Raw genomic sequence first — 115,343 nt, forward strand, 5'->3', positions numbered from 1 at the left:
TCAAAAGAGTTCGAATATAAAGCTGATTTACATTTTCCTGCCGTTTACAATGGCTCTTTCAATTGGGGAAATCCATGGGAAAATCTAGTCCAAAATGAAGATACATCTGGTCCTTATGTTCGAATATCAAATGATGGATACATTAACAGTGCAGTTGTTGTTGGGGATCGAATGGTAACAGAAGTTGAACAAGTTACGAAAACTGTTGTTAAAGATAAGTATTGGGGAGAACCCGAGTTTGTTTTGGGGAATTTGAAGAAACATGATATTAAAAGATTTAATGGTCCTAATGTTACCTTAGGAAAGTTTTATTGGATTAGGGATATAGCCTACCTTTCTGGTGGATATGCAGGAGCTGGTGGTGTAGATAGTGTGAATAGGTATAGCTTGTGGTATGTACGCACAAGTAAGCCTAAGATAAATGATTTTAAGGTTACGAGTGGAAAAAGAGATGTACCTGTTAAATTTACATTTAACGGTTTTGAATATGTCAGCAAGGGAAAAGGGTATAACGATAGAGATCCAAATGGGACAACTGTAAATCCATATCAATCAGCTGCTGGAGAACGAAACAGAGTTAAATGGATGTTAGATGTTACAAAAGATGGCGAAACCGTGTATCATCAAGAAAATTATCTGCGTTCAAATCCGCAAAAAGATAATCAAAAACCAAATGAAGGTGATGCAGGGCAATTTAAGTCAGAAGAATTAAAGTGGCAGCCACAAATGTGTGGCCGATATACTGCGAAAATTAAAGTCCTTGATGCTGTTCAAAGGGAATCAAATGAGAAAACTGTTGATTTCACCATAGATGGTAACTGTGGGACAGAAGTAACACCTAATCCAGATCCAGGTAATGAAGATGATTTTAAATATAAAATTGATTTCTCTGCTGACCGAATTGAAGGAGAAACAGCAAGAGAAGGAAAGAATGTAAAAACAAGAATAGATGTATCACGTGATAATTTTAAACCAGAGCGTGACCAATATAGAGCAAAGGTAAATAACAATATTAATAAGTCCCAGCAAGAAGTAAATAGTTCTGAATCCGATAGAGATAGTGCGCAGTCTAGTCTAAGTTATTGCCGTCGTAATCCAATTCATGAGGTAGATGCAGAAGGGAACCATCACTATTACGATAGGGACTGCTCTTGGGAAGAAAATAGACTGGACAGTGCAGCAAGTAGGCTAGATACAGCAAGGCAGAAGTTAGAAAAAGAGAAAAATAAAATTAAAAAGTTAGACGCGCTAGAAACGAAATATGCAAATCCTGAAACAGTAGTCGTGCTTAAGCATAACGGACAACAAGTAGCATTAGAAAAGGTAAGATTAACAGAGGGAGAAAAGAAAACGTTGAATCTTGATTGGCAGCATAAAGGGAAAGGAACAATTCGAGCGGAAATTAACCCTGCTGGTAATCGTATAGACATAGAAGAAACCACATACAAAAATAATCCAATTAAAACGGCTATCTATGCACCATCGCATGAAAATGGGATGTGCGGTGTAACTAGTGTAAAAGGTGTGGTAGAAACAGTAAGTGAACGTGTATCAAAAGAAGACACAGTGGGAGAAATGTATTATGAAACATTAAGTGGGAGTGTTGATAGTTTAGCACCATCTAAGCTCCATGCAGGGTATGGCTTTTCTTATGAGGTAAACGGAAAATACAGAAATGATTGGAATGCCAATTATCTAGGTGTGTTTACAAAAGCAACGGCACAATATCCATTTGCAGATGAAGGACTAAAAACGACACATGATTTAGAGAGTGTTTCTAATAATGGCTTAACATCAAAATTCCTACCGAAAAATATGTACTTGTCTGAAGTAACAGGACATGTCTTCGATAGTAAAAGACCAACTAAGTCTTTATATTGGGATGGGCAAGAAAAAATTATTGATGGCCAGCGCAAATGGTATGCGCCATTAAAAACGAAAGATGGGAGATATGCGTTTAATGTTGAAACAAACCCAGCAGGTGTAAATGAAATGAGCTTGTGCCTGACAAATGAAGTGGAAATTAAAGGTGTAGCGTACGATGATTTTAAAAAGAGAAGGGTACTTGCAGATCTTCCGTTCCCTGTACAAACACCAGGTTGGAACTGGGTTGGAAAGGAACATATTATTACTGATCTGTCAAACTGGTACTATATGCAGAATAGAAATTAGTTAAATAGTATTGTATAATAACTTGAATCGACAAAAGTATATAATCCTTCTTAAACTAGTAGCTGAATGGATAAACCAAAGGCACACCGCTTAATGGGGTGTGCCTTTTTTCGTAGAAAGGGGAAATCTGAGTGGATAAAAAGAAAAAGCAGCGTATGAAACGAACGATTTTTTTTGGAGTTATCGCAATGATTATCTCGCTATATATTGGAAGTGAATTTCAGGATCGGAATGGGAAAAGCTATGCTCCTGCAAAGTATTTTGAAACAGGAACGAAATTGATTTCGTATTAAAAATACTTTGTGTTATTTCACAGAACTAAGCTTCAGGAAGCCCACTTCTTTAGAGGTGGGAGGAATGAAGTGTTTTTTCTTTGCGGAACATATGTTTGTATTGTATTATATAAATAATAAAAAAGAAAGGAGTGACGGGCAATGACAAAACCAAAGAAAGATTGTTTTATTATAGAACTGAAATTAATTGTGGATACATGGCAAAAGGATATTTTACTCAAACGTTTTGAAATTGCTCGTAAACTCTATAACACTACGTTATCTTACGCAACGAAGCAATATACACTCATGAAAGAAGCTAAATCCTATAGAAAACAATTACGTTGCTATCAGAAGGCAAAAAAAGCAAATCATCCAAAAGAATGGAAAGAAATTGCAAAAGAATTAGATAGCATTCGTCAATCCTTTGGATTAAGTGAATATCAACTTCATGCTTATATCAAAAAACACCAACACAATTACAAAAAACATATAGATAGCAATACCTCCCAAAAAATTGCTTCTACGGTTTGGAAAGCTATGCAAGACGTAATATTTAAAGGAACGAAAGCACACTTTAAACCATACGGAATGCTTCGTTCTGTAGAAGGAAAATCCAATAAAACGGGTATTCGATTCAAAGAAAACAGGGTCTATTGGAATGGATTACTCCTTCCTGTTCGTTTTCGTAAGAATGATTTATTTATAGAAGAATCACTCGCTCTTCATACGATAAAATATTGTCGTCTTGTCAAAAAAATGATTCGTGGAAAGGATACCTTTTATGTACAACTCGTGATGGGTGGCATTCCTCCTGCAAAGAGAATCAATAAAACAGGAGCCTTTCGGCATTCCTACCAAAAGAAAAAGCGAGTAGGCATAGATATCGGCCCTTCTACTATTGCCATCGTTTCAGAAGAAACCGTTTCTATCCAACAACTTGCTCCTGATGTTCCTTTATTTGAGAGGGAAAAAAGACGTATATTACGCAAGTTGGATAGAAGTCGTAGAAGTACAAATCAAAACAACTTCAACAAAGATGGTACTGTAAAACGTGGCATCAAGCTTCATTGGACATGTAGTCAAAACTATCAAAAAACAAAAAGTCTATTAAATGAGTTGTATCGAAAAAAAGCTTCTTATATCAAAGAAAAACATGGTGCATTGGCAAATAGCATCTTATCCTTAGGTGATGAAGTGTATATTGAAACGATGCACTTTAATGGATTAGCAAAACGTACAAAAGAGACAAAAACAAATCAACAAGGCAAGTTCCAATCCAAAAAGCGTTTTGGTAAAAGCATGGGGAATCATGCGCCTGCCATGTTAGTGGAAATTATCAATCAAAAATTGAAGTATGGGAAACAAGAGATACAAAAAGTAAATACGATAACTTTTAGAGCCAGTCAATATAATCATGTTACAAATAGTTATGAAAAGAAAAAACTCCATCAACGATGGAGTCAAATCGGAAATCATCTCGTACAACGAGATTTATATAGTGCCTTTTTATTAATGAATAGTGATGTAAATTTAAAACAAACCAATCAAAATCGTTGTATACAAACGTTTGATATCTTTTTAAAGCTACACCATCAACATATAGAATCCTTGCAACAAACAAAGAAAAAATACCCACTCAGCATGGGTATTCTATAAAATAAGGAATCATTCCTTCGTAGGTAGAGCTACCTACCTTTGTTAAAACTTATCGCGAATACAACATCAGTTGTGTAGATGAGAAAGTCTTATGGAACAGTAGATAAATCAAAGATGTTGTACACAGAACATAGCGATACCATCTGTGGAGAGCTTTGTAACGCTTCTTTCAAGTACATAAGAACCCCACCGCTTTAGCTGTGGGAGTAGTCAGTAACTATAGTGGATGAATACACATGAAATGTACGATAGTTGGTGTTATAATATGTGTAGAAGTATTATAACGCTAGTTTTCGCATAAACTAAAAAAGACGAGATGCTCTAACATCTCGCCTTATGTAACTGTTACCGCAAGGTGACTAGTTGCTAAAAAAGTTTATTTTTTCTTAGAACCGCCCTTCACACGCTTGCAGGCATTGTGGGTGGTTCTTTTCGTTTTTTGTCGCTTTTTTTGTGTGTTCGTTTCCAAAACGTTGATAGGGATTTTCCTACTCGCTTTGCCACAAATACAGCGACTCCTCTAGCAATTACTTTCAAAATTTCAATTGCTATTATGAAAAGTATTTCCATGTGATTACCTCCTTTCTCCATGAAATAAAAGAGAAAGGATAGCAATCGACCACCCTGAAATAATCAGTTAAGCTAGATTGATTACACCATATTTATGAGATGTTTTATAGCTTGAAAACCTTTTTATGACGGCGTTTAAAGCCTTTTTTAATTTTTAAAATTAGAATTTTAGAATGGTAAAAATAATGTTTTTTTAGAAATGATTGACATGAAACTCTATATATCTTAATATTGAAATTGTAATATTAAAGAAACCAAATCCAACATTTTCATATAGACTTTAGATTAGCTAAAAGGACACACCTAAGGCGCATTATGCCATAGGTGTGTCCTTTTTTTGCGTTTAAAGGCTACATAAGGAGGAATACAAACATTGAAGCCATCTAAGTTTCAAAAGAAGCAGATTGTTGCGGTAGGTCTAGCCGCTGCAACAGTAGCGGGTATCTATGGATACAATCATTTCGCAGTAGAAAATGCGGTAAAACCAACCAAGATTGTTGTAGCCGCAAAGGATATACCTGCGCATACAGAGATTAAAGAAGACATGCTAGTGGAACGAACATTACCTGGTGATGCGATTCCCCCAAATGCATTACGTGTAAATAAAAAAGAGGTTGTAGGTAAGTGGACTAATGATGGGCAGCCAATCACAGAAAATAGCTATCTCTTTAAAAACAAAGTAGTAAAGAAAGAAGAGTTACCGGACTCTGCCATTTTAAATTTGAAAGATGGAGAAGTTGCTTTCCCATTACTCGTTGATCTGGAAACAAGTTCAGGGAATAGTATTATTCCAAATACGTATGTGGATTTGTATTTCAAACAGGTTGTGAAAGAAGGAGACAATGAGAAAGTTGTATTCGGTGGCCTTTTCCAACGTGTACGTGTGACTGCTGCAAAAGATAGCAATACAGAAGATGCATTTGTGCTAGAAAAGAAAGAATCAAAAGAAGAACAAGAAGGGAAACAAAAGCCGAAGGTAACCCGCTTATATACATTGGCCGTTTCACCAGAACAACTTCAATATCTAAACCGTGCGAAAACACTTGGAGATGTAATCCCTGTTGCAGTCGGACAAAAGCTGGAACAAACAGGGAAAGAATTAGAACCAGCTGAAGGATTCTCACAAATATCTGACCAGAAGAACATTTTAGACTATGTAGAGAAGCATTCGACAAATCCAATTTCTAAAAATGTAAAAGAATATGTTGTACAGTATCTGAATGAATCCAAATAAGAAAGGGGTTATTAAGGTGGAGGGGCAAGTAAGGATAGTTGCCTTTTATGCGACAAACGAAAACGTAGGAAAAAGTACGTTAAGTATCGCAATGGCAAATGAGTTAGCTCATTTAGGGAAAAAGGTGCTTTATGTAGAAGCAGACCAAGTAAGACCAAGCTTCGCAGTTGGAACTGGTCTTAGCCACGATAGTAAAAACATCTTAGAACTTGTAAGAGAAGAAAATGAATACAATCTCTCGCAGTATATTTGTACCAAGCAAGATTTATTAAAGAAAAAAGTGAATCCAAGGTTGATGCAAAAATTGCACGATAAGATGGATTTTCTGGTGTTTCCATCAGGTTATAGCCTAGCTCAATTCCCAGAGATTCAAAACAAAGAATTGTTTGTAACGACATTTTTAGAGTTACTTGTAGATACAGAATATGATTATATCGTTCTATCAGTACCAACTGAATTATCCGAGGTGCTGAGTTATCCAATTTTATATCAATCAGATCTTGTTGTTCATGTGTTAAATGGAAATCCTCGTGGTGCATTAGCAATTAAGAGAGAATTACAACTAATAGAAGATGCGAAGCTAACATTACCTCGAATGATTCATGTGCTAAATATGGCAGATGAGAATTATGTAGAAGATATTGAAAAACTTTCTTCTCAAAAAATAGCAGTAACCATTCCGTATGATAGAGACCGTACGAGTTACGAATGGGGGATGCAATTTGGTTCCCCACAAATTAATACAAAGGTCCATCAAATTATGGAAGCAGCTAGGCTTAGTATTCCATCCCAGCAATCCTCTATGAAAAAGGGTTTATTTGGTTTACGAAATTAAAAGGGAGGCAAGGAATATGTGGGGCTATTTACAAGAAAAACAAACCGCCTTAAAACGAAATCGAGTGGATTTATATCATTTTGGTTATATGATTCGTTCCAAATCAGCTCGCAAGTTAGGAACAACTACAGCTCAACAAATTAAAGATATAACAGATGAAATTCGTGCATTTTTAGTAAAAGACCATCGTGATATCCTAAGTGAATCCTTTATGAATAAAGAAAAGAGAGCAGCTGTAGAACAAATCATTAAAAGTTTTTTATTGAGTAATCAAGTCGTTATTTCAGATGTACCTTCTGAACAGTTACTAAATATGGTGTGTGACGAAATTGTGGGGTTTGGGATTATAGAACCTTTAAAAGAAGATAAGGATGTAACCGATATTTATATAAATGGCACAAAAGAAATCATTTACGAAAAAATTGGAGAGGGAGAATGTACATTTCCTTACCGATTTGAGACGGAAGAAGAAGTGAAAGCTCTAGCTTATAAGATGGTAAACAGTACATCAGAGTCATTAAATACGGCAAAGCCATATGTGGACTGCGTGTTTCCATATATTCGCATCAATATTGCTTTAGATGAACTTGGGGGACTCGGAACAACAATAACGATTCGTAAGAATGCGGATCACCTTCGTGCTTCTGAAGAGCGTATGTTATCTACCAATCAAGCGTCAAAAGAGATGTTGGACTTTTTTGCTGCTGCCGTGAAAGCCAACATGAATATTCTAGTGGCTGGAGCTACAGGTACCGGAAAATCAGAGTTTATGAAATATCTTGCCTCTCACATTCCGAAAGGAAAGAAAAAAGAACGTACTCTTGTAGTAGAAGATAACCCTGAACTCTATTTACATCGTATTTTTCCAGAACATCATTTTGTTCCGATGCAGTGTAGGGCATCCGAAGTAGAAGAGAATGCAATCGATTTTGATAGGCTGTTAACAAATGCTTTACGTCAAGGGCCAAAACGATTAATCGTAGGGGAATCGAGGGGTAAAGAAGCATTGAAAATGATTAACTTCTTCCAAACAGGACATCCTGGCTTTACCTCTGTCCATGCAAGAAGTGCAAAAGAAGCAGTTAGACGCTTAATGCTCATGTGTCTGCAAAGTGGTGCAAATATCGATGCTCAGTATTTATATGAATTAATTTCTCAAACATTTGATGTGATTGTCTTTTTAGAAAAGAAAGATGATGGGAATCGCTATATTACAGAGATGATTGAATTATTGGATTATCAAGGTGACATACAGTTCAATCAGCTTTCTCAATTTATTCCTTCAGGTGAGGAATACGATGAAATGAATGAGAGAGTAGGAAAGATTCATGGAGCTCATATCGTTACAGCAAAAATGTCAGCCGAAATGGAGAAGAAATTCCGTTCTTCTACTGTAAATCCAGCTTTTTATGCGCCATTCCTTTCACAACAGGAGGTGCAGTATGCATAGTTTGTTCGCCTATGGATGTATATTTTTAATTTTTATTAGTATAGTATTTCTCGTTTTACTTTTTGCAAAATCTAATGGTTCTGCTCTTTCTCAATTTGTACAAGAAAATGAGAAAGAAGAAAGGCGCTTGGAACTAAGGAATATTAAGGGGATTCGAGTGTATCTACCACAATCCGTTATCCAAGAAGCCCAAAAGTACGAATGGAAATTGACGAAAAGCATGTACTGGGTATATACGATTCTTTCCGGAATGAGTATTGCAGCGGTATTATATTTTTCTTTTGGAAGAGATCCTTTTACACTGATTTCCGTTTTATGTGGATTTTTAGTTCCGAGATTCCTTCTCTATCGAAGAAAAAAACGTTACTACTTGGTTGTCATTGACCGTCTTTCTATTTATATGAAGGCAGTAGCAAATGCACTTCAAATTAGTAATAACGCCAAACGCGTGTTACTACAAGTAAAGCCAATGATGCATGAGAGCATTCAAGAAGAAATAGAAAAAGTTTCTCTTTTATTAGAAGGTGGAACCACAATGCACCGTGCATTTAGAGAATTCAATGAAACCTTTAACTTTAGAGAATTGGTATTTTTCCATGAAATGTTGGAAGTGTGTAGCCGAGAAGGCGGAGCAAATTCAGTGCAAGTCTTACTAGATATTGCAGAAGATTTTGAAAAACAAAAGCTATACCTGGCAAGATTACGTTCTAGTTTGTCGCAAGCACAACGTGCCTTTGTACAAAACTGCTTAATCGTCATTGCCACGCCAATTGTGATTATGTTGATGTCAAAAGAAGCATATGGATTTTTAGCAGGTTCTCTGATGGGGAGAATCGCATTAGCGGTAAATATGTTCATTGTCTTTTTCTTAGCAACCCGTGTAGAAAAAATTGCGAATTATAATCCAACAGAAAGAGGGGAATAAAGTGGCTGCGATTTTAGCTGTAGTGGTATTCGTTGTCATGTATTGGGTATTCTCTACCTTTCTACAAAGTAAAAAAGACAGTGGTAGCCTACTTACAAACTATGTAGAAAATGCAAAACGAATTGAAAAAAAGAATTTAAATCAAATGATGCTTGCTCCCTTCCAGTCGTTATCACATAAGTATCTGACAGAAGAAAAGAAAGAGCAGATCCAAAAAAAATTAGAAGAAGCTGGTTTGGATACGAAACCAGAAGAATATTTGAAAATGAAAGTTGCGTATCCCGTCATTTTCACCTCCGTTTTCTTGATATGTACGGTGTTTCATGATTACTACTTATTTAAAGTAGGCGTTTTGATTTCACCACTGCTTTATTTCTACCCTGATTATCTATTAAAGAAAAGAATCAAGCAGGCGATAGAAGCAAGGAAGTTCGAATTACCAGAGTATCTAATTCCCATGCTGCAGTTGTTAAAAACACATACAACATTAGAAGCAGTAAAAAAGGCGCAGATATATGCTGGGAGACATCTACGACCGTATGTATCTACACTTACAGCGGAATTAGAAATGTATGCGGGTTCGGATCAACCATTTCGTAACTTTGCAGCAGCTTTAAATAGTCCAGAAGTCAATACCTTTACGATTGCGCTACAACAAGCACAAAAAACGGACAAGGTACAGAGCCTTCGTATTATGGACGCGCAGATTAAAATGATGCGAGAGCTAAAACATGAGAACTATAACCGTCTCATTCAAAATAAGCCAATGGAAATGAATAAATTTAACGTTGCCGTTATTGGCTGTATTGTGATTTATCCAATGGTTATTGTTATTCAATCCTTAATGCAAGGATTTGCAAGTATATAAGAAGCTAGTATCCCAAATTGAATAAGAAGAGGAGCAATACACATGTTAACAAAAATGAAGAATTGGTTAAAAAACGAAGACTCACAATTATCATCAGAAAACGGTATGTTAATTGCCTTGGCGGTAATTATTGTATTAGTGATTGGCCCGTTTGTATGGAAAGCAATTCAAGGCGGGTATGACACAATTCTAGCTCGATTTACAAAAGCATCAAGCAATGCAGATGTGAATACTTGGAACAAATAATAGAAGTTTTAAAATAATGATGTTTATTATGTATAGCTCAAATAAATAGATAAGGGAGTTCTAATCATGTTAGCAAAAATGAAAAATTGGTTAAAGAATGAAGATTCACAGTTATCATCAGAAAACGGTATGTTAATCGCTTTGGCTGTAATTATCGTATTAGTGATTGGCCCATTTGTATGGAAAGCAATTCAAGGTGGCTATGATACAATTCTAGCTCGATTCACAAAAGCATCAAGCAATGCGGACGTAAATTCGTGGAATAAGTAATAGAAGATTTAGATAGGGAAGTTCTTATTTACTAAATTCTTAAAATCGATATACGAAGGAGACCGAATAATATGTTAGCAAAAATGAAAAATTGGTTAAAGAATGAAGATTCACAGTTATCATCAGAAAACGGTATGTTAATCGCTTTGGCTGTAATTATCGTATTAGTAATTGGGCCATTTGTATGGAAAGCAATTCAAGGTGGTTATGACACAATTTTAGGACGATTCACAAAAGCATCGAAAAATGCAGACGTAGATTCTTGGAACTAAATATAAATTGAATAGAAAACAGGGGGGCTACTCTAAAGTAGTTCCTTTTTTTAAACAACAAATATATGCGGATTCAGAAAAGGAGAGAAGAAAGTGTCTTTGTATATTATAGGATTACTACTAAGTTATATGTCACTAAATGTATTTACTGATTTGAAATATAGAAAAACAAAGAATATGTGGCATCTACTATTCTTAATTTTTGGAATAGGAATCACGTATTTTACTGGAATAAGAACAGGGAAAGAGATTGTGATTGTACTAGCCATGGCATTAGCATGTGGTTTATTGTTGGAGACATTTAAATTTTCTTCACCTGGTGATACGAAAATGCTTGTGGTAGTGGCTTTATACATTAGCAATGTAGTAGAAGAATCGGCTGTGTTTACCGCAATTACACTAACAGCTTTCCATTTACTATTCTTTTGGATTGCCAGTGTGTATCGGTTAATTAATGTTTTAGGATTTATAGGAGCAATTAAAGACCAATTAGAGCATGCTGCTTCTATGTTTGGTGCAAAACTACCTAAGAAAGAAATACAGCTGATACAGAGCTTTCCAGGGGCTTGTTCTATTTTATTAGGAGCACTAGTTTATGTTGCGTTTACTGTATATCACAACGGAGGTATCTTGGCTTGAACAGTAGAATCATTCATCAAAGAGAAAAATATATTTACTTTACAATATTTGTGCTTATAGAAGTTCTCATTCTAAACATGTTTATTAATATGTTATTGGTATTAGCATATCCTTTATTAATTGGATTAATTGTGCAGGTTATCTTACTACAGAAGATAAAAAAAATATTTTATCGCAATGGAAAAGAATTAACAGAAAAGTTAAAACTAAAAAATATATTTCTGGTAGAATCAAATATTTTAGGGGATGAAGAGGGAACCGTCTATGAGGTGCATCAAATGCCTTTTGCATTCTCAAATGGACTAATCAATAAGGAGAAGGGTTATAAAGTAGTAAAACAAGAGTATGAAAGAAAAGTAAAAGAAGATTTAACAAAAATTTCAAAGTGGCAAGTTACAACAAAAGCTAGACTTGTTACAACAACACATTTTCGATTATATACAATTTGGCAGAAAAATAGTACAGGCTATCAATTGAAAAAAATAGAGGATTGTATTGATCCGTATGCAAGGATGAACCTTATACAATGGACGATTGCTTCATTCTGTACGACTGGTCGAATCAAGTACGATAAGAAACCAAAAGAGTGGGCAAGCTATGAATGGATTACTTTAAGGTAAATAAAAAGACAGAAGAAAAAACTAAGTAGTTCAGTTATTGTAGGGAAACTTATTAATATACTGTTTGTATTGGCATATCCTTTATTGAATGGATTCATTACGTAGGTTGTTTGCTACAGAAGTTAAATAGTCATTTTATCGAAGCGGAAAAAATTAACGGAACAATTAAAGCTGAAAAATATATTTTTACTAGAATGAAATAGTTTATGAAGTGCATTAGATGTCTTTTGCATTCTTTAACGAATTAATCAATAGAGAGAAGAGTTATAAAGTTGTAAAATAGGAGTATGGCAAAAAATGGTGCAGGCTATCAATTAAAAAAATAGAGGATTGTATTGACCTTTACACAAAGTTGCATTTTATTTGATAGATGATAGCGTCTTTTTGTACCACTGGCAAGCTCAAATGTAACAATTTATGAGTATAAGAATATTTTCTACCATCTAATCTAATATAAAATTATTTAGATTTAAAGTTTCTTTTGATTTTTATATGAATAATTTCGAAGGCGTTTATTTTATACGAAAGAGAGTTAGAAGTGGCTATTTGAAGAATTTAATAATATTTTGTTTATTGGCTACATTCTGTCTAAATATTGTAGGATGTTCTAATAATTTGAGTTCACTAAGGGAAAAGTCTAAAACTTCAAAACCTATGGAGTTTAAACGAATTAACAAAGCATGGTACAAACATATGTAATAGTTTAAAAGAACTTGAAATGGTTACTGGCTAAAGGTCATAAGGAATAATTAATTTGGCTGATAGCAGATGATGCAGATTGAGAAAAAATATAACGGAATTACATTTGAATTTAAGTAATTATAAGATAAAAATGGTCTAGATTTAGACCGTTTTTTTTGTAGATGTTTTTCATTGAAAAGACACCCTAAGGTGCCTTCCTCCGACTTGAACCATCTTAATTTTAATAATATGTATTGGAACCCATCTAATATAATTGTATCAAGCTAATGCAAAGTGGCAATTGAGAAATACGATTAACAAGAGAATGATAGTAGTGAAGACACCTAAAAATAAGGAAGTAGATTTTTACAGGTTGACTACGAATTCATTGACTCATGGTAACAAAAGTGGCTGTAAACAATATCATTAATAGTATTACAATGATATACAATTCGGATTGAGATATCATAATACCATTCATTATGCCATTAATCCTCCCATTGCTCCTGCTACAATCCCATTTAATGTGGGGTTCATATCTTAAAATGTAAATATAATAATACCACTAACAAAAATACCAATCAGGGGTCCTAAAACAGAGGCTGTACTTAGATAGTTGTTACATTATTTGTAAGATATATTTTTTGTTCATTTAAAAATCCAAAAAAGCTTATTAATGCATTACGGAGGTTAACAGGTAAAAACATCAATCATACAGATTTCTGGACTTAAAAAGGGCTACTAAACTATGTAGTCCTTTTTAACAATTTAGTTTCCAAAAATCTATATTTTTTGTAATTCAGTTGCAAACTACAAAATTTCTTTTAAAAGAAATGTACGTACATACACATTATATTTTATTCCATAAGGCTCTATCTTTTTTCACGATAGTTTAATATCGTGAAAAATAAAACATTAGGTACGATATCACTATGTTTTTTATATGGATTTGTAATTAAACTATATATTGAAATTCGTAATAATAAAATGTATTATTGAAAAGCACAATTTATAATTCAAGCAATCAAGACTATGTACCCATAATAATTTGAACATTCAGAAATTATAATATTGTCTAAAAATGAGGTGAGATTCATAGAAACAGTACATATTAAATGGTATGGATTGTATAGTATAAATGATTTTTGTAATAGAGAAGAAGCTTCTAAGAAGGGGATATTTACCATTTCTAGAGTAGATGCTAAGAATATAACATTGCTCTATATAGGAAAAACCAAAAGAAGCTTTATACAAAAGATAAGGGAACTTAATAAGGAGTGGCTTTGTGATGATAGCGAATTAAAGATTACATTAGGAATAATAGAATTTCCTAGTGGTGAAAGTTACTCTGAAAAGAAGGTAAAAGAGATAAAATCCCTTTTGATTTTACGACATACCCCATTAGAAAACGAAACGTCATTATTATATCATAGAGGGAAATTTAATTTGAAAATTATAAATAAGGGAAGAAGAGGCTTAATTGTTAAAAAGCTTTCTACAGAAGATCTAATATGGACGTAATTGGAATCACCTTTGAATAAAATTGAAGGTTTCTTAAGTGCCGAAGCTTATCAATTTTTAATGTATTAAACTATTTTGAATAACATATGTCAGATGCTTGAAAAAAACAAATTTTATTATGATATGAAATCCTGTATGGAAAGTGTAGTTCATTTCTATTATTTAATAAAAATATTAAGAATTATAGGGATAATACATAAAGAGTAGAGGAGAAAATAAACACGGAGGTTTAAAGAATGGGACAAGTAAGCAGGTTTCAAGAAAAACAACAGAATCGTCGTCAAAAGGCGATTTTTAATATTGCATTTACTTTGGTATTAGTGACAGTTGGTATAGTGACATACAAGTTGTTTACCCCATCAGATGCATCAAAGAAAGCAATTGCTCAAGAAAAGAAAGCAACAAAGATAGAAGAGAAGAAAAATGAAGATAAAGAAACATCAAAGATAGAAGAAAAGAAAAATGAAGATAAAGAAACATCAAAGATAGAAGTGGAGAAAAATGAAGATAAAGAAACATCAAAGATAGAAGTGGAGAAAAATGAAGATACAGAAGCAACAAAGATAGAAGAGAAGAAAAGTGAAGATAAAGAAGCAGCACAGTTAGAAGGGAAACTAAAAGCAGAAAAATCGGTAAAAACGAACGAAAATGAAAATAAAGAGGCAGAAAAAATGGCATCTCATGAAAAGGGTTCTCAAACTAATTCTTCTTGGAAGCCAATTGGTACAGAGCAAGGAGCAAAACCTGAAATGAAATTTAAAGAAGGAACAGTAGATTGGAGTGAGATGAAAAAAGCAATTTCTTATGCTGTTGATGTTCCAGAGAGCCAATTGATTTTCGATTTTATTGGGAATAATGGTAATAATAAAGCCTACGGTAATGTACGAGATAAGCAAAGTAATAAAAAATATAAGGTTAATATTGATTGGGTAGAGAATCAGGGGTGGAAACCAGAATCTGTTCAGGTGGTAAAATAAATAATAGAAATGTAATTATGTGTTTAAAAGTTTACTTTTGTAAAAACTCAAAAAAGAGTCCGTATCAATCAGGGCTCTTTTTGTTATGTATTTATAAAATTTCTGTTGTTTTTTTCGCCGAGATACGTTTAAAACTAGGTTATAGCAATACAAATTTTACTAAACTTTATTTTTCGTTGATATTTGTAACATAAACGCACGTTTTTGTTACGTTTTATATTTAAAAATATGAAATATCCTAACGGTTTAACTAGCTGTAACAAAATACTGTCTCAAAAATAATTTGTAACATTATTAGAAAACGACGGCGAGATGAATACAAACGAAAGAAAATCCTGTGGATCATAAAGGATTTGAGAGCTAGAGAGATACATAACAGCGCAGATAAGAATTATATCCCCCTGGCGGCCAAATGATAAAAACCCTGCAGGGGATACAGGGCAAGACTAAGGGTATTGAAGAATTGTCGATTCTAAAAGTAAAGTAATTTTTGGAATATTATAAGTTTAACACATGATTCATCTAAGCATTATATAAGGATGTTACAGAATTATGAAAAAAGTTGATAATCCAAAGAATCCATAAGGGATTATGTTATTAATAGCGTCTTTATAGTATTAATAGGACAAGCTCTTGCATGTCGTAAATTCAGGAATCGAATAGAATACCCCGCCTAATAGACAGATTCCTGGAGTAGGAAGATTGAACTATAACAATCTTTACTTAACTTTTACAACTGATTGAAGTATTTGATTAAAACAAAATTTGAATTTTGTAGAACTGTAGACTAAGGAAATATGCTTAGGGTATTAGCGAAACCCAACCCTAATCAATTCTTCATCGTTTATTTCAATTACGAATCTATATTCTTTATCTAATAGCCAGTAATAAAAACTGACTGCCTCTATGTCAACTAGTGATTGGAATACTTTATCAAGATTTGTACTTACTACAGGGATTTTAAAATTATCCCATATTATAAAAATCTGTTCATCAAAATCAAGTTGGTTTGGTCTAATAAGAGAAATTAGTTGTTTTTTGTTCAAAGCTATGAATTGATTGTCTATCTGTTCCCAATTAATTCTTCCAGAGACCGTTATAGGAAATAAATCTATTAAAGTAGTAGCAATCTGTTGGCTTTTTTTCTGAGAGAAAATGAGCGTTTCGTTTCCTAGGGATTCAAGGCATTCATTAAACAGAAGGTTTGTATCATTTCTGTTTTTGGTTTTCAGTTCTCTTAACTTTTGTCGCATTTTCCATTGTCTTGACGATCTATCATTCATTTTTAACATTCCTTATACAATTATTTATGAATGAGTATAGCATATAAGGGAAGCTCTTATGAAAATGAATTTTTATAATATACATTAAACAAAAGCTTTATTTGAAAAAAGGACCTCTTACGGAAAGATAAGAGGCCATCAAAAAATGTTGTATTTGAAACACGTGATGTTTCACAAAAATATTATAACATAATTTGAATATTAAGTATAACTAATATATAGTTTTTGAAAAGAATAAAAATGTATAAAACTATTATTGAAATGGAGAAGAACTAGGATAAGGGGGCTAGGGCTTCTAGGATTGGTATATATCTCTCACACGACATAAAAAAAGAATAAAACGTATTGAAGATAACACATGAATGTCTCATAAATAAAAACATTATTTTAATTGTTGCAGCCCCTTAGAGGGCGCTCTAAGGGGCTAAGATTCGAGAATTTTTAAACTCTTGTTAATTACATGCTAACTCCCTAAGGAGTATATAAGGAATTTTAGCACTTAACTAATAATTTTACAACGTTATATTCGAATAAGTACATTAAGAAACTATTTATATAAAAAAGGGCTCTTACTACTACGTAAGAGCCCCATGAACAAAGAAAAAGTCGTATATGGCACTATATAAGAATCACAATAATATTCTAATATCTTTATATAGTTATCTATACATAATTAGCGTAGTAGGACTAACAAAATGTCATTTGATTTGAAAGGAGAATGGGAAAATGATTGAACAGGTTGAAATCGAAGGGCAGTTATCAATATTTGATATAGATGAAATAAAAATCAAGCTGTATGAAGTCTTAAAAGCAAACGCTTGCCATTGCGAGATTAGGAGTTATTGCCTACACAACGATTACATGGGTGAAGTTAAGTAGTTCTGTATTAGAATTACAGATGACATAATTATTGATATGTGTTTGAGTCAGTTCCCTGAAGTATTTGCTGTGTACGAGGAATTCACTGAAACGCAGATCAAGAAGATATACAGAGGGAGATTGCAATAATGCTACTTTATAAAAAAAGAGAAGCCCTTAATCAGGTCGCTCCTCTTAATGCCAATATACAATAACTATTCCATTATAATGTATGGGCGTAAAATATTTAATAATTATCTTTATGGTAAAAATTTCATTTTGCCTTAGTACCTTTAAATCACGAAAAAAGGTTCTGCTGTTTCCTACAGAACCTTTCCTAAAATGGCAAAGGGTAACTCTTACCTTACTCTCTATTTATATACTATAAGATTGTTAACGAGAATCCAAGACTCTTTATATTGAGAAATAAAGAAGAGTCATTATAAAAAATTTATCTTTTTTCATAAGTAAAAGAGCAGCTAGCAAAAACTAACTGCTCAATACAAGGAGATACAGAGAAAACTAAATGGACTTTGGCATACAAGCCTATCAACATTATGGACATGATATTGATTATTATTCGAAGGAATTCATGTTTTACAAATCAGATTATGATAGTCGAAATTCTCCATATTGACCAGAAAAGGACCAAGAATTCTAGTGAAATTCCAAGTGTTCTTTTCCTAGTTTTTTGAAATTCTTTTACTAAATAGCCAACAGCACTAATTGCTAGAAGAATGAAAAGAATAAGTTCTAGTGTAACTGGCATTTGATCTACTCCTAATCCGTTAATTAATTTAGTATATAACGATTATAAGATGTTTTTGTGGTTAATGGTGAAAAATTCAAAAAAACTATCTATATATGTAAAAAGGCCCCGTTGTCTACAACAGGACCTTTCCTAAAATGGCAAAGAGTAACTCTTGCCTTACTCTTTGTTCATACACTACAAGATTGTTAACAAAAATCCAAAGAGCTTTATATTGAGAAATAAAGAAGAATCATTATAAAGGATTTTATCTTTTTTCATAAATAAAAGAGCAGCTAAAAAACTAACTGCTCGGCTGGTTCTCCAAGGGGGAAAGGAGAAAGGTTAGGGACTTTATTAAATGAGTTATGGTCATCACCTATCTATATTATTGACAAAATATTTAAATTTATTCCAGTGAACCTTAAAAGAGCACCTTTAAAAAGTGCTCTTTAAGGGAAAAGTGAGATGTTAAAAAATAAATTAGGGTTTTTTGCTTCGAGATAATATATGAACATTTCATAATAATGTGACGATGAATCAAAAAAGAACAGCTAGCAAATGCTAACTGCTCAGTTCTCCAAGGGGGAACAAGGAGAAAATCTAATGTCATATATAGTATTGACGGAATGTTAAGTTTTATTCAAGGGGGTGTACTAATTATGTAGGTTACACGAGAAGTCCTATTAACATCCAGGCCGCCTCGATCAGAAAAAAAGTTTCGAATGTAATCCAAAACTTTTTTTCTGGTTTTTGAAATTCTTTGATTACAGAAAATATGGCACTTATTCCTACAAGAGTGAAAAGAGCAATTCGGATTGTTTCAATCATTTGCATCACCACCTAATATTTGAATAATTTAATTATATATTAATTACCGTTTTATAAAAACTTAATGAAATAATCCTTTTTAGTGAATACAATTCTATTATTCTTTGTCATTTGTTTCTGGAAATGGAATGGGGTGGTCGTTCATGATTGAATGGTTACGCGTTTCTGGATAATAAACAAATATTAAAATAGGCTTCATTTCATCAATTTGGACGATGTGATTTACACTTTTAATGAATTACTCACATTTTTCGTTGGGCAAGGGGTGTCGCTCTTTGTTTGAGCTAATATAGACAAAGCTCCCTCAGTTCTCCATGTGTATTGCTTCAAATAAGGCATCGGAAGAAAGATATACCTCTTGGATATAAATTAAACATTATGCAAACGTGATTGGTCAGCACAAGATCGGCCAGCTGAAGTATTGACCGACTCTACAGAATATAAACGAGAAGATTCTTAGTCTTTTCCCAAGTACCGAACGTAAAGCGCGTAGCTAATATGAGCTGAAAAATTACATGATGCGGTGGTTTGGAGAAGGTTGCGAGTGACCTTGGAAGAAGAAGTTTTTCCGATTGTTTTTATTTTTCTCTCTCTATTAGATAGGAAAACAATGAGTAAGTTAATAAAACATATTTTTTGAATTATTTAATACAAATATATATAATTATATCGATGTTAATATATTAACTAGTTAAAAATGGGGAAAGAAAAATGAAAATTAAATTTAATGTGGTTAAAGATGAAAATTTTGATTTTATTTTATTAGAAACAAAATTACTGAAAACTTTTAAAGAAGTCGATAATGTAGCAATAGTTGAAAAGGTTGAAGACAAAATTTTTGAAAAAGATGATGTGAAAACCCATTTAGAGGAGATTACTATTAATGTTACAGGAAAGAATATCGGATATAGATCAGTTTCAGCTAGTATATTTATTGTTCTAGAAAGCCTATCAATGAAGTTATTCAATATTAATATTAGTATACATTAAGCATCCAATACGGATGCCTTTTTCTTTGTTATGTAGAAATCACACATTAAATATTAGGGGGGCATAGAAATGATATAACCAAACAATCATCCCTTCTAGTGTATTGTAGCGTTTTAGTGTTACCCCTGCATTCATGAAGGGGTACCTGTATAAGGTGCCTTTTTGATGAACCATTTTAATATAGAAATCATATAGTATAGTGTAGGACAAGCTAACCGCTTATATCCTATTCAATGCTCATTGGGGAATTTCCCTTAACATATTCTAGCATCTACTGACGTGGATGCTCTTTTTTGTTGAATAAGATGGGCACATTTTTTGAATTGCTATTACGCCGTAAAGAATAACGCTAGAGCGATGAGTCCATATAAAAACAAAAAGAATCCTAAGATGAGTAGTATTGCACGAAAGTTGAGCATTTTAGACCTCCTAATGGTATATAAGGAATTTTAATATATTGTTGGTCTATTTAGAAGGATAACCACAAATTGGTAAAGGTTAAACTTGAATTTGAACAAAATGAATATTTGGACTAGAGGATATCTGTATAAATAGGTAGAATCTAGTTATTTGGTTCACATTTTAATCCAAGAGGTACAAATTCTATGCGACGTGAAAAGGATTTGTTGAAACAATGGAAGGCGGATTTGCAAGCTATTCAAGAAGAGAAAAGGCTGAAGAAGAAGGTTAGAAAAAGAATAAGAAATATAGCATTCCTGGTAAAACAGCTGACTTTATGGATGCAAGAATACTTATTATAAAGAGAATGGGGTATGGAAGCAAAAATAAATAGTGTGAGGATAAATAAGTTTGATTAAGTTTATTGCAATTATTGTAGGCGCTCCCGTGATCTGGGTGGCGTCTTGTTTATTGTTAAGAAAAGAAAGATAAGGGGAAAATAAAAAAAGAGAGCTAATGCCCTCTTCTTTAGCGGTACGTTAATTAATCGCAGATTGGTATTCCGAGCACTCTTAAAGCTAATGCTACTTGGAGGGAAATCTCTAATCTAGCAATTTCGATACCAGCGACTGAAAGAACTAAAAAAGGTTGTCCATTTACAAACACAACGCAACTATCCATGGTTACGCCTCCTTTCTAGTAATATAATATAGTATATGAATGAAACGGTAATATGTAATAGTTGAATTAATGAATTTAATAGAATTAATAGAATAGCCCATTTAACCAAATGAACACACCGAAAGAGAAAAGTTCTTTTTGCCAGTCTAAAAGTTAGCCTGAAATAGCATATATATAAATGATAACTTTTAGATAGTATTAATGGGACAATTAATGGGATTGGTGGGATATGCATGAGCTATTATAAGAGAGCAAGATCTAGGATTGCAATTTGAAACGGTAGAAACATATGGTTGTACAAAAATATTCACTGAAAGGTAGAAAGGAGTGGATTAAGGAAACATAAAGTTGTTGAAATTTTTGTATGAATTTATTAACATGGAACTATATTTATTGTTTATTTGATTCTGTTTATTCCCACACCTTATGCGTTGTGGTTGAGTTGTAGAAGCAATTTACGTCTTGCTTCAATTCTGAAAGGGCTTCTTTGAGCCGATTAGTGTATATAAAGCTTATTTAATTAGCTGTGCACATTTTTAATCGACTTAAAGAATCCCTTTTTGTGTTGTTTTAAAGTCTGTTTGACTGGTAAAACCCATTATTACATGAGGCAAAAATTATTATTTAGGCAGATATAAAATGAATACTAGTTTTGAGGTATCTATACTTTGATACAACAATCAAATTAGATAAAAAGAGAATCAAAAAATATTAGTCTACAAATCACGAGATATTTGCTAGAGCATTTGAAGTATATATAGCATCCGCTTTGCTAGAACAAGAACATAAAAACGATTATTTAGTTTGTGAAATATATTCTTTTGTATATCTGTTAGGAGAACAAAGAAAGCATCTAAATAGAAGTATAAGGAGTTTAATGCAGGTAGTTGTTCTATACATAATAAAAAATATATAAGGGGTGGGGGATTATGCATTATAACATTCAAAAAGGACAGTTCCGTTTAACAAGTGCTTATCCAAGAGGTAGCTGGTGGGAGTTTTATCGTGTTCCGTGTCCAATTTGTCATGATACAGGCAATTGCATGCTGCATGTTTCGCAAGAGAAAGTAGCGTGTACACGTGTAGAAAGTAAATGGATCTATGGAAAAAACACGGGCAATCCAAGCTACATTCACTACATAAATGGAAAAAATAAGTATCAATTGCCGGAGGTGGATGAAGTTCAGATCCATGATAAGAAAAGCAATGAGGAATTAAATGTGTTTAATCGTAAGTTAATAGATTTCATAACATTGCAAGTGCATCATCATGCACATTTAATAAGAGATAGAAAAATGAGCGAGGAACAAATACAAGTACGTCAATATCGTTCTTTCTTAAAGCAACAAATTGTGTTAGAAGGGGATAATACGTATACGACCATTTGGGAGAAACTATTTGAACAGATTGGGAATAAACATTGCTGGCAGGGAATTCCGGGTTTTTATGAGATGAAAAAAGGTCGACTTTCTCTTCGTTTGATGTCAGGCTTCCCTGGTATATTGATTCCTTTTCGAAACCAATACAATCAAATTGTTGGGTGGCAGGTTCGTGTGGATGAAGTGAAAAACTCCGTTCATGTGAAAACGGCACCTACTGGAGTTCAAGCGGAATTAATCGAACAGCCTAATGTTGTAAAGATAACTAAAAATGATGATTGTATCTTTGAAGGTGAACTAGAAGTGAACAAAAAGGTAGAAATTCCATCTCAAGAGGAACGAATTGTTGTAAAGATTCATAAAGGGCAAAAATATTTATGGATCTCATCAGCAAACAAAAGTCAAGGAACTGGTGCAGGAGGTAGTGAAAATCCACTGCCTGTGCATGTAGCGGTACCGAGTTCTCATTTGAAACATTGGAATTCTGGTACCCTTCATCAAACTAAATCAGTGATGATAACAGAGGGGGCTATAAAAGCAGATCTGATTGCTGATTTGATTCCAGAGAGATTTAATAAAGTGGAACTTTCTGAAGTAGGAACAACGGTTCTTGCAATTCCTGGTGTAAATGCTTGGAGAATTACTATGCCTGTATTAAAGGATATGGGGGTAGAAAATGTCTATTTAGCGTTTGATGCTGATTTAGTAGAGAATAAGAAAGTAAGAAAAGCTCTTATAGACTTTGCGACAAAGTTAAAGCAAGTGGGGTATAACGTAATTATTGCAGCATGGAACCCAGTACAAGGGAAAGGTCTGGATGATACAATGCAAGCGGGATTTAAACCTGTGTTTAAAGGACTTTAATAGTCATAAATTAGGTTGATATTTTCGTGAACTACTCGCCACTTAGCAAAGCTTGAAGTGGGAGCTTCTCAGTTCCACGACGAAAGTAACCTTTCGTCTCCCTGAGCGTTACTTCGGGGTGTTCCACCCCTAGATGTCCAACGAATGGATGCTCCTTTGGTACGGTTGATATTTTACGCAGGAACCGAATGGCTTGGTTTTCGCACTCTATTTTCTTCCTGCAACCTTCTATATCAAGTTATCAAAGAACTTCATATAGCTAGTTTATCAAAAGTTTTTGGCTATGCCAAACCGAAATTCAGCTCCCATCTATCGTTGGGCTACGCCCTTCACACGCTTGAGGAAGGAGAATTTTTTCGGGGAATACGTTAAATAAGTAGGTTAAAAAAGATAGAGTTTGTAATTCTATCTTTTTTTATATTCAGTTACTACAAAGGTTTTAAATTAACAAAAAGAAAGGTAGAAGAGAATATGAATACATCTATGAAAAAAATCTAGTAAATTTACGAGTTGATTTTGCTTTCAAGCGGTTGTTTGGAGTAGAGGGAAATGAAGATATACTCATTGGTTTTCTTAATGCGGTATTACAATCCTATTTAGATGATCCACATCTCCCAAGGGAGCAAAAGGATGATAAATTGTCTATTTTAGATTTGCGAGCTACTCTTAATAATGGTGTAAAATTAAATATAGAGATACGGGTTCGCGACAAAAAAGACATGATTGAGCTATTTTTGTTCTACTGGGCTGGCATGTATTATTCTCAAATGATTCAGGGAATGAAGTACGTAGAATTAAGACCAACCATTTGTATTAATATAGTGGATTTTATTCTGTTTCCAGAAGAAGAAGACTTTCATAATGTCGGTGTAGTCATGAACAAAAAATCAGAGCACATAATTTCAGAGAATATGCAATTGCACTTTCTTGAGATTCCAAAAGTAATTCGAGAATGGCAAGAAAATCGAATGGATCCATGGGATGATATATTAGCACGTTGGCTATTACTATTTCCTGCATATGAAGATGAGAAATTAACAACAATCCTGGAGGGAATCGCGATGGAAAAAGATCCAGTTTTGAAAAAGGCAATAGAGGATTGGGAGCGTTTAAGTAGTGATAAGGACTTTTTACGCTTATATGAGGCGAGAGAGAAGGCAATCAAAGATAGAATATCAGAAATAGAGACGGCAGAAGAGAAAGCAGCGAAAAAAGCAGCAAAAAAAGCTGCAAAAGAAGCTAGAACAGCCACTAAGATAGAGATGATTCATAATTTTATTAAAGTTGGTGTACCTATAGAGAAGATATCAGAAGCTACTGAATTAAGTGTAGAAGAGGTTAATGAAATTTTAAAAAATAAAGAATAGATATAAGGGGTAAAAAACAGGTAATTGTTATTACAAACAATTACCTGTTTTTTTTATAATTTTTGATTGTTGCCCATTTTGTGATTTTAATTATATTTTTTCTTGTTTTAGAATTCCCTCTAATCTATAACAGTATTTATATATCGGGAAATAATAGTAGGAATTAAGGTGGATTTAAACAAAATCCTTATTTAAATGAAGAAGCCCTAGGATTAGGGGTCTATGGCTTCAAGTCATGGTATATCTCACACGACATTATAAAAAGAAAAGAACGTACTGAAGATAACACATGAATGTTTCATAAATGTATCAAAAAAGTGATTTTATAAATCAAAGTACTCAGCATACTTAACTAACGGCTTGTTGAAAAAAAGAAGCCCCGCAGAAAATGTTACAGGGCTTCATAAGACTGAGTTATGTCGTACTCACAGGTGATTTTAACATGATTTTAGCGGGAAATAAATTGGTAAATGTGCCCAAGTAGTTTGAAGCTATTATTTAAAACAAAAATGCTTTCTGGTAAGCATATGTAAAAAAGAGCACTAAATAAAGTGCTCTCGTGACGAGATTCATTTTGTAACGACTATTTTATATAGAAAGGAACTCAGAATATTATATGAGTGCCCAGTTAAATAAGTGCCTTTTACAAATAAAAGAGCAGTTAGCAAAAGCTTACTGCTCTAATCATGGAATATGGTTAAGAAATGGGTTGTCTACAGTATTGACGGAATATTGAGTTTTATTCAGAAGAACTATTACTTTACAAATTAGATTATGATATTCGCAATTACCCATATCGCCCAGAAAAGAACTAAAAATTCTATTGAAATCCAAAGTGCTTTTTTCTCAGTTTTTTTAAACTCTTTTATTAAAGAGAATACAGCACTAATTCCTATAAGGATGAAAAGAATGAGGCGTATTGTATCAGACATTTTAACCACTCCTAATTTAAATTAAATTCATTATATATCGATTTTAAAATTTTTAGATAATTATTGGTGAAAATTAAGCAAAATTTAAACAAAATTAACCTTTTGAGAGAAAGTGAGGAATAACAATGGGACTAGGAAAGCGTGGAAATAAAGTAGACCAACAGCCAGGTGAGAGTAGTCTGTTTTCTGAAATCAGGAATACAGGACATGTTAGTAATATCAGAGTCAAACAGATTGATAAGGTTCTACAATACGCTTGAGATAATGACGAGGCAGTGATTAATAAGATTTTCTCCCATTGTAGTAAAATGGAGGTTATTATGTACAAGAAAAAAGAAGCATACTATGTACATGTGTATATATTTAGAGACAAAATTACAAAATCAATAAAAATAGAACCATGGCGTTCATTGAGAGAAGAAATGAATTTTCTAGGTCTTAAGAACAGTGATATTTTTCAAATTCAAATGATAGGGTACGATCCAAACAAAGAAGACAAAGAAATTAAATAAAAATGGAACATGAAAAGTCTATTTTTATTTTTTAAGTGTAAATTAGGGCTTGTATTTTTAAAATCGTATAGCTATAATATGAAAGTAATAAGATTCTAAAATAAAATAAAAATTAATCAGTTCGCATATAAGAGAAGACCTCAATATGCGCCATGTCCTTAGGGGACGTGTGCGTGTATTGGGGTCTTTTTGCGTTTTGCGAGCAAAAACATCCGGAGGTGCAGGAATTATGTTGAATTGGTTGTCTGCAAAACTTATGACAACATCAGTTGGAGATTTCTTACTGGCAAAAGGTAGTTTTACCAAGGGTCTTGGTGGTAATGGCGGTAAAGGCGATGCTGCAACTGTCCAAAATAGTATGAATACCCTTGTAAAAACATTAATCGGTTTTGGTAGTATTTGGGTAGTTGCTTGTGTTGTATTCGCAGCTATTAAACTTTCTGGTGCGCAAGGGAAGAACCCTGAAAACCGTACACAAGCTATGATTGGTTTAGCTTGTGCGGCAATTGGGGGCTTTGTCATGATCAAAGCGTACGACATCGCTGCTTGGGTTGCAACAATCTAACATAAGAGTTTGTACAAGCTCTCCTCCATTTGGGGAGAGCTTCTCTTATACAAGGGAGGAAACAATATGAGAAAAGTAACTGTTCCTGTTGACATGACTTCGGAACAAAAAACGCTGTTAGGAGTATTAAGTAAACGCCAATTGATTTATCTATTAGGTGGCGGGGCGGCTCTTTATTTATATGTACCATTTTTATGGCGGCTATTTGTACCTATTGATGCGGTAGTAGCGTTTTTTATTTGCTTAATTTTAGCACTACCAACGGTAGTAGGTGTAATAGCGTTTGCTTTTATTTATAAAGAAAAACAACACATGTATCTAGATAGATTTTTACTTATCAAAATGCGTAGCCGTTCCGAAAAAGGGAAGTGGAGAAAAGGGTACGAGCCAACTACATGGGTAAAGGAGAATTTATAGATGTTGGAAATGATATATTTTACGGCGATAGCCATTGTAGGATTTTTCTTTTATCGGAAAATGAACGTAAAACCGCTGTTTGGGTCTAAGAAAAAGGGGAAAAAGCAAGGCGGAGTAGAGAAACACACTGCTGAAAAAAGTGGAAAGAAAAATAAAAAGAATATGCCTGCCGAATCAGAAGTTGATGAGGATAATGTTGATTTCTTTAACGCTTTTGTAGAAGACATTAAGGAAATTGATAATCATATGATTCGTTATCATGATGATACATTTGTCTTGATTGCGGAAGCGCATCCAGTTAATTATTACTTACTCTCCAATATGGAACAAGAAGCGATTGATATCAAAATTGAATCATGGTTAACCACATTAGAGTTTAATACAAAAGTATATATTCAAAGTAAGTTTGTAGATTTAACAGATCCTGTACGAAAAATGACAGAAACGATGAAAGGTGCGAAGGACCTTACACCAGAGACAGTACTATATGGTCAAGAAGTTATCGATAACTTAGAGTACTGGCAACGTTCGCAACCTCGATATGAGCAAAAGCGTTATTTAATTTATCCATATAAGGTTGATATTAGTACAATTACTGCTGATACAGAGGAAGAGTTGGAGGAAAAGATTGTGGATAAGGCGTTTAACGAATTGTACCGTCGTTATAATGCTTCTCGAAATCTACTATCGAAAGCAAAAATTAATGTAGAAATGTTAACGAAAGATAAATTAATAGAACTTTTATACGTAGCGTTTAATCGTCGTAAAGCTGTAAAAGCGCGTTTCCAGGACTTAATTGAAAACGAGAATTTCTCCTTATATTCAACCAGTGAGACGAATGAGAGAAAACTAGAGTTACTGAAAAAAGTACTAGCGGAAGAAAAGACAGAAAAATCAAATAACGGGGTGGCGTAATTATGAAGTTATTCGGAAAAAAGAAAAAGGAAAAGAAAAAAATAGAAGCAGAAGAAAAAGATGAATTGGAACTAGAGGAGGAAGAGTTGGAAGAAGAGGAAATACCGACGCAATTAGACAATCAAACTACAGTATTTGATGTCATTGCTCCAGAAGGAATGAAAATTGACGCAGAAGATTATGGAGTAATTAAACAATCCTTAGGAAGTAATACGTTCTTCCGCCCGTTTTATATTCCACGTGATGGGTATCCACGTATGATGCAAACCAATTGGTTGAACATGTTAACTTCAGCTGGGGAAGTGGATGTGATGATCGATATACATAAAGAGCCAAAAGCCAAAGCAATGCGATCATTAGATATGCAGCTTACTATGCTACGTTCGAATCTCTCTTTCCAACGTACACGAGGAAACATTGACCAAGAAAAAGATTTAGATGCAAAAATTCAAGATACTAACAATTTAATGGATGAAATCCAGTTCAATGAAAATGATTCCTATATGGTGAGTACAATGGGTGTTGCGTATGCCGAATCAAAGAAAGAATTGGACGTTCTATGTGAGTATATTGAAGATGAAATGCAAGCATCACACTTTAAGATAGCAAGTACTTGGAATCGTGTGAAGAGTGGTTTGAAAGCTGTTATGCCACTAGGTGCACCAAATACTCTGCAAGATACCTATCGAAATATCGATAGACGTGCTCTATGTACATTTGCACCTTTTGTGTCAGGTTCCGGAAGATTTAACGGAGGTATACCGATAGGAAAGAACAAAATTACTGGGCAAGTAGAATTTTTAAATTCTTTCGGGAATGCAGATTATCGTCCACCAAACTATAACATTGGTGTGACGGGGATCTCAGGTTCCGGAAAAAGTTTACTTTTAAAAATGAAGCTCGCTCGTGAAACATCACTTGCAGATACGCATGCAATGATTATTGACCCAGAAGGTGAATTCGTAAAAATTACAAAACGTTTAGGTGGTATTAATTTAAATATTTCGCCTGAAAGTAATATCATTATCAACCCTTGTGCAATCGCTGTAACAGAACTTCAGATTACGGATAAAGATGAAGAGCTAGAAGCACTTGAACAATATGATAAGAAAGAACTTGTAGAGCGTGATGGCGTGAAGTATGTAAGATTTGTACCGATTTTAGAGAAAATCAATGAAATACTTGGATTCTTTGACATTATTATTCGCGGACAAGATTTTGATCAACCAGGATTAAATGTATTCCAGCGTACAATGCTAGAAGATGCCATTCGTGAAGTGTTTGATAAACATGGTATTACCTCACATCCTTCCTCTTTATATACAGATGAAGTGAAGAAGGTGGATGGACAATTAATTCAGTCTCAAGTAAGAAAGCCAGAACCAGAGTTAAAAGAAATCTACGATGTCATAGTAGAACATCATGGAGACGATGTGAAAGCAGAAGAATTAATTGCCGCAATTCGTCCGTTCTTACGCGATGGTTCAAAACCATTATTTGATGGGCAAAGTCATTTTGGCCGTGGTGTAGAAACACAGTTAAATGAATCACGCGTTGTTAATTTTAACATTAGTCATTTAGAGGAAGGATTTTTAAAACCAATCGCTTTCCACGTTATCTTGAACTATATTTGGGAGCATTGGATTAAGAGTCCAGAACATGCTATCAAACGAAAAGTACTGTATGTGGATGAGATGTGGCAGTTTATTGATTATGAACAAACGGTTAACTTCTTAGAAAAAGTAGCACGTCGTTCACGTAAAAGAAATGCTGGTATGTGTTGGGCGAGTCAGGACTTTGTTCGTATTTTAGAAAATGTGAAAGCACGTGGTATCTTGCAATCTACTTTCTCTTATTTCTTCTTAGAACAAAATAAGATTGATAAGAAAAAAATCCAAGAGAACTTTAACTTAACTGCTGGAGAGTTAGATATTATTCTTAACAACCCTGGAAAAGGAGAAGGAATCTTCCGTGTAGGAGATAGTTCGGTTTGGATTCAAACAGATCCATCAGACAAAGAAATGATGTTCATTGAATCGAATGAAGCGGTACTACAAGAGCTTTTAAATAACATGAAGAAAGTACAAGGGTACGCAGGATAATAGCATACCCTTGAAAAGGAAGGTGAAATTATGCTTGAGAAAATAATAGATTGGGTCGGTGGCCTTATTATTCATATGGTAAAGGCCCTCCTAGCGCCTATTTATGGATTCATGGATACTATTCCAGTTCTAGTCTTTGGTGGAGATAATGCTAATCTAGATTTTTTATATTCAAAGAATGCGGTTACGAATGTATTAGATACCGGTATGCCTGTTATGTTTAAGCTTGTTGCCTTTTGTGTCCTTGTCAGTGTAGTGATTACAGCAGCAAAATATTCAGCAACAGCTATGAATCCAAATAATCGCACGGCATTAATTGAATATGCAAAAGACTTAATGATTATCTCGATTTGCCTCTGGCATTTAGATTTCTTTTATAATTTTGTATTTGATCTAAACAATTGGATTACATTGGAATTTAAAGAGGCGATAAATGGAGTAAATAACGGGAATTTTAACCCGGATCAACAAATACCTTTATTAAAGTCGGGACTGTCTGACAATAAAACAATTACAGAGCTTTCAATGAAAGGGCATGAAAACGATTATATGTTTATCATATTCGGACTATTTATTGAAGCTGGATTAATGATTTGGGCGAATTTCTATTATTTAATGCGCGCAGTGACATTGTACGTATTAATGTTATTAGGTCCTGTAATGGTAGGAATGTGGTTATTTCCACAAAAGAAACAACAAACGTTATATTGGATTCGCGAGTTTATGGGAGCAGTATTAATTCAAGCGATTCACGCAATTACCTTATGGTTAGTCATTACACTTATTGGGGACGCAAAAAATCCTATTATAAAATTAGTATTACTTGCCATGTTTATCCCAGTTGGTGAGATTGTGAAAAGCTTTATCGGCCTGAGCACCAATGCATCAGGTGGTATTCATAGAGCGGGTACGATGATGGGGATGGGTGCTTTAGCAAGTGTGGCTGGACTGGTTAAAGGTATTCGAGATGACTATCGTAATTCAAAAGCAAAACCGGATGATAAAGGGGATAAAGAAAAGACAAAAGAAGATGCGGATAACCCGAAAGATGCATTAGGAGCGAATTTAGGGACAGATGTTGGTACAACATCTCGTGCAGCTCGTATGTTAAAAGTAGGTCAAATTGGAAGTTCAATTGGTAAAGCAACGACAGGAATTGCTGGTATGGCAGCGGGAGCTGGTCTTGGACCGGGAGCGATGGTAGTAGGCTCGCAAGTTGGAAGTGCATTAGGTAGTGCTCCTGGTGCAGTGGCCGGTAGAAGTGTTGCTGCAGTCGGTGAAGGGGCTGTAGCCTTAGGAAAACATATTAGTTCGAGTGTAAAGAAGGGTGCGGACACGTATTCAAATCTAAATGGTGAATCGTATCCGGAACTAACCGATGAAGATATCGCACAGGATTTAGCTACAAAAGATTTTGAAAATTGGAAAGCGGATAATCCTGATTCTGCAGTTGCAAGCCGCTTAAAACAAGCATTCCCTAATGCTTCTGATACAGAGATTGCTAAAAAAGTAGCGAAAACAAATAGTGATCAAATGTCTCGTTTCACAAATCAGCGGAAACAAGATTTACAAAATATGAAGAAAACCGCTACACCCTATGGAAATGCTAGAGATTTAGTTAACGCTGCAACGAATGCATTCCAAAAGGGCTATGAGGCAGACCATAAAGATGCGTTTATGAGTCAGTTACCAGAAAATATGTCAGTGGAAGAGAAGGAGAAACACTGGAACGACCATCTGAGCGCAAAAGTACAAGGATTTAGGAACCACGCAGAACAGGCGGCAATAAAAGTAGGAGCCATGCCAGGTGAAGCGAAGGATAAGCAAGGAAATAATCTGTTTGATAAGTCCTATGTGGATAAAGATGCGTTTGCTTCTCGACTCGCATTAGGGAAAATTGGAAAAGAAATTGAGGGAGTAAAGGGAGAAACGTTAGAAAGTGGCCATCAAAATATGGGACGAGTAGGTGCTCTTGTCGGTGCTTCTAGTGCTGCATTCAAGAAGGCTTATTGTGCAGACCATAAGGCTGGATTCATAAAACAATTCCCTGCAGATATGCCGCAACAAGAAAAAGAAGCAGCATGGAATAAACATTTGGATCAAAAAGTACAAGGATTTAAAAATCATGCACAACAAGCGGCAGAATCGGCTGGTATTGTACTGCAAAAAGACGGTACAAACTATGCGAATAAAGAAGCTTTCGCTTCTCATTTATCACAACAGTTACAAAAAAATCCTGGCTTAAATGCAATGGGTATACCTAGTGCAGCAGGCATTCAGAAGGCAGTCAACGGTGTGAAAACACACGGTTTGACAAGTGGAACTGGAAGCCAGAAGGCAAAACAAGTAAGTAATGTTGGGAACCTAGTTCAAGCCTCTACAGAGTCCTTTAAACAGGGCTATGCAGTAGAACAACAGGCAAGCTTTATGAAAAAGTTGTCTCCAACTATGTCTCAACCACAAAAAGAGCAAGCTTGGCAGTCTCACTTAAATGAAAAAGGAAATGAATTTAAGGCAGTCGCACAACAAGCGGCAGTACAAGCGGGAGCGATGCCCGTACAGGCAAAATATACGAGTGGTAAGAGTCTTCATAATCAATCGTATATTAATAAAGATGCCTTTGCTTCGCAATTAACGAAAGGTTTACAAGGCCATGCAAGTCTTGGAACGGTGAGCCAACAAGTAGGTTCTGGAATTACTAGTGCGATTCAAGGTGTTCGTTCACATGGCGTTGCGACAGATGGTGCAATTAATAAAGCCGTATATGCAGCGACACAAACGCAAGCGAGTATTGCACGTGCAGGAGATCTTTCCGTTGCGGAAATCGAACGCTCTTATGCAGATGCATCAACAAGTGTAGCGAATATTGCACAAAGCGCTGGTAAAATATCTATCCCAACTTCCGCAGTGGGACGTATGACACAGCAAAGTACAAAACTTGGCATGAGTGTAATGGAAGGTATAAAACACCTTATGCTTGCGGATCGTATTGATACGGTATCAAATGCATACTTTAGTGCTGCGAGTGCTGTACAACAATCCGGAGGGAATGCAGTACAAAGAGTGATAAGTGGGACCAATGCTGCTGTCAATACATCATTAGGTGGGAATGCAGCAGAACGCCATTATAATGTAACAAAAGGGTTAAGTTATGCAGTTGGTGTAATTGGTGGTGCAGGTGCTTATCAAGCGACTGCACGTATGGTAAGTAAACATAACCCGTATAACAAAGCTGTTCAAACAGAAGTAAAAGAAATTCAAGAGATTCAGAGAATGGTACCAACAACAACGGATGCTACTGGAAATCAATCTGTTACTGAAGGGGCAGTACGCCTTGTTGTGACAAATAATAAATCATGGATTGAAGCAAAAGATTCCAGTGGTATGACGCAAGTTGTATCCCGTTATGGTAGTGGAGATAGTCGAGTTCACGAGGGACAAGTTGTATATAAAGATTTAAATATTTCTGGTGGACAATTAAAGCCGTATAAGAGTGGTATTATAGAGTCGCCAGCTTATATCCAAGATTCCAGTGGTGGCAAAATTAGTATCAGTCGTGATTTTAATATAAACCCAAATCAATTGGTAGGAAATCAAAATCAAAGACCTTTACAACAGAAAGCAGTATTTAGCGAACCGCCACTTACAGTGAATCATAAGGTAGACAATGGTCATTTCTATATGTCTGATTTGGACCAAGGTGGCTATCAAAATGTACAAATGGTTGTTGAAAGAGATCGTAGTTACATGGTTGCGACAACTACAGACGGTACAGTGTCACGTATTTCTCCGTTCGGAAAAGGAGATACACGATTACAAGCAAACCAAAGGATTGAAAGGGTTTGTGAAGTGAAAGATAGCAGTATTAAGCCGAGAGAAGAAATTCTAGTAACCCAAACACATGAAGAAGTTGTACGTACAGAGACGCATCTGAATTTATCAGAACATGATCCACAAAACCTGATTCCATTTGCGCTAAACCCTCGCTTAGCACAGCGAAAAAGAAGAAATAATGAAAATGGAAAGTATGGAGTGACAAGTCTATGAGTCAAAATCCTAACGATCCAAATGAACAGAAAAAAAGTAACCCTTTAAAAGATGTAGCTGCACACTTTATTAAGAAAAAAGGGATGCAAGCGCGCAGGAAGATGGCAAAATTAGCAGGGAAAGCAGGAAAGGCGGCAGCGAAAGCTGCTGCCAAAATGCTAAAAGCAGGTATACTAAAAATTGTGGGTGCTGTTATAGCAGCGGTTGGAGTGCCTGCCGCTTTGATTATGGGAGTAATTATTGCTGTGTGTGTGATTTTAGTCTCTTTTGTACCTTTTACCGATGATGAAAGTAAGACAGAGGAACAAGTAAAAAAATATATGGAAGTTTCAATGGCTCTGAATGTGGATTGGAAAGAAGTTATCGCTTTTGACATGGCGCGATATGATAATGATTTGACTGGTAAAGATCCGTATGACGCTATATCATATTTCTTGGATATCCAATATGAAGAATATACGGAAAAAGAGGTATGCGAGGCAGGACCGAATGGTCCTTGTGAAAAAAAGAAAAAGGAGATGCAAAAAACCAAATCTGAAAGTTACTCTGGACCGGATGTAAAAAAGATATTAGGAGATACAGATTTTAAGAAAAAAATAGATGAGATTAATGCGAGTGGAAGTAAAAAAGTGACAACATCTTCTCATGGGCTAAAGAAAGCTATGGAACTCGCAAAGTTTAGTAAGAGTCAAAAAGAGCGTGCGCGAGAGATATTAGAAGCCGGGATGTTAGAAGCGACATATGGACATCTGGCACCTTCTAGTAATTTTGTTGGTGGTATGTGTGTAGGTAATGTGAGTCCTGGCGGGGAGCCTTTCAATCTTAATGCAAAAGTTACAGGATACCTTCCTAACATTAAAGAGATGGCAGAAAAACATGGTGTTGCTGAATATGTTGGTATTTTGGCTGCCCAAATGATGCAGGAATCAGGTGGAGCAGGAAATGACCCGATGCAGGCTTCAGAGGGGCAATATGGAGACATGAGCTCATCTTGTATAGGTGTAAAGGGAAATGCTCGTGTAGGGTGTATTAAAGATCCCAATATTTCTATAGAAGCAGGTGTACGGGAATTTAAAGATGTACTAGGAAAGGCCAATGGTGACATTGCACTTGCTTTGCAGTCTTACAACTTTGGCGAAGGTTTTATTAGTTACGCTTTAGCAAAGGGTGGCTATTCAGAAGAAACAGCTATTGAGTTCTCAAGAAGTAAGAATCATTTAAATCCAGGTGGTTGCTCCGATCCGAATAACTTCAGGACAAAGGTTAATGCATGCTACGGGGATTTCGCATATGTTTCCAAAGTTTTAAAATATTACAAAGATTTAGAATGTGTAGCAAATGGAGATGGAGAATGGATTTCTGATAAAGGTTGGAAATGGCCAACAAAATCAGGGCGTATTACAGGTACATTTGATGAAATTCATAATAACAAACCGCATAATGCTGTAGATATTGGAGCCATGACCGCTGGAAAACCAGGAGACCCCGTATGGCCAGGGTTATCATCTGGTGGTTCCCCTACCATGACAAATGCTAAACGACAAAAGGTACTGGAAGAAGCGAAAAAATGGCTAGGGCAAGGAAAAGTCAGATATGTATTAGGAGACCGTAATCCACCAGGTGGCTCTTCAGATTGCTCAGGATTTACGCAGTATGTCTTTAGAACAAGCATAGGTGTACAACTTGGAGATTGGACAGGTGCTCAAGTCGGACAAGGTAAACAAGTACCAGATATCAATCATGCACAACCAGGTGATCTTATTTTCTATGAAAACCCAGGGCACGTTGCAATTTATATGGGGAATCAAAGAATGATTCATATTGGTGATAATAAAGGTGTACAAATTACAGGTCTAAACTATACAGCAAGAGGTCAACATATGACGCAAATTCGTAATGTTATAGACTGATTTGGGATGTGAAGAAATGAAGAAAGTCATGAATGTGTTAGCGAATCTGCCTCGTAAGTACTTAGTTATATTGGGAATTATTGTGTTAGTAGTAGGCGTTGCTACTTATAATACTATTCATCGTTACATGATGAAATCACAAGTGCAAGAGGAAGAGCAAGTAAACCAAGATGAAATAGAGATGCTCGGAGATAAGCCAAAGGGATTTGATACAAAAGAGGAGGAATATATCGCGAAAACAAAAACAGTAGAGGACTTACTACGAAAAATTTCTAATAGTAGTTATGATATCCCGTATTTGTTTACAAAGGCTGGATTTGGTATTGAACCAATGAAAATGACAAGTAATGAGCGTATGCTGGCTACAGAAGCTGTACAACGATATTTCCTAAATGGGGATAAGTTTTACAATGCGCGAATTACCAAAATCGACCGTGGAAAAAAAGTAGATACGTTTCATATTGAAGTTTTAATTCAACAGGTAAACTTCTTAGAACCACGACAATTTAAAGTGCGGGTAAACCAATATGCACAAATTGTAACACCAATTGCACAAATTCCACATGGACAAGAAGAAGTACCTGTGGATTAAGAAGGAAATGAGGGGTGTGGAGAAAAACACAACCCTTTTTTAAAAAATAAAACCGTGGTTAAAAGAAATTTATATATATCGCTAAAATAAGATGAATATGGAGGGATACAAATGAGGATGTTAATTACACATATGAGTTGTTACAAAACTAAAAAAATCCTTATTTGAATAGAGAAGCCCTAGAGTTAGGGGGTCTAGGGCTTCAAGTCTGAGTATATCTCACACGGCATTATAAAGAGAAAAGAACGTATTGAAGATAACATATGAATGTTTCATAAATGTATCAAAAAAGTGAACAAATTTTTTATTTTATTAATTTGTAGGTTGATACAGTTCCCCAAACGAAAAGAACCAAATAGAAAAGTCTTTGTAGTAGACCTGCAGGTAAGGGGAAAAGAAAAACAAGTGAGATAAGAATTATTATTACTATTAAGCTTAGTAAACAGAAATATGTCCATTTTCTAGCTTTTTTAAGATTCTTAGCAAAAATAAATAATCCTGGAAATACAGTAAGCATACCTATCCAAACTAGAATAGAATGTCCAATTAGGTTTATATCTGCAGGAATTAATCCTGAAACTATAGTGGAGACTCCTATTATAAGTATAAAAAATGTTGCAATTCTATTAATTCTTGTTTTTTCTAGATGCTGTGAAATATATAGTACTCCAATACAAAATGTTATTCCATTAATAATAAAGAGTAAATTCATCCAAAAATGATTAGAGGAGCATATTTCATAAGGAGCTATTTCGTAGGTGAATTTTCCACAGGTTGTTACACCTAGATCACTCATTGCGTGGCGCAAATAGTTATAAGGTGCTGTAGAAGTGAAAATAAAGAAAGGTTCAATTAAAAAGTATAGGCAAGTTGCAATCCAGCTAAATAAGCCAATTCTATTTGATATATACATTAGATTCCTCCTTAGAAAAAAGTATATTTCCATTATAGGTGGTTACATCATCAAAATTAAAAAATTGCAATTTGAGAATCGATAATCCTGTTCAATAATATAGGATTTTCTGGACAAATGTGTTTAGCGGAAAGACGTAGAAAAAATGGATGGAGCAAAAGTAAACCAAAATCGTTAATTGAATAAAAAAGTAAAGGGTAAATACATAAACATGAATAATAGTAATTTACATAAATCAGGTTATATCATACTTATATATTTTATAATGACTCAATTTGTTGGGATTATAGGTGTCCAATTGCTTGCGAAGACAGGTTGGTATGATATTCAGGGAAACCAACAGCAAGCAATCCAACAACTTCTCGTGCATTGGGAACTAATTGGGTTTTCACTTACGTTGATAATCTTTTTTCTTATATATAGAAAAGAGATAATGAAAGATACGAAGTTATCAATTAAATTATCAAGAAACTCATTTGTATGGATTTTAGTTGGGATCATATTAATATTTCTTGGGCAGATGGTTGGCAGTCTTTTAGATAAGAGTATATTCCAGCTTACTACGCAATCAGCAAATACGTCTAGTACAGTTGCTGCTGCAGTAATATCTCCTGTGGAACTTATTTCAATTGTTCTTCTTGCACCTTTAGTAGAAGAGTTTGTTTTTCGTTATGCGGCCATAAATATTTTAACACGAAGATTTACACAAACTTGGAGTATATTAATAAGTTCATTGTTCTTTTCTATTATGCATTTTGACTTTCCATTTATATTTGGATATTTTTTAATTGGACTTGTGCTTGCTATGGTGTATGTGCGTACTAATCGGTTACTAGTATCATTTTTTGTTCATGCAATTATGAATTTAATAGTTATTATGTTTCAAGTTATATGATGAAAAATATATTGATAAGTGGTGTTATTTGTTATTAACACCACTTATTATTTTAAAACATGAATTTAGTAATGAAATAGCCAAATTCATAACCGGCTCTTATTGTTCCAGCTCCTAATATTATATATAGAGAATACTTCATAAAAAGATTCTCGTTTAAGTAGTTTTTTAGATTATTCATGTTGAATCCTCCATCTGAATTTTATTCGCTTGACTGTGATGTGTCGATCCTTCAAATAAGCTTAAATCTATCATTGTATATACTTAGTCTTTAATCTGTTTCATTAATGCTTTAGCTGCTAAAAATAACATGAAACTATTGAGGGTTAAACCTGCTAAATTTACGTAAAAGAAATTTGATTTTGTAACATTGTATATACCCATTAATACAAAACTGAAAAAGATAAATGAAGCTATTATAAGGGATACTATTTTTTGCTTATTTGTGTATGAGTTCATTATTATCACCCTTTAAGTTTAATATATGGATATAATTATATCATGAATTAATGTATGTAATTAACTATAAGATAGATATCTATGGGGATTTATATTTTTTCTTTTACAGGATAATAAGGCAGCAGATTAACATGTACAATTTGTTATACATGTTAATACTAAATTCTATAAAGAAAGACACCCTAAGGTGTCTTTCTTTATCTTGAACCATCTAAATTTTAATAATATGTATTGGACCCCCATCCAAATATTATTTTATCGTGTTAAATAATTTTATATATTGAGAAATATAATAGGTTATCCCTTGTAAACTCCTTTTCTCCATACCCACTCAATAGGACCATAACGGAAATATTTGCTCCAAATTTTGCTGAATATAATTTGCACAAAAATAATTAAAATCCCGAAGATACATAGTTGCCAGTAATATACCTGTGAGGCATCCTTAAAGCACAACGAAAGAATGACAAGAGTTAGTATACTTTGACTAATGTAATTCGTTAAAGCATGCTTGCCTACGTTCATAAAGGTTTGCAGACATTTTATATATTTTTTATTCTCACAAGCTTTAAGTAGAGTACAAATATAGAATATAGCTAGCGCTTTCCCTCCAAATAGAATCCATAGTTGTACATCCTTAGAGTAATAGACATCCGCTTTTATAAAGTAGTAGATAATAGGGTAAGAGAGAAGACATGAAATGCATAACGAACTCCACTGTAAAAATCTAATTTTCTTTATTAATTCCGGCACCCTTTTAAAAATATTTTTCTTACCAGCCCATAAGCCGATTAAAAATAAGCCTATATATTCTGGAATTCCAATTAGTAGTTGTCGGAGTTCCTCTATCATCAGAAAAAACAAACGTGCTTTTACTTGATATAAATAATGTGTAAATAGATTTACCGTGTGGTTGGTAGTGTTGCCTGTAAACATATATTGATAGTAAGTTGGTACTTCAGGAATAGAAGAACTTGCTTGTAAAAATATAATAATATGTAATACATAACTAACCGTTAGGAAACTACAACCAGCTATAAAAATAAGCTTAGTAGATTGCTTATAAAAGAACAATAGAATAAATCCAGCTATAGCATACGCATGTAGAATATCTCCATACCATAGAAAGGTGAAGTGAAGTAAACCGAAGGCTAATAAAATACACAGTCTGCGAATAAACAACTTATACATGAGATATCCTTTTACTTCTGCATTTTTCATAAAGATATAAAATCCTACTCCAAATAAGAATGCGAAAATAGTGTAGAACTTTGCTTGTATAAACAAATCTGCTAAAAAACGAATCGCTTTATCTGTACCAGAGTAACCTGCCTGATTAAAGGGATCTAGCCCCGTCATAGTAGGTAGATTCACAAAAAGGATACATAGTATGGCGATACCTCTTATTATGTCTAAAGATTGAATACGGGCGTTTTGTTTCATGTTAATTCTCCTTTCGTACAAAGAAAAACGAGCACTATACTAGCTAGCACTCGAATTACGTCTTGCAAAGAATCCATCATATGTAGCAGCTGACACTACTCCTTCTAGGCGTTCAACTTCTTCACCCCTGTTATAAGCTACAACAACTGGAGTACCTGGAATGTCGAACTCTTGAAAGGCACTTTGATTTTCTGGTGTAGAGATATCAATACGATAGATAGTTCTATCATGCTTTTTCGACATACTATTGATATCCGGTGCAGCTTTTTTACAAAAATGACAGGTTGGTTGATAGTAATACGCAATGAACTCTTCATGGGATTGTATTTTTTGCTTTAATTCTTCTTTTGAAATATCTCTAATATTTTTGGGTGATCCTGTTGTTTCTGCAGCTGACACAATTGTTTTGTTTTGTGTTACAGTCTCTGGGTTAACAGATTCATTTTTAGTTAAAGTAAAGATTGTGATACCAATAACACATAAAGTTGTTATAACTGCTCCAATTTTGTAGATTTTTTTCATAGTATATTCCTCCTTAAAATAAAAAAAGGACAAACCTCGCCCGAGTTAACAGGGCGTAAGGTTTGTCCTTCACGCTACGTACAATAAAGTATAAACAATGGAAACAAATTTTCTATCTATATAATAACATAAAATTTATATAGATTGCTATAGTAATTTTAGAGGGAAGAAAAGGGTTAATTAAGTAAATATAATTTCACGTACCAAATTAAAGTTAAAAAACTATACCCATCACAATAAGGGGATACAGAACAGCAATTACGCAAGAAATTAAAATTAGACCTGTTAAAAAATAAATTGGCAGAAGAGCATGTGAAAGTTACAGAAAGTGAACTCAAAGCACTATATGATACAAAAAAACGAAATTACATATAAGCCATATTCTATTAGCAAACGAGGCATAAGCTAAAGAAGTAAAAGCGAAACTAGATTCTGGGGAAGATTTCACTAAGTTAGCCATAGAATATTCTCAAGATAGTGCAACTAAAAACGTGGGTGGCGACATGGGGTTACTTCAATCTGGCAGTATGATACCCGCATTTGAAGACAAAGCTTATGAGTTACAGGTTGGACAAATAAGCGAACCGATACAAACCGATTACGGTTTTCATATTATAAAAATACTAGATAAACAAAAACTTCCGTCATTTAAAGAAATGAAACCTCAACTTACTGCCAACTTATTTGAACAAAATATGGATCCACAAAAACTGCAGAACGAAAATGGAAAGTTAGTTGATAAAGCAGATTTAAAAATTAATGAGGAAACACTATAAGGCATGTATAAAAAGAAAGAAGTAATTGAAAAAACTTCACCAAGATAGGAATTTATTAAGCAGAATCAATCATTATTTCATAATAAAAAATACCAAACAAGATGATATTGTTTTCCAATGAGATAAAATGTATAATGAGAGTGTAGAGATAAACCTTTTATTAAAGGTTTTAACTCACTGACTATGTGCATAATAATAAAAGACGAGATGCTGGTAACATCCCGTCTAATTTGTAACTGCTGCCGTTAGGTGGTAGATTGCAAAGTTTAATTATTTTTTCTTTGAACCACCTTTCTTACGTTTGGCAGACGTCTGGGTGGTTCTTTTACTTTTATTATTACGTTTTGCTACTAACTTGTTAGCACAAGCAGTTGCAAAAGTTGTTATGAACACTGTTACGAATAGTTTCGTAGTGTCCTGTAATAATTGTTGTAAAAATTCCATATCGGTTACACCTCCTTTCCCTCTAAATTAAGAGAAAGAAAGGCTGCAACCTCCCACCACACGCCTTCAGTTACTAGCTATATTATACCATAATTAGAATACGTTATAGTTTATATTTTATTTTAACACTTATTATTGCAGAGAGTATTGAAGATAAATATCTTAAACGCTTTTTTATGAAATTTACCCTTTCTATTACCTAACTCCTATAAATGTCCGCTAATAATTTATGAATTTACAAAAAACTCATGATAAACACACATTAAATCCACTCAAAATTATATAAATAGTTCATGACATATAAAACAAATTAATCACTATATAAGTATATTGCAAATAAAAAATACTATTAGAAAGTGAGGATATATCATGAATAGAATTCTAGATACTAATATTGATACTCAAATTCCCGAAGATGATATCGAACTATTAAAGGCAATGGCACACCCATTATGACTACATATCATTAATGAATTAACTAATAAGAAAACGTTAAATGTAACTCAGCTACAGAAATTTTGAATATTCCACAATCTACAACATCTCAACATCTATCTAAACTAAAAAGGAACGTTCTACATGCTGAAAGAAAAGGGCTAGAGGTATACTACTCTATAAACAATTCGAAAGCAGATAAAATTGTAGAAATCCTCAATGTTTCGAATATAAATTAAAACAAAAATATAACCAAATAAGAAGCCGTTATAGGGGTCTCGCCACATCGCTATCCAGCTAAAAAGGACGAGTTACCTCAAAATAATAAAAACGAGCATAATACATAAAATTATCGTTTTGGAGTATTTCAAAATCTTAAGTTGATGGGCATGTGGTGGGACCCCTATATATGTGAGAAAAGAGAGAGAAATCATCATTACATTAATGAAAAGGAGTGTACGAATTGGGATATTTCAACCCTGAATTGATGAAAAGCAATCTAGATCAGGAAGAAACAATACAAATTGTAAAAAACTATATAAAGAGATTAGCAGAAACATGTGAAGATAAAGAGTATGCAGCGGAAATTATTGAACGTATTTACAATGAGGATACTACTTGTAAGGATACCTACTTTATTTTAGAGTGTAAAAAGCTAACATAGGTATACTATTGCAAAAAAGACACTATAGAAAGTGTCTTTTTTTACGTTGACATTCTATGAAAGAAAATGTAGTGATTAATCATAGTTTGTTGGATTCTTCTTATATATGGTGCATAACTTGAGATTGTATAATGTCTTTCCATAAATCCTCCCTTATTGAAGTAGAAGGAACATGTATACTAGGGAACAAAAAACAAAAAAAGAACATTTTAATAAGAGAACCAGATTTTATAGTAAAATAGATACCATGGTATGAATGAACGTTTTAGATATGAGCTTAATGGACCATATGCTTATAGAATTGAGAAAGAACTTAAAACAAATAGGTTGTATATTTTAAGACAGTAATGCTTCGAGCAGTATAGATGGCACGTCAATAACTTAAATGATTTAATATTCACACTATATATAAGTTAAAGTATACGACTAAGGAAAAGAGGGATTTGCAGTGTGCTGCACATTCAAGAATTAATTCTTACGTAGGGAGTGCTTATATGAAAAGTTTGAAGCATGTAATATTGCTAGTATTATGTTTCTTATGTCTAAGTGGTTGTAATCAAGAAAATGGAGCTGAGGTACAAGAATATATAAAAGAAAAACACGGTATTGATGTAGTTGTAACAGATTGGAGCTCGATAAATGAAAATAATGGTGGTAATACCTACCATACTGTGCAAGAAAAAAATAACAAATATCTAAAATTCCGAGTAAAGGTACAAGGTCTCCTCTATTCAAATCCAGTAGGTGATGAATACCAATACGGAAAAAAAACATTTGAGGAATATAAGAAATTCAAACCAACTTTAGAAGAAATAAAAAAATTAGGCTACGTGGAATCTGAAACGGAAAATCCTCTTCAATATATATTAGATAATAAAGATCCAGATGAAGGAAAACCAACTAATGAATTATTATTAACTTTGCAAATGAGTAATGAGATTGACTTTAGCCAATTGAATTCAGTAGAATTAGATCGTTTATATGCTCTATTTCAAATCATTCAGAAGAATAATAAAAAGATAACAGAACTTGAAATTAAGGATCATACTGGCCAATCTTTAGGTGAACCTTTTAAAAATGTGCAAGAAAGGATAACAAAAGAAGAACTGTTACGAACAATGAAATCCACGATGAAAGACGCCATAAACGTTTATTGGGAAAATTGGATTAGAACGCAAACAAAAGTAGAAGAAAGATTACATGAAATGCAAAACGATCGATTTGCAATTAAAAGTATTACTTATTCAAGTTCGGATGTTGAAGATAGTCGAAAATATATAGTGACTTTAGTTATTAATACCACCAATAATATATTTGAAAACAATCCTCTTTTAATTGAGGATTTAATCAAAGTAACCACAATCCTTAAAGAAGAACTATATAATAAAAACTTTAACATCTATTTAACGAATAAGACAGGAACAATAAATGAAAATTGGTTATCGTCAAAAGAAATCAAAGAAGCAAATAACATCGAAGATCTTGTAAAAGAAAGAGATCCTACGAATTAAATTTAAAGTCCTTTTCATTGCTACCGATAATGAGACGTTTTGTTAATCTCACATGAATACTCTATTTATGAGAATTTGTACTAAGTTGTCTTTGCTGATGGTACAATCAAAATCATGGAGGTTTATTATGTTGATTTTTTATGTAATACCATTTTTTCTTATATCCAGTACTTCAATATTTTTATTTTTCATGTCTGTTTCACCAAAAATTAAGGCTAAAAATCTATCATCGATAATAATCTGTTTAGCGATAAATCTACTAAAAATTCCAATTTCTGGTTTGGTAGGTTCGTTTGTTTCTTATACAAATGAGGCGGCAACAGAATTTACATATAATAACCCACTTTATTTTTGGAAAGGATTTTTCTTTATTCAAATAATACCGCTTTTCATACTACTTGTAGCTTTGATACGGTGGTTTATCCTTAAGGGTAAAGAAAAAATTGAAACATAAAATTTTAAAATGATTTCCAATAATGATGCGTTATGTTAACTTCATATGTATAGAGTATACAGTCAAAAAAGTACAATACATCGCTTCTTCTAAATGGTACAATTATGGAAAAAGGGGTGGAAGAATATGTATGATTACAAATTTGTGAAAGTCGAAATTGATGGATGGAAATGGCAACCCAAAGAAGATTATAAGCGTATTATTATAGAGCATGCTGAGGATGGTTGGGAATTTGTTCAAGTCCTTACTCTAACACTCGCAGGATATACGAGTTCTTTGGAGATTATCTTCAAACGAACCAAAGAATTTCTTTAAAAAACGAAAGAGGTTTGCCTTAAATAACATACAAAAAGAACTGAAATATTTTGGGATCTAATTGTTCTCGATTTAACTTATAAGACAAATAAGCTAATATTAATCAACTTCCATATGGACAGCTTATTGTATTTTTTTGCTTAGCGTGTTTTTCTTCAAAAATGCTGGCGGTACCCAGATATTACTTAACATGGTAAAATAATATTTGGATGGGAGTCCAATACATATTATTAAAATTAAAGTGGTTCAAGTCGGAGGAAGGCACCTTAGGGTGTCTTTTCTTTATTTTCTAAAGGACCTGCTCAATTAATTCTTCAAAACATAAGGTAAAGTGAACCCATTAAAATGCATGGAATGAACCCTAGTTTTACCTCTGATCTAAAGGAGGCACTATTGTTATGGGATATGGTGGTAGTTGCGGCGAAGGCTGCGGTTTTGCTGGAGGATTTGCTTTATTAGTTGTATTGTTTATTCTATTAATCATTATCGGATGCAGTTGTTTCTGCTAAAAATTATTGGAAAAGGCACCTTAAGGTGTCTTTTCTTTATGAAATTTACATTAAATTAATTAAACTTTATAAATAGATGTAGTAAAATAAAGTTGGGTGGAAACCCAGATATATTTGTGATGTAAGAGAAGTCTTATGTAGATTAAGTAGAGAGAAGGCACTTTTAGGGAAGTGTCTTTTCTCTATGCGACAAAATTATGATTAATAAAAAAGATAATTTAAAATTGGGGGGCTATATGAAAATTTGTAGTGAATGCAACTCTACTGGAATCGAGAATACCCAGTGTTGTGGAGAATGCAAAAAAAAATTTGAACTATCGAACGAAGAAATAGTAGATCTTGAACAAAAGAAACTTCAAACTAATAAAATTTCATGGATACAATTTGTTTTGGGGATATTTAGTATTGGTATTGCAACAATACTATTTGTAGGTGTTCCATTAGAGATAACAAAATCTTTAGAGTTTATTCAGAAGAATTTTAGCGCTAATAATATTAAGTTAGTAAATAATTTTTTATTGAATTTCTTTAATTTGTTAATAATAATTTTATTTATATCAATATACAAACCATTTCGTAGAATGATATTATCCATATTTAATATTAAACCTCTGTATTCATTTCGAACATTTATATATATTTTCTTAGCTAATCTTATGATTATAGCGACAGATAATATAACTTATCTATATTTTTCTGATTCTGCTAATATCCAGGATAAATCCTTAGGTATAGAAAATTTACATGAGAAGACATTGATTATTTATATACTTACTATGTTATCAATTGTTGTAATTGGACCGATATGTGAAGAAATATTATATCGTGGAATTATTATTAAATTTTTTGAAGTGAAATATTCTTTTGTAGTTGGATTAATTATATCTAGTTTATTGTTTGGAATAGCTCATAATTATGATATCGGATTTATTATTTTTGCAACTATAATGGGAATTATGTATTCATTACTTTATAAAAAAACTAATTCACTTTTTCCTTGTATAATTGCTCATATTACTTATAACTTATATGCATTCTTGTAAAAAATATTGAGGATACCCCAAATGGTAATTTTAAAGACTCTATTTTGAAAAAAGTTTAAATAAAATAGAGTCTCTTGTTAGAAATCTGAATTTATTTTTTATACATAACCTATTCTTCAAACCAAAACAGAACATCAATAGGCGCTTTTAAAACCTTTGCAATATCATAAGTAAGTTTGAATGAAGGGTTATATTTTCCATTTTCAAGATTGCCAATTGTTTCCCTTCTAACACCAACCTTATTAGCTAAATCTTCTTGAGACATATTTAACTTTACTCTATATTCTTTCATTCGAGTCTTAAGTGGCATCTTGCATCCCTTTCTTTTCTCTATGCTCAAATACTTCTAAATTAATTATGAATGTGCCTAAAGGTATGGAAAATGAAATTATAACGAATAACCGAATTATATGTACATTTTCAAATATAAAAACACTTAAGAGTAGTATACTGCCTAGTACTATTGCTACAAAAAAAGCTCTTGTAGCGGCGATCCGAACATGCAGCATAAAAAGCTCATCCGGTACTACTCTTGCATATGCGAAGAAGAAAAAGAAACCGAAAAAATAATATGCCCATAAAATATTACCTAAAAATGTAAGCGGACCTAAAAAGCCCAAAAAACCAAGAAATCCTAAATATGCTAATTTATTTTTCATATAAACCTCCTATGTGATGTATTTCGCTCTTTATGTTATAAATATATCACATAAACTTGATAATAAAAAGGACAGAAAACAGTACAACAGTTTTATAAACGTCGCAAATTTATCTAAAAGTTACATCAATATTACTTAACATGGTAAAATAATATTTGGATGAGAGTCCAATACATATTATTAAAATTAAAGTGGTTCAAGTCGGAGGAAGGCACCTTAGGGTGTCTTTTCTTTATTTCATTTCGACATAATATGACAAAATAGTTGTGATTATATTTGTTATGATAGTTCAGGTAAATCTTATATTTTAAACGCTGGGGGATACATACTATGAACAAAAAACTATTAACAACACTTACTTGTTTCGCTTTATTTATGGGATTAGCAGCATGTTCATCTAACGAGACAGCAAGTACTTCCAAAGAATCTAAAGCTGAGCAAGAAGCACAAAAGGAAGCTGAGAAAGCGAAGAAAGCTGAAGAAAAAGGGACTGTGAAAAAGGAGAAAGCAGAACAAGAGACGGCTGAAAAGCAACGCAAACAGCAAGAAGAGGCTACAAAAAAGGAACAACCAACAACTACTTCTGGTAACACTATTAAAGGCTTAAGAGACGAACTATCCATTGGTATGCCATTTAAAGATTATCTTGCTAAAAAGAAATCATTAAATGTAGAGAATCCCTTCAGTATTTCACTCGGAAAAGGTAATGTAGGTAGTGTTCTTCAAGCTCAAGATGGAGTATTAGTTGTATGTATTGATGGAGAAAAGATATTTGATTTAAAAGTATTTAAAACTATTGACGAAGTTAAAGCGTATGAAAAAAGCTTAAAAACAAAATGAAATAACATTTAGATGGGAGTCCAATACATAGTATTGAAATTAAAGTGGCTCAAGTCGGAGGAAGGCACCTTAGGGTGTCTTTTTTATTGTGGACAAAACAATAAAAATGTATTATACAAATAATAAGATTAAAAAGAAGGTAAGTGAATATCATAATTAATTTTGAACCATTTAACCCAACTATAAATGACTTAGCAATCAAGCTGGCTATTATACTGTTTATACCGTTATTCTTAGCATTGTTTGTCAAAGTAGTACTTATGAAATTTATGAAAGAATCGATTGCTGGCAGACTAGCAAGTCTATCCTTGTTAATTTTCATGTATTATGTATTTAAATTTGTTACAGAGTAGGAAGGCACCTTAGGGTGTCTTTTTTTGTACATTTTCGACATAATGTGACAATATAGCGATTAATAGTTTGTTATCAAAGTTCAGGTAATCTTACATTTTAGACACCGGGGGATACATATTATGAACAATAAACTATTAATCGCACTCATAGGTTTCGTTTTAATTATGGGATTAGCAGCATGCTCATCTAACGAAACAGCAGCTAACTCTAATGACTCTAAAGCGGAAGAAAATACGAAACAAGAAGAAGAGCGACGTCAGGCGGAAGAGAAAGCAAAGCAAGAAGCAGAAGCTCAAAGACAGGCAGAAGAAAATGCGAAGCAAGAACAAGCAGAAAGAGAAGAACAACAACGTCAAGAGCAGGAACAAGCCCGTAAACAACAAGCAGCACAAGCTCAAAAGCAACGTGAAGTGAAGCAACAAAAAAAAGAAGAACCTGAACTTTGCGGTTCGCCAGAAGTTGGAATAACATGTGAACACGTTCAAAAAGAATGGGAAAATGAGCAAAAGATTGAAAAAGAACTCAAAGAAAAAGAAGAACGCCAGGAACAAGAAGGTTTGGAGTATGCAAAAAGAAAAGCACAATCATTTGAGGATAAAGAACGAGAAAAAATGAGTTGTGATGACGCGAAAAATGTTCTTGAACAATTAAAAAATGCCGAACAGAATCCGGCCACAAAAGAAAGCATTGTAAAGTACCAAGAAAAAGTAAATATGTGTAGCAAGTAATAAAATAATATTCGGATGGGAGTCCAATACATATTATTAAAATTAAAGTGGTTCAAGTCGTAAGGCACCTTTGGGTGTCTTTTTTTATACGTGGGGTCTCGCCACATCGCCATCAACTTAAGAAATTGATTCTTCCCCAAAACGGAAAAAATGAACCGAATTCTCATAAATAATTGTGAAAAGGTAAAGTTCTCGTTATGGGGGTGTCTTAAAATCTTAGCTTGATGGGCATGTGGCGAGACCCCATCGCTATCAAGCTAAGCTCATATAACGTCAATTATAGTAAAGGTTGTTTCTTTTTTCTAAAGGCTAGGTGTTGGGAATTGAAAGATTTGCATACGAAATAAGCCCTAATGGGTTTCATTTTTTTGATTTAAGCCGCTTGATTATCAGACATAGTACAATTGTAAACAACACCTAATATATCAAAGACTGTTTTCTTCTCATACCTATGAGATTTTCTCCCGTTTTGCTGTAGAAGATTGAACAGGCGAATTAGAATCTTTGATAGCTCTTGGGTGTCTTTCTGTATAGCTTGGAAAAGAAGAAAAAAGTAATCTTTAATCATATATAGTGCCTTATATTCACTTAGTTCTCTTTTCTTTTTCATAAGAAGTAATTGCCGCATTTGAAACATGATAGAAGAACAGAGTAGAATGGCAATCAGTTGCCCATACAAATGGCATTCTAATCGTTCTGGTTTTATCTTTTTACAATGATGAATTTGAAAGAATGATTTCCACGTTTTAAATAAAATCTCGATTTGCCAACGTAAAGAATACCAGTCATGTACCTGTCCCATCGGGACAATATCTGTAGGGGTGTTTGTCATATATACATTGATACCACTGAGTCGTTTACTACGAGGAGAATACTTCATTCCTTTCTTTTTTTCTCTTACAGCTTGATCTTGTAATCGTTTTTGTTGCTGTTGTTTGGTTAATCGGTGAACAATTACACGAGCTGGCACTTTATCAATCATTCCTACATAAGCATCAGATATTTCACATGTTTGTCCTGGTTGAAGAGAGTTCATTAAAACCTCCATATCTATCTGTATATACTCTGTACCTTTCTTTATTCTTCCATCCTGAAAATAATCAGGTGTGAGATTTTTTTGATAAATACGTGTATTGGATTTAATACGAGAGATATAGTAAGACTTTTTATCTTGTATATGTTGAAGATCTTTTAAATGAAAATACCCTAAATCACGGATACATAAATCATTTGGTTCCACAGTTGGAACACACAGAGAACCATAGGTTCGATCATGCTGTTTACCGGGACCTGTATGAATATGTAGGAACTTTCCACTTAATAAGTCATACTCAAGCTGAATCTTTAACCCCGCTGTATGGCTGCATCCTCCTGCACCTGGATAAACAAATGAAAAAGAATCTGGGAGTTGAAATGCGGTTGAATCTAAAATACGAATACGCTTGAAAACAGAAGTATATGGAGAAGAAAGCGGCATAGATGAGGTTAATTTTTGGTTTAGTAGTTCAGCTAATACATGTTGTAAAAGTTGAACGGCCGCTTTATTAAATCTTTGATTCAGTCCCTCGGGACTAATGAGTACTTCTGTTGATGATTCTAAACAGCTAGATAACTGAGTTAAAGAAGTTGTAGCGACATTTTGGCTCATCCATACACATAAAGCGACTAAATCTTTTGCTTGGTATTTACTGGTCCGTTGTACGAAACCGACATCCCTAGCAAAATCTCGTAAGGTATTTGGAGATAAAAAACTTTGAATCTCTTGAGCAAATAGTTGTAATTCGTCATACACAGAAACAGACATAAAAAACGCCATCCTTTCCTATGATTCTACAGAAAGAATAGCGTATTTTTTCATTTGAGGGGAGAACTTTATTTTATTTGTTTGATAGCGATTAAGTAGCACCAAAGCGTTTAAGAATAAAACTGTACAACAGTTAAGTATTCTATATTTCAGTTAAAAAGAATTTTTAAAAATCAGTACGTTTATAAATTCTCACCGTTAAGAAGTAAGAACCGATAAATATAAGCATGGTAACGATTGAAGCAAGTGCAATTAGTTGATTAATAGTAAATTGTGAAGTAACACCATATACAAGGTCAGTAATATGCACATATGCCTCAAGTGGTCTCCATAAAACAACACATACAGGGAAAATAATGGTGACAGCAGCCATCAAATATTTATTGGTGAAACGATAGAAAAATGGTAAGTAAATAGATGTAAACAACATGACAGTAAGAATATTAACCACAATTGTCTGTGGTGTTTCAATTTCAACTCCATAAGTCGGGGATGCAACTTGAATTACTACTTGAATCAATAATGAGAATAGAACTACTAGAATTGTAAACAACACTGTACCGATATATTTTGACATAATAATTTTATTTCTACTATAAGGCAGGCTATTAATAAATTTGTGACTATTATTCTTTTCGTCGTAATAATGTAAATTTATCATATAAGAACTAGCCACCAAAACGACTATAAATCCAAAATTTCCAAACGTCCCTATAAAAAAGCATATACCAAGTACATAGAGTAAGATCATTAATTTTTGCAATCGAAAATCCTTTAATATTAAATTATACATATTGAACATTCCCCTTTTTTGTATAGTACATAATATCTTCTAATGTCGCTTCTTCAATTAATACATCATTCCCTAATTGCGTACGTGAACGGCTGGCGTTACTTGTGAGTGCTTCAAATCCCACGTTTGTTTCACGAATCCCGATTAATTGTTCTCTGATTTTCGGCGTAAGCAAGGAATTATCCCCTTTTACAGTTGCATATTCTTCAGCAATACTATGTATATCTTTTTCAAACACAATCTCTCCATTATGAATAAATACAATATAATCAGCAATACGATCTAAATCAGTGGTAATATGTGTGGAGAAAAAAATTGTTTTATCTTGATCGACCATTAAATCATAAAGGATGTCTAAAAGTTCTCTTCGAAATACAGGATCGAGTCCAGATGTCGGTTCATCCATAAGTATAAATTCGGCATGGTGTGAAAGTGCAAACGCTAGGGAAGTCTTCATTTTCATCCCTGTAGACATCTCTTTCATTTTTATGTTAGTCGGTAACTCAAAGCGTTGTAAGTAGGATTGGAACTGATTTTCATCCCATTTTTTATACGCTGTAGCAATGAATTTTTTTAGTTGATAAATTGTCATATCTTCATAATAGATATTGTCATCGTATACGAATCCAATACGCTCTTTAATAGAAACTTGGTCCTTTTGATGATCTTTACCAAACACTGTGATTTCTCCACTATCCTTGCTAATAAGATCCATAATAAGTTTAATTGTCGTACTTTTCCCAGCACCATTTGCGCCAATAAATCCCGTTACAAACCCCTTTTTGATGTTGAACGATGCATTTTTTAAAGAAAATCCCTTATATGTTTTTGAAACATTTTTCACTTCTACAATGTTCTCCATTTTTATTCCTCCTCATAAATATGATTAATAATTTGTATTAACTCATCCCTTAATAAATGATTAGCCTTACTCTCTCGAACGATTGTACTGAACTTTTCACGTATTGGATCACTTGGTTCATCCGCACGTTGTTTCTTTATTTGTTTTGCAACAAACGAGCCTTTCCCTACTATAGAGTAGATGTAACCCGCTTTTTCAAGTTCTTCGTACGCTCTTTTTGAAGTAATAACACTTACCTTCAAGTCTCTTGCTAATGAACGCATAGAAGGTAACGAATCATCTACTTTCAATGTTTCATTTGATATTTGAAATATAATCTGATCAATGATTTGTTGATAAATAGGCGACTTAGACTTATTAGATAGTAAGATTTTCATGATTCAACTCCTTGCCTCTTAAATGCTTATGAACACATTATACACAATGTGTACAATATATACAATATACACATTTAGAACGGTGTTAATTTTTCATATAGGAAACCGTCATATTGATATAAAGACGTTATCCTTTCCTAAGATTTCTCGAAAGAATAACGCCTTTTTCATTTTAGAGGGTATTTAGGGAAAACGCTTTTCGTGTAAGCGTCAAATATTCCCCACCTACTATTTTTATTGTATATTTTAGGGTTACTTGATGTTTACTCTATTCGAGAAAGAAAAGCATCTAGAGAATTAATTATGGGAAAAAGGTCGATATGGAAGAGGCTTAAAAAATTACATAAAAGATATTAGGTCAAAGAAAGAAGGTCTTTGCGTGTGGCTTGTTTCCCCACACTGAAATCTGTTGATTATATTTAAATGCTCCTGTAAAATTATACTAGTTTCCAATTAATGCAAACGCTTTCGTAAAAAGGGATGTTAGTTTATAATCTACAATTAATCTTTATTTTATGGGAGGCAGGTGTAGTAGGGTGAAGGTATTTATTTAATTGCTATCATACTTTAGCTGTATAACGGCTAATATTTGTAAAAGGGGAAGTAGGGGATTTATAAATGATTGAAGTAAAGAATGTTACGAAAAGCTATAAGATTTTAGAGCGAAAGCCAGGTTTACTGGGTGCAATAAAAGCTTTAATAAAACGGAAATATTATGATAAACAGGCAGTGCAACCGATTGCTTTTTCTGTTAAAAAAGGAGAAATGGTTGGATATATCGGATTCAACGGTGCTGGAAAGTCAACCACTATTAAGATGCTGTGTGGAATCTTAACTCCAGATACTGGTGAAATTAAGGTAAATGGAATTATTCCATACAAAAATAGGCAGGAAAATGCTAAAAATATTGGAGCTGTTTTTGGACAACGGACACAACTTGCTTGGGATATACCGGTGCGGGAGTCTTTCGAACTATTAAAACATGTTTATGAGATTCCAGAAACAAAATATCAGGAAATGTTGCAATTACTTGAAGATGTACTGGATCTCGGAACCTTAATGACATTACCTGTTCGTCAGCTATCACTCGGACAAAAAATGCGTTGTGAGTTGGCTGCTGCTTTTCTTCATCAACCTTCTGTTGTATTCCTAGATGAACCTACAATTGGTTTAGATATTGATGTAAAGGAAAAGATACGTAGTTTTATTAAGGAAATGAATAAGAAATTGGACACAACAGTTGTATTAACTACTCATGATATGCAGGACATAGAAGAGCTTTGCCAGCGAATTATTATTATCGATAAAGGATCTATTATTTATGATGGGGACTTACAAGATCTAAAAGATCGTTTTTCTTATAACCGCATCCTATCTTTAGAATTAGAAGAGCACACAATGTTTGAGATTCCTGTATCATTACAAAATTACATAGTGGTACAGAAGAATAAAGCAGAAAATGAATCTCGCGTAGAGTTAAGTTTTCACACAAAGACAGTTTCATCGGAATTTGTGCTTTCCGAACTTGCAAGGCACAATAAAATATTAGATTTGACGATTTCAAACCCTAAATTAGAGACAATTATTAAAGATCTTTATCAGCATGGAGGTGAGAAATCCCTTGAGAAAATATTGGGAAATGCTTAAAGTGCAGATAAAGCTAGATACCTCATATGCAGCGTGGTATTGGGCGGGTACATTTGCAATTATCGTTAAATTATGTACGTTGTATTATTTTTGGACTGCTGTATACGAGAATAAAGAGACTGTTGGAGCACTTTCACTATCTAATATGCTAACTTATATGGTTATAGCTTTGTTATTGGAACAATACGTATCTGGAGTGGGAACCAATTTAGCGAGAATGATTAAACAAGGTGATATAGCATTGGAACTTATGAAGCCATATCATTTGTTAGATAAACTTGTAGCGATGGATATAGGGCAAAAAATTTCTAATTCTATGCGTACAACGTTCCCTATGCTACTGTTTGCCGTCTGGTTTGTAGGAATTCAACTACCACAATCAATAGAGTCTTTTCTATTATTTACGGTAAGTGTAGTTTTAGGGATTTTAATTGGAACTCAACTAGATCTTGTTATTGGTATATTAGCTTTTTGGACCATTAATATATGGGGACTTCGACTTCTACGAGAGTCTGTTCTTCAATTTTGTTCCGGAGCACTTGTACCATTATCGCTTTATCCACAATGGTTTCAAAAAATTAGTATGTTTTTGCCTTTTCAGTCTATGGTCTATATACCTGTTTCTATTTATACAGGTTCTATCTCAGGTACCCAGGCTTATACGGCAATTGTTACACAATTCATATGGTTAATCTTTATTACAGTACTTGTTAGATTTTTATGGACTTTAGCAATCCGAAAAATCACAATATTTGGGGGGTGATTGAGTTGTTGCAAACTCTAAAACGATACTCATTCTTATACATTGTCTATTTTAAGCAACACTTAAAAGTTATGATGGAATATAAAGTAGACTTTTTAATAGGAATTTCTTCAGTCTTCATTCAACAATTTGCCGCTATCTTTTTTTTAAAAGTTGTATTCGATCATATTGAGACTTTGAAAGGGTGGAACTTTTATCAAATTCTCTTAATCTACGGTATTGCGTTTGCAGGGAGGGCAATCCATCACATTTTCTTTGATAATTTATGGACGATTGGATGGCAATACATTCGGACAGGAAATTTAGATCGTTTGCTAATCCGTCCTATTAACCCGCTGTTCCAAATTATAGCGGAGCGTGTTCAACAAGATGGAATAGGGCAACTAATAATAGGGGGAATGGTTCTTTATTATTCCATTAGTAATCTAGATATTGCAATTTCATTGGGAAATGTACTAATACTCATCATAATGATTTTTTCAAGTGGTCTTATCTTTGTTGCATTAAATTTATTTTTTATAACATTTTCTTTTTGGATGACAGATAGTCTCCCTGTTGTATCAGCAGTATTCAATTTAAGTGATTTTTCGCGATATCCGATTACAATTTATAATAAAGTTATCGCATTTATCTTAACGTTTATTATTCCTTACAGTTTCACATCCTTTTATCCAGCTGCCTTTTTCTTCGATAAAGGGTATAAATGGGTATCTTTGTGTACACCACTCGTTGCTATCATACTATGTTTCATTTCTTATCGTTTTTGGAAATATGGATTAAGTGCATTCACTAGTACAGGAAGTTAATCCTAAGGATTGTGTGTAAGAAAGTCGGTTGGAAAAACAATTCGTTATATTTCTAATTAACATCGAGAGTTAATTCAGAAGGAGGTAAGCAATTGGAACTGAAAAGAGCTAGTTGTATTATTTACGTATCAAACTGTAAATCGGTATATGATTTGAGATAAATGTTGTTTGGGCTAGTAGTGTTAAATTTTCACATAAGGAGTCTAGTTATGGAGAAACAAAAGGATAAGTATGAAATTAATGTAATAACCTTATAACGTATAAAAAGACACTTTATAAAGTGTCTTTTTATATATTGACATACAATGAAAGAAAATATAGTGATTAATCAAAATATGTTGGATGCTTCTTGGTTGATTTTATTATAACATTGATATCAATAATTTTAAATTTAATTATACATATATATAGATTAATTTATTGCTTATACATGTCGCTCGTTATCTTCTTTTTGTTTTTATAATTTTTTATTCTGTTTTGTAATAAGGATAATCAGTTAGTAAATTAGAATCAAATAAAGAATATAAAAAGAGCCATGCGAAATAATATTAATTATAGGTACTCCTTAAAGGAGGATACGATGGATTTTTTAATTAGAGAATTAAAAGTAAATGATTTAGACAGTTTATCTGAAATTGATGATAGTTTTATAGTGAGTTCTCGGTTAATTCTTTCTCTTTCAAAAGTAAATAAAAGGATAGAATATACAGTAGAAGACGTTGCAAGTTATGAGAAAAGCTATTGACATAATCAATATGATAATGAACAAGAATACAATGAATAAATAAACAAATGTCATTAATATATTTATATGTAAAAAAAGGTATTCAAAAAACTGTGCATAAAAACCTGCATTATAACAAGTTTTTAGCACAGTTTTTTTTATTTTATGCCTTTCATTAAAACTTGAATCTTTGGAGCCATAAAATATAAAATTACACTTAAAATGATTGAAAGACCACCAATTGCACCGAAATAAATAATTTCTGTTTCAGGATTATATAATCGAACTATTTGAGCATTTATAGCTTGTGCAGCTGCACTAGTTAAGAACCACAGACTCATTGTTTGAGCAGAGAAGGCAGCTGGTGCTAATTTGGTTGTAATTGATAAACCTACAGGTGATAAACAAAGTTCCCCGATTACTACTAATAGGAAGCTAATCGCTAACCACATAGGGCTTACAAGGGATTCTGTGCCATGGATATATGCAGGGATAATCATAACTAAGAAAGATAAACCAGCAAATAATAAACCAATAGCAAATTTATTAGCCGTACTTGGTTGACGTGAATTAAGCTTTACCCATAACCAAGCGAATACCGGTGCTAACAAAACAATATAAATAGGGTTTAATGATTGAAACCATGAAGATTGAAGTTCCACCCCGGCCAACTTTAATTGAGTACGCTGATCAGCATATGAAGCTAAAATGATAGCACCTTGTTCTTGAATGGCCCAAAACATTGTAGCAGCGATAAATAATGGTATGTAAGCAATTAAACGAGACTTTTCAATTTTTGTAGTTTTCGGGCTACGATACATAAAAATAAAGTAACAAGTTGGAATGAGAATCCCTAAGATACTTACTAATAAAGTGAATCGATTAATAGTTAAAATACCTGTTGGTATCGTTAAAATACAAAATAGTACTATAGCTAATGTAACAATACTAAACTGTATAATAACTTTTTTTCTTTCGATGTCTGTTAAAGGATTTGGTACTTGTGTTCCTGCTAAACCAAGATTTTTCTTTTTTGTAAGAACAAAAATAATTAATCCTAATAGCATACCAATTGCAGCAACACCAAAACCTAGGTGGAAGTTATACTTTTGACCAAGTGTCCCTATAATAAAAGGAGATAAAAGAGCTCCTAAATTAATACCCATATAGAAAATACTGAAACCTGAGTCACGTCGAGTATCTGTTTCACTATATAAATCACCAACAATGCTAGATACATTAGGTTTTAATAAACCTGTACCAAGTACTAAAAACACCATAGATATGAATAAAGTACTTATAGTCCCTGGTAGTGCTAAAATCAGGTGACCTATCATAATTAAAACTCCACCCCAAAAAATCGTTCTACTTGAACCTAATAGACGATCTGCAATCCAGCCACCAATAATGCCAGACATGTAAACGAGAGATCCATAGATGGCCATAATTGACGCTGCGGTCGCATGATCCATCCCTAAACCACCTTGTGAGATTGAATAATACATATAGTAAAGTAATATTGCTCTCATTCCATAGTAAGAGAATCGCTCCCAAAACTCTGTAAAGAATAGGGTAAACAGCCCCTTAGGGTGTCCGAAAAAACCGCTTTGCGGAACAGTACGAATAATATCGCTTTTACTAAGCTTCTCCATATGAATACACTCCTTATATTTAAATATAACAATACTAAACTAGTATAAACTAATAATTAGAAAATTAAAATAAAAATTTACTTAGTTAATTATTAGATTTTTCGTAAAAAACAAATTTTTAGTTGATTTCCAAGGAGATTTTAATTATATTATTTAATGTGGATATATTGATTAAAAATGATGATAGTGTATAAATATTAATACAAACTGTAGGAGGATTTATATATTGTTAATGAAAGAAGTTTCTATAGAAGATATTTATCAGGAAATATTAGATGGAAAAAGAAATAGATTTCCTCCAAATACATGGAAAGAAGATATAGATAATAAAATGGCGCGGAGGGTATTAATATATTTACTTAACAGTATTTTAAAATGGAGTAAGGAAGACATAAGAAAAAAATGGAACACAAAATTACTTGTAAAGTATAGGCTACGGGGATTACTCAAACATAGGTATGAAAATAGCCCTTTTAAAGCAATTAATGATTTGTATCCAAATCAGTTTAAAGAATGGGAATTTGGTATGACTCCTTTAAATTTTTGGACGAAAGAAAAAGCATTAACAATTTTGAAATGGGTTATTGAGGAAAAAGAGGGCCTTTCACAAGAAAAGCTCTTAGGATTATACGGGAAAAAATGGTTGGAAAAAAATAAGCTTGGTGCACCTCTGGCTATGTATTGGAATAGTAGCCCGTATGCAATGATTAATGATCTTTATCCAAGACGTTTTAAAGAATGGGAATTTGGTATGACTCCTAATAACTTCTGGACGAAAGAAAAAGCATTAGAAGCATTGAAATGGACTATTGAAGAAAAAGAGAGATTAACCCCTAAACAATTGCTTGATGTATACAATATAAAATGGTTAAAGACCCATGGATTAGCATCAGCATGTCAAATGTTTTGGGGGAATAGTCCGTTTAGAATGATTAATGATTTGTATAGAGACCGTTTTAAAGAATGGGAATTTAAAGTTACTCCTGTTGGATATTGGTCTAAACGTAAAGCATTAGAGGCGTTAAGATGGACTATTGAAGAAAAAGAAAAATTGGATGAAAAACAGCTATTAAAAATATTTAATCAAAAATGGCTAATAAAACAGAAATTATGGACACCATTAAAACGCTATTGGAAAGGAAGTCCCTATGAAATGCTTATTGCTCTATATCCAAATCGTTTTTCAAAAAATATGTTAAAAGGATATATGTAAAAGTAATGATTAAATTCATAATTATTGAGAAAGTTTATGATATAACATTCGGTTATTAATTTGGAGGAAGACACCTTAAAGGTGTCTTTTTTATGTATAAAAAAGTAAGATATCGCTTTGTGTAAAAGATTTCAAAATACTAAAGAGATTTCTATTCATAATTAAATAAAATCATTCATTAACTGTTCTATCTCTTTTCCTATTAGAACCAAATTTTTGCTAATTGAGATACTCCTTTTATTATCTCTTCTTCGCATAAATTACCAAATCCAAGTTGAATATGCGGATATTCTGGTAAATATTCCGAGAAATATTTTGAGCAAGGATAAACTATAATGCCATGATTATGTGCTTTTTCAATTAGCATTTTTTCACTCATTTTTGTTTTCACTTCAATAATAACGAATATTCCGGAGCTACCGCCTTTAATCTTGACATATTCCTTAAAATGCTTTGATAATTCCTTATTTAATAGATTCATTTTACGTTTATACAAAGCTTTCATCTTCCTTAAGTGCGAGTACCAATATCCTTCATTCATAAAAGTTGCCAATGTTTGCTGATGAATAGATGAGGATGTTTGTTCAAATAAAGGGAGTATCTTTTTATATTCATTAATTAGCCGCTTAGGCAAAACCATATAACTGACACGGATAGAGGGGAGGAGTGCTTTTGAAAAAGTTCCTAAATAAACCACCCTATCATTAGAATCCAAACTTTGAAGAGACGGTATAGGTTGATGGATATATCGAAATTCACTATCATAATCATCCTCAATAATATAGCCTTCCATCTTTTTGGCCCATTCAATTAACTTTAGTCTTTCATTGACAGGGATAGTCACCCCATACGGAAAGTGATGAGTAGGAGTCACATATAAAAGTCTAGAAGGCGATTTTAAAAGTAGATCGACTTGGATACCTCGTTCTTTTACAGGAATTGGATCAATAATAAATGATTGAAGAAAAAAAAGTTCCCTTGCCATGCTATATCCAGGGTCTTCTACGGCCAGATAATGATATTCTTGCTTTAATATCAGTGACAAAAGTAATAACAAATGTTGTGTGCTACTACCAATAATAATTTGTTCTACAGAAGTAGTAACTCCTCTTGATTGAAATAAGTAATCTGTTAGTGCTTTCCTTAATTTAATGTCGCCTTGTTTTTCTCCGTATGAAAACATGCTAGAGTCTTTAATTATTTTGTTTGTAATCATTCTCCATTTTTTCAAAGGGAAGTTTTCTTGATCCACTGTCCCAATCTTAAAATCAATAGTTTTTATGGTAGTATGATTTGTTTCATGATGCAGTTCTCTAATAGGTTCAAAATTAAGTGTTTCATCTGATGTAATAGCCTCTACAAAAAAACCTTTTTTGTTCTCACTTCGAATATACCCCTCTGATTGCAGTTGTTCATAGGCTACCTGAGTTGTGTTTCTGCTGACTTCTAATTGGTTAGCAAGTTGTCTAATTGATGGCAACTTTTTACCTTGTTCTAATTTACCAGATAAAATCTGAGTTCGTATATATTGGTAAACTTGCTGATACATAGGATTTTTACTTTTTCGATTTATATTAAATATTAGTTCCTTCATTATTATAATACCCCATCTGTCATTTGTATTTATTGTAAACTGTCCCTTTTAGAAATGACAGTATAAATAAATAATGAATTTATAAAAAATTTACTCTAGGAGAAAATTTATGAAAATATTTATGTACATATTTTGTTTAATTGTATGGGGACTCAACTTTATTGCAGTAAAAATTCAAGGAACTCCTGTTAGCTTAGAGTTATCTTTAACCTACCGTCTGGCTATGACAGCTTTTTTATTTTTGATGCTTGTTTGTTTCCTTCGACCAAGTGGGATACCAACAAAAAAAGATATCCCATTTGTAATAGTTTTTGGTATATGTAACTTTGCATTAAGCTATTTATGCCTTTATTACGCTACAATTTTGAGTTCTGCGGCAATTGTAACATTGGTTTTTTCATTAAAGGTGATTTTGACCCCGATTGCTCTTCGAATTTTTTTAAAAGAAAAGTTGCATTCACGAGTTTTGGTTGGAGGGATTTTAGGGGTATTAGGAGTATGTATTCTTATCTATCCGAAATTGAATGATTTTCAAGGGTTCAATGATTTAAAAGGAATTATGGTTGCGCTCTTAGGTACGGTCCTTACAGCAATAGGTGATGCGAGCTCGGCACGAAATGCAAGCCATAAGGTGAACCCTATCTATGCAAATGCAATTGGATTTACAGTAGGTGGTATATTGATGGGGGGAATTGTATTATTTCAAGGACAAGAAATTACATTCCCCACATCGTTTTCATATGTATGTATGTTGTTATATTTAACTTTGTTTGCTTCTTTTGTAGCATGGTTATTCTATTTGAAGCTTGTAGAAAAAATCGGAGGAGCTCGAAGTGGGTATATGGTGGCGCTATTCCCTGTAATTGGAGGAATAGCTTCCGTTTTAATCGGTGAGTCAGATCCATCCCCGTATTTGTTTATTGGTTGTTTTTCTAGCTGTATTGGAGCGGCTATCGCATTAGGGTTTAGAACTCAAAAGCAAGATTCGAAATTAACTCTAAAAAGAGTTAATTAAGATAGGAATAAGTGTAATGGATTAGAAAATAGAGTCCATATATTTTTTGTTATTTATATTTGAATTGTGAAGGTTCTTTTGCAAAAAAAGACGTCATAAGGCACTCGAAAACTGTGTAGATAAGGATTTGTTTTTTCTGATTTAAAGAAAGTATGTATCAGCACCCTTGGGAATATATCTTAATATGCGTTCAATTTAATGTGTATTATTTCATACTCTTTTTTAAACTTCTATTTTGATAAAAGATTTAACATTGAAGTGGATACAAAATTGCAGAGATAAAATTCAGAAAGTGTACAAGAAGTATGTTAGTTTATCGAAAAAGGCCCTACAGGGGACGTAGGGCAAGTCTAAGGGTATTGAAGAATTGTCGATTCTAAAAGTATAGGACTTCTTGGAATAAAGTTTAACACATAATCCGCTAAAACCTTATATAATAATGTTACAGAAATGTGAATTACTGATTCTAAAGCACCGGCATTTAAAGCTGGAAAAGAATTAAGAGAAGCAGTGAAATAATTATACATAGTAAAATAGGATTTGATATTCATATCAAATCCTATTTTCATTATTGGTTTAGTATAATTGCTCATCGTAGATTCTTAACAAAGGTTTAGAAACTAGATATTTTTCAGGTACTACAATCTAAAACTAATAGTTTTCTTTGTTTATGGTATTCACTTTTCCTAGCTTAACGAACATGGGTGCACTATATCATAAGAAGAAAATTAGATGTTTAGTATTAAATAAAATTAGTATCAATACAATCTTGGTCCTTTAAGGAAATCAAATTAGAGAGCAACATTTCAAAGAGTATCTTGTGATATAACTAAGGAGAATTTTAAACAAGGGGATGATGAGATGAATACATTGAAGGGGAAAGTTGCATTAGTAACAGGGGCTAGTAGGGGAATAGGACGAAGTATTGCCTTACATTTGGCACAGGCTGGTGCGTTAGTTGTAGTTCACTATAGTAAAAGAAAAGAAGAAGCAGAAAGTGTAGTGGATAAAATTAAACAAGATGGCGGTGCCGCATTTGCAATCAGTGCAGATTTAAGTACTTTTAAAGGCATTAATAACTTGTATTTAATGATGGATCAATCTCTTCAAAAACATATAGGTAATACTACATTTGATATTCTTGTAAACAATGCTGGAATTGGGCAGATTTTAACGTTAGAGGAATCTACAGAGGAGTCTTTTGATGAGGTTATGAATATTAATGTGAAGGCTCCATTTTTTATTATTCAAAAGGCTTTGCCACGTTTAAAAGATGGAGGACGGATTATCAATATTTCATCATTTGTTACACGAGTAGCTTCCCCAAGTGTTTTTGCCTACAGTATATCTAAGGGGGCAATTAATACACTTACTCATACTTTAGCACAACAACTTGGTGCTCGTGGTATTACAGTAAATGCAATTCTCCCGGGTATAATTAATACAGAAATGAACGCTGAGACATTGGGGAATAAAGATGGCCAAAAATATGCTGCAGGTTTATCGACTTTTAATAGATGGGGAGAACCTAATGATATAGCTGATATTGTAGGTTTTCTTTCTTCATCAGACAGCCGTTGGATAACTGGTGAGTTAATCGATGCAAGTGGTGGATCTTGCTTATAATGCTAGAGGAAAAGCCAAATTAAATTGAGTTGGATTTGCATCTTTATTGTTTATTTGCTAAACAACCGAACTACGCACCATTTATGAACTCTTACAAAAGTCAGCTTGATATGAGCCCAAATGTAGTATGTCAATCAAGGTAGAGAAGCCATTATGCTGTAGTAGGATTAATGGTAAGTGCAAATAGTAAAAATGCAATGAATATGCAAAATTTCATATGTAAATAGGTACCTTCTGTTAACTCTTTCACAGGGAACGAAATGTATGAAATTAGTATGATAGAATCAATTTGTATTAAATATAAATGGGATGCTTCGGGACAGCAAAATGGACAATTCAAATATCAAAATACATCTACAAATGCACCTTGGAATACATTATCTACGTCATTAAATATTAAATAAGCTAACAGAAGAATCTAATGTTAATTTTTGGTTGGTTGCAATATTTAATGTTTAGGTAATTAAAGGAGTCTACGTTTTTTGGTGGGCTCTTTTAACCTAATGATAAGATATGTGCAAATTCATAAGCCATTTTATCCAATTGTTACGTTACATGTTTACATAATGTTATTCCTGTAAACATATTTATGGTTAATAGTGTGAGTAATTAAGGGGATTAATATATTGAAAAATCAAAAAATATTAAAGAAGTCTTTTAGCATCCTAATCTTAAACTATATATTTATGAATTTTTATAATATTTTTAGCCAACATTTAGTCACAAATCATACGATACTCTTACAAAATACTATAATTTGGTTAGTAATAGTAGTGAAAAAAACATTAAACATAACTAGGTAGTATAGCTAATGTTATTTTTTTTACATAATTTGTTTAATAGTATGTATATCGTTATTATTCAATGTAACTAAAATAATTTAAAAGGAGATAGGAAGTCATGTTTAAAGAAAAAACAAATGGAAGACTAAAAAAGATTGTTATGTTTACTGCGGCTTGCACCATGATGTCAATGTATGGGGCACCAATTTCTAGTACAGAGGCAGCAATCCGATCTCATGCCCCATCAGTTTATGTAACACCACAAAATACTGCTTCTTCAGATATTATTAGCATAGACTGGTCACCAGTCCAAACAGCTCCTTATACGTATTGGGCTGTGCATAATTGGAATCAGGGGGGAGAGGGTGGTGGTTATGCTGGTTTCCAACAACAAAGTGGTTTTGATCAAAACGGTAAACGTACCCTTCACTTTGCGCTTTGGGATCCAATAGCATCAAACCAAGCAATAAATGCTGAATATTTATCGCCGACTTCAGAAGCCAGTAGATTTGGTGGGGAAGGAACAGGTCTGAAGGTCCAAACAACTTATAATTGGAAAGATAGTGAATGGTATCGAATGACTCTACGTTCTTGGCAAGAAGATGGCCATACAAAGTTTGGCCAGTGGATAAAAGATAATAAATTAAATGAATGGAAGTTAGTTGCTATTATGGATCATCCAGTTGCGAATGTTGCATTTAATTATGGTCTATCCATGTTTCAAGAAGACTGGGCTGGTAATGGACAAGATGTAAGAGAAGCACGCCTAAAAAATGGATACAGTAGAAAAATTTCAGATAAACAATGGAATTCTTGGAATAATCAGCGTATCAGTGGACAACATGATACATCTTATCAATACGATGGAGGAGCAACTTCAGAATATTTATGGGTTAAGGCAGGAGGAAATACTCAATCAACGATTGGTACTGGAAAAACTTTTACTATAAATCAGCCTAGTCAACCAGAAATGGGAAATTTAGATTTTGATATTCAAAATATTCGCTTTGAAGCTGAAAAATTAAATGTGTCTTGGAAATTGAAAGAACAAAGTACCCCACAGTTTAAAGGGAAAATTGAAATCTATGACAATGAAAAGTTAATGGGACAACCTTTGAAAGTAATTGATAATATTAAGTCCTACCAAACTGAGGTAAGTAAAACTATGCAATTGCCTCAAACGGCTTTTGCTAAAATTACATTAACAGACATATTTGATCGAACTGTAGAGAAAAAAGTAGAAATTACAAATGGAAATTCTGATATTTTAGTAGGGAACCAATTTGCATGGTCCCTAAAAGGATATAGTGATCGAGAAATTGCAAAAGTAGATTATAATAAAGCGGCAGAAGAGCTGAAAATCAAATTAGAAGCTGGTGTACCGCATTCTTACTTCAATAGCACATATGCAAGTATTAAGGTCCAAAACTCATCTGGTAGCGTACTATACAATAAGGAAATCGTGGGGAATAGACAACAAAATACCGAAACCCAAACTGTGTCTGTAAAAGTAGGGGATTACATTGAATTAACTCATATAGAAGGAGACGCAGTAAAGGAAAAGACACGCGCAACATTAACGAATCTTGAAAATAACAAAAATGAGACTATTGGAAAGACAGCAAGGTATCAGGTTACAAAACAGGGATTAAAGAAAGTAGAAAAAATGCCAGAGACAACAATTCTAGATGGAAACCAATTTGCATGGTCATTAAAAGGATATAGTGATCGAGAAATTGCAAAAGTAGATTATAATAAAACAGCAGAAGAGCTGAAAATCAAATTAGAAGCTGGTGTACCGCATTCTTACTTTAATAGTACATATGCAAGTATTAAGGTCCAAGGCTCATCCGGTAGCGTTATGTACAGTAAGGAAATCATGGGAAATAGACAACAAAATGCTGAAACCCAAACAGTACCTATAAAAATGGGGGATTATATAGAATTTACTCATATAGAAGGGGAAGCAGCAAAGGAAAAAACGCGAGCGACTTTAACTAACCTTGAGAATGGAAAACAGGAATATATAGGTAAGAAAAGAACATATCAGATTACATCCACAGGATTAATAAGAAAATAGATGTATTAAAAAGTTGGGGGAATCCCCAACTTTTTCTGTAGAAATGGAAGAATAACCGTTTCTGTAAAGAAATCTGTGTGAGTTTTTGAAACGAACACATAGAATAGCAAATTTTAAGGAAAGATTGGTTTTATCTTATTTATCTTCTTTTGACTTTCAGTATGTGTGATAATTAAATCGAAAGGTCGTGGAAGAATGAAGATAGCTGTGATACAAGCAAGTACCCAAACTAGCAAAAATGAACTGATTTTTGAAGAAACAAGAAGGGCAGTGGCGAAGCATGGATATGAAGTGTTTAATTTTGGTGTTACAATTGAAGATTCGGAGTTAAGCTATATACAAGTGTCCTTAGTTGTTGGTCTACTTCTAAATTCAGGTGCAGTTGATTTTGTCGTCACTGGATGTAGCAGCGGTGTTGGTATGTCGATTGCCTGTAATACACTTCCGAATGTCATTAGCGGTTATCTGCCAACTCCAACAGATGCGTTCCTGTTTGGTAGGATAAATAACGGAAACTGTGCATCACTGCCACTTGGATTGAACTTCGGTTGGGCGGGCGAACTAAATCTTCGCTTCACGCTTGAGAAACTTTTTGAAGAACCGTTCAATACGGGCTATCCTGAAGAATCCGCCGAACGAAAGAAACGTGATGCAGAACTTTTGAAAGAAATCAAGAGTTTTTCACACCATGGCATCGTTCAGATTCTAAGTCAGTTAGATGTAGCTGTTATTAATCCTGTTCTTCAAAAACAAGATTTAGTGAAATTCCTCTTGAGGAATGGCACCAACACAGATATATCAAATTATCTTATCGAACAAACGACGAATTTAAATCACGGTAGATAAATTCTGTATTTTACAATAAGTTAGGCAAATTTAACGTTAACCATAAGCTGATTCAACAAGATTGACCAATTGAGGGATATAATTGCCATTCCATTTGTTATGGGGTTCTTTTACAATCCTTCTCCAACAAAAAAACACATAGCCTTTAGGCAAGGGATGAAAGTGAGATTGGATACGGAGTGCTACTAAATGACCGCAAGGTTTGTGGCACTTTAGGTATCCAAAGTGTGGGTATCCATTATGACAATTTTCGTGTTCTTTCCGTTTTTTGAGTTTAAATCGTAACCAAGATGGTGATTCATTTCGCCCTGAACCATTGCCTCAAACAAAGGTCCACCGATGTCTTTCAAAGCCTCTTGAAAATCTTCAACAGTTTCCGATTGGTAAGCTTCAAAAATTGATTGAGCTAATTTCACGGATTTTGAATCTCTCTTCTAACTATAAGTGTAACCACTCCTTCTTAATTATTTTTGAAAAAGAAAAACCGTGAAGCAACCATCTATCTATGATGGTAGGTTACTTACACGGTTTATATGACACGCTCCAATAATCTATTATTTTTTATTCGTAGCTTTTAAAGTATCTAACACGACTTTGGTTGTGTCTGCAATGAGTTTATCATCGTATTCTGCATCTTCTTTATCATGATTAGAAAGGATGGCAAGGACAATTGGTTTTTTATTTGGTGGCCAAATAATTGCAATATCGTTCCTTGTCCCATAAGATCCTGCACCTGTTTTATCAGCTACTTCCCATCCTTTTGGTACGCCCGCACGTATTAATTTATCTCCAGTTGTATTTCTCTTCATCCAATCTACTAATAGTTCACGTTTCTCCTTTGGAAGTGCAGTTCCTAATGTAAATGACTGAAGTGTCTTAGCTATCGCTTCTGGTGTACTAGTATCATGTGTTTCTCCTGGATTTACTTCATTTAATTCAGGTTCAAATCTCTCAGAATTAGTAACAGTATCACCAATTTCCCTCAATATTTTTTCAAATGCGGATGGACCACCTAACTTTTTAAGAATTAAATTATGTGCAGTACTGTCACTATATCGAACAGAAGCATCTGCAAGTTCTTTTAACGTCATTCCTGTATCCACATGCTTTTCAGTAATTGGATTATAATTAGAAAGGTCTTCTCGCGTATACGTAATCTTTTCATCAAGAGCTTCTATTGAGTTCTGACGTAAAAGAGCTCCCGCTGCTAATGATTTAGATGTAGAGGCAAATGCAAAACGATCATTTGCATGGTAAGCAAAAGTTTGATTCGTACCTGTGTCCAGTGCATAAATACCAAGCTTGGCATCATATTCTTTTTCAAGTTTAGCAAAAGAATCATTACCAGTATTTTCTGGTTTAATTTGATTTGTTTGTTTCGTTTGTTTAGGTGATTCAGATGAAGTATTACTATTGGAACAGCCTATTAGTGTTACGCATGAAAGTAATACGACAGGTACAATTTTTTTGTAATGTGAAATGGTAAAGAACTTGTTTAAAACGAACATAAATTTTCAACCTCTTTCAAGAATATATGGATTTTGTTTTGGCGTTTTAAATACCGATGTTAATTAAAGTGTGTATAGGATAACAATAATTTTGAAGTTGAATTTTAACAGGTTAAGCAGAATTAAAACGTTTAGATGAATGAACTGACGCTGTTTGGATTGTTTCTTTTTTTAATTACACTTGTAATAGTCCACCTGTGAAAGTATTAAACTCGTAACATTTAAATGCTGTATTTCAAAACACACTTTTTTACATCACTTTACTTTTGGTAATAATAAGTCCTTTCATATTTTTAGGAATACACGTAATAGACACTCTAAGTAATAAATTCGTTCCATTTTAAAAATAGGAAGAACTTGGTGAGCGGTAAAGAAAATACGATGAATTGCAAATAAAATCTATATGGAAATCTAGTACCGTATAGTACAGTGCATATGAAAAATTCCTTAATGCTATTTCTCAAAAAATTATGTTTTTTGGATTATAGACTGTGTTTTCAGAAACATTTCAAGCGTGTAAGAAAAATGAAAGATAATTCAATATGAGAAAAACAACCATACTACTACAATGAAAAACAGAAACATGCTTAAAAATCCTGGGGTACGATAGCAAGTTATTTTACTGCTTAATACATTCGAACAAGTATGACGCTTAAATAAGAAAAGCTGAAACAAATGATTAATGAGTAGTACATTAATCGTATTTTGAATAAGTCAAAATGTAGGCACGCATTAGTTATCAAATCTCATTCTTAGTAGATAAAATTGGAGGGAATTTCTCATATGAAAATAGTAGAAGTAAAAGAACTTAGTAAAGAATACACAGGAAATGTTTCACATACAGCACTTTCAAATATTAATTTAACAATTACAGAAGGGGAATTTGTTGGGGTTATGGGACCGTCGGGTAGTGGAAAAACAACTTTATTGAATATGATATCTACTATTGACTCACCAACATCAGGTAGTGTATTCATTAATAGTAAAAATCCGTATCAACTTTCGGTCAATGATTTGGCTTTATTTCGCAGACAGGAATTAGGATTCGTTTTTCAATCCTTTAATCTATTGCATACATTAACAGTAAAAGAGAATATGGTTCTTCCGCTCGTATTAGATGGCATGAATGTGAAGAAAATAAATAAACGAGTAGAATCTATTTCGAAAAAATTAGGAATCAACGAAATCTTAAATAAACGAACATATGAAATATCAGGAGGTCAAGCGCAGCGAACAGCGATTGCTCGTGCACTCATTCACTCTCCTAAATTGCTTCTTGCCGATGAGCCGACAGGAAATTTAGATTCTAAAGCTTCTCAAGACGTAATGGAGATATTAACACTATTAAATAAAGAAGAAAAGGCAACAATGATGTTAGTAACGCACGATCCAGTTGCTGCTAGTTATTGTGATCGCATTATATTTATTAAAGATGGACAGTTATACAATGAAGTTTGCTGCAACGGTGATCGCCCACTATTTTATAAAAATATTGTGGACAGTCTTTCTAGGTTAGGAGGTAATAAAAATGACATTTCGACAGCTCGCATTTAATAATGTTATACGGAATAAACGAATATATCTTGGGCATTTTTTTAGTAGCACATTTGCGGTAATGATTTTCTTCACTTATGGTTTACTCGTCTTTCATCCAAACCTACAAGGCGAGCTGACTCATGTAAGCACCATATTGAGTACGTTTGGGAAGATAGGATTTCAACTATCGTATTACTTAATCTTTGTCTTTTCATTCTTATTTATTTTCTATTCAGTTAGTGCCTTTTTAAAAAATAGAAAAAAAGAGTTTGGATTATTAATGTTACATGGAATGTCTCATCGGCAGCTTGATCAATTAATTTTTTTCGAAAACATGTTGATTGGAATTCCTTCTATACTAGTAGGAATTGGGCTTGGGATAGCTTTTTCTAAATTGTTCTTACTAGTTACTGGGTCCTTATTGGGAGTAGGGCATAGGTTAGCATTTTACTTTCCATTAAAGGCTATGGGAATAACAGCTATCTCCTTTTTTGTTCTATTTCTACTTATTTCATTATTTACATCGAAAATGATGAAAATAAATGAGCTTGTAGAACTCATAAAATCAGAGGAAAAACCAAAAGCTGAGCCGAAAGTTTCCGTCTGGATATCCATGTTGGTACTAATTTTATTTGGGGCAGGTTACTCCTGTGTTCACCACAGTATCGTTGCAGTGAATTACATGGATTTAGATCAATTATTACTACTTGTAGGGGTAGGTGTCTTATTAATTGTTTTTGGAACCTATTTTTTCTTTACTCAATTGTGTGTATATGTGTTATATACTTTAAAAAATAGAGAAACTACATTCTTTAAAAGAACCAATCTTCTTGTTATTTCAGAATTGATGTATCGAATGAAAGATAATGCGAGAACATTCTTTATCGTTACAATTATATCTGCTGTTTCTTTTACCGCAATTGGAGTTTGTACAGCAATTGGGAATCCAGAACTAGCAAAACATGAGACCCCATATGCATTTACGTATCGATCGGATAAGGGGAATATACAAGAAAAAGCCCATATTGAAGAGATAAAGAAGCAATTAAAAGAATATGGATTTTCTTATAAACTTGTTGCAACAGAATTTAAAAGGACACTAAACGGGTTGGCGTTAATTAATCTATCTACGTATAATGAATATGCAAAACAATTAGGGTATGAAATAGAGAAATTAACAAATGAAAATGATAGCATTGCTGTACGACTAAATAAGAACGAGAAAAATGCGGAGGATATAAAAACTTTTGAAATAATACATGGTCAAATAGAGGTTCCACTTTCTGTGCAAAAAACAATTTATATCCCAGAATTATCGTTAATAGAAAAGCCTGTTATTGTCTCTGATGCTGTTTATAATAAGGTCCAAAATGCTCAACAAGAAAACGTACTCCGAGATTACACCATATATGGTTTTATCGTTGAAAATTGGTCTGAAACGAATGCAGTTTCTACTACACTTATGAAGATTATTGGTAAGAATCAAGATGATTATTATATGTTTTCATCTTTGTATTTAAGATGGCTTGAATTGAAACAACAAAACGGATTACTTTCTATCTCAAGTGTAATGGTGGGTATTGTATTTTTCGTATTTACGCTAAGCTTTTTATATTTCCGTCTATTTACTGATTTAGAACGTGATCAAGAGCAATATCAAATGATTTCAAAATTAGGATTGAGTCAAAGTGAGTTAAAGCAAATCGTGACAAGACAAATGATACTACTATTTTTCTTACCGATTATAGTGGCTATGGTTCATAGCAGTTTTGCATTTCTAACGTTTCACCAATTAGGACAAACAGTAAGTAAAGAAATGTCCGTTATTCAAAGTTCAATTGTTGTATTAATAAGCTTTATTTGTATGCAAATTATTTACTTCCTTATTATTAGAAATCACTATTTAAAACGCATATATACAAAAATGTATTCATAGAAAAAGAATGTATAAAAATATAAGCAAAAGCATCCTTATATTGTAAGGATGCTTTTGTATTTACTTCAGTACAGAAGGCGTCGTCTTTTCTAACCAGAGAATGCCATCATATTGTTCTGTCGGAATCATGATTTCTTCTTTATCTTTTATTCCCCAATAACTTGCTGCAGTAGGAGTAAACATCCATGAAGTTTCTGGTAGGTAACTTTCTCCCTTTAGGTTAATAAAAACATGGGGACTTCCCACCGTGCTGATAATTTTTTCAACGCTTTGTTCTTCATGTTCATTATGTACAGGAATAATATCTTCATTACCATCATCCCAACTGCTTCCACTATACGCAAATACACCAATCGTGTACATTTGGTCTTTGATACGTTGCGGAAGATAATCCATCATATTTGGGCCAACATAATTGTATTGCTGCACCTTCGTAAAGTCTAATATCATTTTTGAATTTTGTTTTCGAATATGATAATTATGCCCCCACACAATAATTTTTTTGTTTTTATACTGCATTTCGGTGAGCCATGCAAAATTTTGTGCCATTTTTTGATCTCGGATATAGGTAGCGTAGTCTGCAATTTTAGGTGAGTAGATACCACCTTTAACTTTCATTACAGCATCTAAATGCGTTTTAATCGCATCAATCCGTATATTAATAGATTTCTCCAGAAAGTTCACATCATAGGAAGCGAGAGGTGCGACTTGGGTCAATTCAGATTTATGATTCTGAATAAATGTTCTAACCTTTTCCAACTTGTTAATTACAGGCTGTATTTCCATTTTAAATTGATCATAGGGATATGTTTTCTTTGGATCGTAATACTTATTCAGTTCAATTAACTCTGACACTGCTGCATTAAATTCACTTGCCACTTCAGGACTAAATTTTTGCAACCATTCATTTGCATAGGAGTGGAATGAAGATTTATAAAATAAATTCATATCAAAACCAGCTAATGTGAGTGGCTTTCCTTTTTCTTTTTGTTCTTTCATATAGGTAAATAATTGTTCTACTTCCTCTGTTTGCCATACAACATATAAAGATTGTTTCATCGCTTCCGTAGCGGTTAAATTATCAAAATTTTGCTGAATAGCTGCTGCTTCCCCAAGCCCTGTTTCAAAAGCAAGCACATCATATCCCATTTCCTCATGTAAGTACTTAATCATACGAATTTTGGATTGATTCATTTCCTTTGCACCATGCGTACTTTCGCCAAGTACAACAATGCGCTTGTCCTGTACGGCCTCTTTAAGAAATGATAAATCCTCTGTTGTTTGGGAAGCTGGTTCATTTAATATTTTTGCATGTCCGTTTATCCATTGCTCCCATTTGGGTTGATTGACTGTTTTTTCGGCTGCAAATGCAACAGATGTAAAGGTAGAACAGGCAAGAAGAGTACTCATTAGTCCAAGTTTCCATTTTTTACACACAACAACGCCTCCGAGTATCATAGTTTACAAGCTGAAAATTGAAAATGATAAAATTTACTAATATACCATTTTTTATAATAATACATACAAGGATTTTTTACAATTTAATATTTAGAAAATTAAAAAAGGGTTCTTCAATGTATTGAAAATCCCTTGCTTTCTATATCACATCTTGTATTTCAATACAGATATTGCATGTACGTTTACTACATTACTCTTGTGTGAACAATTCTCTTCACATTGTTTTACTTTCCTAAAGCAGTCCCATTATCTCAGGATCTTATGTGGAATCTAGCATGAGAAAATGAATAGCAAAGTTCATTTTTATGCTTTTAGTTCAATTTACTTATATTTTCATTGTTACTGAACGTTACTTCATTAGCGGTTTGTTTAGATCCAAGGTTGCCTCGTGTGCAAATAAGAATTAGCAAAGCAGCTATACTCAATCCTATCACTACAAATAAATCCGTATTCTTTAAAATAGGGTTGGTGGAATGAGTTTGTACTAAGCTAAATGTATTTACACTCGCATGAACTAGCATGACAATAAATAAATTACCGTGATGGAAGTTATAGACCCATGTGAGAATGATTGAGATCGGTAAACATAGTAAAATAAAAATTGGCAAATGAATATATAGGAGAGAAAGGTCAGAACCCGGGCCATCCCTTTGTGCAGCCGTTAAGAAATGTGGAAGATGCCAAAAAGTCCACAAAACACTAAATAGTAATGTAGCTTTTAACGGTCCAAATTTCGATTGTAATCGAGGCAGAGCGAAACCACGCCATCCGATTTCCTCCGGTAAAGGTCCACCGAGAAAGAAAATTGCTACAAAAGAGAAGAGATAGGTTATAAAAAATTCAAAATTAAGGTCACCGAAAGTAGGTATCTCTCCATTTACTATCACTACACCCAGAAAAATTGCAGCGGGGATAACGATGAGGGTAAACAAGTACCACTTCAAACCGACCTTAGTTGTTAGAATGCTGTTTCTAATTTTCCCATGACTCCTTGTCTTCAAGAGTTCGGAACATGATACACGCTGCTAGCATAGGACCTACACATGCATTGGCATAAAAGAAAAGATTAAACACTTTTGTTTTCGGGAAGATACCCCATTGTGACAAGATAAATGGAATTAATACAACACACGAGAATACATATGCCATTAAAAAAAATGAAGTTAACGGATAGGATTTCAAATACCTTCTCAAACCTGTTGATGAATATTTTGATTTTGTTAAATCCGTCAGTATAATTACCTCTTCAATTTTAAAATTTTACGATATGTACTAATTCTACATGATCTCAAAATGAACCTTTTTGATGTAAGAAAGGGGCGATATGCTACAAAGAAAAGTAGGGATTTCTATAACCGTTTCATTCATTTCTTTGTCTACATTTAAATATATCTAGTTAATAAACAGCTTTATTAACGTTATACAGGTGCAACTAACAATGCAACCAGGAGCAGTGGTAAATCATAAAAAACATGAGCAATTACGCTTGCCCATATAGAATTGGCTTTAAATGCAATCCAGTTGAATGGCAATCTTCCTAGACCAGTTACAAAAAGAATTTGAATTAAATTCCCCTCATAGGTAGAGTAATGCGCCATTCCAAACAAAAATACACCAACAAATGTTATAAGAATCATCGACCATTTTTCGCTTACCCCTTGTTTTTTCAAAAAGTATATCCCCAGGATAGATGGAATTAAAATTAAACATTCTTCTCCTAACAAACTGCATATAATTTGCAACAGGTGATACATAAATTGGAGTGGGCTATTATCTACAAAAATAGTAGTTTTTCCATTTGCAGCAACTGAAAAATGAAAAACAAATTGTACTAAATATGCAACTAACCCTGTCTGTATGATATTCCATATGAGTCCAATTACAATGATTTTCGTAGCCCCTTTTTGTAGAGGACTAAAAGCCGACCGAATGCCGTAAAAGCCATAGTTCAAGTATAAAGCCATTGCACCAGCTATCGCTAAAAAAGCAAACCGAAATGGAAGAGTGGTATAAACTAAACCTATGTAAGCGAGGCAAAAGACAAACATGCTAATGATTGCACGAAACATACTTGTAGGTTGTTTAGGATATAGGCCGTTCATGATGTTTTCCTCCTAATTTGTTAGATGAAATTTCCAAATTAATTTTATATCAATAAATTGAAATATAAAAGAAGGATTTTCAGAAACGTATATTTAATTCTGCATATTTTTAAAAAAGGAAACTTCTACAGTTATTCTGCTGAAATCGTAATGAAGAAGTATAATGGTTGATAAAAGAACACACATTGAACTACTCCCACTTTCACTTCTAAATGAAGTAAAAGTGGGAGTAGTTCAATGGATACTTATTGCATTTGAGGGGATAGGTGAGATATCATCTTTTTTACATAAATAAAATTTTAAATAACAAATGAACTTTAGAAATTGAACTTAAATTAAAGGAGAGTACGTTATGAATACAATCATGATTGTAGAAGACGATATGAAAATCGCTGAATTACTGGGAACTCATATTAAAAAATATGGATACCAAAGTGTTATTATAGAGGACTTCGAAAATGTCTTAGATATATTTCAAGAGATAAAACCAGATGTAGTGCTATTAGATGTAAATTTACCTAATTTTGACGGTTATTATTGGTGTCGTCAAATACGAGCTATTTCTACTTGTCCAATTGTATTTCTATCTGCAAGGAGTGGAGAGATGGATCAAGTGATGGCATTAGAAAATGGTGGTGATGACTACATTACGAAACCTTTTTATTATGAAGTTGTAATGTCTAAAATCCGTAGTCAACTTAGAAGAGCATATGGTGAATATGCTCCTAAAGTAAAAGAACGAATAGTTGAGCAATCAGGGTTATTCCTGTTCCCAGAAAGAATGGAACTTCAACTAGATGATAAGACAATTTTACTTACTAGAAAAGAAACAAATTTATTGGAAATATTGATAACAAAGTCTCCGCTCCTTGTAAAACGTGAAGTGATTTTAGAACAACTATGGGATAGTTCATACATTGATGAGAATACATTGAGTGTAAATATAGGTAGAATTAGAAGGAAATTGCAGGATTTAGGTATTGAAAACGCATTGGAGACAGTTCGTGGTGCTGGATATCGATTGCATGTTACTTGGGAGGAGGAAGGGAAGGAATAATGAAATTATTTTTACAAGAACATATTCCACTCATTTGTTATACATTTGCCCAATTGCTTATCATCCTATTTATATATTGGTTTGATGGTTATCCACATATATTGACAGCATTATATTCTGTATTTTTGGGTGTTTTTTTATTAATGGGTTATCTAATATATCGTTATTATAGTCATCGTTCATTCTACAAACGTCTATCAACACCAATGGAAGGTTTAAATGAGTCAATAAAAGATAGTGATTTGACGCCATTATCAATTGCCTTAGATAGAGTCCTACAAACTCAATATCAATATTATCAAAACCAATTAAAAAAATGGGAACGAAAACAACAAGAACAAATGACTTTTATGAATCAATGGGTTCATCAAATGAAAACACCTCTTTCTGTTATTGAGTTAATTACACAAGATGCAGATGACTCTCGATTTGACAGTATTAATGAAGAAACTGAAAGTATCAAAAAAGGATTAGAAATGGTCTTATATGTTGCACGTTTAGAAACATTTGAACAGGATTTTCATGTAGACAGATTAAAATTATTGGAAATGGTTGATTCTGTAATTCATGAGAATAAACGTTTGTTTATACGTAGTTATGTGTATCCAGAGGTAAAAGTGAATCCGAATCTTATTGTAGAAACAGATAAGAAATGGTTTCGATTTATACTCAATCAAGTACTGTCGAATGCAATTAAATATTCATCAAGTAAGAAAGAGAAAGTAATAGTATCGGCGTATTCAAAAGGAAGAGCAATTGTTTTGGAAGTAAAAGATTATGGGGTTGGTATTCCTACTGCTGATTTACCACGTGTTTTCAATCCATTTTATACTGGAGAAAATGGTAGGAAATTTAAAGAGTCTACGGGAATGGGATTATATCTTGTTAAAGAAGTATGTGAAAAATTAAATCATAAGATTGAGCTAGAATCTGAGGTAGGTAAGGGAACAAAAATTAGAATCATATTCCCGTATGCATCTCGTTAACCGATGAAAGGTATACCTTTCATCGGTTTTTCTTTTGAATCTTACAAACTTGTTAGATAAATGTTAGGGAAATCGATATGAGACATAATATATATAAGTTACACTTCATGTATCGAAAAGAGAAATGGAAGGTGAAATACTTGTGGAGATACTACATGTTTCAGATTTAGGGAAAGTTTATTCTGGGAAAATTTCTTATACAGCATTATCCCATATTGATTTAAAAATAAACAAAGGTGAATTTGTAGGAATTATGGGACCATCTGGGAGTGGTAAAACAACGCTATTAAATATGGTCTCTACTATAGATGCTCCAACATCAGGAGAAGTATTAATTCATGGAGAAAATCCATATCTGTTATCTCCAGATCAGTTGTCTTTATTTCGAAGACGTGAATTAGGGTTTGTTTTTCAATCATTTAATCTCCTTAATACATTGACAGTGAAAGAAAATATGGTTCTTCCACTTACGCTTGATGGTGTAAGCCCTAGAGAAATGGAAGGTAAAGTGGAAGCTATTGCTGAAAAACTAGGGATAACTGAAATATTAGATAAACGTACGTATGAAATCTCTGGTGGGCAAGCACAAAGAACAGCTATCGCACGAGCTACAATTCATAATCCGAAATTATTACTTGCGGATGAGCCTACAGGAAATCTGGATTCAAAATCTGCTAGTGATGTGATGGAATTATTGACAAAGCTTAATAAAGAAAATAGCACAACGATGATGTTAGTGACACATGATGCAATGGCTGCAAGTTATTGTGATCGGATTGTGTTTATCAAAGATGGACAGTTATACAATGAGATTTATTATGGAGATAATCGCAAAGTATTTTATCAAAAAATTCTAGAGGTTTTAGCATTATTAGGAGGAAATGCAAATGACTTTTCGACAGTTCGCATTTAATAACGTCATTCGAAGTAAACGAACATATTTGGCTCATTTTTTAAGTAGTACGTTTGCTATTATGATTTTCTTTACTTATGCATTACTTGCATTTCATCCTAATTTACAAGGGGATCTTGCTGCCAGTATAACAATCAATACATTTGCAAAGTCAGGATTACAGATATCGCAGGGGTTAATATTTTTCTTCTCATTCTTCTTTATCTTATATTCTGTAAGTGCATTTTTAAAAACAAGAAAAAAAGATTTTGGAATTCTAATGCTACATGGGATGTCGCGTTCACAGTTGAATAAATTAGTATTTATTGAAAATATAATAATTGGTACGGCTTCTATTTTAACAGGAATTACAATTGGAATGGCGTTCTCTAAGTTTATCTTAATTATGAGCAACAATCTGTTAATGATTGATAAAGGACTCCCATTTTACATGCCATTTAAAGCAATTGGGATAACATTTGGAGCATTCTTATTACTATTTTTATTTATTTCACTTTTTACTTCTCGACTAGTAAATGTAGAGCAATTAGTAGAATTAATAAAAGCAGAAGAAAAGCCAAAGCCTGAACCAAAAGCATCCCTTTGGCTATCTTTGTTCGCACTAATTTGTATTGGATTAGGATATACAGCTGTTTTCCATAGTGTTAACGCAATTCATTACAAGGATGTGAAATATGTATTATTCATGATGGCGACAGGGGTGAGCTTTGTTGTACTTGGAACGTACTTCTTATTTACACAACTTAGTGTGTATGTGTTACGTGTATTAAAGAAAAGGGAAAATATTTTCTTTAAGAAAACAAACATACTCATCATCTCAGATTTAGTGTATCAATTAAAAGATAATGCAAAAATGTTTTTTATGGTAACTATTATTTCTGCTGTTGCCTTCACTGCAGTGGGGACTTGTATGGGGTTAGGTAACTCATCCATGGCTGAATCGGATAGCCCTTTTGCATTTTCTTATCGGTCTTATAATAATAACAATTTAGAAAAAGAACATATAAAAAGGATTGAAAGTGAACTCAATGATGGCGGGTTTAATTTCAAACGGGTGACTTATTCAATCAAACAAATTTCGGATACCATTTATAACAGTAATGTTTTATTAAGTGTTATAAAAATAAGTGATTATAATAAGTTAGCTGAGGCATTTGGTTTTGAAAGAGAAAGCTTAAAAGATGAAAATGATAGTTTTGTCATTCCATCAAGAAAAGTTACTAATACAAAATCTAATCAAAATAACTTTCAATTGTTGCATGGAAATATAAGAAAAGCTATGCATGTAAATAAAATACTAACGCCAAAAGAACTACAAGATACAAACATAACGACAATTATTATTCCGGATTCTGTATATAATCAAATGATTGTGGATCCAGAGAGTCAATACGGTCAATTCACTATCAATGGTTTTGTTGTGAAAGATTGGGAGAAAACAAAAAAAGTTGCTGAAAAAATCTTGGCTTCCTTACAGAAAGGGAATAAAGATATAAATGATCCTAGGGTATACAACGAATCATATCAATTTTCGACTTTAATTTTTACATGGATAGCTATGAAGCAAGGTTTTGGACTTGCATCTATCATGAGTGTATTAATAGGTATTGTTTTCTTTACGTTTGCTGCAAGCTTTTTATATTTCCGATTATACACAGACTTAGAACGAAATCAGCAGCAATATAAAATGATAGCAAAAGTTGGTTTAAGTAAACCTGAATTAAAGAAAATTGTGTCACGTCAACTTGCATTACTATTCTTTTTACCCATTGTAATAGCAATTACACATAGTGCAGTAGCTTTTACGGCCTTACAAGAATTAGCCGATTTTTCAGTCTTGGGTAGTTCAATTATGGTATTAATTAGTTTCTTAGTTTTGCAAATTATATACTTTTACGCTGTTCGTGCTCAATACTTGAAAAAAATGTATAAAACAATTTTTTAATTCAAATATAATTAAAAGAAGGAGAATATAGGTTGAAAAAAAGACTTGGATTATTAATAGTATCTGGTATTTCGATTGCCATGTTAGGAGCATGTTCATTATTTGGTACAAAAAATTCCCCAGCAAATGGGCTTTCAATAGAGGTAGAGCAGTTAAATGAACAAACAAGAAATTCTATTATAGGCCTATACAAAGATATAACCATATCACAAGACCAATTCAAAATAAAAGAGGGTAGCATTGATAATAACAAACTAAACATAAAGCTCCCAACACAGTTTGGGGATGCTGGGGCGGATACTCCTAGTAATTTACTATTTATTAGTAGAACAACTGCTGAAAAAATGGTCAAAAAGGGGCTTATACTTGAAAGAGATAATAATCAGGGGGACATTTCTTCAGATCCTTTGGATTCATTACCAAAATCAAAAAAAGGTGAAACTATCTTATTTGCAAATAAAGAATATAAGGACTTAAAAGAAATAACATATGATGCGAAAAAAATGAGTACACAATACGCAGGTGATGTATGGCTAGCGCCATATCGTGGTGGATCCAATGTAATCCTATTAATAGTAGATGATACATTATTTAAAGAAATAAATGGGAAAGAAAAGACTAGACAGATTCTATCTTTTAATAAATCTTTTGGGAATCTTAATTTAGTCAATCAAGGGAAAGCACCAGAATTAAGTAAGGAATTAGATAAAGTAAAAACGGCTTTAGGTACTGAGGACGGGAGATCTGTCAATTTTTTGAATATTAAAGAAAAGTAAACGATTACGTCTATTTGGGAAGAACTCTGTCACAATCAAGTTAAGCAAAAGAAATACACAAAAATGAAAAATCTCACTTCTTATCTGAAAAAGATGAAAAGTGAGATTTTTTGCTTAGTGGGGTAATGTTCCAGAATGTTGATGGTAATCCATACCCGTCACGCTAAGATTGGATTTTCTATGAAATTCCATTTTCGTTGCTGTATCCCTAGTAACGTTTCTGCTCCGTTACTATACAAACTCAAATTTCTTTCTCATCTTAAAGTGGAACAAATTTATTACTTAAATTGTCTATTCAATGTAATCCTAAGATGCTCTCAAGTGAGGGCATTAATTTTACCTTTGCTTTCTGATTCCCTGTATCCATACAAACTATGGGATAAAATTAGTAGTCGATTCTTTTCATGCTGATTATGTTAACATGAACCATTGTTTTAGACTGGTTATTAAATGATGTAATATTTAAATTTTGGTTATATAACAAAAAGATGAAGTACAGCAAACAATATTATTACTTTACGGAGCAGCATTATTAGAAAGAATAGAGAGGAAATAGACAGATTAAGAGTTAATCTAAGTTTTATAATCTATATATTAGGAAAAGATTCACTGTTTCTGGTTAGCACACTTTTTAAATATAAGTATATTTCTGAAGGTGCCCTCTCTAATTTTAAGTAAATCAACAGGAGAATTGAAAGGCAGGAGAATATAGCATGTTAGAAAATCATCGTTCTAGAGAGGAACGACGGCAAGTTAAAAAGAAAAAACAGTCAGCTTCTAAAAAACAAAAACCAAAGGGGAAAACTCTTTTTTTCGTAAATTTTTAATTAGTTGTTTATTACTAGGTATTGTGGGGTTAGTCGCAGGGGTTGCTACTTTTTTCGTTATGATCAAGGACGCACCAAACCTTGAGAAAGCAAAACTTGTTAATCCGTTATCCTCAAAAATTTATGATAAAGATGGGAAATTGATATATGAATATGGGAAAGAGAAACGAACGAATATTATGTATGATCAAATTCCTAAATTAGTAGAAAATGCGTTTTTAGCGACAGAAGATGCACGTTTTTACGAGCACAGTGGCGTAGACTTTAAAGGTACTGCACGTGCAGTTTTAGTCAGCCTAAAAGGTGATTACGGCTCTCAAGGTGGAAGTACGATTACGCAGCAAGTTATTAAAAATTACTTCTTATCGATGGAAAAAACGTCAAAGAGAAAGGCGCAAGAAATATATTTAGCGTATAAGCTGGAAAAACAGTATTCAAAACATGAAATTTTAGAGATGTATTTAAATAAGGTTTACTTAGGCAACCGTTCATACGGAATCGCAACAGCAGTACAAAACTATTATGGTAAGGAATTAAAAGATTTAACACTACCAGAAGTTGCGATGCTTGCCGGTTTAATGAAAGCGCCTAATAACTATGATCCAACGAAAGAACAAAATATTCAAAAGGCAACAGAAAGAAGAGATGTTGTTCTTGAATTAATGAATCGACATGGTTATATTACAAAAAAAGAAATGGATGAAGCATCAAAAGTTCCAGTAACAGAAGGACTTAAGGGAGCAACTGAACAAAAAGAAATGCCATATCCTGCGTTTATGGATGCCGTTGTGAAAGAAATTGAAAAAGAGTTGCCAGAAGCTAATATTGGATCTGATGGTTTAGAAATTTATACAACATTAGACCAAAAGGCACAGGATTTTGCGGACATGCTTTTAAATGAAGATATTATTAATTATCCAAATGAGAAATTTCAAGGGGCTTTCACATTTATGGATACGAAAACAGGAGAAGTTCGTGCAATTGGTAGCGGACGTGGTGAAAATAAAGCTGTGTTTAAAGGACATAATATTGCGATTGAATTAAATCGCTCAGCAGGTTCAACGATGAAACCAATTTTTGATTACGCTCCTGCAATTGAATATTTAAAATGGGCTACTTACCATCAAATTGATGACTCTCCATTTAAGTATTCAACAGGACAAGAAGTTAGAAATGCAGATAGAAAGCATTTAGGACCAATTACAATGCGTGATGCATTGAAGACGTCCCGAAATATTCCGGCAATAAAAACTGCAAAAGAAGTAGGAATTAATAAATCAAAAGGTTTCTCTGAAAATCTAGGTATTACTTTTAATGTAGCACCGACCGAATCAACAGCGATTGGTACAAATGAAGCGTCTCCAACTGAAATTGCAGGTGCTTATGCGGCATTTGGTAATGGTGGTAAGTATACGAAGCCGTATTTTGTTAAGAAAGTCGTTTATCCAGATGGAAAATCAAAAAACTTTGAGCCAAAAACAAAACGAGTTATGAAGGATTCCACAGCATATATGATTACTGATATGCTTCGTACTTTTGTTTCATCTGGTTTGGGTACAACAGCCAATATAGGTTCTTTAGATATAGCGGGTAAAACAGGTACAACAAACTATTCTTTAGAACAAATAGCACAATATAATCTACCAGAAAGCGCAACTCGTGATAGTTGGTTTGCTGGTTATACACCACAATATACGATGGCAGTATGGACCGGATATACAAAGGATAGTAAAAATGATTATATTAGTAGTAAAAATACGAAAATAGCTCAATTGATTTTTAAAGAGATGATGAGTAAGTTTGCTACAGATAAGTCGCAATTTAAAATGCCGAACAGTGTAGTTCAAGAAGGTAGCGAATTACGTATTAAAGGTGAGAAGCGTGATTCTTCTCCAAATACAAAAATAGCAAATACGACTGAACAGCCTAGTGAAAATAAGCAAAATGAAAAGCAAAAGAAACAAGAAAAATTAAAGAAACCAGAAGAGCAAAAGCAAAGTGAGCTAACCAATGGAAGTGACCGTGGAAATACAGCGCCACCAACCAATGGAAGTGACCGTGGAAATACAGCGCCACCAACCAATGGAAGTGACCGTGGAAATACAGCGCCACCAACCAATGGAAGTGACCGTGGAAATACAGCGCCACCAACCAATGGAAGTGACCGTGGAAATACAACGCCACCAACCAATGGAAGTGACCGTGGAAATACAACGCCATCAACTAATGGAAGTGACCGTGGAAATACAACGCCATCAAACAATGAAAGTGACCAAGGAAATACAACGCCACCAAGTAAAGATGGGAATACAAAAGAGGCACCAGTTAATAATGGACTATAAGTAATAGGAAGAAATTTTTAATTATGTTGCAAATTTTAAAAAAAGCATAAACAGGTTGGTAAATGAAGAACAATGTTCCGGAAGTAGCTAGTAATTGCCGAAGTTCATTGTACGTTGAAAAGGCAAAGCCTCTTTGTATAGTGATTCCAAATTTGTAAACCTTATTTAAAATAAGAATTATTATTATAGAAAAGGAGTGTCTGATGAAAAAGTTTTTAAGAGTAATTCTAATCTTATTGGTGATATTTATAGGAATTATGTTGGGAAGCATAATTTTAAATAAAACATATCATACAGAGTTTAAGTCTTTAAATGAAACGGATCAAAACATGTTAAAAGAACTATCTACTATTTATAAGAGTTTCGAAGAATCGAATGATAAACTTTGGAATAAAGATTATCATTTCGAAAAAAAGCCATTAGTACTGATACATAGTAATAAAGATGGGGGATTCTTTAGACAAGAAGCTTATGCAGTTAATGTAAAAGGAGTAGAAAATAGTATTTTGGCAAAAGAAATAAAAGTCCCAAATTCTTTGCATCTACCTAAAGTCTATCGCTTAACTCGTTTTGATTTTAGAACTGTTTCTACCTGGATGCCTTGGAACTTTGGGACAATAAATATTAACGATATGGATGTATTTTATTTTAAATATTATCCTAAAATGTTTGTTAATCCAGATTTATATTTTGATTTTTCGTCTTTCTTATTACATGAGGCTTTTCATGCTTATAAACAAAAAGATTGGACATATGATTCAAATGGTGGAGAGTATATTCACGAATATCCTATAAATAAAGAAAATTATGCATTAATGGGATTAGAATTTAAGTTATTAGATAAAGCAATGGTTGATACGAACCCAGAAAATATTAATCAAGCATTATATGATTGGACAATTGTACGTAATTATCGCTATAAAAAATGGCCACAATTGATTGGAGAAACAAAAACTGAAGCAATAGAAGGTTCAGCACGATACTTAGAGTATCGTTATAGTAAGTTAACTGGTGGGAAACTTATGGTACTTGCAAAGAAGGAAAAGCCATATCATGTTACTTTTATGGAGGCGTTCAACTTCATTGCTAATGGACAGGCAGAATCTCCAAGGTTTTTAGAGCGGAATATGAGATATGAGACTGGTTCAGCTCTTGAATTAAGCATGGACAGAGCAAATATTCCATGGAAAGAAGCTATTGAAGATAGTGCAACCAAACAAGGAAAGACACCTTATGAAGTATTAAATACGTATTTTAATATAAATAATACGCCCACAATTGAAAATAAAATTAACGAAATTAAAGAAAAAAATGACTATGATGCACTTTTAGAACAAGGAGAAAAACTGATGAAAATAAATAACGAGTAAAGAAAAGATAACTTGAAAAAAGTATATATATTAAAATTATAGTAACATAATGATGATCTACCATTTTAAATTAGAAGAAAGAGTTAATCTAAAAGAGAATTGTTAGTACATCCAATATCTTTAAAGTAATATTCTAATTGTCTATAAGAAAAGTAATAAAAACACTCGTATTGAGTGTTTTTATTACTTTCATTTATCATTTATCTGGTACATAACACGTGTGGTTATTCATATAACATTTCTCTATCTTTGTTTTAGTATTACCTTTTTTATCCCTGTAAAAAATTTCAACTGTCCCTTTTGCACTATTATAATCAAATTCATATGCATTAGGGTATTTGTCTCTAACACTTATTATCCTGAACCAGCACTTGCTGGCACTGCAGAAATAAGTAATGCGGATGTTAAACTTAGCGCCCCAAAATACCTTTTTAATTTTGGTTTTGACATAAAAGATTCCCCTTTATTTTATATTAATCTATTAAAATGATATATATTTAACGCTTGTAAAAATTGATAAATGTATATTGTGAATTTCTAAAAAAAATTTGTTTTTTTTCCATATTAAATTTATAAACCTATAAATCTTCAAGTGTACATATTCATGTTATAGTAAACTAAAGTGTTTAATGGTGACTGTATATCTTGTGAAGGTGAGGTTATTATATAAACTTTTAAAAGAGATTATACGAGTAATTTGTGTTAGCTTTCAACATAGGTGCTAAGAAAGAAACTGCAAAAAAGAACAGTAGACCCACTCTTCGCCGTAGGAAGCTCAAGCGTGGGTTTGAAAAAGGATAATACATACATAAGTAGTAGTTATGAGACGTGATGTTAAAGTATCCCGTCCTTTTTAGCTTATACCATCCAAAGAATTATCGTATTTTGTATATGTAGCATCCCATATTTGATTTCGGGTTCAATCACTTAAATTCAACAGGAAAAATATGTAATCGGTTTGTAAAAAAATAGGCAATCCTCTTTATAAAGGAATTGCCCAATCAAATGAATTAAAAAAAATAACAGACAAATCGATTATACAATAAATCTTAATATAATTATATAATAATTATAAGAACTTCACTTTTAATTAACAAAGGCTAAATATTCTATTATTAAATACACGTTAACACGGTATTAATTATAAGTAAATATAATTAAATGTAAATTAATTATTATTTGCTCTTCTAAAGGAAATTAACTACATTTACTTTAATAATTTTATTATTGATTCTGCAACCGAATGTAAAGTAATAGCATTTCATAACAACTTTAAGTTTTCACTGCATTAAGTTAAAGAGACTTACAATACCGGGAGGAAATCTAACTATTAAATCTACCTTATACATGAGTCAATTATGATATTGTGGAAATTCAAATTCATATAAATATCATACATTTTTGTAAAAGACATCTATTGACACTTGTACATATAAGTAACTATAATCATTACATCAAATTGAATGCATGTTAATACAATCTGATTATGATTACAGGCATGTAAATATAAAAATAGAAAATCTCAATTTGATAAATACAATAGTATGGTAGAGGTGTATATTTTTTTATGAAGCACAAATTCATCGCGACAAGTATCCTCGCAGGAGCAATATTATCTTATTCTTCTAATACTTTAGCAGATACTCAAAAATTTTCTGATGTTCCTAAGTGGGCACAGCAATCCGTTAATTATTTAGTGGATAAACAAGTATTAAGTGGTTACCCAGACGGAAGTTTTGGCTCAAATGATTCACTAGACAGAGCTTCCGCCGCAACAATAATGACAAAAGTTTTAGGTATACAAATTGACTACAATGCAAAACCATCCTTTACAGATTCACAAAACCACTGGGGAGCGCCTTATATTGCCGCAGCTGAAAAAGCTGGCATTATTAAAGGCGAAGGTAATGGAATCTTCAATCCATCCGGAAAAGTAACGCGCGCTGCTATGGCGGCAATGCTAGTAAATGCCTATAAACTTCAAAGTACAATAAATGATAATAGCCAAAGTAAATTTCAGGATTTAAAAGGCCATTGGGGTGAAAGATTCGCCAATGTTTTAATTGATTTAAAAATTTCCGTTGGTACTGATAACGGTTGGCAACCTAATAGATCGATAACACGCGCCGAAGCTGCTCAACTTACTGCAAAAACAGATATGATGCAACTAACTCCAAAGAATGTTTTAGAGGAAAAAGAGATTATTACTGCTACATCATATGAAGATTTGAATTTAACAGTGGCTTCCAAAATCACAGGTCAAGAGATTGATAGTTTTATAGCAAAATATCATTCAGATAGTCCATTAGTTGGACATGGGCAAGATTTTATCAATGCGCAAAATCAATATGGCGTGAATGCTCATTATTTAGCGGCGCATGCGATTTTAGAATCTGGATACGGTAAATCAGAAATTGCATATCAAAAACATAATCTATTCGGATTACGTGCATATGATGGAGAGCCATTTAAATATGCAAAATACTTACCAACGTACGGCGACAGTATTGCTTATAACGCTAATTATGTACGAGAGAGGTATTTAGAAGAAAGTGGTATGCATTATAACGGACCAACGTTAGCTGGTATGAACGTAAAATATGCATCAGATAAAGGCTGGGCTAAAAAAATTGCGGGTATTATGGAACGTATGAAACCGTTCCGTGCAGAAGACTATACATATGCAAAAAAATTACCAAAGAGTCCTGAAACATTAGATGTTGAAGCGTTATCTAATGAAATACCGTATAAAATGTATTTAGATGGTTCGGGCGCAAAAATTATTTCATCAGCTGTTTATTACTATGTACCTTATCCATTTGATTTGAAAATTAAAAGTAGATCAGATGTAGATGTAACGCAAAATAATATTGGTACATTAACTCCTGGAACAAACATCTTTATTTATCGTGAAGATCCAAATGGATGGGTCGAATTCTCTTTTGACGCTAATGGGGAAAAATACTGGACATTAAAAAGTAAATTAAGCATGTAATCAAAAAGCTCTACTTTACTATTCTTAATTGTTTAGCTTTTAATCTTATATATTTATGAGACCAGTTTTTTATTTTCTTAAAATATAGTTATGTATACAAAAAGTTAGAGAATTATTTTCTCTAACTTTTATCCGATAGTATATGGAATTAAAAAGATGGTGGGGTTACTCCGAATATAACAGTGACTTTGTTTAAAGAAGTGTTTTCCCATTTATGCTTTGCATATGGTGGGATTTTAACACTATCACCTGTATCGAGAAGTAAAACCTCATCATTTAAATATAGTCTTACTTGTCCTTCCATAATAAATGCTATTTCTTCACCTTTATGTGCCACAGGTTCTATAGATGAAGCGGTTTGAGGTAACAGATTCATTAAAGCCAATTCCAGTGATCCATCTAAATTGGGAGATAATAACTCATATGAAACGTTACCGCTTTCAGGGAAAGTTATTTTTTTTCTTTGATTAGCTCTTACGACTAATTCTTCCGTATTGGTATCTTCTAAGAAAAAATTAAATAATGGAATATTTAATGCTACAGAAATTAATTTTAATGTTTGTAATGATGGATTCGTGATTCCTTTCTCAATCTGACTTAACATAGAAGGTGTTATATCAGCTAATTCAGCTAAACGTTTACTAGTTAATCCGGCAGCTTTTCTAAATGCCATAATTTTTTGATCAACATTAATATTGTTCATATGCGTAATCCCCTTTAAATAAGTAAAAATTATTAAATTAAAATTAATTTTATTTACTTATACTAAACACATTGTTAATATATACTTAATTATAATAAATTATTATTAATTTTCCAAGCACCTGCACAGTTGTGAGAAAAATAAATAAGACGAGAAATAATTGGTATTTATACTTCATGTATGTTTTTAGGTATGATGACCAGATTACATGAGGGCATTTCCATACAAGATATTGGGATTGATAATAAAAAAATAGCTGATAGACTGGCAGTTAGAATAGCATCTGGGTTTGTAGATAAAAGATTAGAACTATTTTTAAGAGGTGCATATACAGCTAGTAATAATTATTTATATAAATTAATAAAAGAATTAGTAGATAAAGAAGGAAAAGACTATATACAAAAAATGCTTTAAAACAAAATTTGAATCAAGGTACACATATTGTATGGGGAATAGGAGAAAGTATGAGTTCAAGAGAAGTAATGGAAGAATAGTATCAAACAGGTTCTCAATTAATAAAAAGGGCTTTTAATAAGAAAAGGATAACTCAAGAGTAAACATCAATGCTTTATCATAAAAATTATTAAGGAAGTGAGAACATCATGAAATCAGCTTTAAATAATATTATGATTTCTTTGATTTTTGCATTAGGAGGGGTCATTGCACTTTTATTTAATTTAATGGGAAATCAAGATTGGATATTAAATTGGGTGGGAGTATTACTGGCATATCTATCTTTGGCCATTTTAATAGATCTATCAAATAAAACTGTGTATTATAAAATATTTCCTAAAATACTATACAGAACTTTGTTTATTTCCTTTAATGCTGCAGTATTAGGAATATTTGTAGGGATAACATACCAACTATTAGGAAAGTGGAATGTTACTATAATGATGTACTATTGGTTGATAATCTTATTCTTACATTTAAATACTATAATAACATTAGTTATCTTGATATTTTTAAATCTTAATAATAAAAAAAACAGTTTCCTATATAAGTTTATTATACTTTTAAACATTTTCCTTACCTTAGGGCCAGTGTTATTTCCATTAGTTCTAACTATTATTGGAAATGGTATGATCAGTAGTGCAGGAAATTAATAGGGCTTATCCAGATTATTAAAACTACTAGCAAAGGCAAAATGAGTTTGGTTAAATAACATATAGTGGAATAATAGGATAGAAGGAAGAATTATGGTATGAAAATTAAGCTAAAGAAAAAAAGAATTTTATGTGTATTGTTAGCTATTACATTAGTAGCAATAGGTTATTACATGTTTCAATCTATTACGAATCCTAAGCTAGTAAATGCAGAAGAGGTAAACAGTGTTCAACAAGTGAGCAGTCTACCTAAAAATGAATTAAAAAAATCGATACCTAATCGTTTTGCTGGTAAAGAAAGAAAAGTTGCATATTTATCTTTTGATGATGGACCTGGAAAATATACAGCTAACTTATTAGATATATTAAAAAGAAATAATGTAAAGGCAACATTCTTTTTAATTGGCGACAATGTGAAAAGGTTCCCAGATTTAGTGAAACGAGAGCATGTAGAGAGCCACTATGTGGGCATGCATAGCATGACACATAATTTTAAAAGGTTATACACCAATAAGGAATATGTTAAGGAAATGAAAGAGGATCAATCTTTAATTAGAAATGTTATTGGAAGCTCACCGAAATTAACACGGCCACCATATGGATCAATGCCTGGTTTAAATGAATCACTTCGAAATGAAGTGGTCGGAAATGATTTAAAAGTATGGGATTGGACAATTGATTCTTTAGATTGGAAATACAATAAATTAGCCGTTGATGTAGCGGCCGCAAAAATTGTGCAAAATGTATTGGCAGGTGCGACATCTTCAAAAGAAATTGTTTTAATGCATGATATTCATCCCCAATCTGTCGCGGCAGTTCCAGCAATTATAAAAGGATTAAAAGAAAAAGGTTATGAATTTGAAGCTTATAATGAGAATGATCATTTTCCAATAAACTTCTGGCATGATAATCGTATATAAAAAGATATGTATTAGTAAAAAGGAAATCAGAATGGAATAAGCAATTACTATAGGGTTTAAATATTTGCAGGAGCGTGTTTAGATAAATAGATGAAAACACGCTCTTTTTACCGGACTATTTTTAAATTTAGATTTAAGTATAAACTTTCATATTTTAGAAAACTTTATACGATTTTTTAATGGATATAAATATTTAAATGTCTTTTATTTTTGCACATAAAATTATTTAATCATAATATAACAATGAGGTGGAGTTAATTGTCGTTTTTAAAAAACAGTAAAATTGGCACAACATTAAGTGTATTGGTAATTATAGCAAGTGTGGCTTGTATAATATTATCTATACTAGGATTTATTGGCCTGAAAAAAGGGGAGCATGCATCTAATACGATGTATGAAGATAGTTTATTACCAATTCAGTGGATAGGAGCAATAGAGTCTAATTTTTATCTAATCAATATGAATGTAAAGGAAACTATTCTATCAAAAGATCAAAAAAGAATAAAAGAGCTTTTGACAGAAATAGATGTAGCTCGTTCAGAAACTGATCAGTTAATAAAGAAGTTTGAGTCTAGAGTTAGTTCTAAAAAAGAAAAAGAATTATATACAACATTTCATGAAGTATTTAATGAATTAAGAACACAATTGAGCAAAGTACAAGATCTGGGACAATCTAATAATGATGAAGCATATGCTTATTATCTGAAAGAAGTTGACCCTAATATGAAAAAGGCAGTGCAGGCTATTCGTGGGCTCATTCAGGTTAATAATAATAATGCAGATTATTTAAAAAAAAATAATACAGCCAGTGCAACAAATACTATAATGCTGTTTGTTAGCATCTCCATTATAGCAATCGTAATCGTTATTTTTATTGGCTATATCATTAAAAGTGCAATTAGACAACCAATTGTATTATTAGAAAGAGATATGGAAAGGGTATCTGCAGGTGATTTAACGATACGTACTTCTTATAAATCGGATAATGAATTAGGAAGTATTGTAAGGTCTTTTAATAATATGTTGGATAATTTACAACAATTAATTGGAGAAGTAAAAATCACAACTCAAGAGGTCATTTCGTCTACCAATGGGATGTTGCAAGATACTAAACGAGCATCTCATATATCAAGAGAGGTAGTTCAAACTATATCTGAGGTTGATAAAAAAATAGAAGGACAAGTTACTAGTATTCAAGAAAGCTCCTCATCAATGGAAGAAATTGCGACTGGCGTTCAAACTGTAGCTGAGTCTTCAGCAACGGTTACTGAAGTGGCGGTCACAACAACAGAACAAGTCAATTCTGGTAGTGAAGTAATTAAACAATCTATACTTCAAATGAATAGTATTCATGAGGTTGTTGAAGAAACTTCTAAAGTAATTGAGAGGCTTGTTACACGTACGCAACAAATTGATAAAGCTCTGGATGCGATTACTAATATTGCTGAACAAACAAACCTTCTTGCCTTAAACGCTTCAATTGAAGCTGCACGTGCTGGAGAAAATGGAAAAGGGTTTGCAGTGGTAGCAGCGGAAGTAGGGAATTTAGCTGAACAGTCTAAAGCATCTGCAGATGAAATCAATCATTTAATACTAGCCATTCAACAAGATACAAAAGATACAGTTGATGCAATGCAAAAAGGTCAACAAAAAGCTTCGGAAGGAAAGGAAACTGCTAATAAAGCAAATCGAGCATTTTCATCTATTATGGTGGCTATTAATAAAATCACTATCCAAATTCAAGAAGTATCTGCAGCAACAGAAGAAATGTCTGCTGGTACAGAAGAAGTCAATGCCTCTATGTCGAGTGTTTCTGAAAGTGCAACGCAAGTAGCTAAGGAAACAACTCAAACTGTACAATCAATCCAATCACAAGCAGCATCAATCGAGGAGATATCGAATCAATCTAACAAAATAAAAGAAAAAGTAGAAGCATTGTCAGTACTAGTTTCACAATTTATTATTGAGAAGCAAGACAAAAAGCAATAGAATATATCAAATGTGATGTAAAAATAATAAAAAGACCATTGTAACTTTTATAAAGTACAATGGTCTTTTTCATTGGGTGGATGTTCTAAAAATTCTCCAAATCATTAAATACAAAAATTACATCAATTTATTTATTTTTTAATTTGTTAATAGAAAAGGAGATTTAATTCTAGTTAATTACTGTCAAATGTAAAGAAATAAAATTGATTAATAGTAGTTCAAATCTTTATTATTAGATTGTATTTTTTGGGTAATAAGAAGTTTGCGCATGTAATTTTACATACAAACGCATAATTTTATTATATTAATATATAATGGTTTATGTATTTATTTAACCAATTTAGATAATTATCTAAAACTGAAAAAGGATTGATATAAAATGTCAAGAATGAGCATTACAAAGTCCCAAGATAGTATACTGATTGCATGGCAATCAGCAGAGATTACCATACCTATAAAAGATATCCTTACTATATCTATGAATGACGTTCCTCATAATAAGCTTGATCATGTTGTTTATATTGGAACGCCATCTTCCTCAAAGAATAGAATACTGATACATACTACAAACTTAAACTTCATTATATTCACTGCTAATCCATCTATAGTATTAGAAGAAATTAATATTGAGTAAGGCTGTTCTAATTAAAACACGAGCTTAGATAAAATTCTTTAATTACATATAGTTAATAGATTACGAAAAATGTACTGCCAGAGAAGTGGAATGTTAAGATGATTAGTCACCTTATAAAAAAAGAAAAAAATCCCATGTGAAGGGATTTTCTTTTTAAATGAATTTTAAAAAATAACAGACCTATCAAAAATGCATTGAAATTTAATATAAACAAATATTATTGTACCTTATAACTAATGCTTGCCTAGTTTTAAAGAAGTAACAACCATTTTTCTCATCCGATAATACCAATTTCTAGAGCCTTTTGAACAGCTTCTTCTTTGTTACGCACTCCTAGCTTTGCATAAGCTGTGGAAGCATAATTTCTGACTGTGCCATTCGATAAATACAGCCTTGAAGCTATGGAAGTGTATCGAAGTCCCTTTGCTACTAGCTGTAAAATTTCTATCTCTCTGGCTGTTAGCTCATAAGTAGTTGCTTTTGATTGTGGTGTCTGTTTTTTCTCATCAAACTTCTCAAATATTTTGTGAGACATTCCCTGATCAATCAGTGTCCCACCTTTATGAATAAGTCGGATCGTATTAGCTAGCTCCAATGTTTCAATAGATTTGAGTAAAAAACCATCCGCACCGTTGCGAAGTGATTCAAACGCCTGTTTCGTATCCTGAAACGTTGTGAAAATCAATACGCGGATATGTGGCCATTGTTGCTTAATCTTTTTGGTTGCCTCGACTCCACCCATGTGCTGCATATCTAAATCCATAAGTATAACATGGGGTTGAAGGCGCCCACACAAATCGATGGCTTGATTGCCATCCTCAGCTAAACCGACTACATTTAAATCTTCATATCTATCGAGTAGTGTCCTCAAACTTTCCCGAACAAATGGTTGATCGTCTACAATTAACAAACGAATAAGTCCATCTTTTATTTCAGTTTGTCGCGGTATGGTACATGTAACAAGCATTCCTTCCTCTGGCTTTGTATATACAGACAATTGACCTTGCAAATTCATTGCCCGTTCTTTCATCGCATTCATACCGAAGCCTTCCTGCCATTCTACATTTCCTTTTCCGTTATCTTGAACTTCTAACCTCGTATATTGTTGTTCAAACTGCAATGAAACTATAATTTCGGTCCCCTGACCATGACGTACTGCATTCGTAAGGGACTCTTGTAAGCAACGAATGAATGCGATCTTCGCTTGCCGAGACAGTTGATATTCCTCTCCGAATGTCCTAAAATTTACATTTACCTGAGCGTGCTCCTGAAATTCGGCTCCAAGATTTTGTAGAGATTGAATCAAGGAAGGGGATTGACACGGAGAATCCATTTGATGTAGGTAACCTCTCACGTCCTCAATACTTTTACGTCCCATTTCAAGCAGAGAATCTAGCCTCTGTATACCCATCTCAGTAGCAAGTTCGGTACGCAACGTTTCCATCCCCATAATAATAGAAGTATAAGCGTGACCAACTGTATCATGAAGCTCGCTCGACAGTCTGTTCCGTTCTTCTGCCAGTGTAATACGTTCAATCTGAGACATATATTGCTCAAGTACCGCGTTTTGTTTACGAATTACTTCATTTTGCTTATGATTGGCGATTAATAAATGAAAAGCGAATCCCATTACATAAGCGAATCCATAGTAGGTGACCATAGTCCAATAGTTATTACTTGGCGCAACAGCATAGAAAATTCCAGTTGTTATAAAAACTGTTGTTGGAGCTGTCCAATAATAGGACAAATGCTTACTATTTACAGCAATTAGAAACACTGATATAAGAAATATGTTGTAAGCTTCCGGAAATAATGAGGTTAAATATATACATTGTCCACCATATAGCAGTATTTCTGTGAACAAGTAATATTTGTAATTGAACAGTAAGGCAACCCATGGAATTGAGAAGGCAACAACCTCCCAAAAAATAATAATCCAAAGTGGCAATGTTAACCCATCCTGAAAACTTAATGTAGCTAGGATGATAGACACACTTGTAAGTAGACGTATCCCTAACATAATCCAATCGTACCAAAACCAATACTTAACCATATCTAACAAGTCATTTACCCCCTAAGTAGCCTACCTTTTTACTTCATATATTATAATTTAATCCTTCATGCCTATTATACTTTTAAATTTAAAACTGCGATACTACTCACAGATTGCAAACTTCTATCGATTTAGTTGCCGAATCATGTTACGTGTATAGCCCCCAAGTTTCTTTGTCAAACCATCTACTATTTTAATACTTATGGCGGTAAATACTATACCCATAAACATTACAAAGAGTGACTTGGCAAAAGTATCTATCTGTATGAATATAATATTCATTTCGATGTATTGATACAGTAGTGGTGCCAACAGCAATATAAGTGGCATTACATAAAAAATGATTGCACTAATGAGACTGAAAATGCCAATCACTAATTTCTTCATTAACCAAAAGACAGCAGACCAAGTACGACGATCTGTAAGCACTAATTTCACCTGAGTCCAGTTCGATGTATCTATTGTTATACTTCTATCATAAGAGTCTGTTGAAATATCTGTATAAATTTTCGTCTGTATTCGCTCGAATTGGATAAAAGGTGTAGTAGTCTGTAGTACGCGTATAACTAGTGGAATCCCAATTACCGTAAATGAAAGGGTGAAGCTGAATAGCAGAGATATTAGATAAAAACAAAAATAAAACAATCCTGTAACGAAAGTTAGCAATAAAAAATAGCCATTCTGGATAAATCTTGATTTCATAAAGTTCTCGCTCCTATCTATGTAATAACCGAATTGTACTGCTTTTTTTGTCATTCTCACTAGTGTAAAAGTGTCATATGACATTTCTAAATAATGCTAAAAAGGGGAGAGTAACCTACTTCTGGTTAAAAAAGATGCTTATATTAATCACCATAAAACAATCCCGTTCTTGCAGATGCAAGAAGGGATTGTTTTGTACTTTTATTTAATATGAGATGGACTTGTTTTTCGAATGTGAAAAATAATATCAAATTGCTCAAGCAATGATTTATCAAAGTATGCCGATTCGTTTGGGAATATTTGTCCCCCTATACTTAGTAATGGTCTTTTTGCTTTAACCCATTTCTCTGCTTGTCCTTTAAGGTGACGGTTATCCAATAAAAACATGTTATATGGTACTTTTCCAAGGGTATAGTTAAAACTATTTACATTTTGTGGAATCGCGCGCGTTGTAATCTTACCTCCAGTAGAAGGATCATATTCGCTGTATAAGGTGAAATTTCCCTCCGTAGTTGTACTACCAATTGTGACATAATTAGTGTCTAAACGTTCCTTCAAAAATTGCCCCGCAACATAAGGGTATAATTTCTCATCGATAATTCCTTTAGCGATATGAATATTGTGTCCCCATACCATCGTTTTACCACCCAATGTCTCTTGTGCCCACATTGCATGATCGGCCAAGTATTGCTCATGTAGCTTTAACATACTTGGATAGTCGTTAGGAATTAGCATTGTGGTAAATTTCTCTATTGCACTTGCCGTTGCTTTCGCCCAGATATACTCGGGTGAAACTATTTCTGTGTTGGTTTGTTTATTCTCATCTTTTAGTAATTGGGCTACTCTCTCAGCGTTTGCTTTGAACTTTTCTTTTATTTCAGGAGCAAGGTCCATATATCCCTGTGTACTTCCATTAAAAGCCGACAATTCTTTATAATTTTCTTCTACTTCTGCCAGCAAATCTGGTCGATGCAGCCTTACATAATCAATTACTTTATTAAAGCAACCTTGGTCCAATTCCTTTAAGTCGAGCCCAATAAATTGGATCTTTTTTTTATTGGATGGATCGGCATTATAATCTTTCATCCACTCAATCATGGCTATAATTTCATCAGTAGGATATAACAAGTTTAAAAATTCCCTAGGGTTTCCTTTTCCTGTTTGGATATATTCATTTAGTTTTAAGCCGTTTCCCCAATCTTCTTCCATTGTGAAATTTGTAAAACCCATCTCAGTAACCAAATATTTCACAAGTCGAAACTTCATAGTGAAAATTTCAGAGCTTCCATGAGTATTCTCTCCTAATCCTACATATTGTGCACTCCCAATCATTTTCTTAAGTGGTTTTAAATCCTCAAATGATTTTGACGGCTCTATCGTTTTTAATGGGTAAGCCTGTGATTGTATTGATTTAACTATATTTTTTTGGATTGATTGACCTGAATTTTCGACAGCTACTGTTTGAGCGTTTCCTACTTCTCCACATCCTGTGACTAATAAAGCTGTACTAACCATTGCAATTATTCTTTTCTTATTCATTTTTTCCACCTCAATTGAATTATTTGTAAAAGCAAGATTGATTCATTGTACTTTCACGAATCAATTGCCTTAATTCAATTGTTATTTATTCCATATCATATTTTCTAGTTACATATTGTCATAAGGTTAATTGACACAGGTCATATGCTAATCATTACACTTTTGTACTATCGGTTATGACAACTTATAAATAATAATTGCATGGATGAGTCGCAAGTAAAACTAGATTATGAATTTGGGAGGGATTTTAAAGATGAATGAATCTGTATACAAAAATATTTTTATTCTAAGTTGTGTCTTTAGAAATGACAAGAAGTAAATTCGATAAACAAGTGAATGAAAAGGGAAGGGCGGATTACAATGAGATTACACGCAAAATCGTTCCACAATAAAGATAAAATCCAACGTGCTAAAATAGGACTTCAACTCTTTCTGAGTATCTTAATCATTACTTCTATTATCCTAAATGTAGTAGTAATAATTACGAAAAGTATGCCGCTTATTGTGGTATATATGTTTACCCCAGCATTATCTTCTATTTTGACTCGCATAATACTGAAAGAAGGGTTTAAAGATGTATCTTTTAGTCTCGGTAACTTAAAGATATGGAAGGGGATTGGTTTTGCTCTGCTAATCCCTATGATTATTTGCGGAATTACTTATTCTATCGCCTGGTTGAGCGGAATTGCGGGGTTTCAGCATCCCGAAGGTGGTATGTTAGAACCAATCTACAATATGCTTGGACTTCAGTATGTAACGGCACCATTCAGTTTCATTTATCTAGTAGTATTGAGCGGCATTTTCGGAAGTTTGCTTGGCTTAATCCCAGCTTTGGGAGAAGAAATGGGATGGCGAGGTTATATGCTCACAAGGCTAGTCGATGCAGAGTTTTCACGGCCCATCCTTATTAGTGGATTGATTTGGGCAACGTGGCATGTTCCAATTGTTATTGCTGGTCTATATGTAGAGGGATCATCTGTCCTACTTTCAGTACTTGGCATCTATTTTTGTATTGTGCCATTCAGTTATATTACAGCTTATTTACGACTTATCACAGGTAGCGTTTGGCCTTCGGTTATCATCCATACCACTTGGAATGCCATCATACAAGGACCTTTCGCACGTGCAAGTACAGGACATAAGTCAGAGATTTGGATTGGAGAATCTGGCTTAATAACCGCTATTATTATCTTGATTACGGCAATAATTTTATCTCGGATAACAAGATTTACAAAACATTGATTTGCCACATAAATTATTGAAAATTAGAATTATGTTTCTATTAAATAAAAAATACATCCTTATAGGGATGTATTTTTTATTAATAATAATGTTATAAGTTATTCTACATGAACCGATATGGTTTTAGATAATACTTGCATTGAGAAAGGAACTCTAGCTTCAAAGGTTATAGTACTTGTTGAATTTGATGTGTTTGAAAAGATGTAAGAATCTTTGATACGTAATCTAAATGTTTTTTCAGATCCGAATGGACCAGAATAAGAACTAACTTCGTCTAAAGAACTTCCCGTATATCTAATACCATTAACAGTTAAAGCCTCAGAATATGAATCTGGTGTACCTACTTCACTAACTTTCACATAAAGGTAATCGCCTTTAAGAACAGGAATAGATAAGTAAAAACTTGCACTATACATTTTGTTATTATCGCCTACAGCACTAATGCTAACACTTCGTAATGGGGAAGAATCCGCCTTTGAAATAGATGGTAAAAACGCTAGTGTAAGTGCGAAACACATAGCTAACATGCTCATAAATTTTTTCATATTTACAATTCCTATGTAATTTATTTAACATCCTGTATTTTACAGGTTATAAATGTAAATTACAATATTGTTATATAAAGAATAATTATGTAATTATGCATATTTAATATAAGGCACATGATAATAAATTTAAAACAGACATTATAGCAACAAATAAAGTCTAAAAATAATGTGAAATACAACTGAAAGGTCCTTATATTTAGTGATGATTGTAATAAATTATTTAATAGTCATGTGAATGTTAAATGAATCTATTTGCGAATCTATCTAAAAAAAGAATGGTGTATAGACTGGTTGTAAATGCAACTACCAATATTTTTTTGTGAGAGAGTACTTACTAGGAATTGCTCTTTTTATAATATTTGAACTATCCCCACTTGAAACAGTCCGTGAGCATTTTGAGTGGGGAGTAGTTTGACTATTAAGCTTTATTATTATAACTGATGATTATTTCGGAATCTTGACAGTTATCACTTTTGTCATACTCAATGCAAGCTATGTGACCATCAGGGTGAAACAAAACGGTATCTATATTTTAAAATTAGAATCATATAGCCATTAAGGATGTTAACGTAAATAAAGTTCAAAATTTTTCAATATAAGACCTTACTGCTTGTAATAAAAACTCTTCTTGCCCCATACCAGATTCTGAAGCCATTTTAATTACTTTCTGTTTAAAGTCATGATCTGCATGAAAGGTTAATGGCTCTACTTTACTTTTAAAATAAATACCTTCAACATGGGGGAGTATTGAGCCTGACATCATATGTGAGTGTAAATACTTAATCTCTTCTTGGAATTGTAATGGCTCTACCTGTAAAACAAATGGTTTAATTTCCAACCTGATGGTATCTTGTGTAGAAGTCAATCGCATATTTGTGACACCAAGCTCTTTATAAAATAAATTTATTAGATTATAAGTAATAGAATTAAATAATTGAGGCTTTTTAAATGTAAAAGATAAATACCCTCGCTTCGTAATCACTGTGTGTTTTTTGAAGGGTTCAAGGGAATAATTATGTTCTTTATAAGCTGATAATGAGAAAATTTCTTCATCCTCTGTAAGAACCTTTCCATCGGATCCATTAATTTCTATTACCCTAGCTTTTTTTTCTGTATGTCGATGTATCAATAATTGATACAAATAAATGTCTGTATCTTGAATCTTAGTAATGAATGTTTTACGTTCTTTTGTTGTAGTTTTTTCGTAATTAAGCTGGAAATTTTTTAGTTCTTCTTCATTAATGATATATACTTGTTTACCCAGCTTTTCTACCATTGTGGCTGTTAATTTCCCGGATTTAATATATGTAAAGATTGTAGAGGGTGCTACGTTTAGAATTTCTGCTGCTTTTTTTGTACTTAATCCTTTTATTTCATCTTTATTTATTAACCGTTCAATATCTTCTAAATAGAATATTTTACTTCCGAATTGCTTCCAATTATCTTTATATACACATTCTATAAGACCTTCTTTTTCTTTCTTTAGAATGGTCTGAACGGTAACTCCCATTAAATCTGCTGCTTCTTTTGTTGTTACTGTAGGTTTTGTAATAAACAGTAAATCTTGTGTCATGAAAGTTTACCTCCTTATTTACTCTCTATAATTCATAAAGTATGTATATATCATATCAGATTTTTAATTAGATATAAAATAAGATTTAAATATAAAATAAAATATCATTATACCAATATGTTATAGTGAATTATAACTTTACTTAAATTTTACATAAAATTTAATGTTTATTTATATATAGATGTTTTATAAAATTGTATAAAATTATGCTAAATGTTTATCTATTTAGTAAAAAATTATTAGAAATTATATGTATATCTAAATAGAGAAGAATATAGTATTCTTACAGAAAGAAAGTGATTTATTATTTGTATAATGGATATAAGTAAAATAAAATAATAAGTATAGTTAATAAAGAGAATTATATTCGTAATCTTCAATAGGAGAGGTGAATTCGAATTATGGGTAATAACAATATAGAAGAAAATGTACCTATTATAAACAATCAAAGTAAGTATATGGATACATATGTAGAGAATATAAGTGGAATCATTCCATTTCTGCATAACAATCGTTATATAGATAAAGTGGAAGAGAAGATGGAGGTTGCAGAAAAAGAGGGAAAGAGTAAATATACGTATTTAAGTGATATAGAAGTCATTTATCATTTTGTACATTTACAAAAAGATATGGATGAAAAGAAGAATAGAAAAGAGGATACGAAAAAGAGTTATGTGTCCGAAATCTTGTCATTTTGTCAGTGCATGGTGCAGCATGCAGAAGAATTTGAATTGAATGGGGAAGAAGTACAACAAAATGACTCTCTGTTAAAAACATTACAGCCTTGGCATATTCGTAAATATAATGCTTGGTTGAAGCAGGTAGAGAACGGTAGGAATGGGGATACGTACGCGGTCGCAACACTTGCAAAAAAATCTGTATTGATTCGTTCTTTTTTTAAACACCTTCATGTATTTGCTTATATTGAAAGACCTCTTCATGAAGAACTGCAGCGTGCAAATGTAAATGAACAGGATCGGCCGAATCGGGACCTATCCTATGAGGAAGTTATGAAAATTTTAGGGTTTTATAAAGAAAAAGGCCATTTAGTAAACTATACAATTTTACTAGCTCTGGCAAGTACCGGTGCAAGAATTCAAGAATTATGTACAACAAGGGTTAAAGACTTACATTATGACGGAAAGCACTGGTTAAAAGTTATAGGTAAAGGAAGTAAAGTACGTGAACTTTTCATTTCTGAACATTTATATGAGTGTATTTGTGAAATGAGAAGAAGAAGAGGGTTCCAAACTGTATTGGACCGAGGAGATGAAAGTCCTTTATTTGTAAATCAAAGAGGGAACTTTTATAATTCAAAAACGTTATCGAACCAGGTAACAGATATGATAAAAAAGACCAATTTAGAGTTTCTGCAGTATCGTGAAAATCCTGTAACGGCGCATACATTCCGTCATGCTTTTGCAATCATGGCAGTTGAACAAGGAAATGCGGATTTATATAATTTAATGCAAACGCTTGGGCATGAAAATATTCAAACAACAAAAATCTATTTAGAGAAGCATATGAAGCGAAAGAATAATGTAGGTACTTCCTTTGCGGATATGTTGCAATAAAAATTAGTATTCTATTACTGGCCGAAGAAGAAACTGTTAAGTAGACATCATACTTATTGGGGAAATTTACCTTGGTATTTGATATACTTACCCCAAGGATTGGTAGTTATGAAAACCGCGAAACGAGTTATCCACGGAAGGGGTAAGAAATTAACACTTGTTATATTATTAATCATAAAGTGGGTGATTTCCGATAATGGTTTTTGAAAATGTTAGTACGATAGGGGCACTTGCTTTTCTATTTCTAATGATTTATCTTGCAACAGATCGTAAAGACGTAAGCTTGTTAACAATCCCAGTTTATTTTGGTGGAATGTGGATCACTAACTAGATTACTGAAAATGGATTTCAGGGTACATATATTTATACGAGTTGGTTAGTAGTCTACGTCATTATAATGATTTACCTTATCTTCGCGTCAATTCGTCTAGGCATACGTAACATAAAATATATTAAATAAAAAAGCGTAGAGCCATAAAAAAATAACGAAAAGAGAAACCGTTCTTACAGGCGGTTTTATTTTTATACTGAAATGCAATGTACATTATTTAACTTTTGAGGAGGATTAATTATAGAGTACTCAAATATCTACACATTAAGAAATAGTCAAGAAAAATCAAGAAAAGTAGAGTCCTGGCGTTCATTTATAGAAGAAACGAATGTTTTAGGAATTAAGGATTCAGATGTGTTTCAAATTCAATTAGTGGAATATGGGAAAGAGAGAAAGAAAAAGGGTTCCCCTAAAAATACTAGAAGAAACTAGGTTACTCATGCATAAATATCATAATTAGGCACAAGTTATATACAAATATAATGGAGGTGCAATTATGAATATTCAAAGACACGAAAGTAATACAAATGAAATTCTTGTTTCTGCTGCTGCAAGTGCTATCGAGCAAATGAAGTATGAAATTGCTCGTGAATTAGGAGTCACATTAGGACCTGATACATCATCACGTGTAAATGGATCTGTCGGTGGAGAAATTACAAAACGTTTAGTTCGAATGGCTGAAGAACAATTAACAGGTCAATACAGATTACACTAAGTTAAAGCAGTAAATAAGAAGAATTCATGTGCAAATGGATTCTTCTTCCTTTTATTTACAAAAACTTCAAAAAATAAATTTTGAAGTTGAAAAACAGACCCTCAGATTGCTTTGTAACAACCTTTTATGGATTAGTTAATATTATAGGTATCAGTATAAAATAAATTCGATACGATTAGTGTAAGGCTGTTTAAAACCGTTTTGTTATTATTCGTAATTTTAATTCCATAACATTTAAGCCAATATAATACAATTTCATTCATAAATAATTTGATTCTTAATTAAAAATAAAGTGAGGAATTAAGAGGGGTATATATATCAATTTATAAAAAGTAGTGTACAAAGTATACTTAATATTTAAATGGATTTAAAGATATGTCACTTAAGAATTTTTTTGAGGTCAATTTACTGTGCACCTTAATTATGGATGTTGTTTTTGTTAATTAACAGCTATTGTATTTGAAAATTTAATAATAAGTATATGTGATGTAATAATAAAACTAGGTAATATAAAGACTAATAATACAAAGATGAACAACCAATAAATAGGTTATTCAGCTGTTCTATCCCGGCTGCTATTCCTAGTATTTTTAAAATCTATATATTTCTTCCTTTTTGGTGGGAAGTAAAACTAATGTTGCGACTAGTAATATAGTACCAATTAGATAAAAATAGTTGTCCCTATATCACCAGTATTTTAAATATTCCATTCTGTTTTTGTGTTTTCTATTTTTATTTTTGTACTGATGAAAAGACCTTTCTCTCAATTAAATCTTTAAGTAACATGTATCTGTTTGATACTTGAATTTCCTCTAGCTTGTACTTTCAAAGCATAGTGGTTCATAAATATCCTTATCATTTTCCTCTGTTGTTAATTTCCCGACTTTTTGTTATTTTTGTCTAAAATCTGAAACACAGTAATTTTTCAGTTTTACATTGAATTTAGCATTATCCATTTTTTGAATTCAATTTGTACATGTAATTGAATTCAAATTTTGACTGTTGTTTCTTGCGATGGTACAGTATCTCATGTTACTTTAGCCATATTTGAATCTTTTTTTCAGCTTGGTCCTCGCATAGACTACCACTGTTTTTTCAAGTTCTATGATTAAATTTTGTAAAATTAAGAAAAGATCCTCGCTTATTTCATTTACTTATCTTATCTACGCTACTCTGATATTTAAATGCTAATTACAATTAAATATTATATGATTTTTATAAAAAAAATATAGTAATATTTTGTCGTGAATTGTACTATTTTGATATTTTATAGTAATATTTTGTCGAGAGTTATACCTGACGGAAAATAATTTATGAATTTATACCGTGAAGATGTAAAAATTTATTAGTTAATCTATTTAAAAGGAGAAGGTAATGAATAATTCTATCGATATACAACACTTGTGTGATCTCGCACATAAAGCCTTTAATGTACCCGTTCACATTTTATCCACAGACAAAAAAATCTTATATCAGTCTACTTCTGATGATATTTGTAGTCCTTTTTATTCTTCTAAAGAAGAACATCTTAGTGACATTTATCAAGAAAATGATCCCGATAATTTGCCCCTTTTCAGATGTAACAGTTATCTTGAAAATTTTATCCTAATTCATATAGAAAATCATGATTATATAAAAGGGACTATAATTATTGGCCCAACTATACATCCAAAGGGATCAGATGATGTGACATTTAAACTTCGAAAAGAATTTAACTCAAATATTAATATTCAAGAAAGACTAACTTATTATCAATCCCTACCTGAGGCAAAAAAAAATGCTTTAATTGATATGGGGATTTTATTGCATTACATGATTTTCAATGAAAAGTTAGATGTTAATATTGTTTTAGAAAAAAATAAAGTGTTAGAGGAAGTTCCCTATAAAATTGTGGAACCCGATCTATATATTTTAAAACGTCAACAAAATAAACCAAAAACTCACAACATGGCATTAGTACATAATTATTTTTCAGCAATCAAAGAGGGAAATAAAAAGAAGTTGTTGCAATATATGTATGCAGTTTCGCAGGAAGATACTGAATTAATTTTAACAGCGGATCCACTTAGAAACCAAAAAAACCATGGGATTATTGCGATTACTTTAGCTACTCGATATGCGATAGAAGGTAATCTCCCACCAGACATTGCTTTTGCACTTAGTATTTTGTATATCCAAACCATGGAACAACTAGATAACGTGGACTCTGTAAGGCGATTGTCAGGAGATGCTTTACGTACTTTTGCAGATCGAGTGAAAGAATTCAATGCGCAAAAATTTTCAAATGCGGTTACTACATGTATGAACCATATTAGTAAAAATGTATACGATGGAATATCACTCAATGAACTCGCTAATCATTTGGATATTACGCCTACTTATTTATCTAAATTATTTAAAAAAGAAGTAGGAATTCCTTTAAGTGAATTTATTCAAAGGGAACGAGTTGAAGAAGCAAAAAAATTATTAACACTTACTACATATCCATTATCAGATATTTGTGCTTGGCTTAATTTTAACGACCAAAGCTATTTTACAAGGGTTTTCAAAAAATCAACTAACATGACACCTAGACAGTATCGTGAAAAATATACAGTAATATGAGCTTAGTATCAGTTTCTTGTGAAAAAACTTTAATATACGCTCAAGTAACTCAAAAAATTGAGCATACTGTTTATTTTACTCTAGAAAGGGTATGTGATTGATCTAGAAAAGGAATATGTATTCAAATAGATCTTGAAGAATCTATGAAACATTTAGTGAAGCTAAAAGACATGGGTAAGATTTATAACATGTTGTTAATTTATAGAGTACACTATCCATTATTTTTCTCAGGAGACAAAAAAACAGAAGGCTGCAAAGGTTCTTTTCGAGAAAGCTTTGCGGCTTTTTTAAATTTTAAAAACTATAGTTATAACAAGGGATAAGTTTATAGATTGATATCTTCATGTTAAGTATTAAAGTGGTTGGCATGTTGAGTATTTAATAATGGTGATATTAGGGACTATTACATAAAGTTTAACAATATAACATATATCACTTGATATATCTATATTATATGCAATTATACATAACTAAATAAAGGTAAAAAAGTATAAAAAAACCTATTAAATTATTCTATAAGTATTTTTTTTAAAATGAAATTGCTCCGTTGAGCTAAAATGGTTATTTATTAACCGTATACACTTTAATTTGTAATCATTACAATTACAGAGATGCAATTTCCAATTAATTATATCTATATAATTTTTTTAGCGCATATTTTTACTTAACAGTTAAACTATCGAGCTCAATCGACAAAATTTCGCTATTTACGCATCAGAAATTTAATGTTTTAATGAACATCATAACTGGTATGACCACACAGAAAGGAGAAGAGCGAACTAATAGAGGTTAATAAATTTGCAAGTAAAGTATGTTGCGATTAATTTTCTTAATAATCAGTTTATTTTTGACGGATGTAGAATCTCAAAAGTATTATTTTTAAAAAATAGGGTTTTAAGTTTCTACATAGCAAAATTGAATTAATTCCGCAATATAAGTATAAGCAATGTACAGTATAAGTTCATCTTTTGTAGTCTTGTAAGGCTCTTGTTGAAAAAACTAAAAACCCTATTATGAAATTGATATTAAAAAAAGTCATGACAGGATTAACCCTGGATTCAATGGTTTATCTATCTTCATGGTTCTGTAAGTTAAACAGCAGCTCTAGGGGGGGAAGTATTTTACTATTCATTGGGCAGCTAATTCAAATATAGCTGATGAATTTTTATCGTTTATTATTTGAAAAATAGAGCTAAATGAGAGGGAAGTAAAATCCTTAGATTCTATTAGAAGTAAATAATAACGATAACATCCTATATGAAAGACCTCTTCTTCCTCAGGCGTGTGTAAGCAGAGAGCCTAGAGCTAGGTTGTACAGTTATATGAATCAAGTTATAAAAAAAAAATGGTAAAGGAGTGTACGGAATGAAAAATAAAATAATGACAGGATTTTTAATAACATCCATTGTAACTGGAGCAACTATTCCTATCAATACTCTGGCAACACCAATCGCTCAAGCAGAAACTCAACAGGAAAACATGGATATTTCTTCATCATTACGAAAATTAGGTGCGCAATCTAAATTAATCCAAACGTATATTGATCAATCTTTAATGAGTCCTAATGTACAGCTAGAGGAAGTCCCAGCTTTAAATACAAATCAATTTCTAATCAAACAAGATATGAAAGAATGGTCATCGGAACTCTATCCACAGTTAATTCTATTAAATTCAAAAAGCAAAGGATTTGTAACGAAATTTAATAGCTATTATCCGACATTAAAATCGTATGTAGACAATAATGAAGATAGAGAAGGTTTTTTGGATAGACTTGAAGTACTTCAAGAAATGGCTATGACGAATCAAGAAAATGCGCAACGACAAATTAATGAGTTAACTGATCTTAAATTACAGCTTGATAAAAAATTAAAAGATTTCGATACTGATGTGGCAACTGCGCAAGGCATATTAGGTACAGAGGGAACAGGAAAAATAGATCAGTTAAAAAATGAAATATTAAATACCAAAAAAGCAATTCAAAATGATTTACAACAAATTGCATTAATACCAGGAGCTTTAAATGAACAGGGATTTGCTATATTCAAAGAAGTTTATAGTCTTTCAAAAGAGATTATTGAACCGGCTGCTCAAGCAGGGATGGCAGCGTATAACAAAGGAAAAGAAATTAACAACTCTATTCTAGAAGCTGAGAAAAAAGCAGCGCAAGAAGCGACAGAACAAGGTAAAACTGCTCTAGAAATTGAATCGGCCAAAAAAGCAGCTCGTGAAGCAATTGAGAAAAGCAAACAAGGTGAAATAGCTGCAGCTGCAGCCGCAAAAACGCAAGAATATGACCTGATGAAAGCCATTGATACTGAAAAAATTAAGAAAACATTTGGTGTCTTCGCAGAAGTAAATAAACTAACAGCAGAGCAGCGAGCATATTTAGATGACTTAGAGAAACAAAACCAAAAAATATATGATTTAACAACGAAACTATCAATAGCAGATTTACAAAAATCAATGCTTCTTCTTTCACAAAATGATTTGCATACGTTTGCAAACCAAGTAGATGTAGAACTTGACCTACTAAAGCGCTATAAAGCAGATTTGGATCTAATAAAAAATAACATTACAAAATTATCTATTAATGTTGATGCAACTAACGAGCAGTCTCAAAAAGATACATTAAGACAATTAAAAAATGTAATAAGTTACCTTGAAGAACAGGTATATAAATTTTAATATTACGTTTTTTGAAAAAATATAAAGATTCTAAGAATCTAGCGAAAGAAGGAGAATAGTTATGAAAAAATTCCCATTCAAAGTGCTAACTTTAGCCACTTTGGCAACGGTTATAACTGCTACTACTGGTAACACTATTCATGCGTTTGCACAAGAAACGACCGCTCAAGAACAAAAAGTAGGCAATTATGCTTTAGGTCCTGAAGGACTGAAGAAAGCATTGGCTGAAACAGGGTCTCATATTCTTGTAATGGATTTGTACGCAAAAACAATGATTAAGCAACCGAATGTAAATTTATCTAATATCGATTTAGGATCAGAAGGAGGAGAGTTGCTCAAAAATATTCATCTTAATCAAGAACTGTCACGAATCAATGCGAATTATTGGTTAGATACAGCGAAGCCACAGATTCAAAAAACAGCTCGTAATATTGTAAATTACGATGAACAATTTCAAAATTATTACGACACATTAGTAGATACTGTACAAAAGAAAGATAAGGCAGGTCTAAAAGAGGGCATAAATGATTTAATTACAACAATTAATACAAATTCAAAAGAGGTTACAGATGTAATTAAGATGCTACAAGACTTCAAAGGGAAACTATATCAAAATTCTACAGATTTTAAAAATAATGTTGGTGGTCCAGATGGGAAAGGTGGATTAACTGCAATATTAGCAGGTCAACAGGCAACGATTCCACAACTTCAAGCTGAAATTGAGCAACTTCGTTCTACTCAGAAAAAACATTTTGATGATGTATTAGCATGGTCAATTGGTGGTGGATTGGGAGCAGCTATTTTAGTTATTGCAGCTATTGGAGGAGCAGTTGTAATTGTTGTAACTGGTGGTACAGCAACACCGGCTGTTGTTGGTGGACTTTCAGCTCTTGGAGCAGCTGGTATCGGTCTAGGAACTGCAGCTGGTGTCACGGCATCTAAGCATATGGACTCCTATAACGAAATTTCTAACAAAATCGGAGAATTAAGTATGAAAGCAGATCGTGCTAATCAAGCAGTTCTTTCGCTTACTAACGCGAAAGAAACATTGGCATATCTATACCAGACTGTAGATCAAGCGATATTGTCTCTAACAAATATTCAAAAGCAATGGAATACAATGGGCGCAAATTATACAGATTTACTGGATAATATCGATTCTATGCAAGACCACAAATTCTCTTTAATACCGGATGATTTAAAAGCTGCTAAAGAAAGTTGGAATGATATTCATAAAGATGCAGAATTCATTTCAAAAGACATCGCTTTTAAACAGGAATAGAACTGAAAATAAAAAATTATATTGGAGGAATATAAAATGATGAAAAATATCCCGTACAAACTGATCGTTGCATCTGCTCTATTAACTATGACAGCAACTTCTGTAGTCTCACCAGTAGCAACTTTTGCAAGTGAAATTGAACAAACGAACAATGGAGATACGGCTCTTTCTGCAAATGAAGCGAGAATGAAAGAGACCTTGCAAAAGGCTGGATTATTTGCAAAATCTATGAATGCCTATTCTTATATGCTAATTAAGAATCCTGATGTAAATTTTGAAGGAATTACTATTAATGGATATGTAGATTTACCTGGTAGAATCGTACAAGATCAAAAGAATGCAAGAGCACATGCTGTTACTTGGGACACGAAAGTAAAAAAACAGCTTTTAGATACATTGACTGGTATTGTTGAATATGATACAACGTTCGACAATTATTATGAAACATTGGTTGAGGCGATTAATACAGGGGATGGAGAAACTTTAAAAGAAGGAATTACAGATTTACGAGGTGAAATTCAACAAAACCAAAAGTACGCACAACAATTAATAGAAGAATTAACTAAATTAAGAGACTCTATTGGACAAGATGTTAGAGCATTTGGAGGCAATAAAGATCTTTTGCAGTCGATTCTAAAAAACCAAGGTGCAGATGTTGATGCAGATCAAAAGCGTCTAGAAGAAGTATTAGGATCAGTAAACTATTATAAACAACTAGAATCTGATGGGTTTAATGTAATGAAGGGTGCTATTTTGGGTCTACCAATAATTGGCGGTATTATAGTGGGAGTAGCAAGAGACAACTTAGGTAAGTTAGAGCCTTTATTAGCAGAATTACGTCAGACCGTGGATTATAAAGTAACATTAAATCGTGTAGTTGGAGTTGCTTATAGTAATATTAATGAAATGCACAAGGCGCTTGATGATGCTATTAACGCTCTTACTTATATGTCAACGCAGTGGCATGATTTAGATTCTCAATATTCGGGCGTTCTAGGGCATATTGAGAATGCAGCTCAAAAAGCGGATCAAAATAAATTTAAATTCTTAAAACCTAATTTAAATGCAGCGAAAGACAGTTGGAAAACATTAAGAACAGATGCGGTTACATTAAAAGAGGGGATAAAGGAATTAAAAGTGGAAACTGTTACTCCACAAAAATAGGGAAATATTTATTCTGCTGCAAAGTGACCCGTAACATAGAGAGTCTATGATTACACTGTTAAACAGTAAAGCAATAATTAACAAATCCTTATATGTTAAAAAGGCGGAGTCTCATTAAAGACTTCGCCTTTCACTTATATATGAGTTTTATCCAAATAAAAAGTTAGTCATGTAGTTTACTTGTTTTTAAAAATTTGTAACAGAATTAATCAATAGGGGACAGGTTATATAGATTTGCTTAATAATATCGAATCTATGCAACAACATCGTCTTTTAATAAGAATAGGACTTGAAATCATACTCTATACAGGAGGAATAAGAAAAGATGAAAAAAAAACCTTATAAAATACTGGCTGTATCAGCATTTTTAATTATGACAACTACCTATGCAGTCGCACCAGTAGCAACCTTTGCAATTGAAACTGAACAAACGAACACTGGAGATATGTCTCTTTCAGCAAATGAAGAAAAGATGAAAAAAACTGTGCAAGATGCTGGGTTATTTGCAAAGGCTATGAATGAATATTCTTATTTGCTAATTAAGAATCCGGATGTGAGTTTTGAAGGAATTTCTATTAATGGGTATGCAGATTTACCTAGTAAAATTGTACAGGATCAAAAGAATGCAAGAGCACATGCTGTTACATGGAATACAAAAGTAAAAAAACAGCTTTTAGATACATTGACCGGCATTATTGAATACGATACAAAGTTTGAAAATTATTATGAAACATTAGTAGAGGCGATCAATAATGGAAATGGGGATACTTTAAAAAAGGGGATTACAGATTTAAGGGTGGGGATTCAACGAAACCAAAAGTCTGCAAAAGCACTAATAGAAGAATTAACTAAATTTAAAAACGCTATTGGAGAAGATGTTAGAGTATTTGGAAGCCATAAAGAGACCTTGCAATCGATTTTAAAAAACCAAGGAGCTGATGTAGAGACTGATCAAAAGCGTTTAGATGAAGTTTTAGGACAAGTAAACTATTATAAGAAATTAGAATCTGATGGGTTCATAATGGTGAAAGTCCCTTTTATCCCCACGCTTATTTCTGGTGGCATAATGATAGGTACTGCTAGAGATAATTTAGGTCGATTAGAGCCAGCTTTAGCAGAATTACGTAAAACTGTAGATTATAAAATTACATTAAATCGTGTAGTCGGAGTTGCATTTCATAATATTAGTGATATGCATAGTACGATTGATAGTGCTATTACTGCTCTTACTTATATGTCCACACAATGGGATGATTTAGACTCTCAATATTCGGGCGTAATGGGGCATATTGATAAAGCTGATGAAAAAGCTGATCAAAATAGATATAAATTTTTAAAGTCTAACTTGAATTCAGCTAAAGACAGTTGGAAAACATTAAGAGCAGATGTTGTCACATTACTAGAAGGCATAAAAATTGCAGAGAAGAAAGAAAAAGATTTTATGAATCTACTTCGTCCATCAAACGTTTTTTACTTTTATAAAAAAATCCATAACGCATACACTTTTGAAATAAAGACTGGAACAAATGCACCAAATGCGTCTTATAAAGTTATGAATTTAACTAAAAACACTGTTCATCATATGTGGAGTGGAGGGGCTAATACAAGCATGTGGGCTGACTGGCTTTCATTCAATCCAAATGATGAATTTGCGGTGGTAGCAGTAGTGGATGGAAAAGAATATGTTGTGTATAAAGACAAAGTAGAAAATATAATGAACTGAACCCCAAAAAACGCATTAATTGGAGATGGTACACTAAACTAGACACCAAGTTAATTGAAAAATTGACCGGCATATGGCTCCTTATTTCCTATAACACCTAGCTAAAGCAAAGGAATTCGTACATAGATTAGTTAACATTTATGTAGGTTTCATCCATTTTCAAAGATAGTTTTTCTTTTTTGTTTTATTTTTCAAAAATCACGAAGGAAATTTCCGCATTCACGAACTCAGCACATAATGGTTGTTAGATGAATTGACATACCACGTCCCTTTAGAATTTCAGGCATATTACGATAACTTAAAGAAAAAAATAATAGTAGCAAATGGCTACTATTATTTTTCTTAAACTATTTT

General features: G+C 32.9%; 96 protein-coding genes and 10 pseudogenes (2 of these 106 cut by a window edge). 76 read left to right on the forward strand and 30 right to left on the reverse strand.

The window, feature by feature from the left end; genetic code table 11:
* The 3 genes from ACUN28_RS28500 to ACUN28_RS28510 form a co-directional block, all read left to right on the forward strand.
* Positions 1 to 2,172, forward strand: the 3' portion of a protein-coding gene (locus ACUN28_RS28500) for a hypothetical protein (protein WP_098560563.1). The gene continues 177 nt to the left of window position 1, outside the view; only the last 2,172 of its 2,349 coding nucleotides appear in the window; its start codon lies off the left edge, out of view; the stop codon is at positions 2,170 to 2,172.
* Between the two features lie 131 nt (positions 2,173 to 2,303).
* Positions 2,304 to 2,465 (forward strand): hypothetical protein, encoded by a 162-nt coding sequence (locus ACUN28_RS28505; protein ID WP_016136435.1) that lies wholly within the window; start codon positions 2,304 to 2,306, stop codon positions 2,463 to 2,465.
* Between the two features lie 141 nt (positions 2,466 to 2,606).
* On the forward strand, positions 2,607 to 4,103 hold the full coding sequence (locus ACUN28_RS28510) for a hypothetical protein (RefSeq protein WP_016089801.1): 1,497 nt from the start codon (positions 2,607 to 2,609) through the stop codon (positions 4,101 to 4,103).
* A gap of 399 nt (positions 4,104 to 4,502) precedes the next feature.
* On the opposite strand, the gene ACUN28_RS28515 is transcribed toward ACUN28_RS28510, so the two are convergent.
* A complete protein-coding gene (locus tag ACUN28_RS28515) occupies positions 4,503 to 4,673 on the reverse strand; it encodes a hypothetical protein (protein WP_016089800.1) in 171 nt (56 codons plus the stop codon).
* Between the two features lie 373 nt (positions 4,674 to 5,046).
* Between ACUN28_RS28515 and cpaB the strand changes: the two genes are divergently transcribed.
* The 12 genes from cpaB (at position 5,047) to ACUN28_RS28575 (ending at position 15,211) form a co-directional block, all read left to right on the forward strand.
* Positions 5,047 to 5,907 (forward strand): Flp pilus assembly protein CpaB, encoded by an 861-nt coding sequence (cpaB, locus tag ACUN28_RS28520; protein ID WP_016089799.1) that lies wholly within the window; start codon positions 5,047 to 5,049, stop codon positions 5,905 to 5,907.
* 16 nt (positions 5,908 to 5,923) lie between these two features.
* On the forward strand, positions 5,924 to 6,742 hold the full coding sequence (locus ACUN28_RS28525; RefSeq protein WP_098560564.1) for an AAA family ATPase: 819 nt from the start codon (positions 5,924 to 5,926) through the stop codon (positions 6,740 to 6,742).
* Between the two features lie 16 nt (positions 6,743 to 6,758).
* Positions 6,759 to 8,192 (forward strand): CpaF family protein, encoded by a 1,434-nt coding sequence (locus ACUN28_RS28530; RefSeq protein WP_016089797.1) that lies wholly within the window; start codon positions 6,759 to 6,761, stop codon positions 8,190 to 8,192.
* Positions 8,185 to 9,117 (forward strand): type II secretion system F family protein, encoded by a 933-nt coding sequence (locus ACUN28_RS28535; RefSeq protein WP_016089796.1) that lies wholly within the window; start codon positions 8,185 to 8,187, stop codon positions 9,115 to 9,117. Before ACUN28_RS28530 ends, ACUN28_RS28535 begins: the two co-directional genes overlap by 8 nt.
* 1 nt (position 9,118) lies before the next feature.
* The gene (locus ACUN28_RS28540) at positions 9,119 to 9,985 is read left to right on the forward strand and encodes a hypothetical protein (RefSeq protein WP_016089795.1); all 867 of its coding nucleotides are present in this window, start codon (positions 9,119 to 9,121) and stop codon (positions 9,983 to 9,985) included.
* A gap of 42 nt (positions 9,986 to 10,027) precedes the next feature.
* Positions 10,028 to 10,231: a hypothetical protein gene (locus tag ACUN28_RS28545; protein WP_000956355.1), complete on the forward strand. Its 204-nt coding sequence runs from the start codon at positions 10,028 to 10,030 to the stop codon at positions 10,229 to 10,231.
* Between the two features lie 66 nt (positions 10,232 to 10,297).
* On the forward strand, positions 10,298 to 10,501 hold the full coding sequence (locus ACUN28_RS28550) for a hypothetical protein (RefSeq protein WP_000879955.1): 204 nt from the start codon (positions 10,298 to 10,300) through the stop codon (positions 10,499 to 10,501).
* 71 nt (positions 10,502 to 10,572) lie between these two features.
* Positions 10,573 to 10,773: a hypothetical protein gene (locus ACUN28_RS28555; RefSeq protein WP_016089794.1), complete on the forward strand. Its 201-nt coding sequence runs from the start codon at positions 10,573 to 10,575 to the stop codon at positions 10,771 to 10,773.
* Between the two features lie 93 nt (positions 10,774 to 10,866).
* Entirely contained in the window at positions 10,867 to 11,412 is a 546-nt protein-coding gene (locus tag ACUN28_RS28560; protein WP_098560565.1) for a hypothetical protein, read from the forward strand.
* On the forward strand, positions 11,409 to 12,032 hold the full coding sequence (locus ACUN28_RS28565; RefSeq protein WP_016089792.1) for a hypothetical protein: 624 nt from the start codon (positions 11,409 to 11,411) through the stop codon (positions 12,030 to 12,032). The genes ACUN28_RS28560 and ACUN28_RS28565 overlap by 4 nt, the downstream gene beginning before the upstream one ends.
* Before the next feature lie 1,767 nt (positions 12,033 to 13,799).
* The gene (locus tag ACUN28_RS28570; protein ID WP_033659945.1) at positions 13,800 to 14,234 is read left to right on the forward strand and encodes a hypothetical protein; all 435 of its coding nucleotides are present in this window, start codon (positions 13,800 to 13,802) and stop codon (positions 14,232 to 14,234) included.
* A gap of 236 nt (positions 14,235 to 14,470) precedes the next feature.
* Positions 14,471 to 15,211, forward strand: coding sequence for a DUF1510 family protein (locus tag ACUN28_RS28575; protein WP_445423454.1), 741 nt, complete (start codon positions 14,471 to 14,473; stop codon positions 15,209 to 15,211).
* 809 nt (positions 15,212 to 16,020) lie between these two features.
* Here the strand turns inward: ACUN28_RS28575 and ACUN28_RS28580 are convergent.
* Positions 16,021 to 16,494 (reverse strand): CDI toxin immunity protein, encoded by a 474-nt coding sequence (locus tag ACUN28_RS28580; RefSeq protein WP_445423455.1) that lies wholly within the window; start codon positions 16,492 to 16,494, stop codon positions 16,021 to 16,023.
* A gap of 726 nt (positions 16,495 to 17,220) precedes the next feature.
* On the opposite strand from ACUN28_RS28580, the gene ACUN28_RS28585 reads away from it, so the two are divergent.
* Positions 17,221 to 17,373 (forward strand): hypothetical protein, encoded by a 153-nt coding sequence (locus ACUN28_RS28585; RefSeq protein WP_179886388.1) that lies wholly within the window; start codon positions 17,221 to 17,223, stop codon positions 17,371 to 17,373.
* A gap of 1,396 nt (positions 17,374 to 18,769) precedes the next feature.
* Here the strand turns inward: ACUN28_RS28585 and ACUN28_RS28590 are convergent.
* On the reverse strand, positions 18,770 to 18,931 hold the full coding sequence (locus ACUN28_RS28590) for a hypothetical protein (protein WP_098505866.1): 162 nt from the start codon (positions 18,929 to 18,931) through the stop codon (positions 18,770 to 18,772).
* Positions 18,932 to 19,642: 711 nt separating this feature from the next.
* Between ACUN28_RS28590 and ACUN28_RS28595 the strand changes: the two genes are divergently transcribed.
* Complete coding sequence (locus ACUN28_RS28595; protein ID WP_016089786.1) at positions 19,643 to 19,921, forward strand: hypothetical protein; 279 nt, start codon at positions 19,643 to 19,645, stop codon at positions 19,919 to 19,921.
* 605 nt (positions 19,922 to 20,526) lie between these two features.
* Positions 20,527 to 20,710 (forward strand): annotated as a pseudogene (locus ACUN28_RS28600) (hypothetical protein).
* Between the two features lie 153 nt (positions 20,711 to 20,863).
* On the opposite strand, the gene ACUN28_RS28605 reads toward ACUN28_RS28600, so the two are convergent.
* Positions 20,864 to 21,001, reverse strand: coding sequence for a DUF3956 domain-containing protein (locus ACUN28_RS28605; RefSeq protein WP_000376554.1), 138 nt, complete (start codon positions 20,999 to 21,001; stop codon positions 20,864 to 20,866).
* A 661-nt stretch (positions 21,002 to 21,662) separates the two neighbouring features.
* Here ACUN28_RS28605 and ACUN28_RS28610 point away from each other — a divergent pair.
* The 3 genes and pseudogenes from ACUN28_RS28610 to ACUN28_RS28620 form a co-directional block, all read left to right on the forward strand.
* Positions 21,663 to 21,917 (forward strand): annotated as a pseudogene (locus ACUN28_RS28610) (LPD1 domain-containing protein); the annotation flags it as partial.
* A gap of 13 nt (positions 21,918 to 21,930) precedes the next feature.
* Complete coding sequence (locus ACUN28_RS28615) at positions 21,931 to 23,244, forward strand: DUF3854 domain-containing protein (protein ID WP_098505863.1); 1,314 nt, start codon at positions 21,931 to 21,933, stop codon at positions 23,242 to 23,244.
* A 530-nt stretch (positions 23,245 to 23,774) separates the two neighbouring features.
* The gene (locus ACUN28_RS28620; RefSeq protein ID WP_016089784.1) at positions 23,775 to 24,611 is read left to right on the forward strand and encodes an Rpn family recombination-promoting nuclease/putative transposase; all 837 of its coding nucleotides are present in this window, start codon (positions 23,775 to 23,777) and stop codon (positions 24,609 to 24,611) included.
* Between the two features lie 767 nt (positions 24,612 to 25,378).
* Here the strand turns inward: ACUN28_RS28620 and ACUN28_RS28625 are convergent.
* Complete coding sequence (locus ACUN28_RS28625) at positions 25,379 to 25,543, reverse strand: hypothetical protein (RefSeq protein WP_016089783.1); 165 nt, start codon at positions 25,541 to 25,543, stop codon at positions 25,379 to 25,381.
* Positions 25,544 to 25,863: 320 nt separating this feature from the next.
* Between ACUN28_RS28625 and ACUN28_RS28630 the strand changes: the two genes are divergently transcribed.
* The 8 genes from ACUN28_RS28630 (at position 25,864) to ACUN28_RS28665 (ending at position 36,603) form a co-directional block, all read left to right on the forward strand.
* Entirely contained in the window at positions 25,864 to 26,055 is a 192-nt protein-coding gene (locus tag ACUN28_RS28630) for a hypothetical protein (RefSeq protein ID WP_098505846.1), read from the forward strand.
* Positions 26,056 to 26,200: 145 nt separating this feature from the next.
* Positions 26,201 to 26,620, forward strand: a complete 420-nt coding sequence (locus ACUN28_RS28635) for a hypothetical protein (RefSeq protein WP_016089780.1) — start codon at positions 26,201 to 26,203, stop codon at positions 26,618 to 26,620.
* A 66-nt stretch (positions 26,621 to 26,686) separates the two neighbouring features.
* The gene (locus tag ACUN28_RS28640; RefSeq protein WP_016089779.1) at positions 26,687 to 27,037 is read left to right on the forward strand and encodes a PrgI family protein; all 351 of its coding nucleotides are present in this window, start codon (positions 26,687 to 26,689) and stop codon (positions 27,035 to 27,037) included.
* A complete protein-coding gene (locus tag ACUN28_RS28645; protein ID WP_016089778.1) occupies positions 27,038 to 27,952 on the forward strand; it encodes a hypothetical protein in 915 nt (304 codons plus the stop codon).
* A 65-nt stretch (positions 27,953 to 28,017) separates the two neighbouring features.
* Positions 28,018 to 30,054 (forward strand): VirB4 family type IV secretion system protein, encoded by a 2,037-nt coding sequence (locus ACUN28_RS28650; protein WP_445423456.1) that lies wholly within the window; start codon positions 28,018 to 28,020, stop codon positions 30,052 to 30,054.
* 30 nt (positions 30,055 to 30,084) lie between these two features.
* Complete coding sequence (locus ACUN28_RS28655; protein WP_445423457.1) at positions 30,085 to 34,101, forward strand: type IV secretion system protein; 4,017 nt, start codon at positions 30,085 to 30,087, stop codon at positions 34,099 to 34,101.
* Positions 34,098 to 36,011 (forward strand): bifunctional lytic transglycosylase/C40 family peptidase, encoded by a 1,914-nt coding sequence (locus tag ACUN28_RS28660; protein ID WP_445423458.1) that lies wholly within the window; start codon positions 34,098 to 34,100, stop codon positions 36,009 to 36,011. The genes ACUN28_RS28655 and ACUN28_RS28660 overlap by 4 nt, the downstream gene beginning before the upstream one ends.
* Positions 36,012 to 36,027: 16 nt before the next feature.
* Positions 36,028 to 36,603: a hypothetical protein gene (locus tag ACUN28_RS28665; RefSeq protein WP_098505842.1), complete on the forward strand. Its 576-nt coding sequence runs from the start codon at positions 36,028 to 36,030 to the stop codon at positions 36,601 to 36,603.
* 304 nt (positions 36,604 to 36,907) lie between these two features.
* Here ACUN28_RS28665 and ACUN28_RS28670 read toward each other — a convergent pair whose 3' ends face one another.
* A complete protein-coding gene (locus ACUN28_RS28670; RefSeq protein WP_016089773.1) occupies positions 36,908 to 37,516 on the reverse strand; it encodes a DUF998 domain-containing protein in 609 nt (202 codons plus the stop codon).
* A 211-nt stretch (positions 37,517 to 37,727) separates the two neighbouring features.
* Between ACUN28_RS28670 and ACUN28_RS28675 the strand changes: the two genes are divergently transcribed.
* Positions 37,728 to 38,411, forward strand: coding sequence for a CPBP family intramembrane glutamic endopeptidase (locus tag ACUN28_RS28675; protein WP_016089772.1), 684 nt, complete (start codon positions 37,728 to 37,730; stop codon positions 38,409 to 38,411).
* A 264-nt stretch (positions 38,412 to 38,675) separates the two neighbouring features.
* Here the strand turns inward: ACUN28_RS28675 and ACUN28_RS28680 are convergent, their stop codons facing one another.
* From ACUN28_RS28680 to ACUN28_RS28690, 3 genes are all read right to left on the reverse strand, one after another.
* Complete coding sequence (locus tag ACUN28_RS28680) at positions 38,676 to 38,870, reverse strand: hypothetical protein (RefSeq protein WP_016089770.1); 195 nt, start codon at positions 38,868 to 38,870, stop codon at positions 38,676 to 38,678.
* Positions 38,871 to 39,167: 297 nt separating this feature from the next.
* Positions 39,168 to 40,313 (reverse strand): DUF418 domain-containing protein, encoded by a 1,146-nt coding sequence (locus ACUN28_RS28685; protein ID WP_016089769.1) that lies wholly within the window; start codon positions 40,311 to 40,313, stop codon positions 39,168 to 39,170.
* Positions 40,314 to 40,352: 39 nt separating this feature from the next.
* Positions 40,353 to 40,835, reverse strand: coding sequence for a thioredoxin family protein (locus tag ACUN28_RS28690; protein WP_016089768.1), 483 nt, complete (start codon positions 40,833 to 40,835; stop codon positions 40,353 to 40,355).
* Positions 40,836 to 41,251: 416 nt separating this feature from the next.
* On the opposite strand from ACUN28_RS28690, the pseudogene ACUN28_RS28695 reads away from it, so the two are divergent.
* A pseudogene (locus ACUN28_RS28695) lies at positions 41,252 to 41,611 on the forward strand (peptidylprolyl isomerase); the annotation flags it as partial.
* 270 nt (positions 41,612 to 41,881) lie between these two features.
* Here the strand turns inward: ACUN28_RS28695 and ACUN28_RS28700 are convergent.
* On the reverse strand, positions 41,882 to 42,055 hold the full coding sequence (locus ACUN28_RS28700; RefSeq protein WP_016089766.1) for a hypothetical protein: 174 nt from the start codon (positions 42,053 to 42,055) through the stop codon (positions 41,882 to 41,884).
* Positions 42,056 to 42,424: 369 nt separating this feature from the next.
* On the opposite strand from ACUN28_RS28700, the pseudogene ACUN28_RS28705 reads away from it, so the two are divergent.
* From ACUN28_RS28705 to ACUN28_RS28735, 7 genes and pseudogenes are all read left to right on the forward strand, one after another.
* Positions 42,425 to 42,729: pseudogene (locus ACUN28_RS28705) on the forward strand (ArsR/SmtB family transcription factor).
* A gap of 224 nt (positions 42,730 to 42,953) precedes the next feature.
* Positions 42,954 to 43,154, forward strand: coding sequence for a hypothetical protein (locus tag ACUN28_RS28710; RefSeq protein ID WP_016089765.1), 201 nt, complete (start codon positions 42,954 to 42,956; stop codon positions 43,152 to 43,154).
* Positions 43,155 to 43,648: 494 nt separating this feature from the next.
* A complete protein-coding gene (locus ACUN28_RS28715; RefSeq protein WP_098405250.1) occupies positions 43,649 to 44,665 on the forward strand; it encodes a hypothetical protein in 1,017 nt (338 codons plus the stop codon).
* 127 nt (positions 44,666 to 44,792) lie between these two features.
* A complete protein-coding gene (locus tag ACUN28_RS28720) occupies positions 44,793 to 45,119 on the forward strand; it encodes a hypothetical protein (protein WP_098505840.1) in 327 nt (108 codons plus the stop codon).
* 126 nt (positions 45,120 to 45,245) lie between these two features.
* Positions 45,246 to 45,434, forward strand: a complete 189-nt coding sequence (locus tag ACUN28_RS28725; protein WP_016089762.1) for a DUF4177 domain-containing protein — start codon at positions 45,246 to 45,248, stop codon at positions 45,432 to 45,434.
* Between the two features lie 398 nt (positions 45,435 to 45,832).
* Positions 45,833 to 45,943, forward strand: a complete 111-nt coding sequence (locus tag ACUN28_RS28730; protein ID WP_000540371.1) for a YjcZ family sporulation protein — start codon at positions 45,833 to 45,835, stop codon at positions 45,941 to 45,943.
* Between the two features lie 236 nt (positions 45,944 to 46,179).
* Positions 46,180 to 46,986 (forward strand): CPBP family intramembrane glutamic endopeptidase, encoded by an 807-nt coding sequence (locus ACUN28_RS28735; protein WP_098405252.1) that lies wholly within the window; start codon positions 46,180 to 46,182, stop codon positions 46,984 to 46,986.
* Between the two features lie 109 nt (positions 46,987 to 47,095).
* Here ACUN28_RS28735 and ACUN28_RS28740 read toward each other — a convergent pair whose 3' ends face one another.
* Complete coding sequence (locus tag ACUN28_RS28740) at positions 47,096 to 47,296, reverse strand: helix-turn-helix transcriptional regulator (RefSeq protein ID WP_087955543.1); 201 nt, start codon at positions 47,294 to 47,296, stop codon at positions 47,096 to 47,098.
* On the reverse strand, positions 47,286 to 47,645 hold the full coding sequence (locus ACUN28_RS28745; protein ID WP_097851724.1) for a DUF3796 domain-containing protein: 360 nt from the start codon (positions 47,643 to 47,645) through the stop codon (positions 47,286 to 47,288). Before ACUN28_RS28745 ends, ACUN28_RS28740 begins: the two co-directional genes overlap by 11 nt.
* A 330-nt stretch (positions 47,646 to 47,975) precedes the next feature.
* On the opposite strand from ACUN28_RS28745, the gene ACUN28_RS28750 reads away from it, so the two are divergent.
* The 3 genes from ACUN28_RS28750 (at position 47,976) to ACUN28_RS28760 (ending at position 49,567) form a co-directional block, all read left to right on the forward strand.
* Complete coding sequence (locus ACUN28_RS28750) at positions 47,976 to 48,485, forward strand: hypothetical protein (RefSeq protein WP_016089758.1); 510 nt, start codon at positions 47,976 to 47,978, stop codon at positions 48,483 to 48,485.
* A gap of 143 nt (positions 48,486 to 48,628) precedes the next feature.
* Complete coding sequence (locus ACUN28_RS28755) at positions 48,629 to 48,838, forward strand: hypothetical protein (RefSeq protein ID WP_048894675.1); 210 nt, start codon at positions 48,629 to 48,631, stop codon at positions 48,836 to 48,838.
* 120 nt (positions 48,839 to 48,958) lie between these two features.
* Positions 48,959 to 49,567, forward strand: coding sequence for a hypothetical protein (locus ACUN28_RS28760; protein ID WP_445423459.1), 609 nt, complete (start codon positions 48,959 to 48,961; stop codon positions 49,565 to 49,567).
* A 373-nt stretch (positions 49,568 to 49,940) separates the two neighbouring features.
* Here ACUN28_RS28760 and ACUN28_RS28765 read toward each other — a convergent pair whose 3' ends face one another.
* From ACUN28_RS28765 to ACUN28_RS28780, 4 genes are all read right to left on the reverse strand, one after another.
* On the reverse strand, positions 49,941 to 51,371 hold the full coding sequence (locus tag ACUN28_RS28765) for an IS4 family transposase (RefSeq protein ID WP_098405254.1): 1,431 nt from the start codon (positions 51,369 to 51,371) through the stop codon (positions 49,941 to 49,943).
* Positions 51,372 to 51,537: 166 nt separating this feature from the next.
* Entirely contained in the window at positions 51,538 to 52,173 is a 636-nt protein-coding gene (locus ACUN28_RS28770) for an ABC-2 transporter permease (protein WP_445423460.1), read from the reverse strand.
* A complete protein-coding gene (locus tag ACUN28_RS28775; RefSeq protein ID WP_445423461.1) occupies positions 52,157 to 53,026 on the reverse strand; it encodes an ABC transporter ATP-binding protein in 870 nt (289 codons plus the stop codon). The genes ACUN28_RS28770 and ACUN28_RS28775 overlap by 17 nt, the downstream gene beginning before the upstream one ends.
* A gap of 2 nt (positions 53,027 to 53,028) precedes the next feature.
* Positions 53,029 to 53,403: a GntR family transcriptional regulator gene (locus ACUN28_RS28780; RefSeq protein ID WP_016089753.1), complete on the reverse strand. Its 375-nt coding sequence runs from the start codon at positions 53,401 to 53,403 to the stop codon at positions 53,029 to 53,031.
* A gap of 618 nt (positions 53,404 to 54,021) precedes the next feature.
* Here ACUN28_RS28780 and ACUN28_RS28785 point away from each other — a divergent pair.
* The 4 genes and pseudogenes from ACUN28_RS28785 to ACUN28_RS28800 all read left to right on the forward strand — a co-directional run.
* Positions 54,022 to 55,050, forward strand: coding sequence for an ABC transporter ATP-binding protein (locus ACUN28_RS28785; protein WP_445423462.1), 1,029 nt, complete (start codon positions 54,022 to 54,024; stop codon positions 55,048 to 55,050).
* Complete coding sequence (locus ACUN28_RS28790) at positions 55,025 to 55,813, forward strand: ABC transporter permease (RefSeq protein WP_445423463.1); 789 nt, start codon at positions 55,025 to 55,027, stop codon at positions 55,811 to 55,813. Before ACUN28_RS28785 ends, ACUN28_RS28790 begins: the two co-directional genes overlap by 26 nt.
* Before the next feature lie 5 nt (positions 55,814 to 55,818).
* Positions 55,819 to 56,619, forward strand: a complete 801-nt coding sequence (locus ACUN28_RS28795; protein WP_098405257.1) for an ABC transporter permease — start codon at positions 55,819 to 55,821, stop codon at positions 56,617 to 56,619.
* 580 nt (positions 56,620 to 57,199) lie between these two features.
* Positions 57,200 to 57,361, forward strand: a pseudogene (locus tag ACUN28_RS28800) (GNAT family N-acetyltransferase); the annotation flags it as partial.
* 140 nt (positions 57,362 to 57,501) lie between these two features.
* On the opposite strand, the gene ACUN28_RS28805 reads toward ACUN28_RS28800, so the two are convergent.
* A complete protein-coding gene (locus ACUN28_RS28805) occupies positions 57,502 to 58,995 on the reverse strand; it encodes a peptide MFS transporter (protein WP_088083971.1) in 1,494 nt (497 codons plus the stop codon).
* Positions 58,996 to 59,221: 226 nt separating this feature from the next.
* On the opposite strand from ACUN28_RS28805, the gene ACUN28_RS28810 reads away from it, so the two are divergent.
* Positions 59,222 to 60,208, forward strand: coding sequence for a DUF4046 domain-containing protein (locus tag ACUN28_RS28810; protein WP_016135659.1), 987 nt, complete (start codon positions 59,222 to 59,224; stop codon positions 60,206 to 60,208).
* Between the two features lie 202 nt (positions 60,209 to 60,410).
* Here the strand turns inward: ACUN28_RS28810 and pdxR are convergent, their stop codons facing one another.
* Positions 60,411 to 61,802: a MocR-like pyridoxine biosynthesis transcription factor PdxR gene (gene pdxR, locus ACUN28_RS28815; protein WP_098405258.1), complete on the reverse strand. Its 1,392-nt coding sequence runs from the start codon at positions 61,800 to 61,802 to the stop codon at positions 60,411 to 60,413.
* A gap of 109 nt (positions 61,803 to 61,911) precedes the next feature.
* Between pdxR and ACUN28_RS28820 the strand changes: the two genes are divergently transcribed.
* The 5 genes and pseudogenes from ACUN28_RS28820 (at position 61,912) to ACUN28_RS28840 (ending at position 68,151) form a co-directional block, all read left to right on the forward strand.
* Complete coding sequence (locus ACUN28_RS28820; protein WP_016089746.1) at positions 61,912 to 62,817, forward strand: DMT family transporter; 906 nt, start codon at positions 61,912 to 61,914, stop codon at positions 62,815 to 62,817.
* An 861-nt stretch (positions 62,818 to 63,678) separates the two neighbouring features.
* Positions 63,679 to 64,443: an SDR family oxidoreductase gene (locus ACUN28_RS28825; protein ID WP_016089744.1), complete on the forward strand. Its 765-nt coding sequence runs from the start codon at positions 63,679 to 63,681 to the stop codon at positions 64,441 to 64,443.
* A 296-nt stretch (positions 64,444 to 64,739) separates the two neighbouring features.
* A pseudogene (locus ACUN28_RS28830) lies at positions 64,740 to 64,847 on the forward strand (DUF4879 domain-containing protein); the annotation flags it as partial.
* Between the two features lie 496 nt (positions 64,848 to 65,343).
* The gene (locus tag ACUN28_RS28835) at positions 65,344 to 67,305 is read left to right on the forward strand and encodes a DUF3472 domain-containing protein (protein ID WP_098405259.1); all 1,962 of its coding nucleotides are present in this window, start codon (positions 65,344 to 65,346) and stop codon (positions 67,303 to 67,305) included.
* A 195-nt stretch (positions 67,306 to 67,500) separates the two neighbouring features.
* Positions 67,501 to 68,151, forward strand: a complete 651-nt coding sequence (locus ACUN28_RS28840) for an RpiB/LacA/LacB family sugar-phosphate isomerase (protein ID WP_016089741.1) — start codon at positions 67,501 to 67,503, stop codon at positions 68,149 to 68,151.
* A gap of 248 nt (positions 68,152 to 68,399) precedes the next feature.
* On the opposite strand, the pseudogene ACUN28_RS28845 reads toward ACUN28_RS28840, so the two are convergent.
* Both ACUN28_RS28845 and blaIII read right to left on the reverse strand, forming a co-directional pair.
* Positions 68,400 to 68,567 (reverse strand): annotated as a pseudogene (locus ACUN28_RS28845) (IS256 family transposase); the annotation flags it as partial.
* A gap of 138 nt (positions 68,568 to 68,705) precedes the next feature.
* Complete coding sequence (gene blaIII, locus ACUN28_RS28850; RefSeq protein ID WP_098405260.1) at positions 68,706 to 69,659, reverse strand: class A beta-lactamase BlaIII; 954 nt, start codon at positions 69,657 to 69,659, stop codon at positions 68,706 to 68,708.
* A gap of 783 nt (positions 69,660 to 70,442) precedes the next feature.
* Between blaIII and ACUN28_RS28855 the strand changes: the two genes are divergently transcribed.
* On the forward strand, positions 70,443 to 71,213 hold the full coding sequence (locus ACUN28_RS28855) for an ABC transporter ATP-binding protein (RefSeq protein ID WP_088106841.1): 771 nt from the start codon (positions 70,443 to 70,445) through the stop codon (positions 71,211 to 71,213).
* The gene (locus tag ACUN28_RS28860; RefSeq protein ID WP_445423464.1) at positions 71,188 to 73,131 is read left to right on the forward strand and encodes an ABC transporter permease; all 1,944 of its coding nucleotides are present in this window, start codon (positions 71,188 to 71,190) and stop codon (positions 73,129 to 73,131) included. Before ACUN28_RS28855 ends, ACUN28_RS28860 begins: the two co-directional genes overlap by 26 nt.
* A 60-nt stretch (positions 73,132 to 73,191) precedes the next feature.
* Here ACUN28_RS28860 and ACUN28_RS28865 read toward each other — a convergent pair whose 3' ends face one another.
* From ACUN28_RS28865 to ACUN28_RS28875, 3 genes and pseudogenes are all read right to left on the reverse strand, one after another.
* On the reverse strand, positions 73,192 to 74,568 hold the full coding sequence (locus tag ACUN28_RS28865; RefSeq protein WP_445423465.1) for an erythromycin esterase family protein: 1,377 nt from the start codon (positions 74,566 to 74,568) through the stop codon (positions 73,192 to 73,194).
* A 332-nt stretch (positions 74,569 to 74,900) separates the two neighbouring features.
* Positions 74,901 to 75,825, reverse strand: a pseudogene (locus ACUN28_RS28870) (CPBP family intramembrane glutamic endopeptidase).
* Positions 75,826 to 76,007: 182 nt separating this feature from the next.
* The gene (locus ACUN28_RS28875; protein WP_016089734.1) at positions 76,008 to 76,691 is read right to left on the reverse strand and encodes a CPBP family glutamic-type intramembrane protease; all 684 of its coding nucleotides are present in this window, start codon (positions 76,689 to 76,691) and stop codon (positions 76,008 to 76,010) included.
* 352 nt (positions 76,692 to 77,043) lie between these two features.
* On the opposite strand from ACUN28_RS28875, the gene ACUN28_RS28880 reads away from it, so the two are divergent.
* From ACUN28_RS28880 to ACUN28_RS28915, 8 genes and pseudogenes are all read left to right on the forward strand, one after another.
* The gene (locus ACUN28_RS28880) at positions 77,044 to 77,748 is read left to right on the forward strand and encodes a response regulator transcription factor (RefSeq protein WP_016089733.1); all 705 of its coding nucleotides are present in this window, start codon (positions 77,044 to 77,046) and stop codon (positions 77,746 to 77,748) included.
* Positions 77,748 to 78,734, forward strand: a complete 987-nt coding sequence (locus ACUN28_RS28885) for a sensor histidine kinase (RefSeq protein ID WP_088083966.1) — start codon at positions 77,748 to 77,750, stop codon at positions 78,732 to 78,734. Before ACUN28_RS28880 ends, ACUN28_RS28885 begins: the two co-directional genes overlap by 1 nt.
* Positions 78,735 to 78,876: 142 nt before the next feature.
* Positions 78,877 to 79,647 carry an ABC transporter ATP-binding protein gene (locus ACUN28_RS28890; protein WP_098413086.1) on the forward strand — a complete coding sequence of 257 codons (771 nt, stop codon included), beginning with the start codon at positions 78,877 to 78,879 and terminating at the stop codon, positions 79,645 to 79,647.
* A complete protein-coding gene (locus ACUN28_RS28895) occupies positions 79,622 to 81,592 on the forward strand; it encodes an FtsX-like permease family protein (RefSeq protein WP_098405329.1) in 1,971 nt (656 codons plus the stop codon). Before ACUN28_RS28890 ends, ACUN28_RS28895 begins: the two co-directional genes overlap by 26 nt.
* A 32-nt stretch (positions 81,593 to 81,624) precedes the next feature.
* On the forward strand, positions 81,625 to 82,368 hold the full coding sequence (locus ACUN28_RS28900) for a lipoprotein BA_5634 family protein (RefSeq protein WP_098405328.1): 744 nt from the start codon (positions 81,625 to 81,627) through the stop codon (positions 82,366 to 82,368).
* Positions 82,369 to 83,081: 713 nt separating this feature from the next.
* Positions 83,082 to 85,202: pseudogene (locus ACUN28_RS28905) on the forward strand (transglycosylase domain-containing protein); the annotation flags it as partial.
* A 538-nt stretch (positions 85,203 to 85,740) separates the two neighbouring features.
* A complete protein-coding gene (locus tag ACUN28_RS28910) occupies positions 85,741 to 86,907 on the forward strand; it encodes a hypothetical protein (protein ID WP_016135646.1) in 1,167 nt (388 codons plus the stop codon).
* Positions 86,908 to 88,474: 1,567 nt separating this feature from the next.
* Positions 88,475 to 89,902, forward strand: a complete 1,428-nt coding sequence (locus ACUN28_RS28915; protein WP_098405326.1) for an S-layer homology domain-containing protein — start codon at positions 88,475 to 88,477, stop codon at positions 89,900 to 89,902.
* Positions 89,903 to 90,050: 148 nt separating this feature from the next.
* Here ACUN28_RS28915 and ACUN28_RS28920 read toward each other — a convergent pair whose 3' ends face one another.
* Positions 90,051 to 90,605, reverse strand: a complete 555-nt coding sequence (locus ACUN28_RS28920) for a helix-turn-helix domain-containing protein (protein ID WP_016089723.1) — start codon at positions 90,603 to 90,605, stop codon at positions 90,051 to 90,053.
* Positions 90,606 to 90,797: 192 nt separating this feature from the next.
* Here ACUN28_RS28920 and ACUN28_RS28925 point away from each other — a divergent pair, with 192 nt between their 5' ends.
* The 5 genes from ACUN28_RS28925 to ACUN28_RS28945 all read left to right on the forward strand — a co-directional run bounded on the left by ACUN28_RS28925 (position 90,798) and on the right by ACUN28_RS28945 (position 95,254).
* Positions 90,798 to 91,019: a serine ammonia-lyase gene (locus ACUN28_RS28925; protein WP_223267316.1), complete on the forward strand. Its 222-nt coding sequence runs from the start codon at positions 90,798 to 90,800 to the stop codon at positions 91,017 to 91,019.
* Positions 91,020 to 91,207: 188 nt separating this feature from the next.
* The gene (locus ACUN28_RS28930; RefSeq protein WP_016089721.1) at positions 91,208 to 91,711 is read left to right on the forward strand and encodes a DUF3902 family protein; all 504 of its coding nucleotides are present in this window, start codon (positions 91,208 to 91,210) and stop codon (positions 91,709 to 91,711) included.
* A 98-nt stretch (positions 91,712 to 91,809) separates the two neighbouring features.
* Positions 91,810 to 92,631, forward strand: a complete 822-nt coding sequence (locus ACUN28_RS28935; protein ID WP_016089720.1) for a peptidoglycan-N-acetylglucosamine deacetylase — start codon at positions 91,810 to 91,812, stop codon at positions 92,629 to 92,631.
* Positions 92,632 to 92,889: 258 nt separating this feature from the next.
* Complete coding sequence (locus tag ACUN28_RS28940; protein WP_098405325.1) at positions 92,890 to 94,620, forward strand: methyl-accepting chemotaxis protein; 1,731 nt, start codon at positions 92,890 to 92,892, stop codon at positions 94,618 to 94,620.
* A gap of 388 nt (positions 94,621 to 95,008) precedes the next feature.
* Entirely contained in the window at positions 95,009 to 95,254 is a 246-nt protein-coding gene (locus ACUN28_RS28945; protein WP_229195251.1) for a SunI/YnzG family protein, read from the forward strand.
* 274 nt (positions 95,255 to 95,528) lie between these two features.
* On the opposite strand, the gene ACUN28_RS28950 is transcribed toward ACUN28_RS28945, so the two are convergent.
* The 3 genes from ACUN28_RS28950 to ACUN28_RS28960 all read right to left on the reverse strand — a co-directional run bounded on the left by ACUN28_RS28950 (position 95,529) and on the right by ACUN28_RS28960 (position 99,548).
* Complete coding sequence (locus ACUN28_RS28950) at positions 95,529 to 97,316, reverse strand: helix-turn-helix transcriptional regulator (protein WP_098405324.1); 1,788 nt, start codon at positions 97,314 to 97,316, stop codon at positions 95,529 to 95,531.
* A gap of 114 nt (positions 97,317 to 97,430) precedes the next feature.
* Positions 97,431 to 98,009, reverse strand: coding sequence for a sensor domain-containing protein (locus tag ACUN28_RS28955; protein WP_016089716.1), 579 nt, complete (start codon positions 98,007 to 98,009; stop codon positions 97,431 to 97,433).
* Between the two features lie 201 nt (positions 98,010 to 98,210).
* Positions 98,211 to 99,548 (reverse strand): erythromycin esterase family protein, encoded by a 1,338-nt coding sequence (locus ACUN28_RS28960; protein ID WP_016089715.1) that lies wholly within the window; start codon positions 99,546 to 99,548, stop codon positions 98,211 to 98,213.
* 360 nt (positions 99,549 to 99,908) lie between these two features.
* Here ACUN28_RS28960 and ACUN28_RS28965 point away from each other — a divergent pair, with 360 nt between their 5' ends.
* Positions 99,909 to 100,790, forward strand: a complete 882-nt coding sequence (locus ACUN28_RS28965) for a CPBP family intramembrane glutamic endopeptidase (protein WP_016089714.1) — start codon at positions 99,909 to 99,911, stop codon at positions 100,788 to 100,790.
* 98 nt (positions 100,791 to 100,888) lie between these two features.
* Here ACUN28_RS28965 and ACUN28_RS28970 read toward each other — a convergent pair whose 3' ends face one another.
* Positions 100,889 to 101,335 carry a hypothetical protein gene (locus ACUN28_RS28970; RefSeq protein WP_016089713.1) on the reverse strand — a complete coding sequence of 149 codons (447 nt, stop codon included), beginning with the start codon at positions 101,333 to 101,335 and terminating at the stop codon, positions 100,889 to 100,891.
* A gap of 583 nt (positions 101,336 to 101,918) precedes the next feature.
* Positions 101,919 to 102,911 carry a helix-turn-helix domain-containing protein gene (locus ACUN28_RS28975; RefSeq protein WP_016089712.1) on the reverse strand — a complete coding sequence of 331 codons (993 nt, stop codon included), beginning with the start codon at positions 102,909 to 102,911 and terminating at the stop codon, positions 101,919 to 101,921.
* A 401-nt stretch (positions 102,912 to 103,312) separates the two neighbouring features.
* On the opposite strand from ACUN28_RS28975, the gene ACUN28_RS28980 reads away from it, so the two are divergent.
* From ACUN28_RS28980 to hblB, 9 genes are all read left to right on the forward strand, one after another.
* The gene (locus ACUN28_RS28980) at positions 103,313 to 104,485 is read left to right on the forward strand and encodes a tyrosine-type recombinase/integrase (RefSeq protein ID WP_016089711.1); all 1,173 of its coding nucleotides are present in this window, start codon (positions 103,313 to 103,315) and stop codon (positions 104,483 to 104,485) included.
* A 196-nt stretch (positions 104,486 to 104,681) separates the two neighbouring features.
* Positions 104,682 to 104,816, forward strand: coding sequence for a hypothetical protein (locus tag ACUN28_RS28985; protein WP_255290077.1), 135 nt, complete (start codon positions 104,682 to 104,684; stop codon positions 104,814 to 104,816).
* Positions 104,817 to 105,053: 237 nt separating this feature from the next.
* Complete coding sequence (locus tag ACUN28_RS28990; protein ID WP_074651339.1) at positions 105,054 to 105,248, forward strand: hypothetical protein; 195 nt, start codon at positions 105,054 to 105,056, stop codon at positions 105,246 to 105,248.
* Positions 105,249 to 105,312: 64 nt separating this feature from the next.
* Positions 105,313 to 105,531, forward strand: a complete 219-nt coding sequence (locus tag ACUN28_RS28995; RefSeq protein ID WP_016136332.1) for an alpha/beta-type small acid-soluble spore protein — start codon at positions 105,313 to 105,315, stop codon at positions 105,529 to 105,531.
* Between the two features lie 1,374 nt (positions 105,532 to 106,905).
* Complete coding sequence (locus tag ACUN28_RS29000; RefSeq protein WP_098560576.1) at positions 106,906 to 108,135, forward strand: helix-turn-helix domain-containing protein; 1,230 nt, start codon at positions 106,906 to 106,908, stop codon at positions 108,133 to 108,135.
* A 1,365-nt stretch (positions 108,136 to 109,500) separates the two neighbouring features.
* The gene (hblC, locus tag ACUN28_RS29005) at positions 109,501 to 110,820 is read left to right on the forward strand and encodes a hemolysin BL lytic component L2 (protein ID WP_098560577.1); all 1,320 of its coding nucleotides are present in this window, start codon (positions 109,501 to 109,503) and stop codon (positions 110,818 to 110,820) included.
* 61 nt (positions 110,821 to 110,881) lie between these two features.
* On the forward strand, positions 110,882 to 112,102 hold the full coding sequence (gene hblD / locus ACUN28_RS29010; RefSeq protein WP_000714431.1) for a hemolytic enterotoxin HBL lytic component L1: 1,221 nt from the start codon (positions 110,882 to 110,884) through the stop codon (positions 112,100 to 112,102).
* 36 nt (positions 112,103 to 112,138) lie between these two features.
* On the forward strand, positions 112,139 to 113,266 hold the full coding sequence (gene hblA / locus ACUN28_RS29015) for a hemolysin BL binding component B (protein ID WP_000977258.1): 1,128 nt from the start codon (positions 112,139 to 112,141) through the stop codon (positions 113,264 to 113,266).
* Positions 113,267 to 113,591: 325 nt separating this feature from the next.
* Positions 113,592 to 114,989: a hemolysin BL regulatory component HblB gene (gene hblB, locus ACUN28_RS29020; RefSeq protein ID WP_445423466.1), complete on the forward strand. Its 1,398-nt coding sequence runs from the start codon at positions 113,592 to 113,594 to the stop codon at positions 114,987 to 114,989.
* 233 nt (positions 114,990 to 115,222) lie between these two features.
* On the opposite strand, the pseudogene ACUN28_RS29025 reads toward hblB, so the two are convergent.
* Positions 115,223 to 115,343, reverse strand: a pseudogene (locus tag ACUN28_RS29025) (IS6 family transposase) (its annotated part continues 10 nt past the right edge of the window); the annotation flags it as partial.

The sequence above is a fragment of the Bacillus sp. WC2507 genome, from assembly GCF_052656125.1.

Bases quoted from the DNA above. Each gene is read 5' to 3' on its own strand.
- ACUN28_RS28590 (WP_098505866.1), bottom strand. From the start codon at position 18,931: ATGATTGAAACAATCCGAATTGCTCTTTTCACTCTTGTAGGAATAAGT.
- ACUN28_RS28875 (WP_016089734.1), bottom strand. From the start codon at position 76,691: ATGAACGGCCTATATCCTAAACAACCTACAAGTATGTTTCGTGCAATC.
- ACUN28_RS28860 (WP_445423464.1), top strand. From the start codon at position 71,188: ATGACATTTCGACAGCTCGCATTTAATAATGTTATACGGAATAAACGA.
- ACUN28_RS28780 (WP_016089753.1), bottom strand. From the start codon at position 53,403: ATGAAAATCTTACTATCTAATAAGTCTAAGTCGCCTATTTATCAACAA.
- ACUN28_RS28820 (WP_016089746.1), top strand. From the start codon at position 61,912: ATGAAAATATTTATGTACATATTTTGTTTAATTGTATGGGGACTCAAC.
- ACUN28_RS28770 (WP_445423460.1), bottom strand. From the start codon at position 52,173: ATGTTCAATATGTATAATTTAATATTAAAGGATTTTCGATTGCAAAAA.
- ACUN28_RS28895 (WP_098405329.1), top strand. From the start codon at position 79,622: ATGACTTTTCGACAGTTCGCATTTAATAACGTCATTCGAAGTAAACGA.
- hblD (WP_000714431.1), top strand. From the start codon at position 110,882: ATGAAAAAATTCCCATTCAAAGTGCTAACTTTAGCCACTTTGGCAACG.
- ACUN28_RS28765 (WP_098405254.1), bottom strand. From the start codon at position 51,371: ATGTCTGTTTCTGTGTATGACGAATTACAACTATTTGCTCAAGAGATT.
- ACUN28_RS28750 (WP_016089758.1), top strand. From the start codon at position 47,976: ATGAACAAAAAACTATTAACAACACTTACTTGTTTCGCTTTATTTATG.
- ACUN28_RS28585 (WP_179886388.1), top strand. From the start codon at position 17,221: ATGATTGAACAGGTTGAAATCGAAGGGCAGTTATCAATATTTGATATA.
- ACUN28_RS29000 (WP_098560576.1), top strand. From the start codon at position 106,906: ATGAATAATTCTATCGATATACAACACTTGTGTGATCTCGCACATAAA.
- pdxR (WP_098405258.1), bottom strand. From the start codon at position 61,802: ATGAAGGAACTAATATTTAATATAAATCGAAAAAGTAAAAATCCTATG.
- ACUN28_RS28945 (WP_229195251.1), top strand. From the start codon at position 95,009: ATGAGCATTACAAAGTCCCAAGATAGTATACTGATTGCATGGCAATCA.
- ACUN28_RS28535 (WP_016089796.1), top strand. From the start codon at position 8,185: ATGCATAGTTTGTTCGCCTATGGATGTATATTTTTAATTTTTATTAGT.
- ACUN28_RS28915 (WP_098405326.1), top strand. From the start codon at position 88,475: ATGAAGCACAAATTCATCGCGACAAGTATCCTCGCAGGAGCAATATTA.
- ACUN28_RS28925 (WP_223267316.1), top strand. From the start codon at position 90,798: ATGATGACCAGATTACATGAGGGCATTTCCATACAAGATATTGGGATT.
- hblA (WP_000977258.1), top strand. From the start codon at position 112,139: ATGATGAAAAATATCCCGTACAAACTGATCGTTGCATCTGCTCTATTA.
- ACUN28_RS28980 (WP_016089711.1), top strand. From the start codon at position 103,313: ATGGGTAATAACAATATAGAAGAAAATGTACCTATTATAAACAATCAA.
- ACUN28_RS28930 (WP_016089721.1), top strand. From the start codon at position 91,208: ATGAAATCAGCTTTAAATAATATTATGATTTCTTTGATTTTTGCATTA.
- ACUN28_RS28835 (WP_098405259.1), top strand. From the start codon at position 65,344: ATGTTTAAAGAAAAAACAAATGGAAGACTAAAAAAGATTGTTATGTTT.
- ACUN28_RS28880 (WP_016089733.1), top strand. From the start codon at position 77,044: ATGAATACAATCATGATTGTAGAAGACGATATGAAAATCGCTGAATTA.
- ACUN28_RS28615 (WP_098505863.1), top strand. From the start codon at position 21,931: ATGCATTATAACATTCAAAAAGGACAGTTCCGTTTAACAAGTGCTTAT.
- ACUN28_RS28740 (WP_087955543.1), bottom strand. From the start codon at position 47,296: ATGCCACTTAAGACTCGAATGAAAGAATATAGAGTAAAGTTAAATATG.
- ACUN28_RS28660 (WP_445423458.1), top strand. From the start codon at position 34,098: ATGAGTCAAAATCCTAACGATCCAAATGAACAGAAAAAAAGTAACCCT.
- ACUN28_RS28575 (WP_445423454.1), top strand. From the start codon at position 14,471: ATGGGACAAGTAAGCAGGTTTCAAGAAAAACAACAGAATCGTCGTCAA.
- ACUN28_RS28595 (WP_016089786.1), top strand. From the start codon at position 19,643: ATGAAAATTAAATTTAATGTGGTTAAAGATGAAAATTTTGATTTTATT.
- ACUN28_RS28665 (WP_098505842.1), top strand. From the start codon at position 36,028: ATGAAGAAAGTCATGAATGTGTTAGCGAATCTGCCTCGTAAGTACTTA.
- ACUN28_RS28970 (WP_016089713.1), bottom strand. From the start codon at position 101,335: ATGAAAAAATTTATGAGCATGTTAGCTATGTGTTTCGCACTTACACTA.
- ACUN28_RS28840 (WP_016089741.1), top strand. From the start codon at position 67,501: ATGAAGATAGCTGTGATACAAGCAAGTACCCAAACTAGCAAAAATGAA.
- ACUN28_RS28920 (WP_016089723.1), bottom strand. From the start codon at position 90,605: ATGAACAATATTAATGTTGATCAAAAAATTATGGCATTTAGAAAAGCT.
- ACUN28_RS28510 (WP_016089801.1), top strand. From the start codon at position 2,607: ATGACAAAACCAAAGAAAGATTGTTTTATTATAGAACTGAAATTAATT.
- ACUN28_RS28555 (WP_016089794.1), top strand. From the start codon at position 10,573: ATGTTAGCAAAAATGAAAAATTGGTTAAAGAATGAAGATTCACAGTTA.
- ACUN28_RS28735 (WP_098405252.1), top strand. From the start codon at position 46,180: ATGAAAATTTGTAGTGAATGCAACTCTACTGGAATCGAGAATACCCAG.
- ACUN28_RS28995 (WP_016136332.1), top strand. From the start codon at position 105,313: ATGAATATTCAAAGACACGAAAGTAATACAAATGAAATTCTTGTTTCT.
- ACUN28_RS28715 (WP_098405250.1), top strand. From the start codon at position 43,649: ATGAAAAGTTTGAAGCATGTAATATTGCTAGTATTATGTTTCTTATGT.
- hblC (WP_098560577.1), top strand. From the start codon at position 109,501: ATGAAAAATAAAATAATGACAGGATTTTTAATAACATCCATTGTAACT.
- ACUN28_RS28935 (WP_016089720.1), top strand. From the start codon at position 91,810: ATGAAAATTAAGCTAAAGAAAAAAAGAATTTTATGTGTATTGTTAGCT.
- blaIII (WP_098405260.1), bottom strand. From the start codon at position 69,659: ATGTTCGTTTTAAACAAGTTCTTTACCATTTCACATTACAAAAAAATT.
- ACUN28_RS28760 (WP_445423459.1), top strand. From the start codon at position 48,959: ATGAACAATAAACTATTAATCGCACTCATAGGTTTCGTTTTAATTATG.
- ACUN28_RS28675 (WP_016089772.1), top strand. From the start codon at position 37,728: ATGAATAATAGTAATTTACATAAATCAGGTTATATCATACTTATATAT.
- ACUN28_RS28680 (WP_016089770.1), bottom strand. From the start codon at position 38,870: ATGAACTCATACACAAATAAGCAAAAAATAGTATCCCTTATAATAGCT.
- hblB (WP_445423466.1), top strand. From the start codon at position 113,592: ATGAAAAAAAAACCTTATAAAATACTGGCTGTATCAGCATTTTTAATT.
- ACUN28_RS28720 (WP_098505840.1), top strand. From the start codon at position 44,793: ATGTTGATTTTTTATGTAATACCATTTTTTCTTATATCCAGTACTTCA.
- ACUN28_RS28725 (WP_016089762.1), top strand. From the start codon at position 45,246: ATGTATGATTACAAATTTGTGAAAGTCGAAATTGATGGATGGAAATGG.
- ACUN28_RS28605 (WP_000376554.1), bottom strand. From the start codon at position 21,001: ATGGATAGTTGCGTTGTGTTTGTAAATGGACAACCTTTTTTAGTTCTT.
- ACUN28_RS28960 (WP_016089715.1), bottom strand. From the start codon at position 99,548: ATGAATAAGAAAAGAATAATTGCAATGGTTAGTACAGCTTTATTAGTC.
- ACUN28_RS28645 (WP_016089778.1), top strand. From the start codon at position 27,038: ATGTTGGAAATGATATATTTTACGGCGATAGCCATTGTAGGATTTTTC.
- ACUN28_RS28545 (WP_000956355.1), top strand. From the start codon at position 10,028: ATGTTAACAAAAATGAAGAATTGGTTAAAAAACGAAGACTCACAATTA.
- ACUN28_RS28515 (WP_016089800.1), bottom strand. From the start codon at position 4,673: ATGGAAATACTTTTCATAATAGCAATTGAAATTTTGAAAGTAATTGCT.
- ACUN28_RS28670 (WP_016089773.1), bottom strand. From the start codon at position 37,516: ATGTATATATCAAATAGAATTGGCTTATTTAGCTGGATTGCAACTTGC.
- ACUN28_RS28700 (WP_016089766.1), bottom strand. From the start codon at position 42,055: ATGGAATTTTTACAACAATTATTACAGGACACTACGAAACTATTCGTA.
- ACUN28_RS28685 (WP_016089769.1), bottom strand. From the start codon at position 40,313: ATGAAACAAAACGCCCGTATTCAATCTTTAGACATAATAAGAGGTATC.
- ACUN28_RS28730 (WP_000540371.1), top strand. From the start codon at position 45,833: ATGGGATATGGTGGTAGTTGCGGCGAAGGCTGCGGTTTTGCTGGAGGA.
- ACUN28_RS28630 (WP_098505846.1), top strand. From the start codon at position 25,864: ATGTACAAGAAAAAAGAAGCATACTATGTACATGTGTATATATTTAGA.
- ACUN28_RS28885 (WP_088083966.1), top strand. From the start codon at position 77,748: ATGAAATTATTTTTACAAGAACATATTCCACTCATTTGTTATACATTT.
- ACUN28_RS28640 (WP_016089779.1), top strand. From the start codon at position 26,687: ATGAGAAAAGTAACTGTTCCTGTTGACATGACTTCGGAACAAAAAACG.
- ACUN28_RS28550 (WP_000879955.1), top strand. From the start codon at position 10,298: ATGTTAGCAAAAATGAAAAATTGGTTAAAGAATGAAGATTCACAGTTA.
- ACUN28_RS28635 (WP_016089780.1), top strand. From the start codon at position 26,201: ATGCGCCATGTCCTTAGGGGACGTGTGCGTGTATTGGGGTCTTTTTGC.
- ACUN28_RS28965 (WP_016089714.1), top strand. From the start codon at position 99,909: ATGAGATTACACGCAAAATCGTTCCACAATAAAGATAAAATCCAACGT.
- ACUN28_RS28855 (WP_088106841.1), top strand. From the start codon at position 70,443: ATGAAAATAGTAGAAGTAAAAGAACTTAGTAAAGAATACACAGGAAAT.
- ACUN28_RS28775 (WP_445423461.1), bottom strand. From the start codon at position 53,026: ATGGAGAACATTGTAGAAGTGAAAAATGTTTCAAAAACATATAAGGGA.
- ACUN28_RS28910 (WP_016135646.1), top strand. From the start codon at position 85,741: ATGAAAAAGTTTTTAAGAGTAATTCTAATCTTATTGGTGATATTTATA.
- ACUN28_RS28805 (WP_088083971.1), bottom strand. From the start codon at position 58,995: ATGGAGAAGCTTAGTAAAAGCGATATTATTCGTACTGTTCCGCAAAGC.
- ACUN28_RS28785 (WP_445423462.1), top strand. From the start codon at position 54,022: ATGATTGAAGTAAAGAATGTTACGAAAAGCTATAAGATTTTAGAGCGA.
- ACUN28_RS28580 (WP_445423455.1), bottom strand. From the start codon at position 16,494: ATGAATGATAGATCGTCAAGACAATGGAAAATGCGACAAAAGTTAAGA.
- ACUN28_RS28625 (WP_016089783.1), bottom strand. From the start codon at position 25,543: ATGTCTGATACAATACGCCTCATTCTTTTCATCCTTATAGGAATTAGT.
- ACUN28_RS28955 (WP_016089716.1), bottom strand. From the start codon at position 98,009: ATGAAATCAAGATTTATCCAGAATGGCTATTTTTTATTGCTAACTTTC.
- ACUN28_RS28985 (WP_255290077.1), top strand. From the start codon at position 104,682: ATGGTTTTTGAAAATGTTAGTACGATAGGGGCACTTGCTTTTCTATTT.
- ACUN28_RS28655 (WP_445423457.1), top strand. From the start codon at position 30,085: ATGCTTGAGAAAATAATAGATTGGGTCGGTGGCCTTATTATTCATATG.
- ACUN28_RS28690 (WP_016089768.1), bottom strand. From the start codon at position 40,835: ATGAAAAAAATCTACAAAATTGGAGCAGTTATAACAACTTTATGTGTT.
- ACUN28_RS28825 (WP_016089744.1), top strand. From the start codon at position 63,679: ATGAATACATTGAAGGGGAAAGTTGCATTAGTAACAGGGGCTAGTAGG.
- ACUN28_RS28975 (WP_016089712.1), bottom strand. From the start codon at position 102,911: ATGACACAAGATTTACTGTTTATTACAAAACCTACAGTAACAACAAAA.
- ACUN28_RS28530 (WP_016089797.1), top strand. From the start codon at position 6,759: ATGTGGGGCTATTTACAAGAAAAACAAACCGCCTTAAAACGAAATCGA.
- ACUN28_RS28745 (WP_097851724.1), bottom strand. From the start codon at position 47,645: ATGAAAAATAAATTAGCATATTTAGGATTTCTTGGTTTTTTGGGCTTT.